Raw genomic sequence first — 86987 nt, forward strand, 5'->3', positions numbered from 1 at the left:
CGCGCTTCGTCGGCTTGGGATTCCAGCATGGCCCGAAGCTTGTAGTGAATTGGGGCCGCGAGATATCGCGCCCGATCTGCGCCCTGAAGCCTTCGGCCGAAGGTCTCCATTAGCTCGGGCATCGTAATCTTGTCTCCCGAAAAAGACGTGTATTCCATCGGCATCCCGGGCTCGACCACGCCGCCCCGGATGACGCGGCAATAGATGCCGGGACGGGCGGCGGCGGTGTAACGCTTGACGAATTTCGGATCGGCCATCCTGGCGGCGAAAGTGGCGCAGGGCATACGGCATGCCGCGACCTCGAGGATGAGATCGCCAGCGGCGAAGCGGTCACCGACGGCAACGTCGCGATTGTCGAGATCCGATATCACCATGTTTTCGCCGAACGTGCCGGGTTCATAAGGCCGGCCGAGCTCCCTGCTCCACCAGTCGAGCGTCAGCGATCCCTCGACATAGACCGCCTGGTCGACGCCGCCATGGTGTTTGCGGTTGCAGATCGCATCGCCGACAAGACCTTCGGCGTCGATCATCACCGCGCCGGTGACGGCGTGTTTGAAGATGCCGGTCTTGTAGCTCTTGCCCGGCAGTCTTTCCGGATTGCCGGTGCACAAGGCCAGGATTTTCATGGGATGCCAGATCCTTCCGCGATTCCGTTTTCGTTCCATATCAGTTAAGAACGGCGCATGGCAAAACGAGTCACCGGCCCCGAAATCGAAAAACTCATCCAGCTTCTGGCAAAGGTGCCGGGCCTCGGGCCGCGCTCGGCGCGCCGGGCGGCACTGCATCTGATCAAGAAGAAGGACCAGCTGCTCGGCCCGCTGTCGAATGCAATGGGCGAGGCCTATGACAAGGTGAAGATCTGCTCGCGCTGCGGCAATGTCGATACGGTCGATCCCTGCATTGTCTGCACCGACACGCAACGCGATCAATCCGTCATCATCGTCGTCGAGGACGTATCGGATCTCTGGGCGCTGGAGCGGGCAGGCGCGATGAACGCCGCCTATCACGTGCTCGGCGGCACGCTGTCGCCGCTCGACGGGGTCGGTCCGGACGATCTCAATATTCGCGGGCTGATCGACAGGGTCGGCGAAGGCGGCGTCCGGGAACTGATCATCGCGGTCAATGCCACCGTCGAGGGACAGACGACGGCGCATTACATCACCGACCAGCTGCAGGGGCTCGACGTGAAGATCACGCGGCTGGCGCATGGCGTGCCCGTCGGCGGCGAGCTCGACTATCTCGACGAGGGCACGCTTGCGGCCGCACTTCGAGCGCGGACGGTGATATGAGAGGGTTGCATATGCTGAAAGATGGTCCACGGCGGCTGCGGATATTCGCACTCACTTTAGCGGCAGCTCTCCTGCCCCTCTCCTGTTACGCGGCCCCTTCGAAAGCCGATGTCGAGACGCAGTTCGAAAAATGGGTGCAGGCCGACCTCTGGCCGGAGGCGAAGGCGAACGGCATTTCGGAGAAGGTCTTTCAAGCCGCTTTCTCCGGCATCACGCTGAACTGGAACCTGCCCGATCTCGCCCCGCCCGGTTTCCCGCCGCCGAAGGAGCAGAAGCAGACGCAGGCCGAATTTTCCTCGCCCGCTCCCTATTTCAACGAGGACCAGCTGAAGAAGCTTGCCGCAACAGGACGCGGCTTTGCCGCCCAATATGGCTCGACGCTGAAGCGGATCGAAAAGACCTATGGCGTGCCGGGCTCGATCGTGCTTGCCATCTGGGGCCGGGAGACGGGCTTCGGCGCCGCGAAGATCCCGAATTCGGCGATCGAGGTGCTGGCGACCAAGGCCTTCATGTCGACGCGCAAGGAGATGTTCCGCACCGAGCTGGTGGCCGCACTCCATATTCTCGACGGCGGCGACGTCACACCTGCCAACTTCAAGGGTTCGTGGGCGGGCGCACTCGGCCAGCCGCAATTCATGCCGACCAGCTATTTGAAATATGCCGTGGATTTCGATGGCGACGGCCACCGCAATATCTGGACCTCGGTGCCCGATACGCTCGCCTCGATCGCCAATTACCTGGTCAAAAAAGGCTGGCAGCGCGGCCGCGACTGGGGCTTCGAGGCGTCGATACCGGAGACGGTCTCCTGCGCGCAGGAAGGACCCGATCTGGCAAAGCCGCTGTCGCACTGGGCCTCGCTCGGAATCGACCGCATCTCCGGCAAGGGCTTTCCCTCCGGCGAGATGAAGGCTGAGGGCATGATGCTGGTTCCGGCCGGCCGCGACGGACCGGAATTCATCGTCACGCCGAATTTCTACATCATCAAGGAATACAATAATTCCGATCTCTACGCGCTCTATATCGGCAATCTTGCCGACCGGATCGCCTATAATAGCGGCGCCTTTCAAGGCAGATGGGGCGATGTCGGCAAGATGCTGCGCTCGGATGTCGCCGCCATGCAGAAGGCGCTGGAACGGCAGGGCTATGATGTCGGCGGTTCCGACGGTCTGCCGGGCTACAAGACCCGGCGTTCGATCGGCCAGTGGCAGGCAAAGAACGGCATGAAGCCGACATGTTTTCCGGAGGCGACGATGAAGGGCAAGCTGAAGTAACCGGCTTCAGAGCATGCGTTTCAAACCTTCATGGCTGGCGACGAAACCGAGCCTCTCGTAGAAGCGGATCGCATCCCCTCGCGTCTTGTCCGATGTCAGCTGCACCAATCCGCAGCCGCGCTCGGCGCATTGGGCGATCGCCCATTCGATGAATTGCGCGCCGAGGCCAGAATAGCGAAGATCTCTTGCGACACGCACGCTTTCGATCTGGCCGCGCCACATGCCCGTCCTCGAAAGGCCGGGAACAAAACTCAGCTGCAGACAAGCAACGACCCGATCGGTCGCGTCGTTGGCGACGGCCAGAAGCTGATTGGCGTCAGCCTCGATCGCGGCGAAGGCCGAGAGATAACGCGCATCGACAGGATCGGAAACGATCTCCCTGGTGCCGCCAAGATCGTCATCGGCCAGAAGCCGGACGATGGCAGCCAGGTCGGATTGGCGGGCGAGCCTGAATCTATACATGTTCGACCTCTGCACACATTGTCTCAATGATGCAGATCGATCGGCGCCTTGTGGAAGACGTCGTCACCAGGCGGAATGGCCTGGCGTTCGATCATGCGGTGGACATGCAGCGGACCTTCGCCGCGGTGAAGCGCACGCAGCCTGTCGGTATTTTCGGCATCGGCCTGCGTGCGCCGCTGGTTGTGTCTGATGTATTCGACCCAGGTCGGCGTATGGTAGGTTTCCGTCCAAAGGCTGGGATTTTCGAGATCACGCATCAGCGCCCAGTTGCGGGCTCCGTCGCGGATGCGGATACGGCGGCGTTCGCCCATCAGCTCCATGAACTCGGCAAGGTCCTCATCGGCAATCTCGTAATCGACCTGGATGACGATCGGGCCGCTACGCGGCGTGATGTCGAGACTGAGGGCCGGTTCGGTGAAGCGGTTCAGCGGGTCGAGATTGAGCGAGGCGAAGGCCGGCATGGAAAAACGCAGGCCGATCGCGATGCCGAGCAGCATGACGACGGATGACATCAGCAGGGCATCGGCGACACCGTAGCGATCGGCGGCGACGCCCCACAGCCAACTGCCGCCGGCAATGCCGCCGAAGGTGACGGTCTGATAAAGCGACAGCGCCCGGCCGACCACCCAGCGCGGTGTCGAAAGCTGGACGATGGTGTTGAACAGCGAAAGTGCGGAGACCCAGCAGGCGCCGGAAACGAGCAGCCCGGCGGAGGTGAGGACGGCACTCGGGCTCACGGCTGCGATGACCGCACTCAGCGCGAAGCCGGCAAAGGAGAGGCGGATGATCATCTCGCTGGAAAGCACCTGGCGAAGCCTGGCATTCAGCACCGCACCGCCAATCGCGCCGATGCCGAAGGCGCCGAGCATGAAACCATAGGTCAGCGGGCCGCCGGCAACGAGATCGAGGGCGACGACCGGCAGCAGCGCCAGGATCGAGCTGGCACCGATGCCGAAGAGCAGTCCCCTGACAAGAACCTTTTCGAGATTGGGCGACATCGAGACATAACGCAGGCCGGCAAAGATGGCGCTGCCGAGCGCCTCCCGCGGCAGGGTCGAAACGGGCGCGGCTGGCCGCCAGCGCAGCAGGGCATAGATCAAGGCGAGGTAACTCAGCGTGTTCACCGCGAAGGCCGCAGCCGCGCCGGCAGCCGCGACGATGACGCCGCCGATCGCCGGGCCGACGCTGCGGGTGATGTTGAAACCCATGCTGTTCAGCGTGACCGCGGCCGGCAGATCGGCACGCGGAACCATATCGCCGACCGATGCCTGCCAGGAGGGATTGTTGAGCGCGGTGCCGCAGCCGATCAGGAAGGTGAAGAAGAGCAGCAGCCAGGGTGTGATCCAGCCGAGAAGGGCTGAGGCCGTCAGCAAGGCCGAGACCGTGAGCATCATGCACTGCGCCGTCAGCATGACCCGGCGGCGGTCATAATTGTCGGCCAGCGCACCCGATATCAGCGAAAACAGCATGATCGGCAGCGCCGTCGAGGTCTGCACCAGCGCGACCATGTCCTCCGAGGCGGTGATCGTCGTCATCATCCAGGCGGCGCCGACCGCCTGGATCAGGCCGCCGAAATTCGAAGAAAGGCTCGCGAACCAGATGGTGCGGTAGGTATCGTGCCGCAAAGGCGCCAATGTCGACGAAGTGTAGGCCACGATTTCTCCCGCTTTTGTTATTGCGCGCCAACGGCAATATATGCGCAAGACCGGCGCTGGCCATAGGCCTCATCACGCGCAGCAAGCGAATTGGCCGAATCGGTCGCGGACCTTGCAATTTCGGAAAAACCCGACTATATGCCTCTCAAATTCTTGATCGCTTGATGAAGAGTGGGCCGCAAGGACCCGCTCTTTTTTATTAGCGCGATCGCCGAAAAAGCATGAAATTGCGAGGAGCGCACCGCTTGTCGGATCTGACAAACGCAGACAATGAACGTGAGCCGCGGCTGATTACCGAAACCGGGCTCGACCAGCGTCTTGCCGATATCATCGAACCCGTTCTCGTCGACCTGGGCTTCCGCCTTATCCGCGTCCGCATGATGAACCAGAACGGTGCGACGATGCAGGTCATGGCCGAACGCAACGACGGCACGATGACGGTTCAGGATTGCGAAGAAGTCTCGATGGCGATTTCTCCCGTCCTCGATGTGGAAGATCCGGTCGATAAAGAGTATCATCTAGAAGTGTCTTCGCCCGGCATCGACCGTCCGATGGTGCGGAAATCCGATTTCGTCCGCTGGCAGGGCCACCTTGTGAAATGCGAGACGTCGATCCTGATCGACAATCGCAAGCGCTTCCGCGGCAAGATCGTCGAAGCAGGCACAGATGGTTTCACGCTCGAGCGTGACCAGATCGCCTATGGGGAAGAGCAGAAGGTCACCATTCCCTTCACGGCGCTTAGCGATGCGAAGCTCATTCTGACCGACGACCTGATCCGTGACGCGTTGCGCGCCGACAAGCTGGCGAAAGCCCAGGCCGCCAACCAGAACGAAGCGGACGACGAAGAATAACCGATCAACAGACCGCTCCAGGGACGGGACCCCTGGAGTAAAGACGGAGAAACAAGACAATGGCAGTCAGTGCGAACCGGCTCGAACTTCTGCAGATCGCAGATGCAGTGGCGCGCGAAAAAGTCATCGACCGCGAGATCGTGCTGGCCGCAATGGCCGATGCCATCCAGAAGGCGGCACGCTCCCGTTACGGCACCGAGTCCAACATCCGGGCCGACATCAATCCGAAGACCGGCGAAATCCGTCTGCAGCGCCTGCTCGAAGTCGTCGAGAAGGCCGAGGATTATTCGACGCAGATCCCGCTGGAGCTGGCCCGCGATCGCAACCCGGACGCCGCACTCGGCGATTTCATCGCCGATCCGCTGCCGCCGATGGATTTCGGCCGCATCGCCGCACAGTCGGCCAAGCAGGTGATCGTGCAGAAGGTGCGTGAAGCCGAGCGCGACCGCCAGTTCGACGAATTCAAGGATCGCGTCGGCGAAATCGTCAACGGTACCGTCAAGCGCGTCGAATACGGCAACGTCATCGTCGATCTCGGCCGTGGCGAAGGCATCATCCGCCGCGACGAAATGATCCCGCGCGAAAATGTCCGCTATGGCGATCGCGTCCGTGCCTATGTCTATGATGTCCGTCGCGAGCAGCGCGGCCCGCAGATCTTCCTGTCGCGCACGCATCCGCAATTCATGGTGAAGCTCTTCACCATGGAAGTGCCGGAGATCTATGACGGCATCATCCAGGTGAAGTCGGTCGCCCGCGATCCGGGTTCGCGCGCCAAGATCGCGGTGATCTCGAACGACAGTTCGATTGATCCGGTCGGCGCCTGCGTCGGTATGCGCGGCTCACGCGTTCAGGCCGTCGTCGGCGAGCTCCAGGGCGAAAAGATCGACATCATTCCGTGGAGCCAAGATCCGGCGACCTTCGTCGTCAACGCCCTGCAGCCGGCTGAAGTCGCCAAGGTCGTTCTCGACGAGGATGCCGAGCGTATCGAAGTCGTCGTTCCCGACGAGCAGCTGTCGCTTGCGATCGGCCGCCGCGGCCAGAACGTCCGCCTCGCCTCGCAGCTGACCGGCTGGGATATCGACATCATGACGGAGGCCGAGGAATCGGAACGCCGCCAGAAGGAATTCAACGAACGCACCAACCTGTTCATGGATTCGCTCGATGTCGACGAGATGGTCGGCCAGGTTCTGGCTTCGGAAGGCTTTGCCGCGGTCGAAGAACTGGCTTATGTCGATCTCGACGAAATCTCTTCGATCGACGGTTTCGACGAGGAGACGGCACAGGAAATCCAGCAGCGCGCCCGCGAATTCCTCGAGCGTCTCGAAGCCGAGATGGACGAGAAGCGCAAGGCGCTCGGTGTCCAGGACGAGCTGCGTGAAATCAACGGCATGACCGCCCAGATGATGGTGGCGCTCGGCGAAGACGGCATCAAGTCGATCGAGGACTTTGCCGGCTGCGCTGCCGACGATCTCGTCGGCTGGTCGGAACGCAAGAACGGCGAAACGAAGAAGTTCGAGGGCCTGTTCTCGAAGTTCGACGTCTCGCGCGTCGAAGCAGAACAGATGATCGTCCAGGCCCGCCTTTCGGCTGGCTGGATCACGCAAGAGGACCTGGATAAGGGGACCGAAGAAGAGGTCACCGAAGCCGAACAAGAAGCATGATGACCGCGCATGAACCGGACGCTCCTCTCGAGGACGACGATCTTGCAGGTTATGACGTGAACGGACGTATGTGCATCGTGACGCGTGAAAGCGGATCGCCGGAAGAGCTGATCCGCTTCGTCGCCGCTCCCGATGGAACAGTTGTCGCCGACCTGAAGCGCGAGCTTCCGGGACGCGGATGCTGGGTGAAGATCGACCGGTCGCTGGTCGACAGGGCGGTGGCGAAGAAGCTCTTCGCCCGCGCGCTGAAGACGGATGTAAAGGCGGCGGACGATCTCGGCGCGAGTGTCGATCGGCTGCTCGCGGCGCAATTGATGCAGATGATGAACATGGCGCGGAAAGCCGGCCAGTTCGTCAGCGGCTCCTCGAAAGTGGATGCCGCGGTCAGAAGTGGAGCAGCCCTTGCGGTGTTCCACGCGACTGGTGCAGCGGACGACGGCGTCCGGAAAATCGACCAGGCCCGCAAGGCCTGGCACCTCGGAATGGAGACCGAGGAGGAGATACCTTCCTTCCGTCTCTTCTCGGAGAGCGAAATGGAAGGCCTGATGGGCCAGAATGCTTTTATCCATGCCGCAGTGCTTGCAGGGCAGGCGGGTGAAGGTGTAGTGAAGCGCGCAAAGATGCTCGAACAGTACCGTATTGGCGGTCAGTCCCGGGCAGCGGGCGGCGCTGGCCGGCTAAAACAATGAGACGGTCACCGGCATCGGCCGGTCCCATCCTCATTGATCGACAGTATTGAACGACAGGGTCTGATCTAGTCATCGCTCCCTGTCCGAAGGAACGGGAACGAATGACCGATAGTAACGACGACAAGACAATCAGCGTAGCGGGCAAAAAGACACTCACCCTGAAACCATCGGGAATGAGCCAGGGCACCGTTCGCCAGGATATGGGTCGAGGTCGCACCAAGGCGGTCGTCGTCGAGACCCGTAAGCGGCGCCCGATGCGCCCGGAAGACGAAAAGCCGATCACGCCCGTCGCTCCGGCGGCCCCCGTGCGCGCAGCCGAACCGGCGCCTGCACCCGTGCAGGCGCGTCCGCAGCAGCCGGCACCGGCTCCGCGGGTTCAGCAGGGCAACAACAACCAGACGAACCAGCGTCCGCCGCAGCAGTCTCATCAGTCGCCGCGCCAGAACGATCGCCCGCGCCCGGTGGTGCTGAACCATCTGTCGCCGGAAGAGATGGACGCCCGCCGCCGCGCGCTCGCCGACTCCCAGGCGCGTGACGCCCAGGATGCGATCCGCCGCGCCGAGGAAGAAAAGCGCCGTGCCGCCGAAGAGGTGGTCCGCAAGGCCGCCGAAGCGGAAGAAGCTGCCCGCCGGGCCGCTGAAGAGGCTATCCGGCAGGCTGAGGCACCCGCTGTTGCTGAACCCGCAGTCGCAGAACCGGCTCCGGCCGAAGCACGCACCGACGCGCCACGGCCGCAGCAGCCCGCATCGTCGGCACCGGCCGCACGCCGGCCCGACGCGGCTGGAGCACCTGCTGCCCGTCCGGCAGCCGGCGCTGCCGTCCCCGGCGCCGTTCGCGGCCGCCGCGACGAAAAGGAAGAAGACGATCGTGGCGCAGCGCGCGGCGGTCCGGTCCGTGGCCGCGTCGTTCGCCCGGAACCCGCAAAGCCGGTCACGACTCGTCCGAAGACGGATGAAGAGCGCCGTCGCGGCAAGTTGACGATCACCACCGCCAACGTCGACGGCGAGGACAATGCCCGCGGTCGTTCGCTCTCGGCGATGCGTCGCCGGCAGGAGAAGTTCCGCCGCGGTCAAATGCAGGAAACCCGCGAGAAGATCTCCCGCGAGGTGGTTCTGCCCGAGACCATCACCATTCAGGAACTGTCGCAGCGCATGTCCGAACGCGCCGTCGACGTCATCAAGTACCTGATGAAGGAAGGCCAGATGATGAAGCCGGGCGACGTCATCGACGCCGACCTTGCCGAAATCATCGCCGGCGAATTCGGCCATACGGTCAGGCGCGTGTCGGAATCCGACGTCGAACTCGGCATCTTCAACGTGTCCGACGACGATGGCGAACTGGTTTCGCGCCCGCCCGTCGTTACCATTATGGGCCATGTCGACCACGGCAAGACCTCGCTGCTCGACGCCATCCGCCACGCCAACGTGGTCTCCGGCGAAGCCGGTGGCATCACCCAGCATATCGGCGCCTATCAGGTGGAGCAGAACGGTCAGAAGATCACCTTCATCGATACGCCCGGCCACGCCGCCTTCACGGCAATGCGTGCCCGCGGTGCGCAGGCGACCGACATCGCGATCCTGGTCGTCGCAGCCGACGACAGCGTGATGCCGCAGACGATCGAATCGATCAACCACGCCAAGGCAGCCGGTGTTCCGATCATCGTGGCGATCAACAAGGTCGACAAGCACGAGGCTGATCCGCAGAAGGTCCGCAACCAGCTGCTGCAGCACGAAGTCTTCGTGGAATCCATGGGCGGTGAAGTGCTTGACGTCGAGGTTTCGGCCAAGACCGGCAAGAACCTCGACAAGCTGCTCGAGGCGATCCTGCTGCAGGCGGAAATTCTCGATCTCAAGGCCAATGCGAACCGGACCGCGGAAGGCACTGTCATCGAAGCCCAGCTCGATCGTGGCCGTGGTTCGGTCGCGACCGTGCTCGTCCAGAAGGGTACGCTGCGTCCAGGCCAGATCATCGTCGCCGGCGACGTCTGGGGCCGCGTGCGTGCTCTCGTCACCGACAAGGGCGACCATGTGAAGGAAGCCGGCCCGGCAACGCCAGTCGAGGTTCTCGGTCTTTCCGGCACGCCGCAGGCCGGCGACAAGTTCGCCGTCGTCGAAAGCGAAAGCCGCGCCCGCGAAATCTCGGAATATCGTCAGCGTCTGGCCCGCGACAAGGCGGCTGCCCGCCAGTCGGGACAGCGCGGTTCGCTGGAACAGATGATGATGCAGCGCCAGAGCGTCGGCATCAAGGAGTTCCCGCTGGTCATCAAGGGCGACGTGCAGGGCTCGATCGAAGCGATTGCCGGCGCGCTGGAGAAGCTCGGCACCGACGAAGTGCGCGCCCGCATCGTCCATTCGGGAGCCGGCGGCATCACCGAGTCGGATATTTCGCTCGCCGAAGCCTCGAACGCGGCCATCATCGGCTTCAATGTTCGTGCGAATACGCAGGCACGCCAGTTCGCCGAGCGCGAAGGCATCGAAATCCGCTACTACAACATCATCTACGACCTCGTGGATGACGTGAAGGCAGCGATGTCGGGCCTCCTGTCTCCGGAACGGCGCGAAACCTTCATCGGCAATGCCGAGATCCTCGAGGTGTTCAACATCACCAAGGTCGGCAAGGTCGCAGGCTGCCGCGTCGTCGAAGGCAAGGTCGAACGTGGTGCGGGCGTCCGCCTCATCCGCAACGACGTCGTCGTTCACGAAGGCAAGCTCAAGACGCTCAAGCGCTTCAAGGACGAAGTGTCCGAAGTGCCGATGGGTCAGGAATGCGGCATGGCCTTCGAAAACTACGAGGACATGCGCGCCGGCGACGTCATCGAGTGCTTCCGCGTCGAGCACATCACGCGCACGCTCTAAACTGCTGCGCCTGAACTTTTCCGAAAGCCATCCGCCAGCCGGCGGATGGCTTTCGGGTTCCTGCCGACTTGACCTTTTCGGCCAAAAGAGTCATGGACGCTCTCCTTTGACGGGTTCGATTCCCAGCCGCATCGGCAAATAGAGATAACAATGACCAGACCAACTTCTTCCGCGCCTTCGCAGCGCATGCTGCGCATTGGCGAACAGGTTCGCGCCGCTATCACCCAAGTGCTGCAACGCGGCGAAGTGCGTGACGACGTCATCGAGGCGACCGTGATCTCGGTCTCGGAAGTGCGCATGTCGCCGGACCTCAAGATCGCCACCGCCTATGTGACGCCGCTCGGCGTTTCCGACCACAGCATCGTCATCGAGGCCCTGAACCGCCATGCGAGGTTCATCCGCGGCCGGCTTGGGCCGCAGCTTCGGCAGATGAAATACATGCCGGAGGTGCGCTTCCGCGACGATACCAGCTTCGACAACTACAAGAAGATCGACGAGCTGCTGCGTTCGCCCGAGGTGAGCCGCGACCTCGACGGCGATAATGACGAACAATAAACAGAAGAGACGCATGTCCAAACCACGCAAACCCAAGGGCCGGCCGATTTCCGGCTGGCTGATCCTCGACAAGCCGGTGGATTTCGGCTCGACGGAAGCCGTTTCCAAGATCAAGTGGCTCTACAAGGCTGAGAAGGCCGGTCATGCCGGCACGCTCGATCCGCTCGCCTCCGGCATGCTGCCGATCGCGCTCGGCGATGCGACAAAGACCGTTCCCTACGTGATGGACGGCCGCAAGATCTATGAATTCACGGTGAGCTGGGGCGAGGAGCGGGCGACCGACGATCTCGAGGGCGAGGTGACCAAGAGTTCGGACAAACGCCCGAGCGAACAGCAGATCCGCGATATCCTGCCTGGATATATCGGTACCATCAGCCAGGTGCCGCCGCAGTTTTCCGCTATCAAGATCGCGGGTGAACGCGCCTATGATCTGGCGCGTGAAGGCGAAACCGTCGAAATCCCCTCGCGCGAGGTCGATATTTTCCGGCTGACCTTGCTCGCCTGCCCGGACGCCGATAGCGCGCATTTCGAAGTGGAATGCGGCAAGGGTACTTATGTCAGGGCGCTGGCGCGCGATTTCGGCCGCGAGCTCGGCTGCTACGGCCATGTGTCCGGGCTGCGGCGCACCTTCGTCGCGCCTTTCGCGGAAGAGGCCATGGTGCCGCTCGCGGATCTCGTGGCACTGGAGGCAATCGAGGATATGGACGAGCGCCTGGCGGCCCTCGACGCGCTGCTGATCAACACCTGCGAAGCGCTATCCTCCCTGCCCCATCTCGTCATCAATGACGACCAGGCGCACCGGTTGAAGATGGGCAACCCGATCCTGGTGCGTGGCCGCGATGCGCCGGTTGCCGAAAGCGAAGCCTATGCGACGGCCCGCGGCAAGCTGATCGCGATCGGCGAGATCGGCCAGGGCGAGTTTCGCCCGAAACGGGTTTTCGCCTGAGCCTATCTGGCTTTCTGACAACGACAGCGATTGTCAGCCGGTCGCGATGCGATATCTTCCCTGTCGGACCGCCATAGCGGCCCGAGGGTCCATGGGGGCCCGACAGAGGGAAAGATCATGCGCGGCACTGCTATCGGAATTCTGACATTCTTTTCGATGTTTCTCGCCGCCGCCGGCGCTCGATCTGCCGAGCGCTGGGCCGAGCTTCCGGCCTTTCCTTCGATGCCGGCGGCAAAGACGAGCGGCATGGCCGAGGTGAACGACATCAAGATGTACTACGCCGAATACGGCGAAGGCGACCCCATCCTGTTCATCCATGGCGGTCTTGGAAATGCCGAGGTCTGGGGTCACCAGGTCGCCGATTTTGCGAGGGATCATCGGGTCATCGTCGCCGACAGCCGCGGTCATGGCCGTTCGACACGCAGCGGGCAGCCTTTCGGCTACGATCTGATGACCTCGGATTGCGTCGCCCTACTCGACTATTTGAAGATCGAAAAGGTGACGCTGGTGGGCTGGTCGGACGGTGGCATCATCGGCATCGACATGGCGATGAAACATCCGGAGAAGCTGACACGTGTCATCGCCCAGGCGGCCAACGTCACGACGGACGGCGTTAAGAACGACGTTTTGGAGAACAAGACCTTCAGCCACTACATCGAGGTAGCCGGCGACCAATATAGAAAGCTTTCGCCGACACCCACCGAATACCAAGCCTTCTCCAGGCAGATGTTCGAGATGTGGGCCACTCAGCCAGCCTGGACAGCCGCCGAGCTTGCGAAGATATCGGTTCCGGTCACGCTTGCGATCGGCGATCACGATGAAGCCGTCAAGCTCGACCATACGGAGATGATGGCGAAAGACATTCCGGGCGCCAAGCTGGTGATCCTGAAAGATGCCAGCCATTTCGCCATGCTGCAGGATCCCGCGGGTTACGATGCGATGATCCGGGACGCCATGGCGGGCCGCTGAAAACCGCTGCGGGCGCTCCCCTCTTTCCATCGCTGCTTATTTGGTTTATAGGCAGCGCCAGCGTCAGGTTTGCCTGCTCGCATTCACGGCCAAAGCTGGACGACATCCCGGCTTTTGGCGACTTTATCTCCTCCTCTTAGAAAGGATCACCCGATGTCGATCACTGCTGAGCGCAAGTCTGCGCTGATCAAGGAATATGCGACCGTTGAAGGCGATACCGGTTCTCCGGAAGTCCAGGTCGCGATCCTGACCGAACGCATCAACAACCTGACCGAACACTTCAAGGACCACAAGAAGGATAACCATTCCCGCCGTGGCCTGTTGACGATGGTTTCGAGCCGCCGCTCGCTTCTTGATTATCTCAAGAAGAAGGATGAAGGCCGCTATTCCAAGCTGATCACCAGCCTGGGTATCCGCCGCTAAGATTGTCCGGCGGGCGCTTTCCGAGCGCCCGCCGGATCTGTTTCGGGACACGTCTCCCGATGAAATGTTCCAGCCGCGCCCTATCTTTTAGCGGTGGAAAGACCGGCAGACCCGGATGGGCCGGTTCTGCCAAACCAACCGTTGACCTGTCATGGGGCAGGATTGCCGGATGCTTTCGGCCAAGGCTTGTCAATGAGCTTTGGCCCGGTTTCTCATGAACGCCTGAGGAAACCGAGGATGAAAAGCCTCCCGTTGTCTTGCCCGTGATACGTCACATTGATTGCGGTCGACTGTGCGCTGCGCCTTGATATCGGCGATAGCGCGTGCTCCCGCATTGAAGGACAAGACATGTTTGATACACACACAGTGGAAATCGAGTGGGCCGGCCGCCCGCTGAAACTCGAAACCGGCAAGATCGCCCGTCAGGCCGACGGCGCCGTTCTCGCCACCTACGGCGAAACCGTCGTTCTCGCCACCGTCGTCTCGGCCAAGGCGCCGAAGGCCGGCCAGGACTTCTTTCCGCTCACCGTCAACTACCAGGAAAAGACCTACGCAGCCGGCAAGATCCCCGGCGGCTATTTCAAGCGCGAAGGCCGTCCGAGCGAAAAGGAAACCCTGGTTTCCCGCCTGATCGACCGCCCGATCCGCCCGCTCTTCCCTGAGGGCTACAAGAACGACACGCAGGTTGTCGTTACCGTTATCCAGCATGACCTCGAAAACGATCCGGACATCTTGTCGATGGTCGCTACCTCCGCAGCGCTGACGCTCTCCGGCGTTCCCTTCATGGGCCCGGTCGGCGGTGCGCGCGTCGGCTATATCAACGGCGAATACGTTCTCAACCCACATCTCGACGAGATGGACGAATCGAGCCTCGACCTCGTCGTCGCCGGCACCTACGACGCCGTGCTGATGGTGGAATCCGAAGCCAAGGAACTTAACGAAGACGTCATGCTCGGCGCCGTCATGTTCGGCCACAGGGGCTTCCAGCCGGTTCTCGACGCGATCATCAAGCTCGCCGAAGTGGCCGCCAAGGAGCCGCGCGACTTCCAGCCGGCAGACTACTCCGCTCTCGAAACCGAAATGCTCGGCCTTGCCGAAGGTGAACTTCGCGAAGCCTACAAGATCACCCAGAAGGCCGATCGCTACGCCGCCGTCGACGCCGTCAAGGCGAAGGTGAAGGCGCACTTCCTCCCCGAGGAAGGTGAAGCCCGGTACACACCCGAAGAAGTCGGCGCGATCTTCAAGCATCTGCAGGCGAAGATCGTCCGCTGGAACATCCTCGACACCAAGAGCCGCATCGACGGCCGCAACCTCGAAACCGTTCGTCCGATCGTTTCGGAAGTCGGTCTTCTGCCGCGCACCCATGGTTCGGCGCTGTTCACCCGCGGCGAAACCCAGGCGATCGTCGTTGCCACCCTCGGCACCGGCGAAGACGAGCAGTATGTCGACAGCCTGACGGGCATGTACAAGGAGCGCTTCCTGCTCCATTACAACTTCCCTCCCTACTCGGTTGGCGAGACCGGCCGCATGGGCTCCCCGGGTCGCCGCGAAATCGGCCACGGCAAGCTCGCATGGCGCGCGATCCGTCCGATGCTGCCGACGCCTGAGCAGTTCCCCTACACGCTGCGCGTCGTCTCCGAGATCACCGAGTCGAATGGCTCGTCCTCGATGGCGACCGTCTGCGGTACCTCGCTCGCTCTGATGGACGCCGGCGTTCCGCTGGCAAAGCCGGTTGCCGGTATCGCCATGGGTCTGATCCTGGAAGGCGATCGCTTCGCTGTCCTGTCCGACATTCTCGGTGACGAAGACCACCTCGGCGATATGGACTTCAAGGTCGCCGGTACCGCCGACGGCATCACCTCGCTGCAGATGGACATCAAGATCACCGGTATCACCGAAGAGATCATGAAGGTCGCCCTTGGCCAGGCCCAGGGCGGTCGCGTCCACATCCTCGGTGAAATGTCCAAGGCCATCACCGAAAGCCGCGGCCAGCTCGGCGAATTCGCTCCGCGCATCGAAGTCATGAACATCCCGGTCGACAAGATCCGTGAAGTCATCGGCTCCGGCGGCAAGGTCATTCGCGAAATCGTCGAAAAGACCGGCGCGAAGATCAACATCGAGGATGACGGCACCGTCAAAATCGCTTCCTCCTCCGGCAAGGAGATCGAAGCGGCCCGCAAGTGGATCCACTCGATCGTTGCCGAACCTGAAATCGGCCAGGTCTACGAAGGCACGGTCGTGAAGACCGCCGACTTCGGCGCCTTCGTCAACTTCTTCGGCGCCCGTGACGGCCTCGTCCACATCTCGCAGCTCGCTTCCGAGCGTGTTGCCAAGACCCAGGACGTCGTCAAGGAAGGCGACAAGGTCTGGGTCAAGCTGCTCGGTTTCGACGAACGCGGCAAGGTTCGCCTGTCGATGAAGGTCGTCGACCAGGCCACCGGCCAGGAAATCCCGAACGAGAAGAAGAAGGAAGAAGCGGCCGAATAAGCCGCCTTCCAAATTTGCTATCGGGCGCGGGAATGCTTCCGCGCCCTTTTTTGTATGAGAAGACGAGACGAGACCATGAGCAGCGAGACGCTGAAGACCCTGTTCCATCCCTTTGCCAGCGGCACAGTCGCAGCGCCCGGCGAGGGCGAGCGCGTGCTCTTCCTCGGCGCCGAGGCAGGCTTTGCGCTGCCGGAAGGCTTTGCCGCCTCGCTCAGCGCCGTCCAGGGCTTCCGGCCGCTCTATCGGCAGCTGCTGGCGCAGCGGATCGAAGCGAAGCCGGAGATCGACGGCGAGGACTACGATGCGGCTCTGGTGCTCTGCACCAAGCATAAGGGCGAGAACGAGGCCAATCTTGCCGCTGCGATCGCCCGTACGCGGCTCGGCGGCCTGATCGTCGTTGCCGGCGCCAAGGAAGACGGTGTCCAACCGCTGCGCAAGCGGATGGAAGGTTTCAATCTCGCCGTCGACCATATGCCGAAATATCACGGCGTCGCCTTCTGGTTCGGCCGGCCGGCGGATGCAGACGAGATTATCTCCAAGCTGGCAAAGGCGCCGGTCCGCGTCGACGGCCGTTTCAATGCAACCGCCGGCATGTTCTCGCATGACCGCATCGATGCCGGATCGGAGTTGCTCGCCTCGCGCCTGCCTGAGGATTTCACCGGCGACGTTGCGGATTTCGGCGCCGGATGGGGCTATCTCTCCGTCGAGATGGCGCGGAAGTCGCGTGGACTGACGCGCCTCGACCTCTACGAGGCCGATCACGCGGCTCTGGAGGCTGCCAGGGATAATCTGGCTAAGAACTGCCCGAACGCGCCTGTGCGCTTCTTCTGGCACGATCTGGCGGGTGAGCAGGTCAAGGATAAATACGATCTCGTCATCATGAACCCGCCCTTCCATGAGGGACACGCGGCCGATCCGGCGCTCGGCCAGGCAATGATCAAGACTGCCGCATCCGCCCTTCGCGGTGGCGGCCGCCTGATGCTCGTCGCCAATCGCGGCCTGCCTTACGAGCTGGTTCTGGCGGCGAATTTCAGGGAAAGCGGCGAAACTTGCCGCAACGCCCGGTTCAAGGTTCTCTGGGCGAAGAAATAGGCTCAAGCGGCTTCGACGCTGATCCTATCATCGAACAACAAAAAGGCCGTGTGCATCATCTGCGCACGGCCTTTAAGTTTCAAATGGGGTAGCCGTTTACTCGACGTCCGCCCTGCGCAGCGTTTCCAGCGTCGGCATGGAGGTGACGTTGAAGCCGGCGTCGACGAAGTGGATTTCGCCGGTGACGCCGGAGGAAAGGTCGGAGAGCAGGTAGAGAGCCGAGCTGCCGACCTGATCGATGGTCACGGTCTTGCGCAGCGGCGCATTGCGCTGGTTCCAGGAGAGGATCGCGCGCGCATCGGAGATGCCGGCGCCGGCAAGCGTGCGGATCGGGCCGGCGGAAATGGCATTGACGCGGATGCCGCGCGGGCCGTAATCGGCGGCGAGATAGCGCACCGAAGCCTCGAGCGCTGCCTTGGCGACCCCCATGACGTTGTAGTTCGGGATGACGCGCGTCGAGCCATTATAGGTCAGCGTCAGCATCGCACCGCCATCTTCCATCAACGGAGCGCAGCGCTTGGCGATCTCGGTGAAGGAGAAACAGGAAATGACCATGGTGCGGCTGAAATTCTCACGCGTCGTATCGGCGTAGAGACCCTTCAGCTCGTTCTTGTCGGAAAAGCCGATGGCATGGACGATGAAATCGAGCTTGCCCCAGCGCTCGCTTATCGCGTTGACCACGGCATCGACAGAGGCGATGTCCTCGACGTCGCAGGGCAGCACGAAATCCGAATTGGCCTCGGCAGCAAGCGGCCTGACACGCTTGCCAAGCGCATCGCCCTGATAGGTGAAGGCGAGTTCCGCACCCTGTGCGGCGAGAGCTTTTGAAATTCCCCAGGCGATCGAGTGGTTGTTGGCGACGCCCATGACGAGCCCGCGCTTACCCTGCATGATTCCCGTCATATTATTATTATCCGTTATAGCGCTGGAAGACGAGCGTGGCGTTGGTGCCGCCGAAGCCGAAGGAATTGGAGAGGGCAATGTCGATCTTGGCGTCGTCGATACGCTTGCGCACGATCGGCACGCCTTCGAATTCGGGATCGAGCTCGGTGATATGGGCGCTTTCGCCGATGAAGCCTTGCTGCATCATCAGCAGGGAATAGATCGATTCCTGCACACCGGCAGCGCCAAGCGAATGGCCGGTCAGCGACTTGGTCGACTGGATATGGGGGATCTTCGAGCCGAATACTTCGCGGATGGCGCCGATTTCCTTGCTGTCGCCGACCGGCGTCGACGTACCGTGGGTGTTGACGTAGTCGACATCGCCTTTGACGGTGGCGAGCGCCTGGCGCATGCAGCGGATAGCGCCTTCGCCCGACGGGGCGACCATGTCGTAGCCGTCCGAGGTTGCGCCGTAGCCGACGATTTCGGCGTAGATCTTGGCACCGCGGGCCTTGGCGCGCTCCAGCTCCTCGAGCACCAGCACGCCGGCGCCGCCGGCAATGACGAAACCGTCGCGGTTGACGTCATAGGCGCGCGAGGCGCTGTCCGGCGTGTCGTTATATTTGGAGGACATGGCGCCCATGGCGTCGAAGAGGTTGGACATCGTCCAGTCGAGATCTTCGTGGCCGCCGGCGAACATCACGTCCTGCTTGCCCCACTGGATCATTTCGGTGGCATTGCCGATGCAATGCGCCGAGGTCGAGCAAGCCGACGAGATCGAATAATTGACGCCGTGGATCTTGAACCAGGTGGCGAGGGTGGCCGATGCCGTCGAGGACATCGCCTTCGGCACGGCGAACGGGCCGATGCGCTTCGGGCTGTTGTTTCTTATGGTGATCTCGGCAGCTTCGATCAGGGTGCGGGTGGACGGACCGCCGGAGCCCATGATGATGCCGGTACGCTCATTCTGAGCGTAGTCTTTCTCTTCCAGGCCGGAATCGGCAAGTGCCTGTTTCATGGCCACATGGTTCCAGGCGCCGCCCTGCGACAGGAAACGCATGGCGCGGCGGTCGACCAGTTCGGCAAGTTCCGCCGAACCGAGCTTCGGACTGCCCCAGACCTGGCATTTGAATCCATGTTCGGCGAAATCGCTCGAAAAGGAGATACCCGACTTTGCCTGCCGCAAGGATTCGGTGACTTCGGCCGCGTCGTTTCCGATCGAGGACACGACACCCAGACCTGTGACAACTACCCGTCTCATCTGATCAAACCTTTGTTGTTTTCGTCAGCCGCTCGAAATGCGGTTTCAGGCCGTCTTGTCTTTCGATAGACCGACGCGAAGGTCGGCCGCCTGATATATGGTCTCGCCGTCCGCCTTTAGCCAGCCGTCGGCGGTGCCGAGGACCAGACGGCCGCGCATGACACGCTTGAAGTCGATGCCATATTCGATCAGCTTCGTCTGTGGCCGGACCATGCCCTTGAATTTCACTTCGCCGGTCGAAAGCGCCATGCCGCGGCCTTCTTCGCCGAGCCAACCCAGAAAGAAACCGGTCAGCTGCCACATGCCGTCGAGACCGAGGCAGCCCGGCATGATCGGATTGCCTTCGAAATGGCAGGGAAAATACCAGTCGTCCGGGCGTACGTCGTATGCCGCCCTGAGGTAACCCTTATCGAAGGTGCCGCCCGTTTCGGAAATCTCCGTGATGCGGTGAACCATCAGCATGGGCGGCAGGGGCAGCTGCGCATTGCCGGGGCCGAACAGCTCGCCATGTGCGCAAGCGATGAGTTCTTCATACGAGAAGCTGGACTGTCTGGTCGTCATAAAGTTTCTTTTCCCCCCGCATCAAGCCGATGGATGTGAACGTGTAGTCCAAGTTCTTCAGAAAATGAAGCACAAGCAAGGCAGCTTCATTCATCGCCCCGGACCAGGCTTGCGCCATTATTTGGTGGTCGCATACAGGAAGGCTAGGGCTGGGACCAGACCTATTTGCGTCAAAAGCCCGTTTTTGCCGCGTTTATCAGGCTCCCGTCTCCATTGAACTATTGAAAGGCTCCGATGCAAAAGTTATACCGCTTAAAGAAACATGATTGCTTTATGCCAGAATAACCGGAGTTGGTTTTGATGACGGGTGCATTCCCGATCGCAATAGAGGTAAGGCTGCGCGGTGCAGGCCTGCGCCCCACCCGCCAGCGCGTCGCGCTCGGCGACCTCCTGTTTGCCAAGGGCGACCGGCATTTGACCGTCGAGGAACTGCATGAGGAGGCGGTTGCCGCCGGCGTGCCGGTGTCCTTGGCAACCGTCTACAACACGCTGCATCAGTTCACGGAAGCCGGTCTCATCCGCGTTCTCGCCGTCGAGAGCGCCAAGACCTATTTCGACACCAATGTTTCCGACCATCACCATTTCTTCGTCGAAGGCGAGAACGAGGTGCTCGACATTCCCGTCAGCAACCTGACGATCGCCAATCTGCCGGAACCGCCTGAAGGCATGGAGATCGCCCATGTCGACGTGGTGATCCGCCTGCGGGCGAAGCAGGGCTGACGACGCCTCTAAAGCGTTGCGCCGAATCGGCGTCATGCGACGCCCTTTAGATCTTTGTTTTTATGCATGTCGTTGTCCCAAAACCGCTGCGCACTTTTGGGCGACATGCATTAGGCTTCACATGATATCGTCGGGATGCCGGCCGGGCTTGTGCCTGTAGGTCGGGAAGGTCCAGCCGAACCACAGGGCGCCACCGCGCACCCCAAAGGCCGCCACGACGCCGCAGGCAGACGCCAGATAGAGCTGCATTCCAAGCGCATTGGCGAGCGTGAACACGCTGGCGCCGATGAGGGCCGCGGTCACGTAGATTTCCGGCCTCAACAGCACCGAAGGCTCGTTTGCCATCAGATCGCGCAATATGCCGCCGAAGGTCGCCGTCAGCGTACCGGTGACGATCGCAATTGTCGGCGAACCGGTGGCGGCGAGGCCCTTGGCGGCACCGATCACGCAATAGGCGGCAAGGCCGATCGCATCCAGCCAGATCAGCAGGCGATAGCGCGATTCCAGCAGGTGGGCGGTGAAGAAAACGATGACGCCCACGATGCAGCAAACGAGGATATAGGCGGGGTTCAGCACCCAGAAGACCGGCACGCGGCCGAGCACGATATCGCGCACGGTGCCGCCGCCGGTTCCCGTCACCATGGCGAAAAACAAAAAACCGATCAGGTCCAATTGCTTGCGCGAGGCGGCAAGTGCGCCTGTTGCGGCAAACAGCGCAATACCGGCATAATCGAGATAGACGAGCAGAGACATGCGAGCCCCGGAACCGGCGGAAGTTTTGCGGAATCAATCACGGTGGCAAGGGCGGCGCAAGGCGGCGCGGCCATAAAGCTGAAGTCTTTGATTTAATGCATGTCGTTGTCCCAAAACCGCTGCACAGTTTTGGGCGACATGCATTAGGAGCCCTTATCCAAAGAGGAAAGCCGTGAAAACGCTGGTGCTCGCCGTTCTGAATATCGTCCTGCTGCTTGCCATGCCGGCTGTCGCCCTCAGTCAGCAATCGCTGATCTCCGATCCTGAGATCTACGAGAAGAAACATTTCCAGGAGCAGTGCAAGACGGCCGAGTTTGCCGACGGTTTCATCATCCGGCAGGACATCAACAATGATGGCCTGATCGACGCGGTGGTCAACGAGGGCCAGCTGACCTGCGACGGGCAGAAGGGGCCGCAATGCAATGACGACGGCTGCACCTATAATTTCTACCTTCAGGTTGCCGAAGGCGGTTATTTCATGATCGCGACCGCACAGATCTATGGCTACGATTTCGTCCAGCGCTTCGGCAACATGGTGCTGGCGATGAAGATGCATCCGCGCTTCTGCGACCGCACCGAAGGTGATCCCTGCACCGTGACGGCACGCGTCCGCGGCACGAAATTCGTCACCATCTCGAAGAAGTAAACCTTAGCCTGGAAAGAGCTCCGACGTGCGGCCGGCGAGATAATAGCCGACCATGCCGTACCATTCGCGGATCGCCGTCGCCATGTTCTGCGCATTGAGGTTCGGCTGGGTAAAATCCAACCCCGGCCTTACCTGGCCGTCGGTGCGATAATCGGTCGGCCAGGGCACGATATCGATGCCGAGCTTGCGGAAGATGCCGACGGAGCGCGGTATATGGAAACCCGAGGTGATCAGCAGGCAATTGGAAAGCCCCTGGCTTGCCAGGAACTCCTTGGTGTTGACGGCGTTTTCGAAGGTCGTGCGCGATTGCCTCTCCTCGATCAGGCGATCCCTGCCGACGCCGAAGAGCGGGAAGAAACGCTCGGACGCCGCCGCATCACCTTCATAGACGCCCGAAATGGAGCCGTCGCCGCCCGACACCAGAATGCGCGACTGCGGAAATTTCTGCGCCAGCCGCAGGGCTTCGATGAAGCGATCGGCTCCACCATTGAATTCTATGCCGTGGCGCGCCGTGTTCACCTCATTTTCGAAGGCGCCGCCGAGCACGATCATGCATTGCAGGCTATCGGGATCGGCGGCGGGCTTTGCGAAGCGCTGCTCGAGACCCTGCATCAACAGGTTGCCGGCCGTGGTGTAGAGCGTAACGAAGAGGATGAGGGCCGAACCGGCTGCGCCGAGGATAGTTAAGATACGCCAGCGCAGAAGGCCGGCAAGCAGGGCAAGGAAGACGAGGAAGAATGCCAGCGACAGCGGCTGAGCGAAAATCCAGACAAGCTTCGAAATCAGGAACAAGACCCACTCCTTGAGGATTGGCGGCGATCCTTCCTATCCGATTCGACGGTGACAGGAATGCGACGGTTTTATTTCGCGCGCGTGATGGCCGATCCGCTCGGTGCGACCTTCTGATTGAAGCGGCGCTGAAGCGGCCGCGGGATGAGCATGGCGGCAAGTGCAAGCACCATGGCGAAGAGTGAGACCAGCCACAACGCGTGTGCGCCCGTTAGCCGTGTCAGGACGGCGCCGGCGATCGCGCCGAGCACCATGCCGCCCCAGGGCACGATCTGGATCGTCCATTCGACACGACGATCGCCGATGATCCAGCGGCCGATGCCGCGGCCGAAACGCGACAGGGCGCCGGTCACATAGGTCAGCCCGATCGGCAGGCCTTCTATATGCTCGACGGCGGCGTTCACCATGCCCATGGAAAAAACGATCATGTAGAACCGCACGAACAGCATGTTCTGCACCGTCATCATCGAGGCGAGCGCCAGAACCAGCCCGACGCAGCCAAGCACCACGAAAATGCGGCGTTGCGAGACGTGGGAGATGACGACGCCAGCCGCATTGCCGAGCACGAAAATGACGATGGCCGAGATCAGGACCGCGGCGTGATAAAGATTGCCCTCGCTCAAGGCCAGTGCGGCCCGCGTCGTGTTGCCCGTCATGAACGAGACGAAATCGCCGGTCAGCAGAAGACCGGTCGCATCGGTCATGCCGGCCAGAAACGAGATCGAGCCGACAAGGGCGAGCCCGGTCAGGGTTCGTCGGGTCCGAATGATGCGACGGCGTCTTGTTCTGGTCATTGGGTGAGGGTCCTGGAGCCGAATCGCTGAGATTGCGGCAACCAACATACATGCTCTCATTGAGGAATTGGCAAAGGCGATCCGAAGGGAGCGTTTACGGTCAATCTAACGCGCGCCCCAGTGGTCGGCGTTGCAATTGTCTGATTGGAATCTTACGGAGATCAAATGACCAAAGATAAACTCCCAAACGTCGAGATGTAAACGTGAAGCGCCGGCGGCTGTGGAAGCGTCCTACCGGAATTGAAGGGGCGACTAGAGTCTTTTCTTTGCGAAAGCTCTGCCTGAAGCCGACTTCAGATATTTCTCGAAAGCAAAGGCCTGCGCTTCGTCGGAGAAAGCGAGATAGGTCTTGAGCGACCAAGGGAGGTATTTCGAGGTATGAGAAACCTCGCCGGCGTTGTGCTTTGCCAGACGCACCTTCAGGTCACGCCAACGTAATAGCGATCCGGAAATTCGGCACTATGGAGAATGTAGACATACTTCATGGAAGGATCATAGCCCGCCTACGTTGCTCCGCAACTTCGGCGCGGCAGCCTCCGCTTCCTTCTCGCCCTCGTCACGTCAAGCCTCCCGGCTTGTCGAGCCGAAGCTCGAAGAGCGTAGGCTGGTGGAGCTAAGCGGGATCGAACCGCTGACCTCTTGCATGCCATGCAAGCGCTCTCCCAGCTGAGCTATAGCCCCATCAAGGTGGTCCGGCTCAGGGCCGGTCCTGGGATGCTCCTCAGGCGTGCGCCTTCGGAGTGGCGGCTTATTACTTCCGGATTCCGGAGATAGCAAGCCTAAAAAAATGCGGCCCGGAGAATTTTTTCCTCGCCGGGCCGAAATGCGGTCTCAAACTTCGTCGTCGTCGCCGGTCACGCCGATGATATCGCTCATGTCGTCATCATCGTCATCTTCGTCGGGTGTGAGGAAGGTATCGTCGTCGTCATCGCCTTCGATTTCGACATCGTCATCGCCGATATCGGGGATGTCGTCGCCGCCGGCGGCTTCATCGGCATCTTCCAGCGAAACCAGTTCGACTTCGGTGTTTTCAGTATCGACTTCCGCGACCTCGTCCTCCTCGGCAACCTCGGCGATCGCCGAGGTTTCTTCGAAGAAGGAGAGAGGGTAGGACTTGCCGGTATAGGGAGAGACGATCGGATCCCGGTTCAGATCATAAAACTTCTTGCCGGTTTCCGGATCGGTACGCTTGGTTCCAAGTTCCGCTTTCGCCACTATAAGCCTCGTGTGAATGACCGAATGCGAGATTCGGCAAATGCCGATCAAGCCGGCGTTCCATCGGAATTTATAAGCCGGTCCCCTTAATCGCTGTGGCTTCCCATGTCAAAGCCAAACTTTGCGATCCGGGCGCGGGGTATTTGGCAAGCCGGCGGATGACCGCCCGGCACGTTTATGTTAACGAGCCGCAACAGCTGCAGAAGCGGGCGGGAGTTGCGACCGTCCCAGCCTGTCTTGCGGCAAAAATTGACTGCGTTTGCAAAGGATTACGCATGCTGCACGGTTCTGCACCCAGGCCCGCCACCGCCCGCAAATCCGCCGGTCTTGCGGGCAGCGTCCGTATTCCGGGCGATAAGTCGATCTCGCATCGTTCCTTCATGTTCGGCGGGCTTGCTTCCGGCGAAACCGGGATCACCGGCCTGCTCGAAGGCGAGGACGTGATCAATACCGGCCGGGCGATGCAGGCGATGGGCGCCCGAATTCGCAAAGAGGGCACGCAGTGGGTGATCGAGGGCACCGGCAACGGTGCGCTGCTTGCGCCTGACGCGCCGCTCGACTTCGGCAATGCCGGCACCGGCGTACGGCTGACCATGGGCCTCGTCGGCACCTACGATTTTCGCTCCACCTTCATCGGCGACGCCTCGCTTTCGAAACGGCCGATGGGCCGTGTGCTCGCTCCGCTGCGCGAAATGGGCGTGCAGGTCAGCGCCTCCGAAGGCGACAGGCTGCCGGTGACGCTCAGAGGCCCGGGAACGCCGAGCCCGATCCGCTATCGGGTGCCGATGGCGTCCGCCCAGGTGAAATCGGCCGTGCTGCTTGCCGGCCTCAATACGCCAGGTGTCACCACGGTCATCGAGCCGGTGATGACGCGCGACCATACCGAAAAGATGCTGCAGGGTTTCGGCGCCGCCCTTTCCGTCGAGACCGACGAGGACGGCGTCCGCACGATCCGGCTCGAAGGCCGCGGCAAGCTGACGGGCCAGGTGATCGACGTCCCCGGCGATCCCTCCTCCACCGCCTTCCCGCTGGTTGCAGCGCTGCTTGTCCCCGGCTCCGACATCACCATCGTCAACGTGCTGATGAACCCGACCCGCACCGGGCTGATCCTGACGTTGCAGGAGATGGGGGCCGATATCCAGGTGGCGCATGCGCGTCTTGCCGGCGGCGAGGACGTGGCGGATCTGCGCGTGCGCCATTCCGAGCTCAAGGGCGTCACAGTTCCCGAAGATCGGGCGCCGTCGATGATCGACGAATATCCTATCCTCGCCATCGCTGCCTCTTTCGCCGAGGGCGCGACGGTCATGAAGGGTCTGGAGGAACTGCGCGTCAAGGAGTCCGACCGTCTTTCCGCCGTGGCCGATGGCCTGAAACTCAATGGCGTCGACTGCGACGAGGGCGAGGATTTTCTCGTCGTGCGCGGCCGGCCAGACGGCAAGGGCCTCGGTAACGCTGCCGACGGCAGGGTCAGCACACATCTCGACCATCGCATCGCCATGAGCTTCCTTGTCATGGGGCTTGCCTCGGAACATCCTGTCACGATCGACGACGCGGCGATGATCGCGACCAGCTTTCCGGAATTCATGCAGCTGATGACCGGCCTTGGAGCAAAGATCGAGGAGGTGCCGGAATGATCTACCAGCCGGGGCAATTCCGCGAAGACAAACTCATTCGCCGTTTCGGCGCGCCGCCGCAGGATTAATCGCATGACAAACGAGACCTTCATTATCGCCATCGATGGCCCGGCGGCGGCCGGCAAGGGCACGCTTTCACGCCGCATCGCCGACCAATACGGCTTCCATCATCTGGATACCGGCCTGACCTATCGCGCCACGGCCAAGGCGCTGCTCGATGCCGGCCTGCCGCTCGACGACGAGGCGGTGGCGGAAAAGATCGCAAGAGAGGTTGAACTCGCCGGATTGGATCGCGATATACTTTCCAAACATGAGATCGGCGAAGCCGCCTCGAAGATAGCCGTCATGCCGGCGGTGCGCCGGGCGCTGGTCGAGGCGCAACGGCGGTATTCGACGAAAGCGCCGGGAACCGTGCTCGACGGGCGCGATATCGGCACGGTCGTCTGTCCGAATGCGGCGGTGAAATTCTATGTAACGGCGTCGCCGGAAGTTCGCGCAAGACGCCGTTATGACGAGATTCTCGGCAAAGGCCTGACGGCGGATTTCGATGCGATCTTCGAGGACGTCAAGCGGCGCGACGAACGCGACATGGGACGGGCCGACAGCCCTTTGAAACCAGCTGATGATGCGCACTTGCTTGATACGTCGGAAATGAGTATAGAGGCCGCGTTTCAAGCTGCTCAATCGATCATCGATGCGGTCTTGAGCCGAAATGCCTAAATTCAAGCGATTTTGCGTGCTCTGAGCATGGATCGCTTCTAATACAGCAAGCCTGAAATTCCGTCCAAGCGCCGGATTGCCTTCGTAAGAGAGGGCGGACTGGGTTCAGGCCCGTTCAACGCAAACCAACCGGCGCATACGTGTCCGCTTCCGTTTCAGGACACGCAGGAGATTTTATGTCAGTAGCTACCCCCTCCCGCGAGGATTTCGCGGCTCTTCTCGAAGAGTCCTTTGCCAAGAACGACCTGGCCGAAGGCTATGTCACCAAGGGCATCGTCACGGGCATCGAGAAGGACGTCGCCGTTGTCGACGTCGGCCTGAAGGTTGAAGGCCGCATCGCGCTCAAGGAATTCGGCGCGCGCGCCAAGGACGGCCTGTTGAAGGTCGGCGACGAAGTCGAAGTTTATGTCGAGCGCATCGAAAACGCGCTTGGCGAAGCCGTTCTGTCGCGCGAGAAGGCTCGCCGCGAAGAAAGCTGGGTCAAGCTCGAAGCCAAGTTCGAAGCTGGCGAGCGCGTCGAAGGCGTGATCTTCAACCAGGTCAAGGGCGGCTTCACGGTCGACCTCGACGGTGCGATCGCCTTCCTGCCGCGTTCTCAGGTCGACATTCGTCCGATCCGCGACGTGACCCCGCTGATGCACAACCCGCAGCCCTTCGAAATCCTCAAGATGGACAAGCGCCGCGGCAACATCGTGGTTTCGCGCCGTACGGTTCTGGAAGAATCCCGTGCCGAGCAGCGTTCTGAAATCGTTCAGAACCTCGAAGAAGGCCAGGTTGTTGACGGCGTCGTCAAGAACATCACCGATTACGGTGCGTTCGTTGACCTCGGCGGCATCGACGGCCTGCTGCACGTCACCGACATGGCATGGCGCCGTGTGAACCATCCGTCGGAAATCCTGAACATCGGCCAGCAGGTCAAGGTTCAGATCATCCGCATCAACCAGGAAACCCACCGTATCTCGCTCGGCATGAAGCAGCTCGAGTCCGATCCGTGGGATGGCATCCAGGCCAAGTATCCGGAAGGCAAGAAGATTTCCGGTACCGTCACGAATATCACCGACTACGGTGCATTCGTCGAGCTGGAGCCGGGCATCGAAGGCCTGATCCACATCTCGGAAATGTCCTGGACCAAGAAGAACGTTCACCCCGGCAAGATCCTGTCCACGAGCCAGGAAGTCGAAGTCGTCGTTCTCGAAGTCGATCCGTCCAAGCGCCGTATCTCGCTCGGCCTCAAGCAGACGCTGGAAAACCCGTGGGCAGCATTCGCCCGCAGCCATCCGGCCGGCACTGAAGTCGAAGGCGAAGTCAAGAACAAGACCGAGTTCGGCCTGTTCATCGGTCTCGACGGCGACGTCGACGGCATGGTGCACCTCTCCGACCTCGACTGGAACCGTCCGGGCGAACAGGTCATCGAGGAGTTCAACAAGGGTGACGTCGTCAAGGCCGTCGTTCTCGACGTCGATGTCGAGAAGGAACGCATCTCGCTCGGCATCAAGCAGCTCGGCAAGGATGCAGTCGGCGACGCCGCTGCTTCTGGCGACCTGCGCAAGAATGCAGTCGTTTCCTGCGAAGTCATCGCGGTCAATGACGGCGGTGTCGAAGTGAAGCTCGTCAACCACGAGGACATCACTTCCTTCATCCGTCGCGCCGACCTCGCCCGCGACCGCGACGAACAGCGCCCCGAGCGCTTCTCGGTCGGCCAGGTGTTCGACGCCCGCGTCACCAACTTCTCCAAGAAGGACCGCAAGATCATGCTGTCCATCAAGGCTCTGGAGATTGCGGAAGAGAAGGAAGCCGTTGCCCAGTTCGGTTCGTCCGACAGCGGCGCTTCGCTCGGCGACATTCTCGGCGCAGCCCTGAAGAACCGCGGCGGCGAATAAGCCTCGCATCCGCCTTTGAATTGAAGAACCCGCCGGATCGCTCCGGCGGGTTCTTCATTTTCAGGCAATGAAAAGTGCTAGAGCGGTTCAGCTTTTAACGGAGCGCAGAGCCGCTCTATCCTCTTGGTTTTACGCAATCCCGGCAAAACCGCTTCGCGCTTTGCCTGGAATTGCTCTATTCCCAGCCGACCATGCGCTGATAGAGCGCATAGACCGGATCGGCGGCAGGGCCTGGCTGATAGGCCGAAGGTTCGGCGTCGATCATCCTTGGCGTCCGCCGCTCGGGTGTTGCGGCGGTTTCTTCAGCGTCGGGCTCGGCATCCTCGCCGCCGGACTGCGCCTGCTGCTGATCCTCGGACGCGTCGTCGCGGTGGTGCTGATGCTGGTGGTGCGTTTCGCCTGCCTTCTCGTTCGACGGTGTATCCTTGGCGAACTGGTAGGGCAGCTGGCTATAGGCAAATCCCTCCGGCATCCTTGCCGCCAACGGCACATAGGAAGCCTCGACCGTCTCGGGAACCGGCATCATCTGCGGTTGCGCGGAGATTTCTTTCGGCTGACGGGCAGCCGCGGTCTCGATATCCATCTGCGACGGACGGAGCGCTGCGGACTGGCGAGGATCGGGTGCTGTGAATTCGGTCGGCTGCCTGGTCAAGGTTTCGGTCGCATCGCTGATGACGGCGTCGTCGAGGATTGTATCGATCTCCACTGCCGCCTCGACGGGAACATCCTCAAGCACGGTTTCGATGTCCTGCTCGCGGATGATGGTGGCGATCATTTCGGAGACTTCTTCGGTCATGGAGGCGGCAATTCCTGCCCAGTTCCTGGGAATGACAGGGTCAACCTTTTCCGACATCGCACGGGGTTGAATGGCAGCCGGCTCCGGCGTTTCCGGCGTATCGTCGGCCGCTGTGGCTTCCGCCGGCAAGGGTTGCTCGGCTTCGATCTCCTGCGGCGCAGATTTTTCCGGGGCGATCTCCCTTGCCGTCGCTGGGGCGGATTGAGCCCGGTTTTCAGCCTTCGGCGTTTCCAGATCATCAGTTTCCACGGCTTCGGCGATGACCGCTTCTTCGGCGGTCGCCGGAGCTGCGGCCTCGATCAGCGAATCGGCCGGCACGGGCTTGTCCGTCGGCTGGCGCAAGGCGGCAGGCAGGCTGTCCTCATGCAGCCGGATTTCGGGCAGCTGGATTTCGGGGCGGGCTTCGGCGCGCATCGGCGAGGCGTCGTTCTGGCGATAGGAGCGCACGACGGCGCGGGCGGCGAGATCGCGATCCTTGTAGCGAACGATTTCCAGATAGGCGACGATGCGGGCGGCTTCCGGGCCTGTCGGGTTTTTCAGAGCTTCGGCAATGGTCCGCAGCGGCAGACCGTGGCCTTGCGCGGTCAGCTGGCGCTCGACCTCGTCGATCCTGGCGGTTGGCAGCCGCCGGATGGCATCGGCGAGCCGCGAGGCGAAGGCAAGATTGCTCTCGTCCTCGCCACGATCCAGCGAGATCGAGCGGCCTGCCGCATCGATGACATCGAAAAGGGCTTCGACCATGCGCTCGCGCGCCGCAAGGAGCAGAATATTGAGCTTGCCGGCAATGGCGGAATTGAGGTCTGAGGCTTCGACGGCGTTGACAGGCGCGGGGGCGATCACCGAGTGGCTGAGACCACTGGCGACGATCGCCGCTGTCTGACCCTGGGACGAAAAGCTTGCATTGGACGCTGCACGAACGGGAGTCAACATGGCATGCTCCTTTCGTAAAGTGACGATGAAAGCAGGCTCTAGAAAAGGACCGCGCTCATCCGGTCCCCTTGCATCCCAGCAGATCCTCCTATCCGCATGACGCAGTTCCGGCGTCATCGAAATGCATAAAAATTAACGGGAATGTTAATAAACAGGCGTTAATGAATCGCTAACGGCCGCAGACAAGTCTGCCGCCCGGTTACTAGCAAACGCAGAATGAAGGCAATTCGCTCAGCTGTGGGCGAAGATATCGGCCTCTTCCCAGCCGAGCAGGTCGAGCTTGGCGCGGGTCGGCAGGAATTCGAAGCAGGCCGTCGCATGATCATAGCGGCCGTCGCGGATCAGGCGTTCCGTCAGCTTATCGCGCAACGCATGCAGATAAAGCACATCGGAGGCGGCATATTCGAGCTGGGCCGGAGACAGCCTCTCGGCCGCCCAATCGGAAGATTGCTGCGCCTTGGAGACGTCGACGTCGAGCATCTCCTTGAGATTGTCCTTGAGGCCGTGGCGATCCGTATAGGTCCGGATCAGGCGCGAGGCGATCTTGGTGCAGAAAACCGGGGTCGTCGTGACGCCGAAAGTATGGAAGAGCACGGCAATATCGAAGCGGCCGTAATGAAAGATCTTCTGATGGGTGGGGTCTTCGAGCAGGGCGACGAGATTGGGCGCCTCTTTCTGACCGGCGGCGATGCGGATGATATCGGCGGTGCCGTCACCCGGCGAAAGCTGGACGACGCAGAGCCGATCGCGGCGCGGCACCAGGCCGAGCGTTTCGGTGTCGATCGCAATCGCGCCGGTGTAGCGGGCTACGTCGGCCGCGGAAATATCGCCTTCGTGATAACGTATGGTGGCCGCCATGAGACAATCTTTCGTTCGAATGCATCCCCTACAGCGCGGCGCGTCTTTTCGAGAGCCGCAAAGGACGCTGTAGCACTTTGAATGGCTGCATAATTTTATCCTCAAATCGATTCCGACTTAAGGAATTGTGCAGCAGCGCTATAGCGCAAAGGCGCAGAGTGCGAAACCGCTTTCCTGCTGCTAGAGCGCCGTGCGTCCTCTTGGACGGACATAGGACACTCTCGCTCTTTTAATCTCCGCATCAGAATGTCGGCGGCGTATTGATCCAGAGAAGTACGGTTTCGCCATCGTGTCGGTTGCGCCAGGAATGATCGCGGCGGCTTTCGAAATAAAGTGAATCACCAGGCCCGAGATCGAAGAACTGATCGCCGTCGAGCACCAGTTCGAGCCGGCCGGACAAGACATGCATGAATTCCTCGCCCTCGTGGCGATAGGCGCCCTCGCTGGCAGCCCCGGGCGCCAGCACGAAACGATGGCAGTCCATCATCCTGCGGCCTTCGGCGAGAAGCTGCACCGCGACACCCGGCGTCGTTTCCGGCCACTTGCGCCATTCGCCGGCGCGCACCAGCACCGGTACCTCCCCGCTTTCTTCACCCGAGAGGCGGGAGACGGTGGTGCCGTAATACTCTGCCAGATCGTGCAGCGTCTTGAAGCTGACGCCCTGCGAAGTGCGCTCCAGCGTCGAGAGCGTCGACGAGGTGACGCCGATGACGCCGGCCACCTGATCGAGGGTCTTGCCGCTCGCATGGCGCAGGCTGCGCAGCTTGCGGCCGAGGCCGGTATCCTGGCTTGCCTCGGCGCCATCGGCGGAAGGTTCCTCGCTCTCCAACGCCTCGCGGATTGCCGCGGGATTGAGCCCGCGCTCGACACGATACCAGGAGATGCGCTTCAGCCGCGCCACATCGTCGGCGCTGTATTGCCGATGGCCGGTTTCGGAACGACCGGGAACCACCAGACCCTGGCTTTCCCAGAGACGCAGCGTCGAGGCCGAAACGCCCGCCAGCCGCGCGGCTTCCGCCACCTTGTAGCGTACAGGCCCATTATCGTTCATCCGAAACTATCTCCGATTCCAATCGCCCCAGAACCTTCATCAAAAAGCGTGATGTTTGAAGCAAAAAAAGCCGCTTGATTTATTGCAGGAAAAATGTAGGAACTTTCTACACATCTTGCAGAACTTATGCAAGATAGTTCTAAAGCCCCTTTTCAGCGCAGGAGCGCATCGATGAACGCGATCAACCTTACGGATCGGAAGAATGCTGCTATTTCACGCGGCGTCGGCATGACGACCCAGATTTATGCGGATCGTGCAGAGAATGCCGAGATCTGGGACAAGGAGGGCCGCCGTTACATCGATTTCGCCGCCGGCATCGCCGTTCTCAATACCGGCCACCGCCACCCCCGGGTCATCGCAGCGGTCAAGGATCAGCTCGACCGCTTCACCCATACCTGCCATCAGGTGGTGCCCTATGAAAGCTACGTGCACCTTGCCGAACGGCTGAACGCGCTGCTGCCTGGTGATTTCGAGAAGAAGACGATTTTCGTTACGACGGGCGCCGAAGCGGTTGAGAACGCCGTCAAGATCGCGCGTGCCGCAACCGGCCGCTCGGCCGTCATCGCCTTTGGCGGCGGCTTCCATGGCCGCACCTTCATGGGCATGGCGCTGACCGGCAAAGTCGTGCCCTACAAGGTCGGCTTCGGCGCGATGCCGGGCGACGTGTTCCACGTTCCGTTCCCGATCGAGCTGCACGGCGTCACCGCCGATCAGTCGCTGGCGGCGCTGAAGAAGCTCTTCGCCGCCGATGTCGATCCGCAGCGCGTCGCGGCCATCATCATCGAGCCGGTACAGGGCGAAGGCGGTTTTTACTCCGCACCTGCCGCCTTCATGAAGGCGCTGCGCGAGCTCTGCGACCAGCACGGCATCCTGCTGATCGCCGACGAGGTGCAGACCGGTTTTGCCCGCACCGGCAGGATGTTCGCGATGGATCATCACGAGGTGGCGCCCGACCTGACGACGATGGCAAAGAGCCTGGCCGGCGGCTTTCCGCTCGCCGCTGTCACCGGCCGCGCCGCGATCATGGATGCGCCGGGACCGGGCGGGCTCGGCGGCACCTATGGCGGCAATCCGCTCGGGATCGCCGCCGCCCACGCCGTGCTCGACGTCATTGCCGACGAAGATCTCTGCAACCGCGCCAACCAGCTTGGCGGACGGCTGAAGCAGCGGCTGGAATCATTGCGCGAGACGGTGCCCGAGATCGTCGAAATCCGCGGACCGGGCTTTATGAACGCCGTCGAATTCAACGACCGGACGACGGGACTGCCGAGTGCGGAATTTGCCAACCGGGTGCGGCTGATCGCGCTCGACAAGGGTCTGATCCTGCTCACCTGCGGCGTCCACGGAAACGTCATCCGCTTCCTCGCGCCGATCACCATCCAGGACGAGATCTTCGGCGAAGCGCTCGATATTCTCGAGGCCTCCATGCTGCAAGCAAGCGCGGCCAAGTGATCGCACCCGAACTGGATTTCAATGGCTGCCGGCAACCGGCAGCCGCACTCCCAAGGAGGATATGACATGGCTTTCACCAGCGCACTGACCAAGCACGTTCGCTTCTCCTCGCCCTTGCTGCGCGATGCCGGCTATATTGACGGCGTCTGGACATCAGGCGATGCCACGAAGACTTTCGACGTGCTGAACCCGGCAACCGGCGAGCTGCTCGCCTCGCTGCCCGATATGGGTGCGGCGGAGACGCGGACGGCAATCGATGCGGCCCATGCCGCCCAGCCGGCCTGGGCGGCCCGTCCGGCCAAGGAGCGAAGCGCGATCCTGCGCAAATGGTTCGACCTGATGGTTGCCAATGCCGACGAACTCGCCGCGATCCTGACCGCCGAAATGGGCAAGCCGTTCCCGGAAGCGCGCGGCGAGATCCTTTATGCCGCGGCCTATATCGAATGGTACGCAGAAGAAGCCAAGCGCATCTACGGCGAGACGATCCCCGCGCCTTCCGACGACAAGCGGATGATCGTCATCCGGCAGCCGGTCGGCGTCGTCGGCACGATCACGCCGTGGAATTTCCCGGCGGCGATGATCACCCGCAAGATCGCCCCGGCGCTTGCCGTCGGCTGCACCGTGGTCTCGAAGCCCGCCGAACAGACGCCGCTGACGGCGATCGCGCTTGCCGTGCTCGCCGAGCAGGCCGGCATTCCGGCCGGCGTCTTCAACGTCATCGTCGGGGTCGACGGTCCGGCGATCGGCCGCGAGCTCTGCGGCAATGAAAAGGTGCGCAAGATCAGCTTCACCGGTTCGACGGAGGTCGGCCGTATCCTGATGCGGCAGTGCGCCGACCAGATCAAGAAGGTGAGCCTGGAGCTCGGCGGCAACGCGCCCTTCATCGTCTTCGACGATGCCGATCTGGACGCTGCCGTCGAAGGTGCCATCGCCTCCAAATACCGCAATGCCGGCCAGACCTGCGTCTGTGCCAACCGCCTCTATGTCCAGTCGAACGTCTATGACGCCTTTGCCGCCAAGCTTGCCGCCAAGGTCGCCGAGATGTGGGTCGGCGACGGCTTCAAGCCGGGTGTCGTCATCGGGCCGCTGATCGACGCGCAAGGCCTTGCCAAGGTGGAAGACCATGTCAGCGACGCGCTTGCCAAGGGCGCCAAGGTGCTGACCGGCGGCAAGCGCATCGACGGCGCCGGCACCTTCTTCACGCCGACGGTGCTGACCGGCGTTGCGCGCGGCATGAAGGTGGCGCGCGAGGAGACCTTCGGGCCGGTGGCGCCGCTCTTTCGTTTCGACACGGTCGAGGATGTCATCAACCAAGCCAACGACACGGAGTTCGGCCTCGCCGCCTATTTCTACGCCGGCGATCTGAAGAAGGTCTGGCGGGTGGCGGAAGCGCTGGAATACGGGATGATCGGCATCAATACCGGCCTGATGTCATCCGAGACGGCACCCTTCGGCGGTATCAAGCAATCCGGCCTCGGCCGCGAAGGCTCGCGGCACGGCGCCGACGACTATCTGGAAATGAAATATCTCTGCATTGGCGGCGTCTGATCCGTCATCACTCGGTACAAGAAGCACGCGGCATTCGGCCGCGTGCCATCAATAATGCGGCGGTCGGGTGATCCCGGGGGGGTCCAGCGACTGCTCCTCCAGCGACAGGAAGCGTTCAGTCAGCCGATCGAGCTTGGTGCGCATCTGCTCGACCGTCTTCCATTGCTCGGCGAGCTGATCGGAGAGCTCCTCGATCGTCTTTGCCTGGTGGGCCAGCGTTTCTTCCAGCCTGGTGATGCGGTTCGTCTCGTCGGACATCGATCCTCCTTTGCCGAAACCGGCAGAACAGATGGTTCTCCCAAAGCGGAAATAGGCCGCCGCGTCAATGCTTTCCATGCCCGGCGCGGCCACGCGCAAAACTGTACCGTTTGGTTACTAAAAGACCTTGCCGCGCCTGATGTTGTGGGGTAGGCCGTTATCCATCAGGGAGGAATACTGATGGATGCAGAAAACGGCTTTCTTCATCCGGACCGGCTTTTTCCGGCTGATCCGGCAACACGGACCATCGCGCGAGACCTCTACGAGACGGTGCGCAATCTTCCGATCGTCAGCCCGCACGGGCATACCGAACCCTCCTGGTTTGCGGACGACAAACCCTTCGAAGACGCGGCCTCGCTGCTGGTCATTCCCGATCACTATCTCTTCCGCATGCTGCACAGCGTCGGCGTCACCTTGGACGAGCTCGGCGTTCCGCGGCTCGACGGCAAACCGGTGGCAACGGGACGGGCGATCTGGCGGACCTTTGCCGCGCATTATCATCTTTTCCGCGGGACGCCTTCGAGCCTCTGGGTCGACCACGCCATGTCGGCCGTGCTCGGTTGCACCGAGCCGCTGACATCAGACAATGCCGATGCGCTCTACGACCATATCAATGCCCAGCTTGCCCTTCCCGAATTCCACCCGCGGGCGCTGCATCAGCGATTCGGCATCGAAACGATCGCGACCACGGATGGGGCGCTCGACCCGCTGGCGCATCACCAGAAGTTGGCGGCCGACGGCTGGATCGGCAAGGTGCGCACCACCTACAGGCCGGACAGTGTCACCGATCCCGATGCCGTCGGCTTCCGCGACAATCTCATCAAGTTCGGAGAGATCACCGGCACTGAGGTCACGCGCTGGGACGGCCTGATCGAGGCGCATCGGCGTCGGCGTGCCTATTTCCGCCAGTTCGGCGCCACCGCGACCGATCACGGCGTGCCCACGGCCTTCACCGCCGATCTGCCGCTTGCGGAAAAACAGGCGCTGCTCGACAAGGCGCTGAAGGGTCCGCTTTCGGCCGAGGATGCCGAGCTCTTCCGCGGCCAGATGATGACCGAGATGGCCGGACTTTCGGCCGAGGACGGCATGGTGATGCAGATCCATGCCGGCTCGAGACGCAATACCGACAGCGGACTTTTTGCGGCCCGCGGCCCCAATATGGGCGCCGATATCCCCACACCCACGGACTGGGTCGGCGGCTTGAATGCGCTGCTATCAAAATATGGTCACGCACCAGGTTTGCGTGTACTGCTCTTCACGCTCGACGAGACGACCTATGCACGCGAGCTGGCGCCGATGGTCGGCCATTGGCCCTGCCTGATGATCGGCCCGCCCTGGTGGTTCCACGACAGCCCGCTCGGCATCCGCCGTTACCTCGACCAGGTCGTCGAGACGGCGGGTTTTGCCAATATGGCGGGTTTCAACGACGATACGCGCGCGCTGCTATCGATCCCGGCCCGGCATGACGTCTGGCGCCGCGAAGTCTGCCGCTTCCTTGCCCAGCTCGTCGCCGAGCACCGGATTTCCAAGCGAGAAGCCGAGATCGTCGCAGGCGAGCTCTCCTATGGCAATGCAAAGAAGGCCTACAAGCTGTGACCGAACGACTACGGACCCTTTCCGGCCTCGCCCCGACGGCGAAGCTTCCCGCCTATGACCGCAGCCGGCTGAAAAGCGGCATCCTGCATCTGGGTCCAGGCGCCTTCTTCCGCGCGCATTTCGCGCCGTTTACGGATGCAGCACTTGCCGCAGAGGGCGGAGACTGGGGTATCGAGGTGGCGAGCCTGCGCACGGCCGATGTCGCCGATCACCTGAACGAACAGGACGGCCTCTATACGATGCTGATCCGCGATACGTCGGGCACGGTGGCGCAGGTGATTGGTCCCATTCTGCGGGCGCATGTGGCGACCCGTAATCCGTCAGGACTGCTCGATCGGCTGGAAGATCCCGCGATCCGCATCGTCAGCCTGACGGTGACGGAAAAGGCCTATGGCATGGATACCGCGACGGGAGGGCTCGACCTCAACCATGCCGATGTGGCGGCCGACCTTGCCAACCGCCATGCGCCGCGCGGCGTCATCGGCTATCTGGTCGAGGGACTTTCCCGGCGCCGGGTCAAGGGCGTTCCACCTTTCACGCCGCTCAGCTGCGACAATCTTCCGAGTAACGGCGCCGTTCTGAAACGGCTGGTTCTCGATTTTGCCGAACGCGTCGATCCTTCGCTTCGTCAGTGGATCGAGGAAAATGTGCCCTTCCCTTCGACTATGGTCGATCGCATCACGCCTGCCAGCACCGAGGCGACCTACCAGGATGCCGAACGGCTGACCGGACGGCAGGATCTGGCGGCGATCGAGACCGAACCTTTCACGCAATGGGTGATCGAGGATCATTTCGCCAACGGCCGGCCGGCCTGGGACAAGGCCGGCGCACTGATGGTCACCGATGTCTCGGCCTACGAAAAAATGAAGCTGCGGATGCTGAACGGCGCGCATTCGCTGCTCGCCTATCTCGGTTATATCGGCGGCTATGAATTCATCCGCGACGTAATGGACGATGCAGCCCTGGCGGCCCTTGCCTACCGCCACATGCATGCGGCCGCGCGTACGCTCGATCCGGTGCCGGGCATAGATCTCGATGACTATGCCAGCGAATTGATAGCGCGCTTTGCAAACAAGGCGATCGCACATCGCACCTATCAGATCGCCATGGACGGCACGCAGAAACTGCCGCAGCGGCTGCTGGAGCCGGCAAGCGAGGCGCTGGCGCATGGCGATAGGGCAGAGACCTATGCGATCGCTGTTGCCGCGTGGATGCGTTATGCGATCGGCGAGCACGGCAACGGCGAGCGCTACGAATTGCGCGACCCCCGTGCTGGCGAAGTCGCCGCTCTCATCGCCGATATCCCGCGCACCGGCCTGGCGATCTCGGCGGCTCTCTTCACCCTTCCCGGACTTTTCCCGGCGGCTTTGACAGGCCACCGAGCCTGGACGCAGGATGTGGCTGACAAGCTGGAGATCCTGATCCAGGACGACCGGCTGCCGCTCTTTTAGGAGGTGGGCAGCCGCTACGCCTTCACCCGCGCCATATCCGGATCATAGAGCGGCGACAGCGAGACCTTGCAGGGGATGCGTTCCCGCGCGACGTCAAGCTCGTAGGTGCCGGCGAGGACGAAATCCTCGGTCACGCCGTCGGGATTGCGGACGTAGCCGTAGCCGATCGGTTTGCCCAGCGTATAACCGAAGCCGCCGCTCGACAGCCAGCCGACGCGCTTGCCGTCGCGATAGATCGTTTCGCGGCCGAGCAGTACGGCATCGGCATCCTCGGGAACGAAGCAGGCGAGGCGCTTCTTGACGCCTCCCGAAAGTTGCCGCTCGATCGCCTCACGGCCGCGGAAGGCAATGCTCTTCCGCATCTTCACCGCCCAACCGAGACCGGCTTCAACAGGCGTATGGTCGGGACCGATATCCGACCCCCAGGCGCGATAACCCTTTTCCAGGCGGCAGCTCTCGATGGCGCGATAGCCGGCATTGACGAGGCCGAGCTCACCGCCAGCGGCCATCAGCACGTCATAGACCGTGGTCGCATATTCAACGGGAATATGCAGCTCGTAACCGAGTTCGCCGACATAGGTGATGCGCAGCGCCCGCACCGGGCAGCCTGCAATGCCGATGGTTCTGACCTTGCCGAAGGGGAAGGCCGCATTCGAGACGTCGCTACCCGTCACCTTTTCCAGCACGGCGCGGGAATTCGGCCCCATCAGCGACAGCACGGAATAGGCGGATGTGACGTCGACCAGCTCGGCATGCATCTCCGCCGGGATATTGCGTGCGATCCAGTCGAAGTCGTGGGTGGCGAAGCCGGTACCGGTGACGATGTAATATTCGTTCTCGGCGATGCGGGCGACCGTCACGTCGCATTCGATGCCGCCCTTGTCGTTCAGCATCTGCGTGTAGATGAGCGATCCCACCGGCCTTGCGACATCGTTGGAGGCGATCCAGGACAGCGCTGCCTCGGCATCCCTGCCCTTCAGCACGAATTTGGCAAAGGAGGTCTGGTCGAAGATGACGGCCGCCTCGCGCACCGCCTTGTGCTCGCGGCCGACGGCGTCGAACCAGTTCTGCCTGGTGTAGCTGTAGATATCCTTCGGCTCCTCGTTGGCGAAGAGATCGGCAAACCAGTTCGGCCGTTCCCAGCCGAGCTTTTCGCCGAAACAGGCGCCCTGCGCCTTCAGCCGGTCATAGAGCGGCGATTTACGGCAGGGGCGGCCGCTCGAATGTTCCTCGAACGGCCAGGCCATGGTGTAATGTTTGCCGTAGGCTTCGAGCGTGCGTGTCCGGACCCAGTCGGTATCGAAATGCGGCCGGCCGAAACGGCGGATATCGACCGGCCAGAGATCATAGGGTGGCTCGCCCTTCGTCACCCATTCGGCAAGCGCCATGCCGGCGCCACCGGCCGAGGCGATGCCGAAGGCGTTGAAACCGGCGCCGACAAAGAAATTCTTCAGCTCCGGCGCTTCGCCGAGAATGAAGTTGCCATCCGGCGTGAAGCTTTCCGGGCCGTTCAGCAGCTGCTTGACGCCGACATTCTCCAGCGCCGGAACGCGGCCGAGCGCCTGTTCCATGATCTGCTCGAAATGGTCGAAATTGCTGTCCAGAAGGCTGTAGTGGAAACCGTCGGGGATGCCGTTTTTCGCCCAGGGAATGGGATTCGGCTCGTAGCCGCCCATGACGATGCCGCCGACCTCTTCCTTGTAGTACGTCAGGCGATCGGGATCGCGCAGCGTCGGCAGGTTGGAGGGCACGCCGAAGGATTCGGTGATGATGTATTGATGCTCGACCGAGACCAGCGGCACGTTGACGCCGAAGCGGGCGGCGAAGGCGCGCGTCCATTGGCCGGCACAGACGACGACGCGCTCGCATTCGATACGCCCTTGCGCCGTAATCACGGCCCGAATTCTCCCTTTGTCGATTTCAAGGTCGAGGACTTCGGTATCCTCGAAGATCGAAACGCCTGACATGCGGGCGCCCTTTGCCAGCGCCTGGGTGATGTCGGAGGGATTGGCCTGGCCGTCGGTCGGGAGGAAGGCAGCGCCGACGAGATCGTCCACAGTCATCAGCGGCCAGAGATCGAAGGCTTCCTGCGGGGTCAGCAATTGCATTTCGAGGCCGAAGGATTGCGCGGTGGTCGCTTGGCGCCTGACCTCGGTCCAGCGTTCTTCATTGCAAGCAAGGCGCAGGCCGCCATTCATCTTCCAGCCAGTGCCGAGGCCCGTTTCCTCTTCCAGCCGCTTGTAGAGATCGACGGAATAGCCAAGAAGCTGGGTGATGTTGGCGCTGGTGCGCAGCTGGCCGACGAGGCCGGCGGCATGGAAGGTGGTGCCCGAGGTAAGCTTTTTGCGCTCCAGCAGCACGGTATCGGTCCAGCCGAGCTTGCCGAGATGATAGGCTGTCGAGCAGCCGATGATGCCGCCGCCGATGACCACGGCTTTCGCCGTCTTCGGTAATTCCTTCGTCATTTATTGGTCCTGTTCAAAGGCTTGATAGGCGCGCTCGAAGCGCGCGAGATTTTCGGCCGTATAGCCGGCGTAATCGAAATCGATGCTGGAATGAATTTCCGAAATCATGCTCCAGAGCGTCTCGCGCAGCAGCGAGGCGCATTTCATCGCGGTGTAGCGCCTGTTGAGATCATCGGTCAGCGGCCGGTCGAAATAGGTCTCCAGCATCGCGCGCTCGGCCGCTAGCGAGAGCTCGTTGTTGGAGGCCAATCCGCCAAGATCGAAAAGCGGCGTGTTGAAGCCGGCATAGTCCCAGTCGATCAGCCAGAGCCGCTTGCCGTCATCGAGAAAGTTGGCGGCCAGCAGGTCGTTGTGGCCGAAGGCGATCTCGAAAGGCCCTGCCGCTTCTTCCAGCGTCTCAGCCCGGCCGACGAGCCCCGGGAGCAGAGGAAGATAACTGCTCGCCGACGCCTTCAGATTGGCGGCGTAATCTCGGATGACGTGGAAGACCCAGAAGATCATCGCCTGGCCGCGGAAATGCAGGGCGATGTCGCGATGGCAGGCGCGCACCAGCGGCAAGACGCGGGCGAGCATTTGCGGCGTCCTGATATCCTCCGGCGAAAGCGCCCGCGCCTCGATATATTCGAGCACCAGCACGCCCGGCGAATGATGGATGACGGCAGGCGATATGCCGGCGGCATGCGCCGCGCGGCTTGCGGCAAGCTCGTTCTGCCTGTTAATGTGATGGATCGGAATATCGGTGCCGAGCCTGACCACGCAGCGCGCGACAGCATCGCTGACCAGATAGTTCCTGTTGGTGATGCCGCCTGCTATCGGCGAGATTGCGATCGGCCCCTGCCAGATGCCAAGCGCATGAATCCTATCTTCAGGCGTCATGCTCAACCCCCAGAGCATGATGCCGAAAAGTGTGAGCGGTTTTCGGACGACATCATGCTCTAACTATATAATGTAGAACAGGATTCAGATTTTGGGCCGACCCGGCCTAAAATCATCCTGTTCTAGCGGCCCCTCGTGAAATGATGGGCTAGAGGAGGATCGGCTGTCAAGCAGCCGCTACAGCGCCGCGCGTCGTTTCAGACGCGCAAAGGACGCTGTAACACTTTTGAAGTGCTGCATAATTTATCCTCAAGTCGATTCCGATTTAAGGAATTATGCAGTGGGGTCAGATCGTCTTGCCGGCCGCATCGAAGACGTGGCAGCGGGCCGGATCGAAGGAAGCCTTCACATTGGCGCCGCGCTCCACCTTCTGCTGGCCGTCGAGCGCGACGGTCAGGAGCTGGTTATCCGGCGTCGTGGTGTAGAGCATGGTGGCGCCGCCGAGATTTTCGACGAGATCGACGTTGATGGTCGAGAGCGTGATTGCGCCTTCGGCCAGCGAAAGATGCTCGGGGCGGATGCCGAAGGTGACCTCCTCTCCCGCCCCGCCTTTCAGCCGGCGCGGCAGGCGGACGGAATTGCCGCAGACATGGATGCTGGTTTCGGTCTCGCCGACCTGCTCGATGCGGGCCTTCAGGAAATTCATCTTCGGGCTGCCGATGAAACCGGCGACGAAGCGGTTGGCCGGGTTGTTGTAGAGATCGAGGGGCGCTCCGACCTGCTCGATACGGCCGGAATTCAACACCACGATCTTATCCGCCATCGTCATGGCTTCGACCTGGTCATGGGTGACATAGATCATCGTATTGCCGAGGCTGCGGTGCAGGCGGGAGATCTCGACGCGCATCTGCACGCGCAGTTCGGCATCGAGGTTCGACAACGGCTCGTCGAACAGGAAGATACGCGGCTCGCGCACGATGGCGCGGCCGATCGCGACACGCTGACGCTGGCCGCCGGAGAGCGCCTTCGGCTTGCGCTCCAAGAGCTTCTCGATCTGCAGGATCTCGGCGGCGCGTTTCACCTTCGGCTCGATCTCGGCCTTCTTGTAACCCGCCGTCTCCAGGCCGAAGGCGAGGTTCTTGTAGACCGACATATGGGGATAGAGCGCATAGGACTGGAAGACCATGGCGATACCGCGCTTGGCAGGCGCCACCTCGTTCATGCGCTCGTTGTCGAGCAGCAGCCCGCCGCCGGTGATCTCCTCGAGACCTGCGATCATGCGCAGCAGGGTGGATTTTCCGCAGCCCGAGGGCCCGACGAAAACGACGAATTCGCCGGGATCGATCGTCAGGTCGATGCCATGGATCACGTCCATCGCGCCGTAGCGCTTCTCGACCTTCTGAAGAACGACACTGGTTGCCATCTTCTCAAAACCCTCTCTTTTATTTTATCCGTTACTTCGTTCTTGCGCGCCAATCGGCGTATTTCGGACTATCGGGACCGACCGGCAGCGGCACGTCGGCGCCGCTGTCGGAAGACTGGTAGATGGCGGTGACGAGTTCCAGCGCGCGGCGGGCGTCCTTTGTCGTCACCGGCAGCGGCGCATGGCCACTCAGGAACGCATGGAACTGGCCCATCTGCGTGGTGAAACGCGGCGCGACCGGCTGCCAGTCGCCAACCACCCTGTCGATTTGCTCCCGCACGTCGTCATTCGCAGCGATGATCTTCCACGGGTCTTTGCCGGGCGTATAGGGCTCGTGGCTGCTTTCGAAAGTGACATTTTCGAAGTGCAGCCTGAGCCGGCTAATCTGTTCCTGCGAACCAAGCGTGCAGGACAGCGAGACAAAGGCGCCGCTTTCCATCAGCAGGCTGGCGGAGGCACAATCCTCGACCTCGATATCGTTGACGCGGGTGGCGACGCGGCCGAAGACCCTGGCCGCCGGGCCCATCAGATGCATCAGCATGTCGTGCAGGTGCAGTGCATGGGTGACCAGCACGCCGCCAAGTTCCGTCGCCCATTTGCCGCGCCAAGGCACGGCGTAATATTCCGGCTTGCGCAGCCAGAAGGTTTCGACCGAAGCGGTATAGGGCTTGCCGGCAATACCGGCGTCGATGATCCGCTTGGCCTTCTGAATGCCGTCGCCGTAGCGGTACTGGAAGATCGGCATCAGCACGCCTTTGGCGGTCTTTTCCGCTTCCATGATGGTATCAACGGCGGCAAGCGAGCCCGTCAGCGGCTTTTCGCAGACAACATGTTTTCCGGCGGCAAGTGCTGCGACCACCTGTTCCAGATGGATGCCGGGAGGGGTGCAGATATCGATGATGTCGATCGTCTCGTCGGCCAGCAATTCCGCAAAAGAGGTGGTGCGCCGTTCGATGCCGAACTCGTCGCCGACCGCTGCCATGCGCTGCTCGTTCAGGTCGCAGATCGCCACGACCTTGAACTTGTCGGAATGCGGCAGGTAACCTTCGACGATATGGGAGCGGCCGATACCGCAGCCAACGATCGCGACTGTCCTGATGCTCATGTCGCTCTTTCCCGTCATCGCCATCAACGCTTCATGCCCGTCGTGGCGATGCCCTCGATCAGCAGGCGCTGGAAGAACAGGAAGAAGAAGAACACCGGCACGAGCGTCAGGGTCGACATGGCGAACAAACCGCCCCAATCCGATGCGCTGGTCGAGTCGACGAAGGTGCGCAGGCCGAGCTGGATCGTATAGGTGTTCATGTCGTTCAGGTAGATCAGCGGACCGAAGAAATCGTCCCAGGTCCAGATGAAGGAGAAGATGGCGGCCGTTGCCAGCACCGGCAGCGACAGCGGCAGCATGATCTTCCAGTAGATGCGCCAAGCGCTGCAGCCGTCCATCATCGCCGCCTCGTCCAATTCGCGCGGAATGCCGCGGAAGAACTGCACCATCAGGAAGATGAAGAAGGCATCGCTTGCCAGGAACTTCGGCACGACAAGCGGCAGGATGGTGTTGACCCAGCCGAGATCGAGAAAGAGCACATATTGCGGGATCAGCGTCACGTGATAGGGGATCATCAACGTGCCGAGCATGATCGCGAACCAGAAATTCCGGCCGGCAAAACGCAGCCGCGCAAAGGCGAAAGCCGTCAGCGAACAGGCAATGACATTGCCCGTCACCACCAGCAGCGAGATGACCAGCGAATTCCAGAAGAACCGGCCAAAGCTGACATCGAGGCCGACCCAACCGCGCGCATAGGAGGAGAAATCGATCGACGACGGGATGAGCGAGGTCGACGAGAAGATCTCGGTTTCCGGCCTGACCGATGCCGAAACCATCCACAACAGCGGATAGAGCATGAGGAGCGAAGCGGCGATCAGCAGGGCGTGGATGATCAGCGACGCCGGCAGGCTACGTTTGGTGATGTCGGATGGCGGCCTGGCCGCAGTGACGGAAGCGGTCATCTCAGTCATCGTAATGCACCCAATAACGCGAGGTCAGGAAGGAGAAGGCGGTGAAGATCGCGATGATCACCACCAGGATCCAGGCGAGCGCCGAGGCATAGCCCATGCGGAAATTGCCGAAGGCTTCCTGATAGAGGTAGAGCGTGTAGAACAGCGTCGAGTTGATCGGACCGCCGGTGCCGCCTGATATGATGAAAGCCGGCGTGAAGGCCTTGAAGGCATCGATCGTCTGGACGACGGCATTGAAAAAGATCACCGGCGTCAGAAGCGGCAGCGTGATCTTGTAGAATTGCCGGAACTTGGAGGCGCCGTCGAGGCTCGCGGCCTCATACATGTCCTGTGGGATCTGACGCAGGCCAGCCAGGAAAATAATCATCGGCGAGCCGAACTGCCAGACGGACAGCGCCACCAGCGTATAGATCGAATAGTTCGGATGCGAGATCCAGCTCGGACCTACGATACCGAAATACGAAAGCGCGGCATTGACGAGGCCATCGCTGGCGAAAAGCTGGCGCCAGAGCACGGCGATCGCCACGCTGCCGCCCAGCAATGACGGCAGATAGAAGATGGCACGATAGACCGACAGCCCGCGCAGGCCGCGGTTCAGGGCCATGGCGACCAGCAAGGCGAAGGTCAGCTTGAACGGCACCGACAAGACGACATAGGTCAGGGTGACATACATGGCGGCCGAGAATTTCGGATCCGCCGTGGCGATGCGCACGTAATTCGCCATTCCCACCCACCGCGGCGACTGAAGCATGTCGAAATCGGTGAAGGAAAGGTAGAGCGAAATCAGGGCCGGCCCGAGCGTCAGCCCGAAAAAGCCGATCAGCCAAGGAAGAAGGAAGAGATAGCCGGGAGCATTGGCATTCCAGAGACGCCTGAAGCGTCCTTCGGCCACGGCCCCCTGATATCTTTCCACATTGATGGCCCCTGCGGGCGTGCGCATCGCATTGCTCATACGGGATCAGCCTCGTGCGAGAATCTGCGTGATTTCAGCGACAAGCTGTTTGCCGCCGTCGGAGGGAGACAGTTGTCCGAAGCCGACCTGTTCGGCGATGTTGCGCAAGGTCAACTCACCTTCGCCGGCGCCGGCCGGCGGTGGCGGCGGCAATTTGCCGGCGAGTTCGCCAAGGCCGCTGACATAGGCCAGCGCAACCTTGCCGTTCTCATCGAGCTTCGCAGCGACGACCTCACGCATGGCTTTCGATTCCGGAATGCCGCGCTCGACATCCAGAAGCAGCGCCGCCTCGGGGTCCTTGACGAAGAAATTGACGTAGTCCACGGCCATATCCACGGCTTTCGACTGGGCGGAGACCGAGAAGAACATCGAAGGCTTGCGGTAGTGGCCTCCCTTCGAATCCGCCTTGACGCGCATGTAGTTGGTCAGCGCCAGCTTGTCCTTGTTCATTTGCTGATAGGCGACGAACTGGTTGGAATGGGCAAAACCGGCGGCCGACTTGCCGAGCGAGACCGTGTTGGTTTCGATATCGTTCTTGTCGAGAGCCTGGATATCGGCGGGAACGCAGGCGCCGGCTGCACGGAACTTGGCCCACATGTCGTACCATTCCGAGGCATCGTCCACCTCGAAGGCGATCTTGCCGTCGGCGGTATAAAGCGCCTTGCCGCGCTGACGCAGCCAGTTTTCGAACAACGGCTCACCGCCGCTGCCGTCGGCCATGCCGAACATGCCCTTGCGTTTGCCTGCCTTGGTGATCTCCGCACCGATGCGGCCGAATTCTTCCCAGGTGGTTGCCTGGGTCGGCAGATCGACGCCCGCCTCCTTGAAGGCCGTGGTGTTCAGGACCGTGGCCGCCGAATTCGCGCCCAGGCTGACGCCATAGAGATGACCGTCGACGCTGCCGCCTTCGATCTGCGCCTTGTCGAAATCGTCGAGGTTGAGCTTGGCCGGCATATAGGATTCGAGCGGGGCGAGCGCGCCGCGCCGCGCATATTGGACGATATAGCGATAGTCCATCTGGATGACATCGGGCGCGTTGCGGCCGGCCACCTGGGTCGCGAGGCGCGGCCAGTAGTCGCCCCAGCCGAGGAATTCGCCGGTGATTGACGTGCCCGGTTTCTTCGACTGATAGAGCTGCGATACCTTGTTGGTGCGGTCGGCGCGCGGCTGCGAGCCCCACCACAGGAGACGCAGTCGCGTTTCCTGTGCCAAAGCGCTGGTTCCCAGCGCCGAGAGCGAGAGAAGCGAGGCGCCTCCCGCAACGAAATTACGTCTGCTTACACGGAATGTCATTTCTTTTCCTCCTCCAAAGGGAAGCGCCTCCACACGCTTCCGAAACCTAGTTACCCTTGCATAAATAACTAATTGGTTACAAGCTACGGGCAAAGCGGCGAGCGTGTCAAGCGGTGTCGCTCGCGGGGCTTTCAAATTCGGTTTTTACAATTTCGCACCGAAGGCTTATGAGCGCAACATGTGAGACGGAGGTGGAGAGATGAACGACAGCGGGGGGAATGGGGAAAAGAAAAGGTCTCGGCGTCCATCTACCGAACGGACGGCCCAACGCGATCCGGAGCGGACACGCGCTGCTATCCTTGACGCGGCAACCCGGGAATTTGCCGAAAACGGCATGGGCGGGGCTCGTGTCGACGCCATCGCCGAGCGCGCCGGCACCAACAAGCGCATGCTCTATCATTATTTCGGCGACAAGGAGCAGCTCTACCTCAGAGTGCTCGAAGAGGCCTATGTCGGCATCCGCACCGCCGAACGCGCGCTGCATATCGGCGACCGCAGCCCCGAGGAAGGCATCAGCGAACTGGCGCTCTTCACCTGGCGTTATTTTCTCCAGCATCCGGAATTCCTCAGCCTGCTCGGCACGGAGAATCTGCATCGGGCCCGCTGGCTGCGCCAGTCCGTCCGGCTCAAGGAACTGCATTCGCATCTGATCGGCGAGCTTTCGGACGTGCTCGAGCAGGGAAAGAAGCAGGGGGTCTTCATCGAGACCGCCGATCCCCTGCATGTCTACCTGACGATCGCCTCGCTCGGTTATTTCTATCTGTCCAACCAGTACACGCTTTCGACGATCTTCGGCCGCGACCTGATGGAGCCGACCCATCTCAATGCCTGGGAAAGGCATATCGTCCACGTCACGCTCGCCTCGATCAAGCGCTGAATTTCGAAAATCGGAATTGACTATTGACAGCCGCGTTGCTCTTCTGCCATCAAGTAACTGTTTAGTTACCGGCTCGGGAGGACCGGACGAGGATGCCCGCTCCCGCCGCAAAAATCTGCTGGGAGGAAAAAATGGCACGCTTGGGGATCATCTTGCACGGCGTCACCGGTCGCATGGGTTACAATCAGCACCTGGTGCGCTCGATTCTCGCCTTCCGCGACCAGGGCGGCATCACGCTGAAATCGGGTAAGAAACTCGAGATCGACCCGATCATCGTCGGCCGCAATGGCGCCAAGATGGAGGAACTGGCGAAAAAGCATAACATCAAGCGCTGGTCGACCGATCTCGATGCCGCGCTCGCCAATCCCGACGACACGATCTTCTTCGATGCCGGCACGACGCTGATGCGCGCCGAACTTCTGTCCAAGGCGCTCGACGCCGGCAAGCATGTCTATTGCGAAAAGCCGATCTCCGACGATCTGCAGGTGGCACTCGATCTTGCCCGCAAGGCACGCCGCTCCGGCCTCAAACATGGCGTCGTGCAGGACAAGCTCTTCCTGCCCGGCCTGCGCAAGCTGGCGCTGCTCAGGGATTCCGGCTTCTTCGGCAAGATCCTCTCGGTGCGCGGCGAATTCGGCTACTGGGTTTTCGAAGGCGATTGGGGCGTGCCGGCCCAGCGCCCCTCCTGGAACTACCGCAAGGGCGACGGCGGCGGCATCATCCTCGACATGCTCTGCCACTGGCGCTACGTGCTCGACAATCTGTTCGGCGAAGTCAAAGCCGTATCCTGCCTCGGTGCTACGCATATTCCGCGCCGCATCGACGAGCAGGGCAAGCCCTATGACTGCGACACCGACGATGCGGCCTATGCGACCTTCGAGCTCGAAGGCGGCGTGATCGCCCAGGTGAATTCCTCCTGGGCCGTCCGCGTCCGCCGCGACGACCTCGTCACCTTCCAGGTCGACGGCACGCATGGTTCGGCCGTCGCCGGTCTGACGAAATGCTGGAGCCAGCACCGCGTCAACACGCCGAAACCGGTCTGGAACCCGGACCAGCCACAGACGATCGACTTCTACAAGACCTGGGACGAGGTTCCCGATACGCAGGCCTTCGACAACGGTTTCAAGGCGCAGTGGGAAATGTTCATCCGCCATGTCGTCGAAGACGCACCCTGGCCCTATGGCCTGGAAGCCGGCGCCAAGGGTGTGCAGCTTGCCGAACTCGGCCTGAAATCCTGGGCCGAGCGTCGCTGGCTCGACGTTCCCGCACTGGAGTTCTGAGCCGTGACGACGATCAATCTCCCTCTCGACGGCAAGATCGTTCCCTACACGCTGACCGGCACACCGATCGCGCTCGTCAAGCGCGACGCCAAGGCCTTTCCACGCATCGCCTTCGCCGCCGCCCATGTCGTCGCCGACCCGCTCGCCGACAACGATCCGTGGTTGACGCCGGCGATCGATTGGGAGCGGACGCTCGCCTTCCGCCATCGGCTCTGGGATCTCGGCCTCGGCGTTGCCGAAGCGATGGATACGGCGCAGCGCGGCATGGTCCTCGGCTGGCCGGAAGCGCGCGACCTGATCCGCCGGGCGCTCAGTGAGGCGGCCGGCCGCAAGGACGCGCTGATCGCCTGCGGCGCCGGCACCGACCATCTGACGCCGGGACCCGACGTCACCGTCGACACAATCCTCAGGGCCTATGAGGAGCAGATCGAAACCGTGGAGGCGGCCGGCGGCCGCATCATCCTGATGGCGAGCCGGGCGCTTGCCGCCGCCGCCAAAGGGCCGGACGACTATATCCGCGTCTATGACCGGATCCTTCGCCAGGTCAAGGAACCCGTCATCATCCATTGGCTCGGCGAAATGTTCGATCCGGCGCTCGAAGGTTATTGGGGCAACGGTGATCATATCCAAGCCATGTCCACCTGCCTCGAGGTGATCGAGGCCCATGCCGACAAGGTCGACGGCATCAAGATCTCGCTGCTCTCCAAGGAGAAGGAAGTGGCGATGCGCCGCCGGCTGCCGAAAGGCGTGCGCATGTATACCGGCGACGATTTCAACTATGCCGAACTGATCGCCGGCGACGAAGAGGGCCATTCCGACGCACTGCTCGGCATTTTCGATGCGATCGCTCCGGCTGCCTCGGCAGCCCTCGAAGCGCTCGGCCGCAAGAGCAACCATGAATTCTTCGATCTGCTGGAGCCGACCGTGCCGCTGTCGCGCCACATCTTCAAGGCGCCGACCCGCTTCTACAAGACCGGCGTCGTCTTCCTCGCCTATCTCAACGGCCTGCAGGACCATTTCGTCATGGTCGGCGGCCAGCAGAGCACCCGCTCGCTGACGCATCTGGCCGAACTCTTCCGCCTGGCCGACAAGGCCCGGGTTCTCGCCGATCCGGAACTCGCAACGGCGCGCATGAAACAGGTGCTTGCCGTCCACGGCGTCAACTGAAACACGCGGAACGGGAGGAGAATGACATGCAGGTCGAAGGACTTTCGATCAACCTGGCGACGATCCGCGAGCAATGCGGCTTCGCCGAGGCCGTCGATATCTGCCTGAAACACGGCGTCACCGCGATCGCCCCCTGGCGCGACCAGGTCGCCAAGGTCGGTCTCGACGAGGCGGTGCGTATCGTCAAATCGAACGGCATCAAGCTGACCGGCCTTTGCCGCGGCGGCTTCTTCCCGGCGGCGAACGATGCCGACTGGCAGAAAAACCTCGACGACAACAGGCGGGCCATCGATGAGGCGGCAGCATTTTCCGCCGATTGCCTCGTGCTCGTCGTGGGCGGTCTGCCTGACAGTTCGAAGGACATCGTCGCCGCGCGCCGAATGGTGTTCGACGGCATTGCTGCCGTTTTGCCGCATGCGCAGGCTGCCGGCGTGAAGCTCGCCATCGAACCGCTGCATCCGATGTATGCCGCCGACCGTGCCTGCGTGAACACGCTCGGTCAGGCGCTCGATATGTGCGAGCAGCTCGGCGAGGAGGTCGGCGTTGCGGTCGATGTCTATCATGTCTGGTGGGACCCCGATCTTGCCAACCAGATCGCCCGCGCCGGGCGCATGAAACGCATCTTTGCCCATCACATCTGCGACTGGCTGGTGCCGACAAAGGACATGCTGCTCGACCGCGGCATGATGGGCGATGGTGTGATCGACCTCAAAGGCATAAGACGGATGGTGGAGGCCGCCGGTTTCTTCGGCGCTCAGGAGGTGGAGATCTTTTCGGCCGAAAACTGGTGGAAACGCCCGGCCGACGAAGTGATCGCCACCTGCGTCGAGCGCTTCAGGAGCTGCTGCCAGGCCTGATTTTCATTAAAAGTTTCATCACGCATGCAGGAGGATCATCCGATGGAGAAACGTCGTTTTGCCCTGATCGGCACGGGAAACCGCGGCACCACCATGTGGGGCAAGGATCTGCTTGCCGGCTGGCGCGAACATGTCGACCTGACCGCGATCGTCGAGAAGAATTCGCTGCGCGGCGAGCGCGCCCGCAACATGATCGGCAGCAATGCGCCGCTCTACGAAAACATCGATTCGATGCTTGCTGAGCAGAAGCCGGATCTCGTCATCGTCTGTACGCCAGATCATACGCATGACGATATCGTCGTGCGGGCGCTGGAGTCCGGCATCGACGTCATTACCGAAAAGCCAATGACGACCTCGGTCGAAAAGATTCGCCGGATTCTGGATGCCGAAAAGCGCACCGGTCGCCGGGTCGATGTGTCCTTCAACTATCGCTACGCGCCGACGGCTGCGAAGATCAAGGAATTGCTGAATGCCGGCGAGATCGGCCGGGTCACCTCAGTCGATTTTCATTGGTATCTGAACACCAAGCACGGCGCCGACTACTTCCGCCGCTGGCATGCCTATACGGAAAATTCCGGCAGCCTGTTCGTCCACAAGGCGACGCATCATTTCGATCTGCTGAACTGGTACCTCGACAGCGATCCCGAGGCCGTCACCTCCTTCGCCGACCTGCAGAATTACGGCCGCAAGGGCCCGTTCCGCGGCCCACGCTGCAAGCTCTGTCCGCACGCGCATGAATGCGACTACTATCTCGATCTCGAGGCCGATCCCTTCCTCGATTCGCTTTACGAGGATCCCTCGAAGCTCGACGGCTACTTCCGAGACGGCTGCGTCTTCCGCGAGGACATCGACATTCCCGATACGATGGTGGTGTCCCTCCGTTACCGCAACAATGTCCACGTCTCCTATTCGCTGAACACCTTCCAGCCGATCGAAGGCCATCACCTTGCCTTCAACGGCACCAAAGGGCGGATCGAGCTTCGCCAGTATGAAGCCCAGCCCTGGGAAGAGCCGAAGGAAGACATGATCCTCCTCATCCGCAATTTCCCTGATGGTAAGGAGGCGGTGGAGCGCATCGTCGTTCCGCATTTCACCGGCGGCCATTACGGCGGCGACGACCGGATGCGCAACATGATCTTCAAGCCCGAAATGGAAGACAAGCTTGCGCAACGCGCCGGCACGCGGGCGGGCGCCATGTCGGTGCTTTGCGGTATTGCCGCGCTGGAGAGCTCACGCACCGGCAAGGTAGTCAACATTGCCGATCTCATGCCCGAACTTGCCAATGATGGTTCGCCAAATTCGCTGAGGACGTCGCGCTGATACCCATCGCTTAGAGGCGCGTGACGCGGCTCTAAGCGATGTTTTCGAGATTTGCCTGGTGGATCTGGTAAAGCAGCGGCTTGCCGTTCACGAAGCGCTCTATCTCATCCACCGCCATCTCGCCGAGGCGCGCCCGTTCCAGCCCGATGGCGCCGGCAATATGCGGCGTCAGAAAGACGTTCGGCAGATCGTAGAAAGCAGAACCTGCCTCCGGGATTTCCGGATCGGTGACATCGAGGACCGCGTCGATGCGACCGGTCTTCAGCACCGAAAGCAGGGCGGCCTCATCGATGAGAATGCCGCGCGCCGTGTTGATGAGCGTCGCGCCGTCCTTCATCAGCGACAGCCTTTGCGCATCGATCATATGCTGTGTCGACGGCAGCGACGGCGCATGCAGGGAAACGATATCCGATTGCCGCATCAATTCGTCGAGATCGATCTTTTCTGTTCCCAGGCCGGCTGCCTCGGCGGCATCGAGCGTCGGATCGGAGAGCAGCAGTCTATAGTCAAAGGGTCTCAAGTGCTCGATCACGCGCCGGCCGATGCGCGAAGCGCCGACGATGCCAACGGTGCGACGGTAGTTTCCGATCGCTTCACGCTGCATCAAATGTGTCCGGTTGCGGTTTCGGTCGGCAACGTAGAGATCGCGGAAACGGAAGACGCGCTTGCCGGCGAAAATGATCGCCGCCAGCGTGAATTCGGCCACCGGCACGGCGTTGGCCTCGGCTGCATGGCTGACCGGGATACCGGCTTCGAAGATGGCGTCGTCGATGACGCCCTTTACCGTGCCCGCCGCATGGACGATGAACTTGAGATGCGGCGCCGCGGCGGGAATTTCAGGCCCGACATAGGGCCCGCCCCAGCCGGTGATCAGGATTTCAGCCTCGGCCAGCAGACGTTTCGCACGCTCGTCGTCGAAGCGCTGCAGCGGCTTTGAATCCAGCAGGCGACCGATGCCGCCCAGCCGGCGCAGAACCTCATCCGGCAGGACATGCTGCGTGCGCGACGGTTGCATGGCAAGGATAATGGCCGGCTGGCTCATGGCATCTGTCCGGGCGCTTCGATGGCGCTGACTGTCACGCCCCTTTCCCTCACCAGGGCCTCCAGTGCTGCAATCTCAGGCGCTTTCGGCGGTCTCGTCCAGGCAGACGAGAGGGCGGCGGGCTCGTCAAGCGCCAGCACTGCCGTCACCAGGATGGTTTCACCGGCCGGAATCTGCCCGCGCAGCTGCGGCACCAGGGTTTTCGCGACGATCACATTGGTGTTGGGCATTGCCTTCTGGACGAGGCCCGAACGTTTGACCGAAGAGCCGAGATCGAGAATGCCGGTGAAATCGGCTTCGCCGACCGCATAGGCAATCCCACCCGAAGCGGACAGCGTATCCAGCTCGAAGTCCCGGCGGCCGATGGCAAAGCCGCCTTCGGCAATCCGCAGCGGCCGGCTTGTCCTGATCCTATGGAGGCGGATATGCCAGGGTGCGGCGGGCACGAGCCAGGTTTCGACGTCGACATCGGCAAAAGGCGACCATTTCGCAAACAGCACCTCGCCTGCGATCTTGGCTTCCTCGTTCGTTTCGCGCACGCGGTAGTGCAGGCCGTCATCGCTGAAGGCAAGCGCTGAATCGAAGGCGGCAAGCGCAAAGGCACGCTCATCGGCCTCGACGCTGAAGCCGTAGCGGGCGGAATAGGCGAACTTCGCGTATTTTTCCGTGCCGCACCGCATCTGCAGGTTTTCCTGGCCGGAAGACAGCGCCACGACATCGCCGCCCGCCCGCATGATCACCATGCCGGGATGACGCTGGGAGACGATCTCAGGTGCTTGCTCCGGCACTTTTTCCTTCGCCGTCCAGAATGGGTGATCCTCAGCGATCGCCAGCGGCAGGAAGGCCTTGAAGGCCCAGTAGGGCGAGCCGGCGGAATTGTAACTCTCCGACATCAGCAGGTTCGGATAGCCGAAACCGATCGACAGCACGCCGTCGCGATCGGCAATCGGCTTATCCTTCCACCAGCGCAGATGCTGCAGGCAGAGATGCTTGACCTCGCCCCAGGGCAGAGCCTCGACATCGGCAAAGGCGAGCGCCGACCAGAAGCCGGCACAGGCAAAGCGATAGGTCAGGCTGCGGCCGAAGGGGATCGTCGCCCCGTCAGCGGCAAACCAGTGCCGGAAATCCCGGGCGAAGAGGACCGCGCGCTCGCGGTAGCGCTTTGCATAGTCGTCGTCGACGAGCTTCGAATAGATCAGGCCATAGAAATGCATGGCGAAGGGAATGTAGTGGTCGATGCGGCGGACGTTTCCGTCACGATACCAGCCGTCGCCGATATAAAAGCCTTCGAGCTCCTCAAGATATTGCCGCGTCAGGCTGCGGTCGAAATCGGCGCCGAGACGATCGAGCGCGATATCGACGAAGATCCGGAAGAATTTCCAATTGTTGTCGGCATAGTCGAACTGCCGGGCATGCTTGAGATAGGCGACGACATTGCCGCGGGCACGCGCATCGAGCGGCTCCCAGATCTTTTCGGGCACCAGCGCCAGGGCAAAACCGAGAGCGGCAAGCTCGACCATCCGCTGATCGCGGCCATTGACCGTTCCCCAATATTCCGGATGGGCGGGATCGGTGCCGTTTGCGAGGCCCTCGGCAAAACGATGCCAATGGGCGAAGCCGCCATTGCCGGCGCCAAGCGGCGCCAATCCCCAGAGCGGGCGGGCGAACCCTTCGAGATCGGCCGCTGCCCGGTCGAAATGGGCGCCGCCGCCATTGAGGGTGACGCGGGCATTGCCCTTCGAGAAACAGGCAAGCAGCGGATCGAAGAGCGCAAGCAGGGCGCGGCTCATATCGGCGCGGGTTTCCAGCGGATTGCCTGCGAGCGGGTTGGCGCTGGCGGGATCATAGGTCATCGGTATCACTCACGGGTTCGAGAGCATGATGCCGAAAAGTGTCAGCGGTTTTCGGACGACATCATGCTCTAACTTTTTAATTTAGAACAGGATTCAGATTTTAGGCCCTGGCCTAAATCATCCTGTTCTAGGCGTTCGGAACGGTCCCTCCGGGAATGGGAACGACCGCCTGGCAGATGTGGCGCGCGGATGCCGTCCTGTTGCGGAAACGCGACAGCATCAACGAAACGGCTTCGCGCCCGAGGGCGGCGCGGTCGACACGCATGGTGGACAGCGCAGGATTGGTCATCAGCGCGCAGGGCAGATCGTCGAAGCCGACAATCGCGAAATCCTCCGGCACACGCAGTCCGGCCTCGGTGACGGCCTCGAGCACGCCGACGGCAATGAAATCATTCATGCAGAAGGCGGCGGTAAAACCGGCATTCTCGGCAAGTACTTCTGTCGTACGTTCATGCGCCTCCCGGCTGGCGCTGCCTTGAAGAGCCAGGGATACGAGACGGCCCTCGGCGCCGGCGACGGCGGCGATGGCCGCCTCGAAACCGCGCACGCGCTCCCGGATCGTATGGCGGTGAGAGCCGCTCAGATGCAGGATACGACGATGGCCGGCCTTTATCAGCCGGCTGGTCGCCTCATAGGCGCCAAAGAAATTAGCCGGAGAAACGCCATCGAACTGCATCCTCGGATCGGTGCCGTTGACAAGAACGGTGGGGGTCATGCTGGCTTGCAGCCAGTCGCGCAACATCTCGTTCGGATCGATACCGACGAGAAAGAGACCTTCAGCGCCTGCGGTCTGCATATAATCGCGCACTGCATCCGGGGTGGTTCGATCCTCGCGGACCAGCCGGACTTCGAAGGGCATGCCCGCTTCGGCAGCGCCGGCGCGCAGGCCGTCGACGATCGCTTCATAAAAGACGCTGAGGGTGCCGGTGACGCCGTCGCTGGCAATCAGCGCCAGCCCGCCCGCAACGGCTTCGGAAGCAGGCTTGACGGGATAGCCGTTCTCGGCTGCCACTTTCAATATCTGGCGGCGCACGCTTTCGCTGATACCGGGTTCGTTGGCGAGCACGCGTGATACCGTGGAGACCGAGACGCCGGCCAATGTGGCTATATCGGCCTGACGCGGCCGTCTGATTTTTTGGTCGTTCATAGGGCAAGCATCATGCAAATAATGCAAATTTGCAAGAAAATGATTACTTCTTGCAAAGAATATTTTTTTGCGTAGTCTATTTGCTGAAATGCCCTGCCAACGCCATTGGAGGATGGCAGCGGGCATATGGGGACAAGGAGGATATCATGCAGGTCAATCGCCGTTCATTCCTGATGGGTTCAGCCGGTGCGGCCGCCGGCCTCGCCTTCGGTGCCGGAAGCGCCATTCCGGCCTTTGCCGAAGACGCACAGCTACGTGCCATGTGGTGGGGTTCCAACGATCGCGCCAAGCGCACACTTGACGTCGCCAAGCTCTATCAGTCCAAGACGCCCGGCGTCACGATCGTCGGTGAATCGCTTTCGGGCGACGGCTACTGGACAAAGCTCGCAACGCAGATGGCCGGCCGCTCGATCGCCGACATCTTCCAGCTCGAGCCAGGAACCATCTCGGACTATTCCAAGCGCGGCGCCTGCATGCCGCTCGATGAATTCGTCCCCTCGACGCTGCAGGTCGACAGCTTCGGCGCCGACATGCTGAAACTGACCACCATCGACGGTAAGCTCTATGGTGTTGGCCTCGGCCTCAACTCCTTCTCGATGTTCTTCGACACAGTCGAGTTCGAAAAGGCAGGCATCCCGGTGCCGACCCCCGACCTCACCTGGGATGAGTATGCCAAGCTCGCCGTAGAACTCGCCAAGTCCTCCGGCAAGAGCGGCGGCCCCTATGCGGCACGCTACGCCTATGTGTTCGATGCCTGGCTGCGCCAGCGCGGCAAGAGCCTCTTTGCGAGGGAAAGCGTTGGGCTGGGCTTCACGGCCGACGATGCCAGGGAATGGTTCGACTACTGGGAGAAGCTGCGCAAGGCGGGTGGCACTGTTGCCGCCGACGTGCAGACGCTCGATCAGAACACCATCGACACCAATGCGCTTGGTCTCGGCAAGTCGGTGATCGGCATGGCCTATTCAAACCAGATGATCGGCTATCAGCTGATCATCAAGAACAAGCTCGGCATCACCATGCTGCCGCGAGAGAAAAAGGGCGGCCCGTCGGGCCACTATTACCGTCCCGCACTGATCTGGAGTGTCGGCGCCACGACGAAGAACGGCGAAGCGGCCGCGAAATTCATCGACTTCTTCGTCAACGATATCGAAGCCGGCAAGATTCTCGGCGTCGAGCGCGGCGTGCCGATGTCGCCGACCGTGCGCGAAGCCATCCTGCCGCAGCTTAACCCGACGGAGCAGGAGACCGTCAAATACGTGAACCTGCTCAAGGATCAGGTCGGCGACTATCCGCCACCAGTGCCGATGGGCGCAACCCAGTTCGACCAGCGCGTGCTGCGCCCGATTTGCGACGAACTCGCCTTCGAACGGGTCTCGCCCGCCGATGCGGCAACACGGCTCATCGAAGAGGGTAAGGCAACGATCAAGGGATGATCGGTCGCCGGACGTGAGAGGAGAGGCCCGCAACACCCCGGCGGGCCTTTCTCTTTTCTGGCTATCAGTTGGCCAGACTTTTGACCACGCGCCAGTCCGGCCGGCCGAGATCGAAGGGCCAAGCGTGCACATCCCGATCGTTGAAATAAACGACTTCCTGCAGATTCGGAAAGGCGCTCTGCTTCAAGGTGGCCGTTTCGATCCACGACTTCATATAGGTGTCGCCGCCTTCATAGCCGAGTTCCGCCACCCAGATGGGCTTGCCGTAGCCGGCGACGAGATCATATCCCTGCTTCAGTGCTTCCGAGAAGGTCCGGTGCTCATTGTAAGCAAGCTCGTCGTAGCGCTGCAGACCGAAGACCGAGAGCCCAACGAGGTCGACATAATCGTCGCCGGGATAATAGGCCTGGAGGCCAGGCTCTCCCTTCGGCGACCACATGAGCTCGGTGCCAGGCGCCTCCTGGCGGACGATGTCCATCATCCGCTTGTAGGCCGTGATATAGTCCTGCGGGCTCCAGCCGGACCATGAAAACCGCCCCGACTTATCTTCCATCTCTTGTCCCCAGCGGACGATCACCGGGCTTTTCAGCTGGGATATCATCTGCGCGATCGAACGCATGTTGACATCATAATCACCGCGCAGAACCTTTGCGCGAAGCTCCGCGGAGGTCAGCCGCCAATCGACGTCCCAGGACCATGGCTCCACGGTGATCAGCAGGTTGCGGCCTCTGGCCTGCGCATAGGCATCGGCGACGCGCAACGTCTCGAGGTCGACGTCCTCCCAGGGCAGGAACAGGGCTTCGGTCGCGACATTCGCCTGGGCGCCGAAATCGCCGTGCGGATCGTAGGCACCGAACTTGATGCCCTCGGCATGAAGCACGGGGCGCTTGTCGATGATCGTCCGCACGGCCGCCGCCGGGTTCGGGGCAATGCCGGCATATTGCACTTCGCTTCGGCCCGGCAGATCCGCGACACACAGTAGCAGCAGCGCTATTGCGGCGGTCGAGAGGTTTTTTTCATCAGCTTCTTCATGGCTCACCCTCCTTTTCGGGTTATTTCCTGGCTCAGTAGGATCTGCTTCAGTTCGCTTGCCTTCGCGCTCACGGTATCCGTGGGAACAAGCTTCTGAAATTCATCACCCTGACGCACCGATGCGTGGCGGAAGACGTACCATTCGCCGTTCGGCTGGCGCCGCTGGTAGATCGTGTTGCCGATCTTGCGATGTCCGAAACAGGTGCTGGCGCGGGCCGCGCCCTCGGCATTCGTCCAGGTGGCGCGCATGCAGAGCTGGCCGAGATCGTCGACCACCCATCTGCCTTCGGCGAAGGACGGCTGCCCCTTGTCGTTGCTCCAGGCGACGAACCGCCGGCCGCCATCGAAGAAACGGCCGCCGCCGGTGTTCCAGGTCCAGGTCTTGTCGCCGTAGATCCGATAGAGTTCATAGGCGCTGAGAGGCGTCGGCGCCTTCGTTTTGGCAACCTCGGCGCCGTGCGTTGCCACCGGCAGGCACAGGCTGAGAGCAAGCGCTGCTCCCCATAGTCTCGATCCGATACTCATTACATCCTCCATACTCGACACTTGCCGGTTCCGTCGGCTCACGCACCCTGTTCATCTCGGCCGGTTCTGCCGAAACCATTCCATCTCAGGTGGAATTTCACGATCCTGGTCTTGCCGCCGCCGAGGCCGGCGCCGGCCACGGCAAATTGCGTTTCGGTGAAACTGACAAACGTCTGGCCGTGCGAAAGAGCTTCGAGGCCGCGCAGGCCGTGGCTCCCCGCCTGCGTGCCGCCGGCGACGAAGATCGCAAGCCCGGTGGCTGTCGCAAGCCACAGCCCGCGCGATTGCGGCAGCAGCGGCAGATCGTTTTCGACCGCATGGCGAACGACGATCAGCACCGTCAGCGACAGGTAGACCGAGAGGTTCATCATGGCGAAAACATAAAAACCCTGGGCGGCCGCGGCGTCGGTCGCAAACATCATTGCCGCGGCGGAAAGGCCGGCGAGCCCGATATAGGGCGCGATGACGCGCAGCGGCAAAGACCGCTGCTGCTGCCTTCCCTTCGGCGTGATGCGGAAATCGACGAAGGAGCCGCAGATATAGTCGCGAACAGCGGCAAGACTGCCGGCCAGCGACCACGGCCAGCGCAGAAAGATGAAGGCAAGCCCTTCCCAGCCGAGCAATTTCGCATTGTGCGGCCTGAAGGTTGCCGTTGCCCGCCAGAAGAAGGCAAACAGCGTCAGCACGATCGACATCGGCACGAAATGCAGCAGGAAATCCGGATATGTGACATTGACGAAGACACGGCCCGTCAGCAGCGCGGCAACCGGCAGCAGGAGCATCATGGCCATGAAGGCGGAAAAGAGCGGGTACCAGAGCTGCGAGAACACGAACTGGAACCTCAGCCGCCAGGGCAGGTGCATGATGTGGCGGCGGGAATGTTGCAACAGGATGGTGACCAGGCTGCGCGACCACTGGAATTCCTGGACGACGAGGTCGGTGAAATTCGCCGGTCCGTCGCCATGCGCGATCGCATCGACGGCATGCACGCCACCCCAGCCGCCGGCATTCATCATCAGCGTCGTCGAATGGTCTTCCGCAAGTTCCGGGCCGAGGCCGCCGATCTGACGAAGGGCGGCGGTGCGAACCGCATAATGGGAGCCGATGCAAAGTGGCGCCCAGCCATTATTGTAACCCGTCTGCAGCGAACCGTGCAGGCTTGCCTCCGCATAGAGCCTGCCACGCGCCGCCCAGCTTGTCCCGGCATTGGCATCGCAAATGCTCGGAGCGGAGACATAGCCGATCTCGGGATCGGCAAAGGGCCGCAGAACTTCACGCAGGTAGCTCGGAGTCGGCACATGGTCGGCATCGAACTGGGCGACGAAATCGTAGCGCGCATAGCCGAAATGGTCGTAGAAATAGGCGAGGTTGCCTTCCTTGCAACGCGTCCGGCGCGGCCAAGTGGTGCGATGATACTCCGCCACACCTTTTCGGGTGGAGATCAGCACGCCGTGCGCCGCACACCAGCGCCTGGTTTCCTCCGAAGGGTCCTCGTCGGCGAGCCAGACATCGAAATCGACGCCGATCTGGTCGAGCATCGCCTGCAGCGTGGTGCGGACGACGGCAAAGGGCTCGGACGGCACCTTGGTGACGACCATAGCCACCCGCCCTTCCGGCAGTCCTGGGCGAGGGCTGACCGTCTTCGCATCGAGGAAGATCAGAATGAAATAGGCCGGCACCAGCGTGATCCAGGCAAGCACGAGGGTGATGAGCACGAAGGCGGCCCAGGAAATGATATGGGCGGACTGGCACCACCAGATCCAGAAATAGCCGAGTGCTGCCAGCCAGCAGAGAATGCCGAAGCCATAGGCGACACGGTTCCAGCCGGTGAAAACAGGATCGAATGCATCAGCCGCGGTAGCGGCTTTCGCAATCCCGACGCCGTGGCCGATTTGCGAAGCGTCGCTCATGCCGTCATCTCCAGTCCGAAGGTGGGACCGGCGGTGCGGATGATCGTATCGATATCCGAGAAAACCGGCGCGAAGCCGAGTTCCGCTTTCGCCCTTGCGGTATTGGCAAAGAGGATCGGCGGATCGCCGGCGCGGCGGGAGCGATAACGCACAGGGACTTCGCGACCGCTGGCGCGATGGATCGCCTCGAGAATCTCGCGCACCGAGGTGCCCCGGCCGGAGCCGAGATTGACGCTGAGCGAGCCGCCGTCCGACATCAGATGATTGACGGCGGCGAGATGCGCCTGCGCGAGATCGCTGACATGAATATAATCGCGAACACAGGTTCCGTCCTCGGTCGCATAATCGGTGCCGAAAATATCGAGCCGCTCCAGCCTGCCGGCGGCGGCGAGAAGAGCGCGCGGGATGAGATGGGTCTCGGGTTGATGGCGCTCGGCGAGCTCGCCATCTGGATCGGCTCCAGCCGCATTGAAATAACGCAGTGCGGCAAAGCGGATGCCGTAGGCAGCGGCAAAATCCTCGAGCGCCATTTCGAAGATCAGCTTAGTGCGTCCATACGGATTGACCGGATGCTGCGGGCTTTCCTCCCGTATCGGCAGCGAGGCGGGGACGCCATAGGTGGCGCAACTGCTCGAAAAGACGATCCGGTCGATATCCTGGTCGAGGCAGGCCTCCAGCAGTGTCAGACTGCCGACGACGTTGTTCCGGTAATATTTTCTCGGCATCTCGACGGATTCGCCGACATAGGCATTGGCACCGCAATGGATGACGCAATCGGGCGAAAACTCCGCAAGGGTCCGGCGCAGCGCGGCTGCGTCGGCAAGTTCCGCCCGGATGAGCGGCCCCCAGCGGACGCTGTCGGCGTGTCCCGTCGAGAGATTATCGTAGGTAACCGGGATCATGCCGGCGCGCGACAGCGCTTTGCAGATATGACTGCCTATGAAACCGGCGCCGCCGGTGACGAGGATGTAGCGGGGCATCTCATGCGACCTCCGCCTTCTCTGTGCCGGCGAGCAGCCCGTCGAAATACTCGACGGTGCGAGCCAGGCCGGTTTCGAGCCCGATGCGGGGCTGCCAGTTCAGTTCGGCCATGGCCCGGGAAATATCCGGCCGCCGCTGACGGGGGTCGTCGGTGACCGCCGGCAGGTGCACGATCCGGGAACGCGAGTTCGTCAGGTCCCGGATGATTTCCGCCAGGCGTCGAACGGTCATTTCGGTTGGATTGCCGAGGTTGATCGGGCCGTTGCAGGCGCTGCCGGCGGCCGAAAAACGCAGGAAACCCTCGATGAGATCGTCGACATAGCAGAAGGAACGGGTCTGCTGGCCATCGCCATAGATCGTCAGATCCGCGTTGCGCAGGGCCTGCACGATGAAATTGGAAACCACCCGCCCGTCGTCCAGGCGCATGCGCGGTCCATAGGTGTTGAAGATGCGGCCGACCTTGATGTCGACGCCATAAGTCCTGTGATAGTCGAAAAACAGGGTTTCGGCGCTGCGCTTGCCCTCGTCGTAGCAGCCGCGCGGTCCGATCTGGTTGACATTGCCGCAATAGGATTCGTGCTGCGGGCTGTGGATCGGGTCGCCATAAACCTCAGACGTCGACGACTGGACGACGACCGCGCCGGTCTTTCGTGCGCAATCCAGGGTATTGACGGCGCCGAGCACGTTGGTGAGCAGCGTCCCCACGGGATCCCGCTGATAGTCGGGCGGGGAGGCCGGAGAGGCGAAATTGAAGATAAGCGACGCTTCGATGTCGAAGGGCTGGCGAACATCATGCTCGACGATGTGGAAGCGCGTGTTCGACGCAAGATGATCGACATTCGCACGGCGGCCGGTGGAAAAATTATCGAGGCATATGACACGGTGGCCGCGCTGCAAAAGCCTTTCGCAGAGATGTGAACCGAGGAAGCCTCCCCCGCCATTCACAAGAACGGTGCGCAACGTTTGCGCTACCGGTATGCCTGACGCTTCAGAATAGCCTTCGTTGGGAACGAAACTACGCATTACAAACTCCTTCCCATGTATTTAGTCTTTTGATTTATTTATGCACCTCAAGTCTTCCTTATCTGCTCGAATGTTCGTGAGTCTCCCTATAAAGCCGTGAATAACTTTGTAGTTATTCTTTGGATAACTGAACTACTACTCAAATGATAAGACGATTAGCGTGAAGGTCAACTTTAAAAATTCCAAGTATCCAAAATAATTACACAAGTATTCTTCAAGGTAACAAATGATTAATCACACTTAACCCTTCTCTGCCACAGTGCTTTCACCCGCCGCTCAAGCTCCACTCAATGCAGCCAATATAAAAGGGAAGGCGGGAGATTGGCCGCGCTCAACTGCACCGCCGGTCTTGCATCCGGAAGCGCCATATGCGAGGGGTTTTGGCCATGTTAGAAAAACAAGATACAACGCAGCTGAAAGGCCGCCGTTTCCGCTTGGCGATGTTCGTCTGGGGAATGGCGCTTGTTGCGATCGGACCAACGGCTTGCGCGGTCGTTGATGACGATATCGCGATCGTCGCGAAAAAGAACATCGTCGTGGTCGAGGCGCCGCGCGTTTCCCAGGCCTATGCCTATCCGGCAAATCGCGTCGGGCGCGCGGCTGCAGCAACGGTCCGCACGGTAGCCTATCACGGCTCGGCGCCTTATATCTGCTCTCCAAGCGGCTTCGGACAGAAGTCGCGCTGCTTTGCACGCCCCCCAATCTGAAGCAAAAGCGTCAGATCAATTGCGCCAGCGGCCCGACATATCGTCTTCACCGGCCGGATGCTCATTGAAGAAACGGGATGCAGCTTCCGTGCGGTTTCGGACGTTCATCTTCTTGTAGATGTTGCGGACGTGAACCTTCACGGTATTTTCGGAAAGATGCAGCTTGTCGGCGATGATCTTGTTCTGCGTGCCCTTGCATATGAGATCCAGGATCTGAACCTCACGGGTGGTCAAAGCGGAGATGCTGTCGCGTCTCAGCTTGAGCGCATTGCTTCGGGCCGCATCGACCGATTTTGTCTGATAGAGCGAAGGCTCCAGCTGGGCGTTTTTGTTGGTGAGGCGATTGAGAAGTGCTGACGGAAAATGTTCGCCGCCCTTCATCAGCAGATCCACTGCAGCCATGAAGACATCCAGCCGCAGGTTGAGTGGCAGGACGCCATCGATGATCCGCGCTTCTACCAGCCGGCTGACATAGGGCTCGAGCATGTCGATCGCTTCGACGACAAGTCCGATCGAGGTTTCAGGGTGGTTTTCGCGGGCAGCCTGCAGCGCTTCGTGAAGCTCCGGGCCGGGTATATGATAGAATAAAACGAGTTTCATATCGCTGGCATCTTTTTCCAGCATCGGCTTTGTACTCGTTATGCTTGCCACTTCACAGTTCGGAAATTTCTTTGCCAGTGCTTCTACCATGCATTCGGAAAACAGATCCGCCTTGGCCACCACTAGTATAGTATCTCCGGACGAACCCAACTTCCTCCCCTGGTCCGCATTCTCCATTCCTGAGCCTGTCATGAACATATACGCCTCCCCTAGCGTTACACTTTACTCAACTTGGCGCGATGGTGGGTATTAGATAGTAAGAAATGCCGACCCCAAATGTCATCGCTTTATTTTTTAGACATTTCTTAATTATGTTAATACGGATTGAGAAGGAAGGAAATGGCCCAAAGTGATTAGTTTTAGCGGGCGAAAAACGATACGATACAAAGCTTTGGTTGTATTTTCACCGCAATAGATACTTCAAGGATATATTTGCTCCGACTATAAATGATCAGTTGAATGTAATATTTCAGTACAAATTGTCATATTTTAGTTATGCGGTGCGGGCCGAGTATGAGACGGGAAACGTCGAAAAGTGCCCCTCAACCCCGCGGGGCGAATGCCGGGAGCTCCGGATTATCGCTGCTCGCCGGCGCCGCCGAACAGATCTTTAGTACTCCGACGACAGGTGCTGTCCGAGGGCTATTCGGGCAGGGCAGATCCGCCTTAGCCCGAATTGGTGTCTATCCGATCCGCATTTTTTCCAGCATTCTGTGATCGTCGTCCAAGTGGCGGCATGGAAAAGCCAGGTATTGTCATGCGTTTTGGATACACGGCCTCCATTTAGGGCAACTCAACGAAAAGAAAACCTGACTACTCCCTATCCTTTTCAGGATTCGGAGCCGGATATGTGCGGCCTTGTACTGAGTACGTACGTTCCCAATACCAACGGTTTGATCAACAAATCGCGAAGAAGCTGCAGATGACTGGTATCGAATACATCTGCCGATGTTAACCGCATCGGAGCGAGCGCGAGTAAAATCCCATTTGAGATGAGAGGGATTTCGAAAAGCTGCTCCGGTTTTTTTCTGGAGAGAGTGCAATGTCTGACGACATCGAAATCACAAAGGTCGGGGCGCTTGCCGACGGCTTTGCAAACAGTGCTATCAATTCCACTGAAATCGAGGACGATTCGACCGGCTATGTCGGCGGCGTCGCCAATGGCGACAATCGCGACAATACCGACAACAGCGTCGACGTGGACGTCAAGGCTGAGATCGATGTTGCCGCCAACAACGGCGACAACCGCGACAACGAATATGACTGGAGCTACAAGTCCGACGACGATACGAGCACCAAGACCACGACGATCACCGATACCGACACCAAGACCGACTACGACTGGAGCTATGACAGCAAGACGTACAGCGACAACGACACCGACACCAAGACGATCACGGACACCGATACGAAGACCGTGACCGACACCGATATCAAGACCGTTACGGAGACGGATACGGATACGAAGACGGTTACCGACAGCAACAACACCTCCGACAGCTTCAACAAGACGGACACAGACTTCGCCGTCATCGAGGACGTCAAGGACTCCAATCTCGGCGTTGCCGGACACGACCTCACCTTCAACCTCGGGGACGACTTCTCCTTCACTCTCGACGTCGACAACATCCTGAACAATTCGCTGACCGGCGCAGGCAATGACAGCGGCTTCAGCGCGGTCCAGGCGAACCATCTGGCCGACCAGGATAGCGCCTGGAACACCAAGATGGACAACGCAGGCGCTCAGAACCACCTGAATGCCAATGGCGGCACCGCCGACAGCGCAGAAGGCATGGAGATGGACGGCAAAGGCTGGGATCTCAAGGCCGGCGACGACGCCGCTGGTTCGAGCGCGGCCGATGCTTCGGCGATCCTTGCCAATTCCGGCTTCCACCTCGAGCTCGTTCAGGGTGCGAACCTGCTCAGCAATACGGTCGACTCCAGCGTCATCGGCGGCAATTCTCATGCCTCCGACGTCGGCGAGGACACCAGCACCTGACACTGACCTCCAGCGACCAAGACGAACTGCACCGGCTCAAGCCGGTGCAGTTTGACTGCTTGAAAACGATTTGACGACCACACCACGGCTCCCGGCGGGCGCCACCAAGGCCGATCGTCATCTCGAATGGGAGGGCCGAACCATGCATATCGAGAAGATTTCGGAAATCATTGCGCACTTCATCGGTCTCTTCGAGATGACGACCGACGAGATGAGGTTGCGTACCAACTATGCCGAAGGCGCAGGACCGGGCGCGGATGGACCGGCTCTGCCGGATCAGGATGCCTTTACCGCCGCCTTCTCTTCCGATCTCCAGCTCAAGGATTACGATCCGGGCATCGATTACAAAAGCGGCAGCTACGAAATCGAATTTGGCCCGGCGCGCCATTTCGGCCGCGTCTTCGAAGAGAGCCTCGAGAAGCTGGCGGCGATCGCCGGAAAGGACATCCCGTTACCGCATTTCGGCGATCCTACAGATATCGTGCTCACGGATGAGCCGGAACTGACAATCTTTGCCGGGCCTGGTTCGGCGATCAGTCATGTCCTCCAGGTCAACGCTCTCTACGACGACGACTATCTCGATATGACGGATGGCGTCCATGCGCCGCGGGACACGAGCTTCGTCATCGAGCAGCTCGCGGATTTCAGCACAAAGGCCGAGATCTTCACGCCTTTTGCAAGCCTCCACCGGACAGATACCTATGATGGCGCGCTGAAAGTCGCCGAGGATCTCGAAGTCTATATCCAAAATGCTCAAAATACCGAGGACAGCGGGACAACTTCGCTCCGCACCGACGCGACGCATGAGTTCGTCCGCCTCGATCCCGGGGTCAACGACACCGTTTACATCAATGGCAAGGCCGAGACCGATATACCGGTTCTCGACGACTTCCTGCCCGACCGCGGTCTCGCCAAGCTCCCGGAAGAGCCCGATGACAGCAATACATCCGTCGAGCAGGACGACCCGAGCGGCAACAGCCTTGAGGTGACCGCCGGTGCAAATCTCGTCGTCAACGTCGCCTCGGTGATCAATACCGGCGTCATCACCTCGGTCACGGCGGTGATGGGTAATTATCACCAGGTCGACGCGATCTCCCAGGCCTTTGTCTACAGCGACAATGACGAGATCGCTTCAACGCTGCATTCATCCGACCGATCGGGCGAGGCGGCGGAAACGATCGCCAAAAATATCGCCCTCTTCGAACACAGCACCTTCGAAGCATCGAGCCACACCGACACAGATGCAGCCGAGCCGACGTTCCCCAACAGCTGGCGCGTCAGCGTCATCGACGGCGACGTCTCCTTCGTCCAGTGGATCGAGCAGTATCACTTCGTCACCGACAACGACACGATGACGGTCACCACCTCAGGGTCCGAATCCACGGTTCTGACGGGCGGCAATACTTCGATCAATTTCTCCTCGTTTTTCCAGATGGGCCTGCAATATGATCTGGTGATCATCGGCGGCAACGTGCTCGACATCAACAGCATCACGCAGATCTCGCTGCTCTACGACAATGACTGGGTGCGGGCGGAAGACGGCGTCGATCCCGGCGCCGACATACAGACGGGCGACAACCTGATCTGGAATTTCGCCTCGATCCACAATGTCGGGACGGACAGCCCGTTCGCAGCCATGCCGGACTATATGGCCGCGACGCAGAAGGCGATCGAGGACCGCGATCCAAACATGCCGGAAGGGCTGTCCTTCGATGTGAATTTCCAGGGCTATGCCGGCCTCAACGTGCTCTATATCACCGGCAATCTCTACGACATGACGATCATAAAGCAGGTCAGCATCCTCGGCGATTCCGACGATGTGACCCTGGCGGCATCGACCATCCTTGAAAACAATCCCGACGCAACGGTTACAATCGACACGGGCAGCAATGCGGTCGTCAACATCGCCGAAATCGTCGACTACGACAGTTTCGGCCAGACGACCTATCTGGCAGGCCAGCTCTATTCAGACGCCATCCTCATTCAGGGCGGGCTGGTGGAACATGACACGACACAGCCGCAACCGGCCGACGACAGGCTCGCCAACGAAGTCATCGCCTTTCTCGACAACGACGATCCGGCGGGCGGCGATTGCGCTGACGGCGTCATCAATGCCGGGAATGATTTTTCATGGTCGTCGACGCACCCCGCCGACGTAATGCAAGCCATGGTCGCGTGACCTTGAGTATTGCGAGGGAACCACGATGAACCAGATTTCGAAACAAATCCTTGCGGCAGGCAGCGCCCTCGATCTGAGGTCGGGCACTATTCCCGCCGCTGCCCCTTCGGAAGCGACGATGACCGATGTGTGCATATCCGCGATCGACGAGGCGGTCGAGAACCTTCGCAGGCTGAGCGGTGCGGCTGCTTCTTCGCCCGATCGCCACAAGAAGACGTCCGAAGCTGCGACAAACGAGGCTGCCGATATCGGACGCGCTAGTGCAACGGAGGCGCCCCTCCCGGAAAAGATGGTGGTGCCGGAAGCTAAAGTGGAGACGGCACCTCCTGTCGCGATGGCGCAGGGCCCGGCGACAGCAAAACCGGCGGAAGCGCTGGCCCAGCCGCAGATCGAAGCACGGGTGGCCCCCGAACTGCCGAAAGAGAAGACCGAGCTTAAATCGAGCCCGACGATCCCTTTCGGCAAGACCATCGAAGGCGAAAGCGGTCCGATCAGCGAGAACGACAGGCGGCTGCGCGCTGGCGGCGGCGGAAACGGCAAGGATTCCGATCCCGGGGGCGGCGGGGGCGGGGGCGGGGGAAGCGGCGGCGGTTTTCACAAGCGCAGCGAGCCTGTGAATTTCGCCGCCAGCCTCTCGCGCGGCATGGCGGCGGTACGGCACAACATGGTGGTCGTCATGATGTTCACGATCGCCATCAACGTCCTTCTGCTGGCAATCCCGCTCTATCTATTCCAGATATCCGACCGGGTGCTGACCAGCCGCTCCGTCGACACGCTCGTCATGCTCTCGATCGCCGTGATCGGCGCCGTGCTGCTGCAGGCCTTCATGGATTCGGTGCGGCGCTTCATCCTGATGCGCACCGCGGTGGAGCTCGAAGTGCAGCTCGGCGCGCCGATCCTCAGTGCTGCAGCCAGGGCATCGCTGCATGGCAGCGGCAAGGACTACCAGACGCTGCAGGATCTGCAGCTGCTGCGCGGTTTTCTGACATCAGGCACGCTGATCGCATTTCTCGATGCGCCGCTGATGCCGTTCTTCGTGGTCGTCGTCTATTTCGTGCATCCGCATCTCGGCATCATCATCATGGTCTGCTGCGCGGTGCTTTTCGTCATCGCCTATCTGAACCAGAAATTCACCGCCCGGCAATTCGCCGAATCCAACGGCTATCTCAGCCGGGCGAATTTCCATCTCGATTCCATGTCGCGCAATTCGCAGATCATCAACGCAATGGCGATGATCCCCGAGGCCGTGAAGATGTGGGGCCGGGAAACGGCGGGTTCGCTGAAATCGCAAGTCGAGGCACAGGACCGCAACATCATCTTCTCCGGCATATCGAAGGCCTGCCGCATGATCACCCAGGTCACGCTGCTCGGCTGGGGCGCACATCTGTCGCTCTCCGGCGAGCTGACGGGCGGCATGGTGATTGCGGCCTCGATCATCTCGGGGCGCGCGCTGGCACCAATCGAAGGCGCCATCGAAGGCTGGAACCAGTTCAACCGGTCGGCAGCCGCCTATAGCCGGATCAAGGGACTACTTTTGAATTCCCCATTGAACTTCCCGCGCCTGCGTCTTCCCAATCCCGAAGGCCGGCTCGATGTCGAACGCATTCTCTTCGTGCCGCCACCGCAAAAGAAGGTCATTCTCAACGGCATCTCCTTCTCGCTCAGGAAGGGGGAATCGCTTGCGATCATCGGCAATTCCGGGTCCGGCAAGACGACGCTCGGCAAGATGCTTGTCGGCTCGATCGTCCCGACATCGGGAAATGTGCGCCTCGACCTGATGGATCTGCGCAACTGGGACCAGCGCCAGTTCGGCGAAAGCATCGGCTATCTGCCGCAGGACGTGCAGCTCTTTCCCGGCACGATCAAGGCTAATATCTGCCGCATGCGCGACGACGTCGACGATCACCAGATCTACGACGCCGCGGTGCTGGCCGATGTGCACGAACTCATCGCAGGCTTCCCGCAGGGCTACGAAACTATCGTTGCAGCCGACGGCGCTCCGCTTTCGGGCGGCCAGAAGCAGCGCATTGCGCTGGCCCGCGCCTTCTTCGGCAATCCCAAATTCGTGGTGCTCGACGAGCCGAATTCGAACCTCGATACGCAGGGCGAGGCAGCACTTGCCAAGGCCCTGATCCACGCCAAGAAACAGGGCATTACCACCGTCACCATTACCCAGCGCCCGGCTCTCCTCCAATGCGTCGACAAGATCCTTGTGCTCAAGGACGGCACTGTCGCCATGTTCGGGGAAAGGATCGAGGTGCTGCAGGCGCTTTCCAAGAACAACGGCAATAACGGTCAACAAGCACCGCGCATTGAGGGATGAACGACATGGGACGGAAAAATCGGGAGACGACCGGTCCGGTGCAGCTCGAGTGGTATAGCGATGTGCCGCGCTCGATCCGTGTGCACAGCATCGTTGGCCTGACGGTTCTCTTCACTTCGTTCGGCGGCTTCGGCTTCTGGGCGGCGACGGCGCCGCTCGCCTCCGCCGTTATCGCGCAGGGAAGTTTCGTCGCGACCGGCAACAACAAGATCATCCAGCATCTGGAAGGCGGCATAATCAAGGAGATGCGTGTCAGCGAAGGCGATACGGTCAAGGAAGGCGACATCCTGCTGACGCTCGATCCGACAGCATCCCGCTCAAACGAGCGGATGCTGCAGCTTCGTCGCCTGCGCCTTGAAGCCGTCGTCGCCAGACTCCGTGCCGAAGCGCAGGGCCTGCGCGAATTCCAGCTTCCCGACATCGTGACGAAGGAAGCCAGCGACCCTGATATCAACGCGATTATCCAGAGCCAGAACGTCGTCTTCCACAGCAAGCAGATCAAGCTCGAAGAGCAACTCAATCTGATCGGGAAGAACATCGCATCGCTCGAATTCCGGTTCGCCGGCTATAGGGGCCAGCGAGATTCCTTCGAAAGGCAGCTGTCGCTGCTGACCGAGGAACGCGACTCCAAGGCTCGGCTGGTCAAGGTCGGCTATATGCGCAAGACGGATCTGCTGGCAATCGAGCGAGCGATCGCCGATGCGATGGGCGACATTGCTCGACTGAACGGCGAGCTCAACGAGAGCGAGGCGGAGATCGCCAAATTCCGCCAGGAAGCCGTCATCGCCGTCAACTCCAACAAGCAGGCGGCACTCGATGCGCTCGAGACCGCCGAAACCGATCTGGACAGTGTGCGCCAACAGATGCGCGAGGCCGCCGGCGTGCTCGAACGCACCACCATCCGTTCGCCGGTGTCGGGCACGGTGGTGCGTTCCTATTTTCACACAGCCGGCGGTGTCATCACGACAGGAAAGGCGATCATGGAGATCCTGCCGTCGCATGTGCCGCTGATCCTGGAAGCAAAGGTGCTGCGCACTTCGATCGACCAGTTGCATGAGGGAGAAACGGCCTCGATCCGCCTCACGGCGCTCAACCGGCGCACGACCCCTGTTCTGCAGGGCAAGGTCTTCTACGTCTCAGCCGATTCGATCGAGGAAAATGCGGGTGCTTCGGTCAAGGACGTTTATATCGTCCGCGTCGGAATACCCGATTCCGAGATTGCGCGGGTGCACAATTTCCATCCCGTTCCCGGCATGCCGGCCGAAGTGCTGATTCAGACGTCGGAACGCACCTTCTTCGAATATCTGAGCAAACCGATCACCGACAGCATGTCCCGGGCTTTCAAGGAGCGCTGATCGCTCGCGATCCGGCACGGGCGGTCCGGTAGATATGACGGACTTGCCCGTTGTTCTGATGTAATATCCACATGTCATCCCTCGAGGGAGGGATCCCCTCCGGGGAGAAAGGGTCAAGCATGGCGGCGATGTCCGATGTCCTGCTGCGGGTCGGCCGCCTGAACTATGTCTGGACGAACACCGAAAGCCTGCTGATCTACATCATCGCCCATCTTCTCCGGGTCGAAAAGGATGCGGCAATCGTCGTGTTCCTGACGCTCAACACCACGCGCGCCCGGATCGATCTCATCGAACGGCTGTCCAAGCTCGCTTCGACCTCCCCTTCCGACCGCAAGGCGATCCTTTCAGCCATGGCGCGGCTGAAGAAGGAATCCAAGATCCGAAACAAGTACAATCACTGCATCTATTCCTTCGACGAAAAGGGAGAGATCTCGAGCACGCAGCTAATGCGGCTCGTCGAGGACGACAAGCAGATCCGCTACGGCAAGATCGAACAGATGGACGCGCGCGAGCTCGACCTTCTGGAAAAGTCGATCGCCGAGATCGTCGCCATCAGCCGGACGCTCTGGGCCTTCATCCATGCGAGCCCGCAGATCTCCGGCGAGCTCTGATCTAATCCTTATGCACGCATGTTCTCAAAACCGCTGCACACTTTCGGGCGAGGTCCGTTGAAGCGCAGCATGCTTCAGGACGCGTTTCGCCTATAGCTTTGAATCTGTGCATCATTTTTACCAAAACCGATTGCGATTTTGGGTTATGCGCCGGCTCAGGACTAATCCCATTTAGGCCACTTAAATCATCCGGACGGTTTATTTGAAGATCGGTGTTTCCCATTAGAATGAAACCTCCCGAGTGACGTATGGGGTATTGGGGGGCGGACATGCGCATAGATATCATCGACACCATTGCGGGGTTCGAGGCGGTACGCGAGAACTGGGATCAGGTCTTCATGGAAGATCCCGACGCGCAGCATTTCCTCTCCTGGATATGGCTGAAGAACTATCTCTCCCGCCGGCGCCGCTGGTTCATCCTCGCCCTTCGCGAACGCGATCCCGAAACACCCTATGTCGCCTTCTTTCCGCTGCGTCTCATCACGCATCTGAACGAGAAGAGCGGGCTCTTCTACGACGAGATCATCATGGCAGGGAATTTTGCGGCCGATTACACCGGCTTCATCGTCAGACCGGATTACGAGCATCACGCCATTGCCGGCTTTGCTTCGTTTCTCAAACATCAGAACTGGACTGATCTGAAACTCGAATATTTCAGCGGCCCTGCTGGCCGGCGCGAGAAGATGATCGAGGCGCTGCAGGGACCGGAGGTGATGTTTCGCGACAGCTCGCCCAAGAACAGCGAGAATATCGACAATACGATTTGCCCGATCGTCCCTCTGCCGGCAAGCTTCGACGACTATCTCGATCAGCGCATGAGCAGCCAGACGCGCCAGAAGCTCCGGCGGTTCCTACGTAAGGTCGAAGGCGACGATATTTACCGGATCACGATGGCAACCGCCGAGACCATTGTTCGGGACTTGGACATCCTCTTCAATCTCTGGCGGATCAAGTGGAGTGCCCGCAAAGGCACGGAGCGGACCGAGCGGCTGATCGTCACCACACGCGAAATGCTGATGGACAGCTTCAACTGCGGCAATCTCGAGGTGCCGGTCTTTTGGCATGGCGACCAGCCGCTCGGCGCGCTGGCGAATATCGTCGACCGGCAGAAGAAGGCGATCCTCTTTTATATCACCGGCCGCGACGAAAACTGGAAGACGCCGTCTCCCGGTCTCATCCTGCATGGTTACTGCATCCGGCGAGCGATCGAGCACGGCTTCAAGACCTATGATTTCCTGCGCGGAAACGAACCCTACAAGTACATGTTCGGGGCGGAGGAAAGGCGGATCAGTTGCACCCTGTTCCGCACCCGCAACGGCCAGAATCTGCATGGTGTGCTCAACCCGCGCAGCATTCGATTCGTCTATGAACAAGCGCTCGACATGTACCGCAGCGGAGCCCGGAGCAAGGCGGAGATCGCCTTCAACCAGGTCCTGCAATCGGCTCCAGGCCATACCGGCGCGGAATTCGGGCTCGCCAATCTTCTATTCGACCGCGGCAAGCTGACGGAGGCACTGGCTGCCTACAAGGTTCTCGTCGAGCAAGCGCCCGACCCGACACCGATCCAAATGCGGCTTGGCGACACGCAGCTTGCCCTGCATCAATATGAGCAGGCCGCTGAGACTTTCCGCCGGGTCGGCGAGATCGGGCCGCATCTTATCCAGGCGCATTACAAGCGCGGTATCGCCCTTGCAGCCAGCAAACGGCTGGCCGAGGCGGAGGTCGTCTTCGCCGCGATCCAGGACGTGCATTCGGACGATCCGACCTCGCTCGAATATTCCGCCAAGGCGGGTGTTGCCCTCGAACGCCTGCGATCGATTGGCGAGCCCGCCGGTGGCAAGACGGACGTCGTGCCGGAGACCGTTGCCCGCTGGAACCGGGGACGGCAACTCAGCGAGCGACGCCGGCCACGTCTGCATTGACATTAAACCCTATTGCCGATCCATTTCTTGATTTCGCTTCTTCCAGCACACATGGCGCAGTGGTGTTCCAGGCGCGGTTGTGCTTTAAATTTGGGCATCACCCATGGTGGAAGACCACTGTCATGGATACGCAGCAAATTCCCTTCAAGGTAACAGCCGTTCGCTTCGTGCGAGCGGTGGAGGCCTTCATGACTTCCGAGGTAGGCGGAAAAGCGGCATTGATGTTTGCCGGGCTGGTAGCACTCTTCCTCGCGCTCAGCGGTGACGAGGCCATCCGTCGCAGCATTGCGACACGCCTCAGCGAAAATGCGGATCTTCTGGGAAAAGACACGACCGTGACCGTCACCGACGGTGTGGCTCACCTGTGGGGAACCATCGACACGGAAGAGTGCAAGAAGGCGGCGCGCGTCGCTGCCGAAAGTGTCCGCGGCGTGAGGCAAGTGGTTGAACACTTCTCTGAGGATCGTCGGTAAAAGCCGGCGGGATTTCCTTCGCTATCGGCTTCTGCCTTCGGATTAAACCTCGGATGCCGTCGATTTTAACTGTGCTTCTGATGCATTTCGTGCGAGTATTAGCTCGCACGCATAGACAGCTTGGAGCGAATCCGCTTCGACGGCAGGGCGATATACAAGAAAAGTAGAGATGTAAGTGATGGCCGCAGCCGCAACGGGCGGGCCAGCGTCTCAGGCTGATTGAAACAGGCACCATATGGCATATTGGGTCGACACGACCGCGCTGCAGATTGTGCCTGCCGTCAGCATCCCTTCCGCCAAGCATCTGTCGCTCGCTTCATTCGCTCGCAGTTAGAAACTCGACAATTTCTCACCTTGGAAGATCTTACCGCAGCAATCTGGGCTCAGAGGAGGAGGCACCCATGGTTTCGCTCAAAACGGCACGAGATGCAAAGGTCACCATACACGCGAAGATGGCAACGGGCGGCCCCCTTTCGACGAAAGAATTGCAGTCCATCGACGCCTATTGGCGGGCATCGAACTATCTGTCGGTCGGACAGATTTATCTTCTCGACAATCCACTGCTGAAAGAACCATTGAGGCGCGAGCACATAAAGCCGCGACTGCTTGGCCATTGGGGCACCTCGCCGGGTTTGAACATGCTTTACGTGCATCTCAACCGCGTGATCAAACGCGATGATCTAGAGATGATCTACGTCATCGGACCAGGACATGGCGGCCCGTCGCTGGTTGCGCACGCCTATCTCGAAGGCACCTACAGCGAAGTTTATCCCAATATAAGTCAGGATGCAGAGGGCATGAAGAGGCTGTTCAAGCAGTTCAGCTTCCCCGGCGGCATCCCTAGCCACGTTGCCCCGGAAACCCCCGGCAGTATCCACGAGGGCGGTGAACTGGGTTATGCCCTCAGCCACGCCTATGGGGCGGCGTTCGACAACCCGAATCTGATTGTCGCCTGCGTCGTCGGCGACGGGGAGGCCGAAACCGGACCGCTTGCAACAGGCTGGCACGGCAACAAATTCCTCAATCCCGCTCGCGACGGCTGCGTGCTGCCAATTCTGCATCTGAACGGCTACAAGATCGCCAACCCGTGCTTCCTTGCCCGCATTCCCCGGGACGAGCTGAGGAAGTTCTTCGAAGGCATGGGCTACACGCCGTATTTCGTCGAGGGTAGTGACCCCGAAGGGGTGCACCAGCAATTGGCCGGCGTGCTCGACACAGCAGTGGCGGATATCCAGGAAATCTGGGCGGCTGCCCGCACCAAAGGCAAGATAAAACGCCCGATGTGGCCGATGATCCTTTTCCGCACGCCAAAGGGCTGGACCTGCCCCCCCGAGATCGACGGCAAGAAATGCGAGGATTACTGGCGGGCGCACCAGGTGCCGATGGGCGACATGGACAAACCGGAACACATCCGCATTCTGCAGGAATGGATGAAGAGCTACCGCCCTGAGGAATTGTTTGATGACAGCGGTCGCTTCAAGCCAGGGCTGGCGGCGCTGGCGCCTGTGGGGCAACGCCGGATGAGCGACAATCCGCATGCCAACGGCGGATTGTTATTGCGGGATCTGAAAATGCCCGATTTCCGCGACTACGCAGTCTCAGTGCCAAGCCCCGGGCAAACCCACACCGAGGCGGCGCGGGTGATGGGCAAGTTTCTCCGCGATATCATGAAGATGAATATGGAGAGCAGTAATTTCCGCCTCTTCAGCCCCGATGAGAACAACTCCAATCGCTGGCAGGACGTACTGGAGGTCACCAATCGCTGCTACATGGCGGATATCTATCCAGAAGACGATCATCTTTCGCCGGATGGCAGAGTGATGGAGGTGCTCAGCGAGCATCAATGCCAGGGCTGGCTGGAAGGTTACCTGCTGACCGGCCGGCATGGCTTCTTTTCCTGCTACGAAGCCTTCATCCACATCATCGACTCGATGTTCAACCAGCACGCCAAATGGCTGAAGGTGTGCAACGACATTCCATGGCGGCGATCGGTCGCCTCGCTTAACTACTTCCTGAGCTCCCATGTCTGGCGGCAGGACCACAATGGCTTCAGCCACCAGGACCCGGGATTCATCGATCACGTGGTCAACAAGAAGGCAGACGTTGTCCGGATCTATCTGCCGCCGGACGCCAATACATTGCTCTCGGTGACGGATCACTGCTTGCGCAGCCGCAACTACGTCAACGTCGTTGTCGCAGGCAAGCAGCCTGCTCCGCAATGGCTCACGATGGATCAGGCCATCAAGCATTGCAGCGAAGGTCTTGGTATTTGGGAATGGGCAAGCAACGACAAGGGAAGTGACCCAGACGTCGTGATGGTATGCTGTGGGGATGTTCCAACAGTCGAGACGCTGGCGGCAGTCGAGCTGATCCGGGAGCACCTGCCGGAGCTGAAAGTCCGCGTTATCAACGTCGTGAACCTGATGAAACTTCAACCCCCGTCCGAGCATCCACATGGGCTGCCGGATCGCGATTTTGATGCGCTGTTCACCAAGAACAAGCCGATCATCTTTGCCTTCCACGGCTATCCGTGGCTCATCCACCGGCTCACCTACCGCCGTACCAATCACGGCAATCTGCACGTCCGCGGCTACAAGGAAGAAGGAACGACGACGACGCCGTTCGACATGGTGGTCCTGAATGAAATGGACCGTTTCCATCTGGTCGAGGACGTCATTGACCGGCTGCCGCAGCTCGGTGCGCGCGCTGCGTATTTCAAACAGGCAATTCGCGAGAAGCTGGTCGAACATCGCCAATATATTGAGAAGCATGGCGACGACATGCCGGCAATCAGCGGCTGGAAATGGGGCTCGAAAGCTCAGCCAAAAACACGTCAAAGAACCTCCACCGAAGGGGACAATGCTTGATCAACATTGTGCAATCGAACGGAGGTTCCAGTGGCAACGAGCACGGCCGGCGCGCCACGCCATGATAGTATCGCGGAGCTCAATCCGAGTTCCGCGGTCGCATTGCTTTCCAACGACCGATACAGTGTCCTGGTCACCGCTGCCGGCGCTGGTTACGGAATGTGGCAAGGCCTCGACATTACCCGGTGGCGCGAGGACAGCACCCGCGATTGTTGGGGCCAATTTTGTTACGTCCGAGATCTGGCTGACAACGATCTCTGGTCCATCGGGCGGCAGCCATTATTTCGCCCTTCAAATATCTGCGAGCACGCCTTTCACGGAGACCGGATCGAACTCAGCTGTCATGCCGGCGACATTGAAATCGTCTCGAAAATCTGTGTCGCACCCGATGTGGACGTGGAAGTGCGCATGCTCACAGTCACGAACCATGGCACACGGGAAAGAACCCTCGAACTGACAAGCTATGCCGAAGTCTGCCTGTACAATCGCAGCGCGGATATGGCGCATCCGGGTTTCGCCAAGCTTTTCGTGGAGACACGGTTTGATAAGGCAACGGGTACCCTGTTTGCCCGTCGCAGGCCACGTGCCGCCGGAGAGACGATATCTATGGCGCGCCCCCGCACACGGGGCGCGGCGGATGGACCTGGTACACGGGATCGACCAGTTGGCTTTATCGTGTGGCGCTCGAGGCGATCCTTGGCTTTCGCCAGGAGGGGCGGTTCCTGCGGTTCGAACCCTGCGTTCCGGCAGGCTGGCCGGCCTACGAGATCGCATACCGATATGGATCTGCGACCTACCGCATCCATTTCGACAACTCGAAGGGCATCGGCCGGGGTGGGCAATCCGTCACGCTGGATGGCGAACTTGTTGCGAACGAGAGCGTCCCGCTTGCGCAAGACGCGCGCACGCACGACGTCCACGTTATCATTGGATAGCGACCATGCCCGAAACGCTCTCGACCGACGCCGATCTCGACCGCTTGCCAACGGACCACGATCTCAGTCGGCTGCAGTTCACCACTGTCTTATACTATCTCCACTGCACGAATCCGGACAACGGTCTCGTCCGCGACAAGACGGAACCCAACGCACCGGCCAGCATCGCGGCGATCGGCATGGCACTGGCGACGATCCCCGTGGTCGTGGAACGCGGCGTCCTCATTCGCGAATTTGCGGCAAAGATCACCCGCAGCCGCCTGAGATACCTGATGGCATGCCCGCAGGGGCCTGAGCCGGATTCATCAGGTTACAAGGGCTTCTTCTATCATTTTCTGGATATCGAAACGGGCCGCCGAGTTTGGCAATGCGAGCTGTCGACAATCGACTCCGCTTTCCTGTTTGCGGGTGCCTTGACCGTCGCCACTTATTTTGATCGGGATACGGCCGATGAGGCGGAAATCCGCGGGCTCGCAACGGCGCTTTACGAGCGGGCCGATTGGAATTGGGCCCGCGACGGCGGCGCAACTCTGACGCATGGCTGGCGTCCGGAGAGCGGCTTCATCCCCTATCGTTGGCGCGGCTATGATGAAGGCCTGCTTCTCTACATCATTGGTCTCGGATCCCCAACTCACCCGCTGCCGCCCGAATCTTATGCCGCCTACACCGAGAGCTACGAATGGAGGAATATCTACGGCCGCGAACTGCTATATTCGGGACCGCTCTTCACCCACCAGCTGTCGCATATGTGGATAGATTTTCGAGGCATACGCGATGCGTTCATGCGCGAGCATGACACCGATTATTTCGAAAACACCCGGCATGCGACATATGTCCAGCAGGAGTATGCAATCCGCAACCCGATGAACTTTGCAGGGTATGGCGAGCATTGTTGGGGGTTTACAGCGTGCGACGGGCCTGGCTGGGGCAATCGGACGACAGAAGGGGTCGATCGGGAGTACTTCGACTATATTGCCCGCGGGGCTCCCTTCGGGCCTGACGACGGCACGATCGCACCATGGGTCGCCGTCGCCTCACTGCCGTTCGCGCCGGAAATCGTTGTGCCGACTGTTCGCAACTTTGCGCGAATGAACCTCGGCATGACGCGGCTTTACGGTTTCAAACCGTCGTTCAATCAAACATATGCCGTGGAAAATAGCCCGACCGGCTGGTGGGTAAGCCCGCATCACTTCGGCATTGATCAAGGACCCGTCGTCCTGATGATCGAAAATTATCGGACCGGGTTGCTCTGGAGCATCATGCGCCGTTGCAGGCCGATTGTCACCGGATTACGACGCGCAGGATTCTCTGCAGGCTGGCTTTAAGTGACCACTCGTCATCCCCATCACCGTTGCCTCGCTGCAGGGAGGCTGCAACTCCGATGCATCATTCTGCCTCAGAACGCAACCGCCGACAAAATGATTGCCGCTGGCCACCGCTGGGAGCCACCGCGGCATGCGGGAACCTGCAGCTGGCGGCCTCGATCTCCGTGCCCCGAACGCACCTGGCCGACCCTGGCTCTGCCGTCTCGGTCCCAATGTAAGTTTGCATTTAACCGAATACTAATGTATTCTCTGGTTGCTGCATTAGGGTTATGGATCGGGACGGTGCGGAAGGTGGGTGTCCCGGCCGAGCGGATTATGCATGGGCGCAGAATGCTACCTGATTCAATCCCAAAACCGTCGAATCTCCCGTTTTTCTGAACGCATGCATTCAATTCACCGCGACCGGCTTTGGTCGTCTTTGTCTCATTAAAACTTAGTCTACGCGCGGGAACGGCGATATGACGGGAGACCGCCCAGACCGTGCGCGGCTCATCCCATGCGGGCACCGGCTTGAAATTCTGATCCATAAATTCGGCCGCACGCCAGCGGCAACTTTACTTTGCTTGTTCAGCATGTGTGGATTTGAGGCACGCAGTGTTCGGCAATGCCCGCTTCGTTTCTGATGCCGTCGCCGTAGTCGGTCGACCGCCGACGCCGGTCAGCGTGGCGGGCGTCGTCGACTCGGCGCTGTGCCACTGATGCCTATGATTGCTAGCCAGGGCCCATGAATTGGCCCGCCCTGCAGAATGCCGCGTTCGCTGCGGGACCTTCTCATCTAGGAGCGGCGACGCGACCCGTTGGTGCGCGTCATAAAGACGGAGGTGTCAGTTGGATAAGAAGCTAGCATCTGCTCGAACCGGCGCCGAAGCGAAGCGCCTAACTGAGGCGCGGGATCGCGGCATAAACTGGAAGAAATGGGGTCCCTATCTCAGCGAGCGACAATGGGGCACCGTCCGCGAGGATTATAGCGAGACAGGGGATGCCTGGAATTTCTTCACTCACGATCACGCCCGCTCGCGTGCGTACCGTTGGGGGGAGGATGGCATCGCCGGCATATCGAACGACAAACAGAACCTGTGCCTTGCACTGGCTCTCTGGAACGGGAAAGACCCAATCCTCAAGGAGCGGCTCTTTGGGTTGACCAATAACGAGGGCAACCACGGCGAAGATGTGAAAGAGTATTACTTCTATATAGACAGCACACCGACGCATTCGTACATGAAGTACCTGTACAAATACCCGCAGGCGGTTTTTCCGTATGCAGATCTCGTGGAGACAAATGGACGGCGCTCTCGGAACGAATTCGAGTACGAACTGCTTGATACCGGTGTCTTTGATGATGATCGTTACTTCGACGTCTTCGTGGAATATGCCAAAGCTGCTCCGGAAGACATTCTTGTAAAGATTACTGCTTTCAATCGTGGACCGGACGCGGCCGAACTACATCTCTTGCCAACGCTATGGTTCCGGAACGATTGGGCGAGCTGGATTGCCGAAACGAGCAGAGCCGCCCGGAAACCAAACTTGCGGCAGATTGAGGAGGCGGCGGGTCAGAGCACGGTAGCCGCAACCGATTCGGTGGGAGGTGCGTTCCTTCTATCTTGCGAAGGCGACGTGCCGCTGCTCTTCACTGAAAATGAGACAAACGCCGAGAGGCTTTTCCCTGGTCAAAGGAACGAGAGCCCTTATGTGAAGGACGGCATCAACAATTTCGTGGTCCAGGGCGATCAGAACGCAGTAAACCCTGAAAAACAGGGTACCAAGGTCGCGGCGCACTATCGCATGACGATAGCTCCCGGCCAGTCGGCGACCGTGCGGCTGCGTCTGAGCTCTGCAAAGACTGCGCAAGCCAGGACTGCCCAAAATGGCTTTGGCAAGGAGTTTGACCAGACTCTGGCCGAGCGGCTGCAGGAGGCGGACGAATTCTATAGCTCGCTGACCCCGTCATCCGTCTCTCCGGACGCGGCTAACGTGATGCGTCAGGCCATCGCCGGCATGCTGTGGAGCAAGCAGTTCTATTTTTTCGACGGTGACAACTGGCTGGACGAGCACCATTCCAATCCGCTGCATGCCGGATATCGCCACACTCGGAACTCCGATTGGTTCCACATGCTCAATGAAGACGTCATCTCGATGCCCGACAAGTGGGAGTATCCTTGGTATGCGGCTTGGGATTTGGCCTTCCACACGCTCCCGATCGCAATCGTCGATCCCGATTTCGCCAAGGACCAGTTGAAACTGATGCTACGCGGCGTTTACTTGCACCCGAACGGCCAGATGCCCGCGTATGAATGGAACTTCGGCGACGTGAACCCCCCGGTCCACGCTTTTGCGACATTGTTCCTGCACCGCACCGAGCAAGCTCTGCGCGGTGAGACGGACGTCCAGTTCCTCAGAGAGGCGTTCAGCAAGCTCGTGCTGAACTTCACCTGGTGGGTCAACCGCAAGGATCGGTTTGGAAAGAATGTCTTCGAGGGCGGCTTCCTCGGTCTGGACAACATCGGCATCTTCGACCGCAGCGCTCCGTTGCCTACTGGCGGCCATCTCGAGCAGGCCGACGGCACGGCCTGGATGGCTCTTTTCAGTCAGAACATGATGGAGCTGGCGGTAGAGCTCGCGGTCCACGACCCCACCTATGAGGATATGGTCGTGAAGTTTGCGGAACACTTCTACTATATCGCAGGGGCGATGAACCAGCCGGATAAGGGCGGCATGTGGGACGAAGAGGACGGCTTCTACTACGACCTTTTGCGGCTCCCTGATGGCAGCGGCACGCGGCTCAAAGTGCGCTCGATGGTAGGGCTATTGCCGCTGTGTGCGGCGACGGTCATGGAGCCGTGGCAGCGCGAGCGCATTCCGCGGGCGATGGAACAGTTGGCTCAACGCATACGCCGCATGCCCGAGTTGCAGCAAAACATTCATGTGACAGGACCTGGTCATTATGGCGTGTCTGACCGAGGGATGTTTTCACTGGTCAACTCGGAGCGGCTTCGCCGAATTCTCTCGAGGATGCTTGACGAAAACGAGTTCCTGAGCAGCTACGGCATCCGCTCGCTCTCCAAGGTCCATGAGCGGGATCCGTATGTCTTCCAAGTGCAAGGTCAGGAATATCGAGTGGACTATCTGCCAAGTGAATCGAACACCGGGATGTTCGGCGGCAATTCGAACTGGCGCGGGCCGGTGTGGATGCCGGTGAATGTGCTCATCATTCGGGCATTGCAGAATTTCTACCTATACTATGGCGATAACTTCAAGATCGAATGTCCCACGGGATCAGGAAAGTTGATGAACCTCTTCGAGGTCTCCAAGGAAATTGCCGACCGGCTCGGCCGCATCTTTTTGCGCGACGAGCATGGCAGGCGCGCTGTTTATGGAGGCACCGAGAAGTTCCAGACCGACCCACACTGGCGCGATCTCGTTTTGTTCTACGAGTACTTCCACGGAGACAACGGTGCAGGGCTTGGCGCAAGCCACCAGACCGGTTGGACCGGACTCATCGCAAAGACCATTCAGCTCTACGGTCTTCTGGATCCGCAAAAGGCGTTGGAAGTTGGCAAGCAGGCAGCGTTCACTCAAAATTCGAAATGAAGCAACCGATGAGCACATGGCCCAAACACCCTGTCATTTACGAGATAAATACATGGGTCTGGCTTGGCGAAGTGAGCCGGAAATACCAGAGGCTCGTGAACCTTTCCTCGGTGCCGGCCGATGAGTGGGATCGGATCGCATCCTTTGGCCTTGACGCCGTTTGGCTGATGGGCGTCTGGGAGCGTAGTCCCGCTGGAATCGAAGTCTCCATGCAAAACGAGAGTCTTCTTGAAGACTTCAGGAAAGTCCTGCCTGACTTTACGCCGGAGGATAACGTCGGCTCCCCGTACTGCGTGCGCCGCTATGTCGTTGATGACCACCTGGGTGGGCCGCAGGGACTCGCCGTCGCCCGATCCATGCTTCATGAGCGCGGGCTGCGCCTGATCCTCGATTTCGTACCAAACCACGTGGCGCCGGACCATCCATGGGTCCGCGATCAGCCTGGATATTTCGTACAGGGAAGCGATGACGACGCGAGAAACGATCCGGCATCCTTTGTCACGGAGGGAAGCAAGGTGTTCGCCCGCGGCCGGGATCCGTTTTTTCCGGCTTGGCCCGATGTTCTTCAGCTCAACACCTTTTCACCAGCGTTGCGGGAGACCGTAGTTGAAACAATTGCGGAGATTGCAGGGCAGTGCGAGGGTGTCCGCTGCGACATGGCGATGCTAGTGTTAAACACCATCTTCGAACGCACGTGGGGTGACCGCGCCGGAGCAAAGCCGGACGACGATTACTGGTCGACGATTATGCCAACGATCAAATCAAGGTACCCTGAGTTCAAGTTCATCGCCGAGGCCTACTGGGACCTGGAGTGGGAACTGCAGCAACAGGGCTTTGACTATTGCTACGACAAGAAACTCTACGACCGCATGGAACATGGAGATGCCGAGAGCGTGCGCCAGCACCTTTTGGCGGATTCCACCTACCAGGAAAAGATGGTCAGGTTCATAGAGAACCACGATGAACCCAGAGCCGCCGCCGCTTTTCCTCTTGAAAAGGCGCGCGCTGCGGCGGTCGCAATGCTCACGCTCACTGGGGCGAAACTGCTGCACGAGGGACAGTTCGAGGGGGCAACGACGAGACTGCCGATCTTCCTTGGCCGCCGCCCAGTGGCGTCGGTCGATTGCGATCTCTCGGCCTTCTATGCGCGCCTCTTGAAGGCGATCCATGGCGATGTCTTCAAGAATGGGGAATGGCGCCTGTGCGAGCGGAGCGGCTGGTCGGACAATCAGAGCTGCAGGAACATTCTCTCCTGGTGCTGGGCCAAAGGCGAGGCACGCTGCCTGATCGTCATCAACTTCAGTGAAACGGCCTCCCAGGCGCTTATCCATGTGCCGTGGGACGAACTCCGAGGAAAAGAGTGGCGCCTCGACGACCTACTATCGGAAGACTGCTACGACCGAAACGGGAGCGAGATCAGGGACGTTGGATTGCATGTTGATCTGCGGCCGTGGAAATCCAGTCTATTCGAGCTACGTGCACGATAACCCAACCCCACTCGAGCCTCGCTGAGTTAAGCTAATCCTACCCTGTTTTCAAAGTCGTTCGCGCTGAGATAGGCCAGATTACTCAAAAAGAGCAGGTGAGATATGCGGGCTAAATTTGCTGTAGGAATTCCCAACGTCAAATCTTGCGTCGGCCTGCGATCTGGCAAATACAACAAAGCCCCGGCCGTTTTTGCGGTCCGGGGC

Annotated in this window: 69 protein-coding genes, 1 tRNA gene and 3 pseudogenes; 41 read left to right on the forward strand and 32 right to left on the reverse strand. The window is 60.7% G+C overall.

What is annotated here, in order from left to right:
* On the reverse strand, positions 1-626 hold a 626-nt coding region (locus tag OLZ32_RS33825), incomplete at its 3' end, for an MOSC domain-containing protein (RefSeq protein WP_264424686.1).
* 57 nt (positions 627-683) lie between these two features.
* On the opposite strand from OLZ32_RS33825, the gene recR reads away from it, so the two are divergent.
* A complete protein-coding gene (gene recR / locus OLZ32_RS33830; protein WP_264424688.1) occupies positions 684-1289 on the forward strand; it encodes a recombination mediator RecR in 606 nt (201 codons plus the stop codon).
* An 11-nt stretch (positions 1290-1300) separates the two neighbouring features.
* Positions 1301-2560: a lytic murein transglycosylase gene (locus tag OLZ32_RS33835; RefSeq protein WP_264424690.1), complete on the forward strand. Its 1260-nt coding sequence runs from the start codon at positions 1301-1303 to the stop codon at positions 2558-2560.
* A gap of 6 nt (positions 2561-2566) precedes the next feature.
* Here the strand turns inward: OLZ32_RS33835 and OLZ32_RS33840 are convergent, their stop codons facing one another.
* Together OLZ32_RS33840 and OLZ32_RS33845 are read right to left on the reverse strand one after the other, a co-directional pair.
* Positions 2567-3022: a GNAT family N-acetyltransferase gene (locus tag OLZ32_RS33840; protein WP_264424692.1), complete on the reverse strand. Its 456-nt coding sequence runs from the start codon at positions 3020-3022 to the stop codon at positions 2567-2569.
* 23 nt (positions 3023-3045) lie between these two features.
* Positions 3046-4725 carry an MFS transporter gene (locus OLZ32_RS33845; RefSeq protein WP_204337289.1) on the reverse strand — a complete coding sequence of 560 codons (1680 nt, stop codon included), beginning with the start codon at positions 4723-4725 and terminating at the stop codon, positions 3046-3048.
* Positions 4726-4922: 197 nt separating this feature from the next.
* Between OLZ32_RS33845 and rimP the strand changes: the two genes are divergently transcribed.
* The 10 genes from rimP to OLZ32_RS33895 all read left to right on the forward strand — a co-directional run bounded on the left by rimP (position 4923) and on the right by OLZ32_RS33895 (position 17205).
* Complete coding sequence (gene rimP / locus OLZ32_RS33850; protein WP_003544329.1) at positions 4923-5528, forward strand: ribosome maturation factor RimP; 606 nt, start codon at positions 4923-4925, stop codon at positions 5526-5528.
* A 59-nt stretch (positions 5529-5587) separates the two neighbouring features.
* The gene (gene nusA, locus OLZ32_RS33855; RefSeq protein WP_003544328.1) at positions 5588-7189 is read left to right on the forward strand and encodes a transcription termination factor NusA; all 1602 of its coding nucleotides are present in this window, start codon (positions 5588-5590) and stop codon (positions 7187-7189) included.
* On the forward strand, positions 7186-7878 hold the full coding sequence (locus OLZ32_RS33860) for an RNA-binding protein (RefSeq protein ID WP_003544325.1): 693 nt from the start codon (positions 7186-7188) through the stop codon (positions 7876-7878). Before nusA ends, OLZ32_RS33860 begins: the two co-directional genes overlap by 4 nt.
* A gap of 101 nt (positions 7879-7979) precedes the next feature.
* A complete protein-coding gene (gene infB, locus OLZ32_RS33865) occupies positions 7980-10733 on the forward strand; it encodes a translation initiation factor IF-2 (RefSeq protein ID WP_264424696.1) in 2754 nt (917 codons plus the stop codon).
* A gap of 150 nt (positions 10734-10883) precedes the next feature.
* Complete coding sequence (gene rbfA, locus OLZ32_RS33870) at positions 10884-11288, forward strand: 30S ribosome-binding factor RbfA (RefSeq protein WP_003544322.1); 405 nt, start codon at positions 10884-10886, stop codon at positions 11286-11288.
* Between the two features lie 13 nt (positions 11289-11301).
* A complete protein-coding gene (truB, locus tag OLZ32_RS33875) occupies positions 11302-12234 on the forward strand; it encodes a tRNA pseudouridine(55) synthase TruB (RefSeq protein ID WP_003544320.1) in 933 nt (310 codons plus the stop codon).
* A 117-nt stretch (positions 12235-12351) separates the two neighbouring features.
* Entirely contained in the window at positions 12352-13203 is an 852-nt protein-coding gene (locus OLZ32_RS33880) for an alpha/beta fold hydrolase (RefSeq protein ID WP_264398652.1), read from the forward strand.
* Between the two features lie 153 nt (positions 13204-13356).
* Positions 13357-13626 (forward strand): 30S ribosomal protein S15, encoded by a 270-nt coding sequence (gene rpsO, locus OLZ32_RS33885; RefSeq protein WP_003544317.1) that lies wholly within the window; start codon positions 13357-13359, stop codon positions 13624-13626.
* A gap of 348 nt (positions 13627-13974) precedes the next feature.
* Complete coding sequence (gene pnp, locus OLZ32_RS33890) at positions 13975-16113, forward strand: polyribonucleotide nucleotidyltransferase (RefSeq protein WP_003544313.1); 2139 nt, start codon at positions 13975-13977, stop codon at positions 16111-16113.
* A gap of 75 nt (positions 16114-16188) precedes the next feature.
* Entirely contained in the window at positions 16189-17205 is a 1017-nt protein-coding gene (locus OLZ32_RS33895) for a class I SAM-dependent methyltransferase (RefSeq protein WP_264424699.1), read from the forward strand.
* Between the two features lie 96 nt (positions 17206-17301).
* Here the strand turns inward: OLZ32_RS33895 and fabI are convergent, their stop codons facing one another.
* From fabI to fabA, 3 genes are read right to left on the reverse strand one after another with little or no spacing between them, the layout of a single operon-like run.
* Positions 17302-18108: an enoyl-ACP reductase FabI gene (gene fabI / locus OLZ32_RS33900; protein ID WP_003544307.1), complete on the reverse strand. Its 807-nt coding sequence runs from the start codon at positions 18106-18108 to the stop codon at positions 17302-17304.
* Between the two features lie 7 nt (positions 18109-18115).
* Positions 18116-19348, reverse strand: coding sequence for a beta-ketoacyl-ACP synthase I (gene fabB, locus OLZ32_RS33905; RefSeq protein WP_264424701.1), 1233 nt, complete (start codon positions 19346-19348; stop codon positions 18116-18118).
* A gap of 45 nt (positions 19349-19393) precedes the next feature.
* On the reverse strand, positions 19394-19909 hold the full coding sequence (fabA, locus tag OLZ32_RS33910; protein WP_222270059.1) for a 3-hydroxyacyl-[acyl-carrier-protein] dehydratase FabA: 516 nt from the start codon (positions 19907-19909) through the stop codon (positions 19394-19396).
* 300 nt (positions 19910-20209) lie between these two features.
* Here fabA and irrA point away from each other — a divergent pair, with 300 nt between their 5' ends.
* Positions 20210-20629, forward strand: a complete 420-nt coding sequence (gene irrA / locus OLZ32_RS33915) for an iron response transcriptional regulator IrrA (protein ID WP_003544303.1) — start codon at positions 20210-20212, stop codon at positions 20627-20629.
* Positions 20630-20746: 117 nt separating this feature from the next.
* Here irrA and OLZ32_RS33920 read toward each other — a convergent pair whose 3' ends face one another.
* Positions 20747-21382, reverse strand: a complete 636-nt coding sequence (locus OLZ32_RS33920) for a trimeric intracellular cation channel family protein (protein WP_264398667.1) — start codon at positions 21380-21382, stop codon at positions 20747-20749.
* A 172-nt stretch (positions 21383-21554) separates the two neighbouring features.
* Between OLZ32_RS33920 and OLZ32_RS33925 the strand changes: the two genes are divergently transcribed.
* Positions 21555-22028: a hypothetical protein gene (locus OLZ32_RS33925; protein ID WP_028743597.1), complete on the forward strand. Its 474-nt coding sequence runs from the start codon at positions 21555-21557 to the stop codon at positions 22026-22028.
* A 3-nt stretch (positions 22029-22031) separates the two neighbouring features.
* Here OLZ32_RS33925 and OLZ32_RS33930 read toward each other — a convergent pair whose 3' ends face one another.
* From OLZ32_RS33930 to OLZ32_RS33950, 5 genes and pseudogenes are all read right to left on the reverse strand, one after another.
* Positions 22032-22820: a YdcF family protein gene (locus OLZ32_RS33930; protein ID WP_264424704.1), complete on the reverse strand. Its 789-nt coding sequence runs from the start codon at positions 22818-22820 to the stop codon at positions 22032-22034.
* Between the two features lie 68 nt (positions 22821-22888).
* Entirely contained in the window at positions 22889-23611 is a 723-nt protein-coding gene (locus OLZ32_RS33935) for a YoaK family protein (RefSeq protein WP_003544294.1), read from the reverse strand.
* Positions 23612-23863: 252 nt separating this feature from the next.
* Positions 23864-24096 (reverse strand): annotated as a pseudogene (locus tag OLZ32_RS33940) (GIY-YIG nuclease family protein).
* A 120-nt stretch (positions 24097-24216) separates the two neighbouring features.
* Positions 24217-24292: transfer RNA gene (locus OLZ32_RS33945), tRNA-Ala, on the reverse strand.
* 150 nt (positions 24293-24442) lie between these two features.
* Positions 24443-24826: a TIGR02300 family protein gene (locus tag OLZ32_RS33950; RefSeq protein ID WP_003544290.1), complete on the reverse strand. Its 384-nt coding sequence runs from the start codon at positions 24824-24826 to the stop codon at positions 24443-24445.
* Between the two features lie 275 nt (positions 24827-25101).
* On the opposite strand from OLZ32_RS33950, the gene aroA reads away from it, so the two are divergent.
* From aroA to rpsA, 3 genes are all read left to right on the forward strand, one after another.
* Positions 25102-26460 (forward strand): 3-phosphoshikimate 1-carboxyvinyltransferase, encoded by a 1359-nt coding sequence (gene aroA, locus OLZ32_RS33955; RefSeq protein WP_264424707.1) that lies wholly within the window; start codon positions 25102-25104, stop codon positions 26458-26460.
* A gap of 72 nt (positions 26461-26532) precedes the next feature.
* The gene (gene cmk / locus OLZ32_RS33960) at positions 26533-27180 is read left to right on the forward strand and encodes a (d)CMP kinase (RefSeq protein WP_264424708.1); all 648 of its coding nucleotides are present in this window, start codon (positions 26533-26535) and stop codon (positions 27178-27180) included.
* A 176-nt stretch (positions 27181-27356) separates the two neighbouring features.
* Entirely contained in the window at positions 27357-29060 is a 1704-nt protein-coding gene (gene rpsA, locus OLZ32_RS33965) for a 30S ribosomal protein S1 (protein ID WP_003544285.1), read from the forward strand.
* 175 nt (positions 29061-29235) lie between these two features.
* Here rpsA and OLZ32_RS33970 read toward each other — a convergent pair whose 3' ends face one another.
* The 3 genes from OLZ32_RS33970 to OLZ32_RS33980 form a co-directional block, all read right to left on the reverse strand.
* Positions 29236-30786, reverse strand: coding sequence for a hypothetical protein (locus tag OLZ32_RS33970; RefSeq protein WP_264424710.1), 1551 nt, complete (start codon positions 30784-30786; stop codon positions 29236-29238).
* A gap of 231 nt (positions 30787-31017) precedes the next feature.
* Positions 31018-31644: a ribonuclease D gene (locus OLZ32_RS33975; RefSeq protein WP_003544278.1), complete on the reverse strand. Its 627-nt coding sequence runs from the start codon at positions 31642-31644 to the stop codon at positions 31018-31020.
* 241 nt (positions 31645-31885) lie between these two features.
* Positions 31886-32695 carry a MerR family transcriptional regulator gene (locus OLZ32_RS33980; RefSeq protein WP_003544277.1) on the reverse strand — a complete coding sequence of 270 codons (810 nt, stop codon included), beginning with the start codon at positions 32693-32695 and terminating at the stop codon, positions 31886-31888.
* 171 nt (positions 32696-32866) lie between these two features.
* Between OLZ32_RS33980 and OLZ32_RS33985 the strand changes: the two genes are divergently transcribed.
* The gene (locus OLZ32_RS33985) at positions 32867-34147 is read left to right on the forward strand and encodes a 4-aminobutyrate--2-oxoglutarate transaminase (protein ID WP_264424712.1); all 1281 of its coding nucleotides are present in this window, start codon (positions 32867-32869) and stop codon (positions 34145-34147) included.
* A gap of 66 nt (positions 34148-34213) precedes the next feature.
* Positions 34214-35695 carry an NAD-dependent succinate-semialdehyde dehydrogenase gene (locus tag OLZ32_RS33990; protein WP_264424714.1) on the forward strand — a complete coding sequence of 494 codons (1482 nt, stop codon included), beginning with the start codon at positions 34214-34216 and terminating at the stop codon, positions 35693-35695.
* Positions 35696-35743: 48 nt separating this feature from the next.
* Here OLZ32_RS33990 and OLZ32_RS33995 read toward each other — a convergent pair whose 3' ends face one another.
* Positions 35744-35953, reverse strand: a complete 210-nt coding sequence (locus OLZ32_RS33995) for a SlyX family protein (RefSeq protein WP_264398691.1) — start codon at positions 35951-35953, stop codon at positions 35744-35746.
* Positions 35954-36133: 180 nt separating this feature from the next.
* Between OLZ32_RS33995 and uxaC the strand changes: the two genes are divergently transcribed.
* On the forward strand, positions 36134-37549 hold the full coding sequence (gene uxaC, locus OLZ32_RS34000) for a glucuronate isomerase (RefSeq protein ID WP_264424716.1): 1416 nt from the start codon (positions 36134-36136) through the stop codon (positions 37547-37549).
* On the forward strand, positions 37546-39000 hold the full coding sequence (locus tag OLZ32_RS34005) for a mannitol dehydrogenase family protein (protein ID WP_264424719.1): 1455 nt from the start codon (positions 37546-37548) through the stop codon (positions 38998-39000). Before uxaC ends, OLZ32_RS34005 begins: the two co-directional genes overlap by 4 nt.
* Positions 39001-39014: 14 nt before the next feature.
* On the opposite strand, the gene OLZ32_RS34010 is transcribed toward OLZ32_RS34005, so the two are convergent.
* The 7 genes from OLZ32_RS34010 to OLZ32_RS34040 all read right to left on the reverse strand — a co-directional run bounded on the left by OLZ32_RS34010 (position 39015) and on the right by OLZ32_RS34040 (position 47965).
* Entirely contained in the window at positions 39015-41465 is a 2451-nt protein-coding gene (locus OLZ32_RS34010) for a GcvT family protein (RefSeq protein WP_003544265.1), read from the reverse strand.
* A complete protein-coding gene (locus tag OLZ32_RS34015) occupies positions 41466-42341 on the reverse strand; it encodes a phosphotransferase (protein ID WP_003544264.1) in 876 nt (291 codons plus the stop codon).
* Between the two features lie 286 nt (positions 42342-42627).
* Positions 42628-43704, reverse strand: a complete 1077-nt coding sequence (locus OLZ32_RS34020) for an ABC transporter ATP-binding protein (protein WP_003544263.1) — start codon at positions 43702-43704, stop codon at positions 42628-42630.
* A gap of 31 nt (positions 43705-43735) precedes the next feature.
* Positions 43736-44833 carry a Gfo/Idh/MocA family protein gene (locus OLZ32_RS34025; protein ID WP_264424722.1) on the reverse strand — a complete coding sequence of 366 codons (1098 nt, stop codon included), beginning with the start codon at positions 44831-44833 and terminating at the stop codon, positions 43736-43738.
* Positions 44833-45720, reverse strand: coding sequence for a carbohydrate ABC transporter permease (locus OLZ32_RS34030; protein ID WP_003544261.1), 888 nt, complete (start codon positions 45718-45720; stop codon positions 44833-44835). The genes OLZ32_RS34025 and OLZ32_RS34030 overlap by 1 nt, the downstream gene beginning before the upstream one ends.
* Positions 45713-46672: a carbohydrate ABC transporter permease gene (locus tag OLZ32_RS34035; protein WP_003544260.1), complete on the reverse strand. Its 960-nt coding sequence runs from the start codon at positions 46670-46672 to the stop codon at positions 45713-45715. The genes OLZ32_RS34030 and OLZ32_RS34035 overlap by 8 nt, the downstream gene beginning before the upstream one ends.
* A gap of 6 nt (positions 46673-46678) precedes the next feature.
* Positions 46679-47965: an ABC transporter substrate-binding protein gene (locus OLZ32_RS34040; RefSeq protein ID WP_017989909.1), complete on the reverse strand. Its 1287-nt coding sequence runs from the start codon at positions 47963-47965 to the stop codon at positions 46679-46681.
* A gap of 199 nt (positions 47966-48164) precedes the next feature.
* On the opposite strand from OLZ32_RS34040, the gene OLZ32_RS34045 reads away from it, so the two are divergent.
* From OLZ32_RS34045 to OLZ32_RS34065, 5 genes are all read left to right on the forward strand, one after another.
* On the forward strand, positions 48165-48842 hold the full coding sequence (locus tag OLZ32_RS34045; protein WP_017989908.1) for a TetR/AcrR family transcriptional regulator: 678 nt from the start codon (positions 48165-48167) through the stop codon (positions 48840-48842).
* Positions 48843-48973: 131 nt separating this feature from the next.
* Complete coding sequence (locus OLZ32_RS34050; RefSeq protein WP_017989907.1) at positions 48974-50122, forward strand: Gfo/Idh/MocA family protein; 1149 nt, start codon at positions 48974-48976, stop codon at positions 50120-50122.
* Positions 50123-50125: 3 nt separating this feature from the next.
* Positions 50126-51289: a dihydrodipicolinate synthase family protein gene (locus OLZ32_RS34055; protein WP_264424724.1), complete on the forward strand. Its 1164-nt coding sequence runs from the start codon at positions 50126-50128 to the stop codon at positions 51287-51289.
* Positions 51290-51315: 26 nt separating this feature from the next.
* The gene (locus OLZ32_RS34060; protein ID WP_264424726.1) at positions 51316-52146 is read left to right on the forward strand and encodes a sugar phosphate isomerase/epimerase family protein; all 831 of its coding nucleotides are present in this window, start codon (positions 51316-51318) and stop codon (positions 52144-52146) included.
* A gap of 42 nt (positions 52147-52188) precedes the next feature.
* Positions 52189-53466 (forward strand): Gfo/Idh/MocA family protein, encoded by a 1278-nt coding sequence (locus OLZ32_RS34065; protein ID WP_264424728.1) that lies wholly within the window; start codon positions 52189-52191, stop codon positions 53464-53466.
* Between the two features lie 31 nt (positions 53467-53497).
* On the opposite strand, the gene OLZ32_RS34070 is transcribed toward OLZ32_RS34065, so the two are convergent.
* The 3 genes from OLZ32_RS34070 to OLZ32_RS34080 form a co-directional block, all read right to left on the reverse strand.
* Positions 53498-54508 (reverse strand): hydroxyacid dehydrogenase, encoded by a 1011-nt coding sequence (locus OLZ32_RS34070; protein ID WP_017989903.1) that lies wholly within the window; start codon positions 54506-54508, stop codon positions 53498-53500.
* Positions 54505-56361, reverse strand: a complete 1857-nt coding sequence (locus tag OLZ32_RS34075) for a DUF2264 domain-containing protein (RefSeq protein WP_264424730.1) — start codon at positions 56359-56361, stop codon at positions 54505-54507. The genes OLZ32_RS34070 and OLZ32_RS34075 overlap by 4 nt, the downstream gene beginning before the upstream one ends.
* Positions 56362-56488: 127 nt before the next feature.
* A complete protein-coding gene (locus OLZ32_RS34080; RefSeq protein ID WP_264424733.1) occupies positions 56489-57508 on the reverse strand; it encodes a LacI family DNA-binding transcriptional regulator in 1020 nt (339 codons plus the stop codon).
* 146 nt (positions 57509-57654) lie between these two features.
* Between OLZ32_RS34080 and OLZ32_RS34085 the strand changes: the two genes are divergently transcribed.
* Positions 57655-58941: an ABC transporter substrate-binding protein gene (locus tag OLZ32_RS34085; RefSeq protein ID WP_017989899.1), complete on the forward strand. Its 1287-nt coding sequence runs from the start codon at positions 57655-57657 to the stop codon at positions 58939-58941.
* Positions 58942-59005: 64 nt separating this feature from the next.
* Here the strand turns inward: OLZ32_RS34085 and OLZ32_RS34090 are convergent.
* The 5 genes and pseudogenes from OLZ32_RS34090 to OLZ32_RS34110 form a co-directional block, all read right to left on the reverse strand.
* Positions 59006-59973, reverse strand: a pseudogene (locus OLZ32_RS34090) (glycoside hydrolase family 26 protein).
* A 3-nt stretch (positions 59974-59976) separates the two neighbouring features.
* On the reverse strand, positions 59977-60498 hold the full coding sequence (locus tag OLZ32_RS34095) for a DUF995 domain-containing protein (RefSeq protein ID WP_264424737.1): 522 nt from the start codon (positions 60496-60498) through the stop codon (positions 59977-59979).
* Positions 60499-60536: 38 nt separating this feature from the next.
* Entirely contained in the window at positions 60537-62408 is a 1872-nt protein-coding gene (locus OLZ32_RS34100; RefSeq protein ID WP_264424738.1) for a glycosyltransferase family 2 protein, read from the reverse strand.
* Positions 62405-63388 (reverse strand): UDP-glucose 4-epimerase GalE, encoded by a 984-nt coding sequence (gene galE / locus OLZ32_RS34105; RefSeq protein ID WP_264398721.1) that lies wholly within the window; start codon positions 63386-63388, stop codon positions 62405-62407. Before galE ends, OLZ32_RS34100 begins: the two co-directional genes overlap by 4 nt.
* 1 nt (position 63389) lies before the next feature.
* Positions 63390-64412, reverse strand: coding sequence for a UDP-glucuronic acid decarboxylase family protein (locus OLZ32_RS34110; protein ID WP_264424740.1), 1023 nt, complete (start codon positions 64410-64412; stop codon positions 63390-63392).
* A 386-nt stretch (positions 64413-64798) separates the two neighbouring features.
* On the opposite strand from OLZ32_RS34110, the gene OLZ32_RS34115 reads away from it, so the two are divergent.
* A complete protein-coding gene (locus OLZ32_RS34115; RefSeq protein WP_264424742.1) occupies positions 64799-65119 on the forward strand; it encodes a hypothetical protein in 321 nt (106 codons plus the stop codon).
* A gap of 15 nt (positions 65120-65134) precedes the next feature.
* Here OLZ32_RS34115 and OLZ32_RS34120 read toward each other — a convergent pair whose 3' ends face one another.
* Positions 65135-65917, reverse strand: a complete 783-nt coding sequence (locus tag OLZ32_RS34120; protein WP_003544222.1) for a helix-turn-helix transcriptional regulator — start codon at positions 65915-65917, stop codon at positions 65135-65137.
* An 844-nt stretch (positions 65918-66761) separates the two neighbouring features.
* Here OLZ32_RS34120 and OLZ32_RS34125 point away from each other — a divergent pair.
* From OLZ32_RS34125 to OLZ32_RS34185, 13 genes and pseudogenes are all read left to right on the forward strand, one after another.
* A complete protein-coding gene (locus OLZ32_RS34125; RefSeq protein ID WP_264424743.1) occupies positions 66762-67718 on the forward strand; it encodes a fibrinogen-binding protein in 957 nt (318 codons plus the stop codon).
* Positions 67719-67860: 142 nt separating this feature from the next.
* Positions 67861-69897: a hypothetical protein gene (locus OLZ32_RS34130; protein ID WP_264398743.1), complete on the forward strand. Its 2037-nt coding sequence runs from the start codon at positions 67861-67863 to the stop codon at positions 69895-69897.
* A gap of 25 nt (positions 69898-69922) precedes the next feature.
* A complete protein-coding gene (locus OLZ32_RS34135) occupies positions 69923-72220 on the forward strand; it encodes a type I secretion system permease/ATPase (RefSeq protein WP_264424745.1) in 2298 nt (765 codons plus the stop codon).
* 5 nt (positions 72221-72225) lie between these two features.
* Positions 72226-73575 (forward strand): HlyD family type I secretion periplasmic adaptor subunit, encoded by a 1350-nt coding sequence (locus OLZ32_RS34140; protein WP_026160065.1) that lies wholly within the window; start codon positions 72226-72228, stop codon positions 73573-73575.
* Between the two features lie 119 nt (positions 73576-73694).
* Positions 73695-74186, forward strand: coding sequence for a hypothetical protein (locus OLZ32_RS34145; protein ID WP_003544211.1), 492 nt, complete (start codon positions 73695-73697; stop codon positions 74184-74186).
* A 269-nt stretch (positions 74187-74455) separates the two neighbouring features.
* On the forward strand, positions 74456-76108 hold the full coding sequence (locus OLZ32_RS34150; protein ID WP_264424747.1) for a GNAT family N-acetyltransferase: 1653 nt from the start codon (positions 74456-74458) through the stop codon (positions 76106-76108).
* A gap of 122 nt (positions 76109-76230) precedes the next feature.
* Complete coding sequence (locus tag OLZ32_RS39510; RefSeq protein ID WP_264398731.1) at positions 76231-76581, forward strand: BON domain-containing protein; 351 nt, start codon at positions 76231-76233, stop codon at positions 76579-76581.
* A gap of 401 nt (positions 76582-76982) precedes the next feature.
* On the forward strand, positions 76983-79448 hold the full coding sequence (locus tag OLZ32_RS34160) for a phosphoketolase family protein (RefSeq protein ID WP_264424749.1): 2466 nt from the start codon (positions 76983-76985) through the stop codon (positions 79446-79448).
* Positions 79449-79478: 30 nt separating this feature from the next.
* A pseudogene (locus OLZ32_RS34165) lies at positions 79479-80045 on the forward strand (GH36-type glycosyl hydrolase domain-containing protein); the annotation flags it as partial.
* Positions 80046-80125: 80 nt separating this feature from the next.
* Positions 80126-80383 carry a hypothetical protein gene (locus OLZ32_RS34170; protein ID WP_264424755.1) on the forward strand — a complete coding sequence of 86 codons (258 nt, stop codon included), beginning with the start codon at positions 80126-80128 and terminating at the stop codon, positions 80381-80383.
* Between the two features lie 5 nt (positions 80384-80388).
* Entirely contained in the window at positions 80389-81708 is a 1320-nt protein-coding gene (locus OLZ32_RS34175) for a glucoamylase family protein (RefSeq protein ID WP_264398736.1), read from the forward strand.
* An 828-nt stretch (positions 81709-82536) separates the two neighbouring features.
* Complete coding sequence (locus tag OLZ32_RS34180) at positions 82537-85296, forward strand: MGH1-like glycoside hydrolase domain-containing protein (protein WP_264424751.1); 2760 nt, start codon at positions 82537-82539, stop codon at positions 85294-85296.
* 8 nt (positions 85297-85304) lie between these two features.
* Positions 85305-86783, forward strand: a complete 1479-nt coding sequence (locus OLZ32_RS34185; RefSeq protein ID WP_264424753.1) for an alpha-amylase family glycosyl hydrolase — start codon at positions 85305-85307, stop codon at positions 86781-86783.
* Positions 86784-86987: the final 204 nt, after the last annotated feature.

This window comes from Rhizobium acaciae (assembly GCF_025941625.1).
Taxonomy (GTDB): Bacteria; Pseudomonadota; Alphaproteobacteria; order Rhizobiales; family Rhizobiaceae; genus Rhizobium; species Rhizobium acaciae.

Bases quoted from the DNA above. Each gene is read 5' to 3' on its own strand.
- recR (WP_264424688.1), top strand. From the start codon at position 684: ATGGCAAAACGAGTCACCGGCCCCGAAATCGAAAAACTCATCCAGCTT.
- OLZ32_RS33835 (WP_264424690.1), top strand. From the start codon at position 1,301: ATGCTGAAAGATGGTCCACGGCGGCTGCGGATATTCGCACTCACTTTA.
- OLZ32_RS33840 (WP_264424692.1), bottom strand. From the start codon at position 3,022: ATGTATAGATTCAGGCTCGCCCGCCAATCCGACCTGGCTGCCATCGTC.
- nusA (WP_003544328.1), top strand. From the start codon at position 5,588: ATGGCAGTCAGTGCGAACCGGCTCGAACTTCTGCAGATCGCAGATGCA.
- OLZ32_RS33860 (WP_003544325.1), top strand. From the start codon at position 7,186: ATGATGACCGCGCATGAACCGGACGCTCCTCTCGAGGACGACGATCTT.
- infB (WP_264424696.1), top strand. From the start codon at position 7,980: ATGACCGATAGTAACGACGACAAGACAATCAGCGTAGCGGGCAAAAAG.
- rbfA (WP_003544322.1), top strand. From the start codon at position 10,884: ATGACCAGACCAACTTCTTCCGCGCCTTCGCAGCGCATGCTGCGCATT.
- truB (WP_003544320.1), top strand. From the start codon at position 11,302: ATGTCCAAACCACGCAAACCCAAGGGCCGGCCGATTTCCGGCTGGCTG.
- OLZ32_RS33880 (WP_264398652.1), top strand. From the start codon at position 12,352: ATGCGCGGCACTGCTATCGGAATTCTGACATTCTTTTCGATGTTTCTC.
- rpsO (WP_003544317.1), top strand. From the start codon at position 13,357: ATGTCGATCACTGCTGAGCGCAAGTCTGCGCTGATCAAGGAATATGCG.
- pnp (WP_003544313.1), top strand. From the start codon at position 13,975: ATGTTTGATACACACACAGTGGAAATCGAGTGGGCCGGCCGCCCGCTG.
- OLZ32_RS33895 (WP_264424699.1), top strand. From the start codon at position 16,189: ATGAGCAGCGAGACGCTGAAGACCCTGTTCCATCCCTTTGCCAGCGGC.
- fabI (WP_003544307.1), bottom strand. From the start codon at position 18,108: ATGACGGGAATCATGCAGGGTAAGCGCGGGCTCGTCATGGGCGTCGCC.
- fabB (WP_264424701.1), bottom strand. From the start codon at position 19,348: ATGAGACGGGTAGTTGTCACAGGTCTGGGTGTCGTGTCCTCGATCGGA.
- fabA (WP_222270059.1), bottom strand. From the start codon at position 19,909: ATGACGACCAGACAGTCCAGCTTCTCGTATGAAGAACTCATCGCTTGC.
- irrA (WP_003544303.1), top strand. From the start codon at position 20,210: ATGACGGGTGCATTCCCGATCGCAATAGAGGTAAGGCTGCGCGGTGCA.
- OLZ32_RS33920 (WP_264398667.1), bottom strand. From the start codon at position 21,382: ATGTCTCTGCTCGTCTATCTCGATTATGCCGGTATTGCGCTGTTTGCC.
- OLZ32_RS33935 (WP_003544294.1), bottom strand. From the start codon at position 23,611: ATGACCAGAACAAGACGCCGTCGCATCATTCGGACCCGACGAACCCTG.
- aroA (WP_264424707.1), top strand. From the start codon at position 25,102: ATGCTGCACGGTTCTGCACCCAGGCCCGCCACCGCCCGCAAATCCGCC.
- cmk (WP_264424708.1), top strand. From the start codon at position 26,533: ATGACAAACGAGACCTTCATTATCGCCATCGATGGCCCGGCGGCGGCC.
- rpsA (WP_003544285.1), top strand. From the start codon at position 27,357: ATGTCAGTAGCTACCCCCTCCCGCGAGGATTTCGCGGCTCTTCTCGAA.
- OLZ32_RS33970 (WP_264424710.1), bottom strand. From the start codon at position 30,786: ATGTTGACTCCCGTTCGTGCAGCGTCCAATGCAAGCTTTTCGTCCCAG.
- OLZ32_RS33975 (WP_003544278.1), bottom strand. From the start codon at position 31,644: ATGGCGGCCACCATACGTTATCACGAAGGCGATATTTCCGCGGCCGAC.
- OLZ32_RS33980 (WP_003544277.1), bottom strand. From the start codon at position 32,695: ATGAACGATAATGGGCCTGTACGCTACAAGGTGGCGGAAGCCGCGCGG.
- OLZ32_RS33985 (WP_264424712.1), top strand. From the start codon at position 32,867: ATGAACGCGATCAACCTTACGGATCGGAAGAATGCTGCTATTTCACGC.
- OLZ32_RS33990 (WP_264424714.1), top strand. From the start codon at position 34,214: ATGGCTTTCACCAGCGCACTGACCAAGCACGTTCGCTTCTCCTCGCCC.
- OLZ32_RS33995 (WP_264398691.1), bottom strand. From the start codon at position 35,953: ATGTCCGACGAGACGAACCGCATCACCAGGCTGGAAGAAACGCTGGCC.
- uxaC (WP_264424716.1), top strand. From the start codon at position 36,134: ATGGATGCAGAAAACGGCTTTCTTCATCCGGACCGGCTTTTTCCGGCT.
- OLZ32_RS34010 (WP_003544265.1), bottom strand. From the start codon at position 41,465: ATGACGAAGGAATTACCGAAGACGGCGAAAGCCGTGGTCATCGGCGGC.
- OLZ32_RS34015 (WP_003544264.1), bottom strand. From the start codon at position 42,341: ATGACGCCTGAAGATAGGATTCATGCGCTTGGCATCTGGCAGGGGCCG.
- OLZ32_RS34020 (WP_003544263.1), bottom strand. From the start codon at position 43,704: ATGGCAACCAGTGTCGTTCTTCAGAAGGTCGAGAAGCGCTACGGCGCG.
- OLZ32_RS34025 (WP_264424722.1), bottom strand. From the start codon at position 44,833: ATGGCGATGACGGGAAAGAGCGACATGAGCATCAGGACAGTCGCGATC.
- OLZ32_RS34030 (WP_003544261.1), bottom strand. From the start codon at position 45,720: ATGACTGAGATGACCGCTTCCGTCACTGCGGCCAGGCCGCCATCCGAC.
- OLZ32_RS34035 (WP_003544260.1), bottom strand. From the start codon at position 46,672: ATGAGCAATGCGATGCGCACGCCCGCAGGGGCCATCAATGTGGAAAGA.
- OLZ32_RS34040 (WP_017989909.1), bottom strand. From the start codon at position 47,965: ATGACATTCCGTGTAAGCAGACGTAATTTCGTTGCGGGAGGCGCCTCG.
- OLZ32_RS34045 (WP_017989908.1), top strand. From the start codon at position 48,165: ATGAACGACAGCGGGGGGAATGGGGAAAAGAAAAGGTCTCGGCGTCCA.
- OLZ32_RS34050 (WP_017989907.1), top strand. From the start codon at position 48,974: ATGGCACGCTTGGGGATCATCTTGCACGGCGTCACCGGTCGCATGGGT.
- OLZ32_RS34060 (WP_264424726.1), top strand. From the start codon at position 51,316: ATGCAGGTCGAAGGACTTTCGATCAACCTGGCGACGATCCGCGAGCAA.
- OLZ32_RS34065 (WP_264424728.1), top strand. From the start codon at position 52,189: ATGGAGAAACGTCGTTTTGCCCTGATCGGCACGGGAAACCGCGGCACC.
- OLZ32_RS34070 (WP_017989903.1), bottom strand. From the start codon at position 54,508: ATGAGCCAGCCGGCCATTATCCTTGCCATGCAACCGTCGCGCACGCAG.
- OLZ32_RS34075 (WP_264424730.1), bottom strand. From the start codon at position 56,361: ATGACCTATGATCCCGCCAGCGCCAACCCGCTCGCAGGCAATCCGCTG.
- OLZ32_RS34080 (WP_264424733.1), bottom strand. From the start codon at position 57,508: ATGAACGACCAAAAAATCAGACGGCCGCGTCAGGCCGATATAGCCACA.
- OLZ32_RS34085 (WP_017989899.1), top strand. From the start codon at position 57,655: ATGCAGGTCAATCGCCGTTCATTCCTGATGGGTTCAGCCGGTGCGGCC.
- OLZ32_RS34095 (WP_264424737.1), bottom strand. From the start codon at position 60,498: ATGAGTATCGGATCGAGACTATGGGGAGCAGCGCTTGCTCTCAGCCTG.
- OLZ32_RS34100 (WP_264424738.1), bottom strand. From the start codon at position 62,408: ATGAGCGACGCTTCGCAAATCGGCCACGGCGTCGGGATTGCGAAAGCC.
- galE (WP_264398721.1), bottom strand. From the start codon at position 63,388: ATGCCCCGCTACATCCTCGTCACCGGCGGCGCCGGTTTCATAGGCAGT.
- OLZ32_RS34110 (WP_264424740.1), bottom strand. From the start codon at position 64,412: ATGCGTAGTTTCGTTCCCAACGAAGGCTATTCTGAAGCGTCAGGCATA.
- OLZ32_RS34115 (WP_264424742.1), top strand. From the start codon at position 64,799: ATGTTAGAAAAACAAGATACAACGCAGCTGAAAGGCCGCCGTTTCCGC.
- OLZ32_RS34120 (WP_003544222.1), bottom strand. From the start codon at position 65,917: ATGTTCATGACAGGCTCAGGAATGGAGAATGCGGACCAGGGGAGGAAG.
- OLZ32_RS34125 (WP_264424743.1), top strand. From the start codon at position 66,762: ATGTCTGACGACATCGAAATCACAAAGGTCGGGGCGCTTGCCGACGGC.
- OLZ32_RS34130 (WP_264398743.1), top strand. From the start codon at position 67,861: ATGCATATCGAGAAGATTTCGGAAATCATTGCGCACTTCATCGGTCTC.
- OLZ32_RS34135 (WP_264424745.1), top strand. From the start codon at position 69,923: ATGAACCAGATTTCGAAACAAATCCTTGCGGCAGGCAGCGCCCTCGAT.
- OLZ32_RS34140 (WP_026160065.1), top strand. From the start codon at position 72,226: ATGGGACGGAAAAATCGGGAGACGACCGGTCCGGTGCAGCTCGAGTGG.
- OLZ32_RS34145 (WP_003544211.1), top strand. From the start codon at position 73,695: ATGGCGGCGATGTCCGATGTCCTGCTGCGGGTCGGCCGCCTGAACTAT.
- OLZ32_RS34150 (WP_264424747.1), top strand. From the start codon at position 74,456: ATGCGCATAGATATCATCGACACCATTGCGGGGTTCGAGGCGGTACGC.
- OLZ32_RS39510 (WP_264398731.1), top strand. From the start codon at position 76,231: ATGGATACGCAGCAAATTCCCTTCAAGGTAACAGCCGTTCGCTTCGTG.
- OLZ32_RS34160 (WP_264424749.1), top strand. From the start codon at position 76,983: ATGGTTTCGCTCAAAACGGCACGAGATGCAAAGGTCACCATACACGCG.
- OLZ32_RS34175 (WP_264398736.1), top strand. From the start codon at position 80,389: ATGCCCGAAACGCTCTCGACCGACGCCGATCTCGACCGCTTGCCAACG.
- OLZ32_RS34185 (WP_264424753.1), top strand. From the start codon at position 85,305: ATGAGCACATGGCCCAAACACCCTGTCATTTACGAGATAAATACATGG.